Annotated in this window: 92 protein-coding genes, 1 other RNA gene and 1 riboswitch (2 of these 94 cut by a window edge); of the genes, 71 read left to right on the top strand and 22 right to left on the bottom strand. The window is 56.1% G+C overall.

Features of this window, described 5'->3' with window-relative positions; genetic code table 11:
• A protein-coding gene (locus MSNKSG1_RS07010) for a helix-turn-helix transcriptional regulator (RefSeq protein ID WP_008938556.1) crosses the window boundary here: on the top strand, positions 1-234 show its 3' portion. 183 nt of this gene lie to the left of the window's left edge; 234 of the gene's 417 nt are visible here — the last part of the coding sequence; its start codon lies off the left edge, out of view; the stop codon is at positions 232-234.
• A 13-nt stretch (positions 235-247) separates the two neighbouring features.
• Here the strand turns inward: MSNKSG1_RS07010 and galU are convergent, their stop codons facing one another.
• Positions 248-1,084: a UTP--glucose-1-phosphate uridylyltransferase GalU gene (gene galU / locus MSNKSG1_RS07005; RefSeq protein ID WP_008938555.1), complete on the bottom strand. Its 837-nt coding sequence runs from the start codon at positions 1,082-1,084 to the stop codon at positions 248-250.
• Between the two features lie 314 nt (positions 1,085-1,398).
• Between galU and MSNKSG1_RS07000 the strand changes: the two genes are divergently transcribed.
• From MSNKSG1_RS07000 to carB, 13 genes are all read left to right on the top strand, one after another.
• Positions 1,399-2,550, top strand: coding sequence for a ShlB/FhaC/HecB family hemolysin secretion/activation protein (locus tag MSNKSG1_RS07000; protein ID WP_152638741.1), 1,152 nt, complete (start codon positions 1,399-1,401; stop codon positions 2,548-2,550).
• Positions 2,551-2,640: 90 nt separating this feature from the next.
• Positions 2,641-4,188, top strand: a complete 1,548-nt coding sequence (locus MSNKSG1_RS06995; RefSeq protein WP_008938553.1) for a glucan biosynthesis protein G — start codon at positions 2,641-2,643, stop codon at positions 4,186-4,188.
• Positions 4,189-4,213: 25 nt separating this feature from the next.
• The gene (locus MSNKSG1_RS06990) at positions 4,214-4,483 is read left to right on the top strand and encodes a hypothetical protein (RefSeq protein ID WP_008938552.1); all 270 of its coding nucleotides are present in this window, start codon (positions 4,214-4,216) and stop codon (positions 4,481-4,483) included.
• A complete protein-coding gene (gene mdoH / locus MSNKSG1_RS06985) occupies positions 4,476-6,083 on the top strand; it encodes a glucans biosynthesis glucosyltransferase MdoH (RefSeq protein ID WP_227497974.1) in 1,608 nt (535 codons plus the stop codon). Before MSNKSG1_RS06990 ends, mdoH begins: the two co-directional genes overlap by 8 nt.
• Before the next feature lie 27 nt (positions 6,084-6,110).
• Positions 6,111-6,584: a hypothetical protein gene (locus MSNKSG1_RS19415; protein ID WP_227497973.1), complete on the top strand. Its 474-nt coding sequence runs from the start codon at positions 6,111-6,113 to the stop codon at positions 6,582-6,584.
• Positions 6,585-6,623: 39 nt separating this feature from the next.
• Positions 6,624-8,216, top strand: a complete 1,593-nt coding sequence (locus MSNKSG1_RS06980; protein WP_040886709.1) for a glucan biosynthesis protein — start codon at positions 6,624-6,626, stop codon at positions 8,214-8,216.
• Positions 8,217-8,318: 102 nt separating this feature from the next.
• Complete coding sequence (locus MSNKSG1_RS06975) at positions 8,319-8,999, top strand: GntR family transcriptional regulator (RefSeq protein WP_040886708.1); 681 nt, start codon at positions 8,319-8,321, stop codon at positions 8,997-8,999.
• A 17-nt stretch (positions 9,000-9,016) separates the two neighbouring features.
• On the top strand, positions 9,017-9,904 hold the full coding sequence (prpB, locus tag MSNKSG1_RS06970) for a methylisocitrate lyase (RefSeq protein WP_008938549.1): 888 nt from the start codon (positions 9,017-9,019) through the stop codon (positions 9,902-9,904).
• 24 nt (positions 9,905-9,928) lie between these two features.
• Positions 9,929-11,059, top strand: coding sequence for a bifunctional 2-methylcitrate synthase/citrate synthase (gene prpC / locus MSNKSG1_RS06965; RefSeq protein WP_008938548.1), 1,131 nt, complete (start codon positions 9,929-9,931; stop codon positions 11,057-11,059).
• Complete coding sequence (acnD, locus tag MSNKSG1_RS06960) at positions 11,056-13,653, top strand: Fe/S-dependent 2-methylisocitrate dehydratase AcnD (RefSeq protein WP_008938547.1); 2,598 nt, start codon at positions 11,056-11,058, stop codon at positions 13,651-13,653. The genes prpC and acnD overlap by 4 nt, the downstream gene beginning before the upstream one ends.
• Entirely contained in the window at positions 13,650-14,828 is a 1,179-nt protein-coding gene (prpF, locus tag MSNKSG1_RS06955) for a 2-methylaconitate cis-trans isomerase PrpF (RefSeq protein WP_008938546.1), read from the top strand. Before acnD ends, prpF begins: the two co-directional genes overlap by 4 nt.
• A gap of 135 nt (positions 14,829-14,963) precedes the next feature.
• Complete coding sequence (gene prpD / locus MSNKSG1_RS06950; protein WP_008938545.1) at positions 14,964-16,448, top strand: 2-methylcitrate dehydratase; 1,485 nt, start codon at positions 14,964-14,966, stop codon at positions 16,446-16,448.
• 28 nt (positions 16,449-16,476) lie between these two features.
• Positions 16,477-19,731 carry a carbamoyl-phosphate synthase large subunit gene (carB, locus tag MSNKSG1_RS06945; RefSeq protein WP_008938544.1) on the top strand — a complete coding sequence of 1,085 codons (3,255 nt, stop codon included), beginning with the start codon at positions 16,477-16,479 and terminating at the stop codon, positions 19,729-19,731.
• On the opposite strand, the gene MSNKSG1_RS06940 is transcribed toward carB, so the two are convergent.
• Positions 19,703-20,740: an ExeA family protein gene (locus tag MSNKSG1_RS06940; RefSeq protein ID WP_008938543.1), complete on the bottom strand. Its 1,038-nt coding sequence runs from the start codon at positions 20,738-20,740 to the stop codon at positions 19,703-19,705. The two genes, carB and MSNKSG1_RS06940, sit on opposite strands and share 29 nt — an antisense overlap.
• A gap of 20 nt (positions 20,741-20,760) precedes the next feature.
• Entirely contained in the window at positions 20,761-21,708 is a 948-nt protein-coding gene (locus MSNKSG1_RS06935; RefSeq protein WP_008938542.1) for an XrtA system polysaccharide deacetylase, read from the bottom strand.
• Between the two features lie 256 nt (positions 21,709-21,964).
• Between MSNKSG1_RS06935 and MSNKSG1_RS06930 the strand changes: the two genes are divergently transcribed.
• From MSNKSG1_RS06930 to MSNKSG1_RS06825, 22 genes are all read left to right on the top strand, one after another.
• Positions 21,965-23,380 (top strand): TIGR03013 family XrtA/PEP-CTERM system glycosyltransferase, encoded by a 1,416-nt coding sequence (locus MSNKSG1_RS06930; RefSeq protein ID WP_008938541.1) that lies wholly within the window; start codon positions 21,965-21,967, stop codon positions 23,378-23,380.
• 38 nt (positions 23,381-23,418) lie between these two features.
• Positions 23,419-24,057 carry an XrtA/PEP-CTERM system exopolysaccharide export protein gene (locus MSNKSG1_RS06925; RefSeq protein ID WP_051067768.1) on the top strand — a complete coding sequence of 213 codons (639 nt, stop codon included), beginning with the start codon at positions 23,419-23,421 and terminating at the stop codon, positions 24,055-24,057.
• Entirely contained in the window at positions 24,057-25,625 is a 1,569-nt protein-coding gene (locus tag MSNKSG1_RS06920; RefSeq protein WP_008938539.1) for an XrtA system polysaccharide chain length determinant, read from the top strand. Before MSNKSG1_RS06925 ends, MSNKSG1_RS06920 begins: the two co-directional genes overlap by 1 nt.
• Positions 25,622-26,503 (top strand): P-loop NTPase family protein, encoded by an 882-nt coding sequence (locus MSNKSG1_RS06915; protein ID WP_008938538.1) that lies wholly within the window; start codon positions 25,622-25,624, stop codon positions 26,501-26,503. Before MSNKSG1_RS06920 ends, MSNKSG1_RS06915 begins: the two co-directional genes overlap by 4 nt.
• A gap of 3 nt (positions 26,504-26,506) precedes the next feature.
• Positions 26,507-27,865: a hypothetical protein gene (locus MSNKSG1_RS06910; RefSeq protein WP_008938537.1), complete on the top strand. Its 1,359-nt coding sequence runs from the start codon at positions 26,507-26,509 to the stop codon at positions 27,863-27,865.
• A gap of 20 nt (positions 27,866-27,885) precedes the next feature.
• The gene (locus tag MSNKSG1_RS06905) at positions 27,886-28,881 is read left to right on the top strand and encodes a polysaccharide deacetylase family protein (RefSeq protein WP_008938536.1); all 996 of its coding nucleotides are present in this window, start codon (positions 27,886-27,888) and stop codon (positions 28,879-28,881) included.
• Positions 28,878-30,704: a carbamoyltransferase family protein gene (locus MSNKSG1_RS06900; RefSeq protein ID WP_008938535.1), complete on the top strand. Its 1,827-nt coding sequence runs from the start codon at positions 28,878-28,880 to the stop codon at positions 30,702-30,704. The genes MSNKSG1_RS06905 and MSNKSG1_RS06900 overlap by 4 nt, the downstream gene beginning before the upstream one ends.
• 25 nt (positions 30,705-30,729) lie before the next feature.
• Complete coding sequence (locus tag MSNKSG1_RS06895; protein WP_040886706.1) at positions 30,730-31,857, top strand: GNAT family N-acetyltransferase; 1,128 nt, start codon at positions 30,730-30,732, stop codon at positions 31,855-31,857.
• Positions 31,847-32,929, top strand: a complete 1,083-nt coding sequence (locus MSNKSG1_RS06890; protein WP_008938533.1) for a FemAB family XrtA/PEP-CTERM system-associated protein — start codon at positions 31,847-31,849, stop codon at positions 32,927-32,929. The genes MSNKSG1_RS06895 and MSNKSG1_RS06890 overlap by 11 nt, the downstream gene beginning before the upstream one ends.
• A gap of 116 nt (positions 32,930-33,045) precedes the next feature.
• The gene (locus tag MSNKSG1_RS06885) at positions 33,046-34,098 is read left to right on the top strand and encodes a glycosyltransferase family 2 protein (RefSeq protein ID WP_008938532.1); all 1,053 of its coding nucleotides are present in this window, start codon (positions 33,046-33,048) and stop codon (positions 34,096-34,098) included.
• Positions 34,098-35,459, top strand: a complete 1,362-nt coding sequence (locus MSNKSG1_RS06880; RefSeq protein ID WP_008938531.1) for an O-antigen ligase family protein — start codon at positions 34,098-34,100, stop codon at positions 35,457-35,459. Before MSNKSG1_RS06885 ends, MSNKSG1_RS06880 begins: the two co-directional genes overlap by 1 nt.
• The gene (locus MSNKSG1_RS06875; RefSeq protein ID WP_008938530.1) at positions 35,459-36,613 is read left to right on the top strand and encodes a glycosyltransferase family 4 protein; all 1,155 of its coding nucleotides are present in this window, start codon (positions 35,459-35,461) and stop codon (positions 36,611-36,613) included. Before MSNKSG1_RS06880 ends, MSNKSG1_RS06875 begins: the two co-directional genes overlap by 1 nt.
• Positions 36,580-38,505 (top strand): asparagine synthase (glutamine-hydrolyzing), encoded by a 1,926-nt coding sequence (gene asnB, locus MSNKSG1_RS06870; RefSeq protein ID WP_319795853.1) that lies wholly within the window; start codon positions 36,580-36,582, stop codon positions 38,503-38,505. The genes MSNKSG1_RS06875 and asnB overlap by 34 nt, the downstream gene beginning before the upstream one ends.
• 60 nt (positions 38,506-38,565) lie before the next feature.
• Positions 38,566-39,369: a transglutaminase-like domain-containing protein gene (locus MSNKSG1_RS06865; protein ID WP_152638740.1), complete on the top strand. Its 804-nt coding sequence runs from the start codon at positions 38,566-38,568 to the stop codon at positions 39,367-39,369.
• Complete coding sequence (locus MSNKSG1_RS06860) at positions 39,350-40,504, top strand: glycosyltransferase (RefSeq protein ID WP_008938527.1); 1,155 nt, start codon at positions 39,350-39,352, stop codon at positions 40,502-40,504. The genes MSNKSG1_RS06865 and MSNKSG1_RS06860 overlap by 20 nt, the downstream gene beginning before the upstream one ends.
• The gene (locus tag MSNKSG1_RS06855; RefSeq protein ID WP_008938526.1) at positions 40,504-41,976 is read left to right on the top strand and encodes a lipopolysaccharide biosynthesis protein; all 1,473 of its coding nucleotides are present in this window, start codon (positions 40,504-40,506) and stop codon (positions 41,974-41,976) included. Before MSNKSG1_RS06860 ends, MSNKSG1_RS06855 begins: the two co-directional genes overlap by 1 nt.
• Positions 41,977-41,991: 15 nt before the next feature.
• On the top strand, positions 41,992-43,125 hold the full coding sequence (locus MSNKSG1_RS06850; protein WP_008938525.1) for a glycosyltransferase family 4 protein: 1,134 nt from the start codon (positions 41,992-41,994) through the stop codon (positions 43,123-43,125).
• A 21-nt stretch (positions 43,126-43,146) separates the two neighbouring features.
• A complete protein-coding gene (locus MSNKSG1_RS18900) occupies positions 43,147-44,079 on the top strand; it encodes a glycosyltransferase family 2 protein (RefSeq protein WP_008938524.1) in 933 nt (310 codons plus the stop codon).
• A 30-nt stretch (positions 44,080-44,109) separates the two neighbouring features.
• Complete coding sequence (locus tag MSNKSG1_RS06845; RefSeq protein ID WP_008938523.1) at positions 44,110-44,988, top strand: polysaccharide pyruvyl transferase family protein; 879 nt, start codon at positions 44,110-44,112, stop codon at positions 44,986-44,988.
• A gap of 150 nt (positions 44,989-45,138) precedes the next feature.
• Positions 45,139-47,127 (top strand): acyltransferase family protein, encoded by a 1,989-nt coding sequence (locus MSNKSG1_RS18700; RefSeq protein ID WP_008938522.1) that lies wholly within the window; start codon positions 45,139-45,141, stop codon positions 47,125-47,127.
• 109 nt (positions 47,128-47,236) lie between these two features.
• Positions 47,237-48,775, top strand: a complete 1,539-nt coding sequence (locus MSNKSG1_RS18695; RefSeq protein WP_008938521.1) for a golvesin C-terminal-like domain-containing protein — start codon at positions 47,237-47,239, stop codon at positions 48,773-48,775.
• 86 nt (positions 48,776-48,861) lie between these two features.
• Positions 48,862-49,989, top strand: coding sequence for a hypothetical protein (locus MSNKSG1_RS06825; protein ID WP_152638739.1), 1,128 nt, complete (start codon positions 48,862-48,864; stop codon positions 49,987-49,989).
• 62 nt (positions 49,990-50,051) lie between these two features.
• On the opposite strand, the gene MSNKSG1_RS06820 is transcribed toward MSNKSG1_RS06825, so the two are convergent.
• The 13 genes from MSNKSG1_RS06820 to MSNKSG1_RS06760 form a co-directional block, all read right to left on the bottom strand.
• Positions 50,052-50,978 (bottom strand): glycosyltransferase, encoded by a 927-nt coding sequence (locus MSNKSG1_RS06820; RefSeq protein WP_008938518.1) that lies wholly within the window; start codon positions 50,976-50,978, stop codon positions 50,052-50,054.
• Positions 50,979-51,003: 25 nt separating this feature from the next.
• Complete coding sequence (locus MSNKSG1_RS06815) at positions 51,004-51,633, bottom strand: acyltransferase (RefSeq protein ID WP_008938517.1); 630 nt, start codon at positions 51,631-51,633, stop codon at positions 51,004-51,006.
• Positions 51,633-54,239 carry an RIFT barrel domain-containing protein gene (locus tag MSNKSG1_RS06810; RefSeq protein WP_008938516.1) on the bottom strand — a complete coding sequence of 869 codons (2,607 nt, stop codon included), beginning with the start codon at positions 54,237-54,239 and terminating at the stop codon, positions 51,633-51,635. The genes MSNKSG1_RS06815 and MSNKSG1_RS06810 overlap by 1 nt, the downstream gene beginning before the upstream one ends.
• A 128-nt stretch (positions 54,240-54,367) precedes the next feature.
• Positions 54,368-55,825: an oligosaccharide flippase family protein gene (locus MSNKSG1_RS06805; RefSeq protein ID WP_008938515.1), complete on the bottom strand. Its 1,458-nt coding sequence runs from the start codon at positions 55,823-55,825 to the stop codon at positions 54,368-54,370.
• A 76-nt stretch (positions 55,826-55,901) separates the two neighbouring features.
• Positions 55,902-57,263 carry a phenylacetate--CoA ligase family protein gene (locus MSNKSG1_RS06800; RefSeq protein WP_008938514.1) on the bottom strand — a complete coding sequence of 454 codons (1,362 nt, stop codon included), beginning with the start codon at positions 57,261-57,263 and terminating at the stop codon, positions 55,902-55,904.
• A gap of 44 nt (positions 57,264-57,307) precedes the next feature.
• On the bottom strand, positions 57,308-58,774 hold the full coding sequence (locus MSNKSG1_RS06795; protein WP_040886702.1) for an exosortase/archaeosortase family protein: 1,467 nt from the start codon (positions 58,772-58,774) through the stop codon (positions 57,308-57,310).
• A gap of 117 nt (positions 58,775-58,891) precedes the next feature.
• A complete protein-coding gene (locus MSNKSG1_RS06790; protein ID WP_008938512.1) occupies positions 58,892-59,668 on the bottom strand; it encodes a DUF4114 domain-containing protein in 777 nt (258 codons plus the stop codon).
• 42 nt (positions 59,669-59,710) lie between these two features.
• A riboswitch (cyclic di-GMP riboswitch) is annotated at positions 59,711-59,800 on the bottom strand.
• A 191-nt stretch (positions 59,801-59,991) separates the two neighbouring features.
• On the bottom strand, positions 59,992-62,619 hold the full coding sequence (locus tag MSNKSG1_RS06785) for a tetratricopeptide repeat protein (RefSeq protein ID WP_008938511.1): 2,628 nt from the start codon (positions 62,617-62,619) through the stop codon (positions 59,992-59,994).
• 41 nt (positions 62,620-62,660) lie between these two features.
• Positions 62,661-64,034 (bottom strand): PEP-CTERM-box response regulator transcription factor, encoded by a 1,374-nt coding sequence (gene prsR, locus MSNKSG1_RS06780; RefSeq protein WP_040886701.1) that lies wholly within the window; start codon positions 64,032-64,034, stop codon positions 62,661-62,663.
• Between the two features lie 135 nt (positions 64,035-64,169).
• Positions 64,170-66,314, bottom strand: coding sequence for an XrtA/PEP-CTERM system histidine kinase PrsK (gene prsK, locus MSNKSG1_RS06775; protein WP_008938509.1), 2,145 nt, complete (start codon positions 66,312-66,314; stop codon positions 64,170-64,172).
• A gap of 50 nt (positions 66,315-66,364) precedes the next feature.
• Entirely contained in the window at positions 66,365-67,312 is a 948-nt protein-coding gene (locus tag MSNKSG1_RS06770) for an SDR family oxidoreductase (protein WP_008938508.1), read from the bottom strand.
• Positions 67,312-68,127: a lysophospholipid acyltransferase family protein gene (locus tag MSNKSG1_RS06765; RefSeq protein ID WP_008938507.1), complete on the bottom strand. Its 816-nt coding sequence runs from the start codon at positions 68,125-68,127 to the stop codon at positions 67,312-67,314. Before MSNKSG1_RS06765 ends, MSNKSG1_RS06770 begins: the two co-directional genes overlap by 1 nt.
• 13 nt (positions 68,128-68,140) lie before the next feature.
• A complete protein-coding gene (locus tag MSNKSG1_RS06760; RefSeq protein WP_008938506.1) occupies positions 68,141-69,061 on the bottom strand; it encodes a D-hexose-6-phosphate mutarotase in 921 nt (306 codons plus the stop codon).
• Positions 69,062-69,177: 116 nt separating this feature from the next.
• On the opposite strand from MSNKSG1_RS06760, the gene MSNKSG1_RS06755 reads away from it, so the two are divergent.
• The 21 genes from MSNKSG1_RS06755 (at position 69,178) to MSNKSG1_RS06660 (ending at position 88,324) form a co-directional block, all read left to right on the top strand.
• Entirely contained in the window at positions 69,178-69,927 is a 750-nt protein-coding gene (locus MSNKSG1_RS06755; RefSeq protein ID WP_008938505.1) for a 2OG-Fe(II) oxygenase, read from the top strand.
• Positions 69,928-70,028: 101 nt separating this feature from the next.
• Positions 70,029-70,125: signal recognition particle sRNA small type (gene ffs, locus MSNKSG1_RS18895), an RNA gene on the top strand.
• Positions 70,126-70,270: 145 nt separating this feature from the next.
• A complete protein-coding gene (dnaX, locus tag MSNKSG1_RS06750) occupies positions 70,271-72,187 on the top strand; it encodes a DNA polymerase III subunit gamma/tau (RefSeq protein ID WP_008938504.1) in 1,917 nt (638 codons plus the stop codon).
• A gap of 3 nt (positions 72,188-72,190) precedes the next feature.
• On the top strand, positions 72,191-72,514 hold the full coding sequence (locus MSNKSG1_RS06745) for a YbaB/EbfC family nucleoid-associated protein (RefSeq protein ID WP_008938503.1): 324 nt from the start codon (positions 72,191-72,193) through the stop codon (positions 72,512-72,514).
• Between the two features lie 35 nt (positions 72,515-72,549).
• Positions 72,550-73,152 carry a recombination mediator RecR gene (gene recR, locus MSNKSG1_RS06740; RefSeq protein ID WP_008938502.1) on the top strand — a complete coding sequence of 201 codons (603 nt, stop codon included), beginning with the start codon at positions 72,550-72,552 and terminating at the stop codon, positions 73,150-73,152.
• Between the two features lie 17 nt (positions 73,153-73,169).
• Positions 73,170-74,321, top strand: coding sequence for a ribonuclease D (locus tag MSNKSG1_RS06735; RefSeq protein WP_008938501.1), 1,152 nt, complete (start codon positions 73,170-73,172; stop codon positions 74,319-74,321).
• On the top strand, positions 74,318-74,611 hold the full coding sequence (locus MSNKSG1_RS06730) for a YcgL domain-containing protein (RefSeq protein ID WP_008938500.1): 294 nt from the start codon (positions 74,318-74,320) through the stop codon (positions 74,609-74,611). Before MSNKSG1_RS06735 ends, MSNKSG1_RS06730 begins: the two co-directional genes overlap by 4 nt.
• Positions 74,608-75,054 carry a YcgN family cysteine cluster protein gene (locus MSNKSG1_RS06725; RefSeq protein ID WP_008938499.1) on the top strand — a complete coding sequence of 149 codons (447 nt, stop codon included), beginning with the start codon at positions 74,608-74,610 and terminating at the stop codon, positions 75,052-75,054. The genes MSNKSG1_RS06730 and MSNKSG1_RS06725 overlap by 4 nt, the downstream gene beginning before the upstream one ends.
• On the top strand, positions 75,054-75,398 hold the full coding sequence (locus MSNKSG1_RS06720; RefSeq protein ID WP_008938498.1) for a hypothetical protein: 345 nt from the start codon (positions 75,054-75,056) through the stop codon (positions 75,396-75,398). The genes MSNKSG1_RS06725 and MSNKSG1_RS06720 overlap by 1 nt, the downstream gene beginning before the upstream one ends.
• Positions 75,398-77,416 (top strand): VWA domain-containing protein, encoded by a 2,019-nt coding sequence (locus tag MSNKSG1_RS06715; protein WP_008938497.1) that lies wholly within the window; start codon positions 75,398-75,400, stop codon positions 77,414-77,416. The genes MSNKSG1_RS06720 and MSNKSG1_RS06715 overlap by 1 nt, the downstream gene beginning before the upstream one ends.
• 18 nt (positions 77,417-77,434) lie before the next feature.
• Positions 77,435-78,277, top strand: coding sequence for an AAA family ATPase (locus MSNKSG1_RS06710; RefSeq protein ID WP_008938496.1), 843 nt, complete (start codon positions 77,435-77,437; stop codon positions 78,275-78,277).
• A 22-nt stretch (positions 78,278-78,299) separates the two neighbouring features.
• Positions 78,300-79,478 (top strand): vWA domain-containing protein, encoded by a 1,179-nt coding sequence (locus tag MSNKSG1_RS06705; RefSeq protein ID WP_008938495.1) that lies wholly within the window; start codon positions 78,300-78,302, stop codon positions 79,476-79,478.
• A 314-nt stretch (positions 79,479-79,792) separates the two neighbouring features.
• Positions 79,793-80,341 (top strand): hypothetical protein, encoded by a 549-nt coding sequence (locus MSNKSG1_RS06700; RefSeq protein WP_008938494.1) that lies wholly within the window; start codon positions 79,793-79,795, stop codon positions 80,339-80,341.
• Positions 80,342-80,347: 6 nt separating this feature from the next.
• Positions 80,348-81,985, top strand: a complete 1,638-nt coding sequence (locus MSNKSG1_RS06695; RefSeq protein WP_008938493.1) for a tetratricopeptide repeat protein — start codon at positions 80,348-80,350, stop codon at positions 81,983-81,985.
• Positions 81,982-84,783 carry a tetratricopeptide repeat protein gene (locus MSNKSG1_RS06690; protein ID WP_008938492.1) on the top strand — a complete coding sequence of 934 codons (2,802 nt, stop codon included), beginning with the start codon at positions 81,982-81,984 and terminating at the stop codon, positions 84,781-84,783. The genes MSNKSG1_RS06695 and MSNKSG1_RS06690 overlap by 4 nt, the downstream gene beginning before the upstream one ends.
• Positions 84,773-85,258 carry a tetratricopeptide repeat protein gene (locus MSNKSG1_RS06685; protein ID WP_008938491.1) on the top strand — a complete coding sequence of 162 codons (486 nt, stop codon included), beginning with the start codon at positions 84,773-84,775 and terminating at the stop codon, positions 85,256-85,258. The genes MSNKSG1_RS06690 and MSNKSG1_RS06685 overlap by 11 nt, the downstream gene beginning before the upstream one ends.
• Positions 85,255-85,593, top strand: a complete 339-nt coding sequence (locus MSNKSG1_RS06680; protein WP_008938490.1) for a hypothetical protein — start codon at positions 85,255-85,257, stop codon at positions 85,591-85,593. Before MSNKSG1_RS06685 ends, MSNKSG1_RS06680 begins: the two co-directional genes overlap by 4 nt.
• A gap of 27 nt (positions 85,594-85,620) precedes the next feature.
• Complete coding sequence (locus MSNKSG1_RS06675; RefSeq protein WP_008938489.1) at positions 85,621-86,271, top strand: MotA/TolQ/ExbB proton channel family protein; 651 nt, start codon at positions 85,621-85,623, stop codon at positions 86,269-86,271.
• A gap of 43 nt (positions 86,272-86,314) precedes the next feature.
• Complete coding sequence (locus MSNKSG1_RS06670; protein ID WP_008938488.1) at positions 86,315-86,845, top strand: ExbD/TolR family protein; 531 nt, start codon at positions 86,315-86,317, stop codon at positions 86,843-86,845.
• Positions 86,842-87,330 (top strand): ExbD/TolR family protein, encoded by a 489-nt coding sequence (locus MSNKSG1_RS06665; RefSeq protein ID WP_008938487.1) that lies wholly within the window; start codon positions 86,842-86,844, stop codon positions 87,328-87,330. The genes MSNKSG1_RS06670 and MSNKSG1_RS06665 overlap by 4 nt, the downstream gene beginning before the upstream one ends.
• Positions 87,323-88,324 (top strand): AgmX/PglI C-terminal domain-containing protein, encoded by a 1,002-nt coding sequence (locus MSNKSG1_RS06660; protein ID WP_008938486.1) that lies wholly within the window; start codon positions 87,323-87,325, stop codon positions 88,322-88,324. The genes MSNKSG1_RS06665 and MSNKSG1_RS06660 overlap by 8 nt, the downstream gene beginning before the upstream one ends.
• Positions 88,325-88,359: 35 nt before the next feature.
• On the opposite strand, the gene MSNKSG1_RS06655 is transcribed toward MSNKSG1_RS06660, so the two are convergent.
• On the bottom strand, positions 88,360-88,833 hold the full coding sequence (locus MSNKSG1_RS06655; RefSeq protein WP_008938485.1) for a MaoC/PaaZ C-terminal domain-containing protein: 474 nt from the start codon (positions 88,831-88,833) through the stop codon (positions 88,360-88,362).
• Between the two features lie 186 nt (positions 88,834-89,019).
• Here MSNKSG1_RS06655 and MSNKSG1_RS06650 point away from each other — a divergent pair, with 186 nt between their 5' ends.
• The 3 genes from MSNKSG1_RS06650 (at position 89,020) to MSNKSG1_RS06640 (ending at position 95,998) form a co-directional block, all read left to right on the top strand.
• A complete protein-coding gene (locus MSNKSG1_RS06650) occupies positions 89,020-90,693 on the top strand; it encodes a long-chain-fatty-acid--CoA ligase (protein ID WP_008938484.1) in 1,674 nt (557 codons plus the stop codon).
• Between the two features lie 185 nt (positions 90,694-90,878).
• Positions 90,879-94,742, top strand: coding sequence for an ATP-dependent RNA helicase HrpA (gene hrpA / locus MSNKSG1_RS06645; RefSeq protein WP_008938483.1), 3,864 nt, complete (start codon positions 90,879-90,881; stop codon positions 94,740-94,742).
• Positions 94,743-94,876: 134 nt separating this feature from the next.
• On the top strand, positions 94,877-95,998 hold the full coding sequence (locus MSNKSG1_RS06640; protein ID WP_008938482.1) for a beta-ketoacyl-ACP synthase III: 1,122 nt from the start codon (positions 94,877-94,879) through the stop codon (positions 95,996-95,998).
• Positions 95,999-96,007: 9 nt separating this feature from the next.
• Here MSNKSG1_RS06640 and MSNKSG1_RS06635 read toward each other — a convergent pair whose 3' ends face one another.
• Positions 96,008-96,415 carry an acyl-CoA thioesterase gene (locus tag MSNKSG1_RS06635; protein ID WP_008938481.1) on the bottom strand — a complete coding sequence of 136 codons (408 nt, stop codon included), beginning with the start codon at positions 96,413-96,415 and terminating at the stop codon, positions 96,008-96,010.
• Positions 96,416-96,504: 89 nt separating this feature from the next.
• Here MSNKSG1_RS06635 and MSNKSG1_RS06630 point away from each other — a divergent pair, with 89 nt between their 5' ends.
• From MSNKSG1_RS06630 to dinG, 5 genes are read left to right on the top strand one after another with little or no spacing between them, the layout of a single operon-like run.
• A complete protein-coding gene (locus MSNKSG1_RS06630) occupies positions 96,505-97,284 on the top strand; it encodes an MlaA family lipoprotein (RefSeq protein ID WP_008938480.1) in 780 nt (259 codons plus the stop codon).
• A gap of 32 nt (positions 97,285-97,316) precedes the next feature.
• Positions 97,317-98,804, top strand: a complete 1,488-nt coding sequence (locus tag MSNKSG1_RS06625) for a DUF3336 domain-containing protein (RefSeq protein WP_008938479.1) — start codon at positions 97,317-97,319, stop codon at positions 98,802-98,804.
• A gap of 10 nt (positions 98,805-98,814) precedes the next feature.
• On the top strand, positions 98,815-100,467 hold the full coding sequence (locus MSNKSG1_RS06620; RefSeq protein ID WP_008938478.1) for an ExeA family protein: 1,653 nt from the start codon (positions 98,815-98,817) through the stop codon (positions 100,465-100,467).
• A gap of 3 nt (positions 100,468-100,470) precedes the next feature.
• Positions 100,471-101,163, top strand: coding sequence for a general secretion pathway protein GspB (locus tag MSNKSG1_RS06615; protein ID WP_008938477.1), 693 nt, complete (start codon positions 100,471-100,473; stop codon positions 101,161-101,163).
• On the top strand, positions 101,163-103,352 hold the full coding sequence (dinG, locus tag MSNKSG1_RS06610) for an ATP-dependent DNA helicase DinG (protein ID WP_008938476.1): 2,190 nt from the start codon (positions 101,163-101,165) through the stop codon (positions 103,350-103,352). The genes MSNKSG1_RS06615 and dinG overlap by 1 nt, the downstream gene beginning before the upstream one ends.
• Positions 103,353-103,626: 274 nt before the next feature.
• Here the strand turns inward: dinG and MSNKSG1_RS06605 are convergent, their stop codons facing one another.
• Positions 103,627-106,368 carry a LuxR C-terminal-related transcriptional regulator gene (locus MSNKSG1_RS06605; protein WP_008938475.1) on the bottom strand — a complete coding sequence of 914 codons (2,742 nt, stop codon included), beginning with the start codon at positions 106,366-106,368 and terminating at the stop codon, positions 103,627-103,629.
• Positions 106,369-106,559: 191 nt separating this feature from the next.
• Between MSNKSG1_RS06605 and cysB the strand changes: the two genes are divergently transcribed.
• On the top strand, positions 106,560-107,537 hold the full coding sequence (gene cysB, locus MSNKSG1_RS06600) for an HTH-type transcriptional regulator CysB (protein WP_008938474.1): 978 nt from the start codon (positions 106,560-106,562) through the stop codon (positions 107,535-107,537).
• 26 nt (positions 107,538-107,563) lie between these two features.
• Here cysB and MSNKSG1_RS06595 read toward each other — a convergent pair whose 3' ends face one another.
• On the bottom strand, positions 107,564-108,286 hold the full coding sequence (locus tag MSNKSG1_RS06595) for a phosphoadenylyl-sulfate reductase (protein ID WP_008938473.1): 723 nt from the start codon (positions 108,284-108,286) through the stop codon (positions 107,564-107,566).
• Between the two features lie 207 nt (positions 108,287-108,493).
• On the opposite strand from MSNKSG1_RS06595, the gene thrH reads away from it, so the two are divergent.
• Positions 108,494-109,108 (top strand): bifunctional phosphoserine phosphatase/homoserine phosphotransferase ThrH, encoded by a 615-nt coding sequence (gene thrH, locus MSNKSG1_RS06590; protein WP_008938472.1) that lies wholly within the window; start codon positions 108,494-108,496, stop codon positions 109,106-109,108.
• A 50-nt stretch (positions 109,109-109,158) separates the two neighbouring features.
• Here thrH and pabB read toward each other — a convergent pair whose 3' ends face one another.
• Positions 109,159-110,517: an aminodeoxychorismate synthase component I gene (gene pabB, locus MSNKSG1_RS06585; protein ID WP_008938471.1), complete on the bottom strand. Its 1,359-nt coding sequence runs from the start codon at positions 110,515-110,517 to the stop codon at positions 109,159-109,161.
• Between the two features lie 188 nt (positions 110,518-110,705).
• On the opposite strand from pabB, the gene MSNKSG1_RS06580 reads away from it, so the two are divergent.
• Positions 110,706-111,317, top strand: a complete 612-nt coding sequence (locus tag MSNKSG1_RS06580) for a hypothetical protein (protein ID WP_008938470.1) — start codon at positions 110,706-110,708, stop codon at positions 111,315-111,317.
• A gap of 158 nt (positions 111,318-111,475) precedes the next feature.
• Positions 111,476-112,357, top strand: coding sequence for a DUF6160 family protein (locus MSNKSG1_RS06575; RefSeq protein ID WP_008938469.1), 882 nt, complete (start codon positions 111,476-111,478; stop codon positions 112,355-112,357).
• A gap of 126 nt (positions 112,358-112,483) precedes the next feature.
• On the opposite strand, the gene MSNKSG1_RS06570 is transcribed toward MSNKSG1_RS06575, so the two are convergent.
• Positions 112,484-113,101, bottom strand: a complete 618-nt coding sequence (locus MSNKSG1_RS06570; RefSeq protein ID WP_008938468.1) for a hypothetical protein — start codon at positions 113,099-113,101, stop codon at positions 112,484-112,486.
• A 177-nt stretch (positions 113,102-113,278) separates the two neighbouring features.
• On the opposite strand from MSNKSG1_RS06570, the gene MSNKSG1_RS06565 reads away from it, so the two are divergent.
• Both MSNKSG1_RS06565 and MSNKSG1_RS06560 read left to right on the top strand, forming a co-directional pair.
• Positions 113,279-114,322, top strand: a complete 1,044-nt coding sequence (locus MSNKSG1_RS06565; protein WP_008938467.1) for a DUF58 domain-containing protein — start codon at positions 113,279-113,281, stop codon at positions 114,320-114,322.
• Positions 114,319-115,343: the start of a transglutaminase family protein gene (locus MSNKSG1_RS06560; protein ID WP_008938466.1), read on the top strand. Its footprint extends 1,033 nt past the window's final position; 1,025 of the gene's 2,058 nt are visible here — the first part of the coding sequence; it begins with the start codon at positions 114,319-114,321; its stop codon lies off the right edge, out of view. Before MSNKSG1_RS06565 ends, MSNKSG1_RS06560 begins: the two co-directional genes overlap by 4 nt.

The raw sequence follows: 115,343 nt of genomic DNA, 5'->3' as shown, positions 1-115,343 counted from the left end.
ACAGAAACCCCGCTCGAGAATCTGGTGGATCTGGAGTTACCCGATGGCGGTGGCCAGCTGGAATTGCCGGGCCTGGCGTTCAGTCAGGCCGACGACCTGTCCGACGCACTGAAAGAATTGGAGCAGCAACTTGATCGCGTGCAGTTGAGCGATTCAGAGAGGGAACTGCTGCGCCGGTTCAGGAAGACATCCCCTGACAACCGGCGCATGGTTCTGCAGTTACTGGCCGGGTGAGTAACCCGCGGGTTCACCGGCCTTTCTTGTAGATGTTCTCATAGACGTAGTTGGTGGCTTCCACGAACCCGTCGATGCTGCCACAGTCAAACCGACGTCCCTTGAACTGGTAAGCCAGAACGCAGCCGTTCTTTGCCTGTTCCAGAAGCGCGTCGGTGATCTGAACCTCGCCATTCTTGCCCGCCGGGGTGCGCTCCAGGATATCGAAGATGTCGGGCGTCAGGATGTAGCGGCCAATGATCGCCAGGTTGCTGGGCGCATCTTCCGGCGCCGGCTTCTCGACCATGTCGGTGATCCGGAACAAGCCATCCTTCATGGAATCGCCGGCGATCACACCATACTTGTGGGTTTCGTCTTCGGGCACTTCCTCAATGGCAACGATTGAACACCGGAACTGGTTGTACAGCTTGACCATCTGGGCCAGCACGCCGTCACCATCTTCCGGACCGAGGCAGAAGTCGTCGGCAAGCACCACCGCAAAAGGATTGTCGCCCACCAGGTTCCGGCCGGTGAGAATGGCATGGCCCAGCCCCTTCATTTCGTTCTGGCGGGTGAAGGCGAAGGTGTTATTGTTGATCAGGTCACGGATCGAAGTCAGCAGATCTTCTTTTCCGGAGCCAGCAATCTGGTGCTCCAGCTCGTAACTGATGTCAAAGTGGTCCTCGATCGCGCGTTTGCCCCGACCGGTGACAAAACCGAACTCGTGGATGCCAGCAGCGGCGGCTTCCTCCACCCCGTACTGAACAAGCGGCTTGTTAACCACCGGCAGAATTTCTTTCGGCATGGCCTTGGTAGCCGGAAGGAACCGGGTGCCGTAGCCGGCTACGGGAAACAGACATTTCTTGATCATTCCAGTCGTCCTTAAATTTTGGCGCAGGTCTTTGGCTATCCGTTTGCGCGTGTATCTGAACTGGTACAAACACAAAGTGTGCCGAGTTTACCTCAATTGACCTTCAGAAATGCAGGGGCAGGGCTGCTAATTGGAAAATGATTAATGTTTTCGACAGGTTAGTGCATTGATACTTAATGTGTCGCCTCAGAGATCGGGTATAGGGCGCTGAATTCCGGATTAAAATTGTAACCTTTGGCAACCAGCCCTGTACCCATTGGCGGCCTTCTTATATAACAGCTTCGTTATTTTCAATTCGGTGGCGAGGCAGTGGTGTGCACAGGCTCAAGACGTTTGCACTGATTGCGTGCATGATTGCGCCCGGGGAGGCTTTGGCGGGCCTGCCTCATATTGCAGCGGAAAAATGGATTTCCGAAGCATCCAGTGTGCTTGATTCGGTCAATGAGTACCTCTCGCCCCGACTGTCCGTCACCGGTGATTCCCTCCAGAGCAATGATCAGACAGCCGACGACCTGAATGTGGTCGGCAGCGGGATCATTTGGTCACGGCATACCCTGGATCTTCATCTTCGCGATTCTGCCTCCCGCAAAAACGGCTATGGCCAGAAGTCTCTGTCGCTCAATTACGCGATGCCGCTGATCGGCAACCACGTTCAATTGGCTATGGAAGACCGTCAATACCGGGGAGTTCTGCAAGCAACCGACCGTCAGCTTGATACCAGCGGTAATTACAACGGATTCCGTTTTTCTGCGTCCCGTTCTCTTGGCTCGATCGGGGGCATCGAGCTGCGACAGATTATTCGCCATTCCGGCAGCGAGACAAGCGAGTACGAGGATTCAGAGTGGCAAAGCGATACCTCCCGCCAGCAGAGCAGTCTGGGCTTTCAGTGCTCCGGTGAAGGAACGTTGCGGGGTGGGTTCTCGGCGTCTGCCCAGCTGGCCGCGTTGGGGGGACTTGAATACGAACGAGTCGAGAGCAGCGACAGCCAGACCTCCAGCCGGGCCCGGTATCAGAAGGTGGCGTTCTCGGCGTCCGTGCATCGGGAGTGGCAGCGTTGGGAACTCGCGGTTCGTGGGCGCTACCAGGTAGCACCGGACAATCTGCCGGATTCTGAACAGATTCAGGTAGGCGGTCCCGGTCTTGTGTCCGGGTTCAACGGTCAGACCGTCTACGGATCCGAAGGCGGCTGGGTTCGGCTGAATGCGGCGAGCCCGGTCTATGACGTACCGTTCACCGATCGTTTCCGTTCGACCCTCTCCTTGTCCGTCATGCGCGGCTGGTCGCCGGTTGGCGTCCAGCAACAGAGGCGGTTTGCCGGAGTCAGTGCCGGTGAAATTTCCCTGAACCTGCGTTCACGCGGGTTCATCGCTAATGTGACCATGGGGCGTCTGATTGACTCTGACCGACCGGACCTGGTCATACCGGATCATCCTGATGTTTCTGTGTCTCTGAGCCTGGGGATCTGAACACTTTGGCGGCTCTTACCAAGATGTCACTTGTGGCGCTCTGTGACTCTAGTGATAGAGTCAAGGTATGGAGAACAGGGAGTTTTCAGAATGACACTTGGGAATTTCAGGATTTTTTTCTCAACGTTTGCGCTATTGGTACTGTCCGGTCCGGTTAGTGCGTTCGGTTTTGGGGATGTGGTTGATCGGGCTGAAACCCTGGCCAAGTCCGAATATCGTGCGCCCAGGCCCGCGCCGGAGTTTCTCAGAAAACTCAGCTATGACGACTACCAGTCCATTCGCTTTCGCCCGGAGGCCAGCCTGTGGCGCGGGGGAGACACCCGCTTTCATGTGATGATGCTGCCGACCGGCAGCTTCTATCGGTATCCGGTCACGCTTCACCAGGTCGATCGGGAGGGCGTACACGCCCTGAACTTCGACAAATCACTTTTCGATTATCCGAGTCCCGAATTGGCGAAGCGTGTGCCTGCGGATCTGGGTTATGCAGGCTTCAAGCTGACCTATCCGCTGTCGAAATCGAACGTCCGGAACCAGTTTCTGGTGTTTGGAGGGGCCAGCTACTTCCGGGGTGTCGGGACCGGGCAACGCTTTGGTCTGTCGGCGCGGGGCATCGCGGTGGATACGGGTCTTTCATCCGGGGAAGAGTTTCCGATTTTCCGGGAATTCTGGCTGGAGCGCCCGAAGGGCGGCAGTGACGTCATGGTGGTTTACGGGCTTCTGGACGGGCCCAGCCTGACCGGAGCCTACCGATTTGAAGTTCACCCCGGCAAGGCGCTGACCCTTGATGTCCGGGCACGGCTTTTTTTCCGTTCCCGGATTACACAGCTTGGCCTGGCCCCGCTGACCTCCATGTTCTTCTATGGTGAAAATAGCATCCGGCCTCGGGGACAGTGGCGCCCGGAGGTACACGACTCGGATGGCTTGCTCATTCACGACAAGGAAACCGGGGAGTGGCTCTGGCGGCCACTGCTCAATCCTTCCGAACTCCAGATGGGATTTCATCAGGTCAAGGGCCTCGGAGGATTCGGGCTTCTCCAGCGCGATCCGGAGTTTGCCCGTTTCGAGGATACCGAGGCCAGGTACGATCTCCGGCCGAGCGCCTGGGTAAAGCCCGGTGAAGATTGGGGCAGCGGTGAGGTGGTTCTGGTAGAGATTCCGTCCGAGTCCGAGATCAACGACAACATTGTTGCGTTCTGGAAGCCCCGGCAGGAGGTGTCGGCCGGAGAAACCCGGGACCTGAGTTATTCGGTGGCATTTGGAAGGCCGGATGTCCCGGGCAGCCCCCTGGCGCGGGCAGTCAGGACCTTTGTTGGTGACGGGGCGCAGCCCGGCGGTGGCGATGCGGAAGGCGCCTATCGGTTTGTGGTGGATTTTGAGGGCGGCCCCCTGGCACATATGAAGCCCGATGCCGCGGTGGTCAGCGAGGTCACTGCGTCCGGCGATGCGGAGATTCTGGAGCACTTTGCCGAATATGTTGATGCCCGCCATGGCTGGCGACTGTCATTGCTGGCCAAGCCCGCGGAGGGTAAGCCATTGGAGCTCAGGGCCTCGCTGAACCTGGACGGCAAGCCAGTCAGCGAAACCTGGACATACCAACTGGGGCCAAAGAACGATCTACGAAACAGCAGCCGTCAGTGACGCCATCCAGGGAGGATTGGACAGAATGGCCGAGATTGTTTTCCAGGAAGTGTTCAACCGGATCTTCACGTACCTGCGCGAAGCCGGCGTTGAAATGACGGCGAATACCTACCGGAGTCTCCTGCAGTTGATCGACGACGCAGTTGCAGAAACCGGCGAGGAGGGCGATCAGGAGCGTCTGCTATCGATTGCAGTGGACCTGATCCCCCGGTATTTCGATCTGCCTTCGTTCCACCCTCCGGCTCCCTACCCACCGATTTGCCGGGCCAGCATCGGGTATCGTGGAAATGACTGAGTCCGCTCACACGGCCGCCGTTGGCGCGTCACACCGCTGGCGTCACATTGCCGGGATCCGGCGTGCGTTTCTGATCCTGGCACTGGCCGCCCAGACGCTCGCGGCCTGCTACTACCTGCTGGGCGTGCTTCCCTATCATGGCGGAACCTGGCTGGAGCTGGCGATCCTTGGCCTGTTTGCCCTGCTGTATACCTGGATCGCCGTCGGATTCTGGATTGCGGTATTCGGGTTTGTCGTGAGACTGACCGGTGGTGACCGCCATTCATTGATGCGCCGGCACAGCGTCGAATCCATTGCCAATACCAGGCTGGCGCGAACAGCGGTTGTTATGCCCGTTTATCACGAACCGGTTCACTGGACCCTGAGTGGTCTCAAGGCTGTCTATCGTGATCTTGAACGGCGGGGGCAGATCGAGAATTTCGATTTTTTCATCCTGTCAGACAGCCGGAACCCGGACATCTGGCTTGAAGAACAGGCGGCCTGGCAGCGTTTGGCGACCGAATTGGGAGCGGAAGGCCGCTTTTTCTACCGGCGCCGGTCGGTCAATCTTAACTACAAGAGCGGCAATATTGCCGATTTTCTCAGGCGCTGGGGGAAACGCTACGAATACATGGTGGTTCTGGACGCAGATAGCCTGATCAGTGGAAACACCGTGACCAGAATGGTCCAGCTTATGGAGTTGGAACCCCAGGTCGGAATTTTGCAGACCAATCCGAATATCATCAACGGCCAGTCGCTGTTTGCCAGAATTCAGCAGTTTGCCAACCGCTTTTATTCACCGTTGTTTTCAACAGGTCTGGCCGCGGTACAGATGGGGGATGCCGCATTCTGGGGACACAATGCCATCCTCAGGGTCCGGCCCTTCATGCGTTTCTGCGGGCTCAGAAAACTGAGAGGGCCGGGAATCTTCGGTGGGCCCATCATGAGTCACGATTTCGTGGAGGCAGCCTACATGGGGCGGGCCGGATACGAGGTCTGGCTCGAACCGGGGCTGTCAGAGAGCTTCGAGGAGTCGCCTCCCACCCTGACGGACGAACTCATGCGCGACAATCGTTGGGCCAAGGGTAATCTGCAGCATTTCTGGCTGCTGATGACCGCGCCCGGTATCCGGTTCGCTCACCGTCTGGCGTTTCTCAACGGCATCATGGCGTATGTGGCGTCCCCGCTCTGGCTTCTGTTCCTCGCGTGTACCACCGTTGAAGCAGCCCGGATGACGTTATCTCCGATCGACTACTTCCCCGAGGGGCATCAGGGGCTGTTTCCCCTGTGGCCGGAATGGCGTCCCGAGTGGGCCCTGGCGCTGGCACTCAGCACGGCGGCCCTCTTGTTTCTGCCAAAATTTCTGGCCCTGGCGGATGCCCTTGTGCACCGTTTATCGAGAGGATTCGGTGGATTCCTGAGGTTGACGATGAGCGTGCTGCTCGAGATTGCAGTGTCGGTTCTTCTGGCGCCACTGAGAATGCTCGCTCACAGTCGGTTTGTCGTTGCCGCACTCCTGAACGTTTCCCTGAAATGGGCGGGACAGAACCGGACAGAGGAAACAACCTGGTCTGAGGCCATTCGCAGTCAGATGTGGGGGATGCTCATCGGTGCGGGTTAGTCGGCATTCGCCTGGTCTCTGGACCAGTTGTTCTTTTTCTGGTCGTTGCCCGTTGCGATTCCGCTGATACTCGCCGTTCCCACGTCGGTTCTGCTAAGCCGGGTGTCTCTGGGCCAGTGGATGAAGCGCCGGAAGCTGCTGCTGATTCCAGAAGAACGGGCAACCATTGAGGTGCTCCGGGACTCCACGGAGTTCCGGTCTGAGACCAATACCGATACCGCTTTGCGGCCAGTGGAACGAGCCATCCTGAGTCCCGACGCGAATCGGTTGCATGGATATCTGGCACGTGACCATAGAGCAGCCGTTCGGCGAAAAACGCTCGATGCATCGGTGCGCCGGTGCCTGTCAGAAGGCCCGGACGCGCTTTCTTCCCTGGACCTGAGTCAGCTGATGCAGGATCGGAACGCGCTTGCGCAACTCCATTACCGGGCCTGGCGTGCCAGTCCGGACAGTTACTGGGGGCAATGTATCAAGCGCCTCGCGCACGCATCGGACTCGTAACCTCATTCCCGGACAACCGTTACTAATCGGAGGCATTGGATGGACCGAAGAACGCTTTTGAAAATGCTGTTGATCTCACTGGGAAGTTACAGCGTTCCGATTGTCGCGTTCGGCCGCACAGAAAACCCGACGGATACATTGCTCAAGGAAACCGGAGCGTTCAGTTATGCCTGGCTCAAGGGTTTGGCCCGACACAAAGCCGGTATGCCATACCAGGACCATGAGGGCGATATTCCGGACGCGCTGAAAAACCTGAGCTGGGATGATTACCAGGCGATCCGGTTCCGTAAAGAGAAGGCGCTGTGGAGTAACCAGCCTTCTGACTTTCAGATCCAGCTCTTTCACCTTGGGCTGTATTTCCAGGCACCGGTTCAGATTTTTGAAGTAGTAGGCGAGAAGGCGACGGAACTTGCCTATGATCCGGACTATTTCACCTATTCTGGAGATCAGCCGCTGGGCGACCTGCCTGATGACCTCGGGTTTGCCGGCTTCCGGGTGCACTATCACACCAATTTTTCACTCGACCTCGCATCGTTCCTGGGAGCCAGCTATTTCCGCGCCGTAGGTTCCGAGAAGCAATACGGCATGTCAGCGCGAGGATTGGCCATCGACACCGGTACCGGCGCCCCGGAAGAGTTCCCGAGGTTTACCGCCTTTTGGCTGGAACGTCCTGCGGAGGGTCAGACATTTCTGCGCGTATGGGCGTTGCTCGATTCCCCCAGCGTCACTGGCGCCTATGCCTTTGTCATCGATCCGGGACGGAATCTGGTAATGGATGTGGATGTTGCCCTTTATCCCCGGCGGACAATCCAGCGTGTTGGTATTGCGCCGCTGACCAGCATGTACCAGGTGGGTGAGAACAGCCGGCGCATGGATTACGACTGGCGCCCGGAAATCCACGATTCCGATGGTCTGTCTATACACACCGGCGCCGGAGAATGGCTTTGGCGTCCCCTGGTGAACCCGGAGAAACTGCGTTTCAGCAGTTTTCAGGATGTGAGTCCGAAGGGGTTCGGGCTATTACAGAGAGATCGTGATTTTGACCACTACCAGGACGATGGCGTCTTTTACGATCGGAGGCCGAGCGTTTGGGTAGAGCCTTCATCGGGCTGGGGTAAGGGCAGTATCGATCTCGTTGAGATTCCGACGGTCGATGAGACCTTCGACAATATCGTTGCCTTCTGGCATCCGGAGCAACCGCTTGAAGCGAATCAGGAATACCTTTTGACCTATCGACTGCACTGGGGGGCCAATGTTCCGAACGAACCCGGGGAGCTCGCCAGAGTGGACGCGACCCGAACCGGGCTGGGAGGCGTTGTTGGGCAGAAAAGGACGTACTTTTCCTGGCGGTTTGCGGTGGATTTTTCGGGAGGGCCACTCGCACTTCTGGCAAAGGATGCCCGCGTTGTCCCGGTGATTACGGCCAGCCGGGGCAGGGTGGAGATTACCTCCGCCAGGCCGCTGGCGTCGATTCAGGGATACCGGGCAATGTTCGACCTGGTGCCGGATGAGTCGGACGAACCCATCGAACTGCGGTTGTATCTGAGTCTTGATGATGAACCGTTGACCGAAACCTGGCTGTATCAGTATTCCCCTCCGGGAATGGCAGACCGGAAGCTCTACAATTCCTGATTCTTGTGTTGACAATCTTGCGAGGCGAAGTCCGATATTGTTGACAATATAGAGGGCAGGGCGTAAATTTTAGCCATAAAACGCATTTATTGTAGACAAGGTATGGCTGAAGCAACTCTGCAATCCCAAACACGCGCCGACGAAGCGTTTGATTGTTTACAAACGGCTATCGTGACAGGCGAGCTCGGTCCGGGTGAAAAAATCGGCGAGCTGGAGCTCTGTTCGCGTTTTAACCTCACTCGCGGTCCCCTGCGAGAGGCGCTTGGGCGCCTTGAATCCCGTGGGCTTCTCGTCCGTCGTCCCCATGCCGGCGTTAAGGTGGTCTCTGTCAGTGCGTCAGAGTTGCTGGAGTTATATCGTATCCGCGAGGTCATGGAGGGCCTGGCCGCCCGCCAGGCGGCCGAACGGATGACCGACGAGGAAATCTCCGAGCTTCAGGCTACCCTGGACAGCCATGAGGCAATGATCGAAGAAGCTCAGGGCCAGGCGTACTACCAGGCCGAAGGCGACTATGATTTCCATCACCGCATTGCCACTGGCAGCCGTAACGCCAAGCTTGCCCAGATGTTGTTGGGTGACCTCTACTACATGGTGCGGATGTACCGTTACCGGTTAAGCACCTCGGCCGGGCGCCCCCATCTGGCGCTTGGTGAACACCGCCGTATCGTCGAAGCCATCGCCCATCGCGATGGTGAACTCGCCGAATTCCTGATGAAAAGACACATCAATGCTGCACGCCAGAACATCGAGAAAAAGATTGAAGAAGGCGTTCTAACGATCTGATAAGAGAGGATTATCCTATGGCCAACACACTTTCCCCGGGCGCTCGCTTCCGTAAGGCCCTGAAAGAGAACCAGCCGCTACAGATTGTCGGTACGATCAATGCCTATGCGGCAATGATGGCCGAAAAAGTGGGTCACCAGGCCATCTACCTCTCCGGGGGCGGCGTTGCCAATGCTTCCTACGGGCTGCCGGACCTCGGAATGACCACCATGAACGACGTGGTTGAAGACGTGCGCCGGATCACGGCTGCTTCCGGGTTGCCGTTGCTGGTGGATATCGATACCGGATGGGGTGGGGCGTTCAATATCGCCCGGACCATCCGTGAAATGGAACGCGCAGGTGCGGCGGCTGTCCACATTGAAGACCAGGTTGCCCAGAAGCGTTGCGGCCACCGTCCGAACAAGGAAATCGTCTCCAAGGAAGAGATGGTGGATCGGATCAAGGCGGCGGCCGATGCCCGGCAGGACGACGACTTTTTCATCATGGCCCGTACCGACGCTTTCCAGAAAGAGGGACTGGAAGCGGCGATTGATCGCGCCAAAGCCTGCATCGAAGCAGGCGCCGATGGCATCTTCGCCGAAGCAGTGACCGAACTGGAGCACTACAAAGCCTTCTCCGAAGCGCTGGATGTGCCCATTCTGGCCAATATCACCGAGTTCGGTGCCACACCCCTTTACAACCGCAAGGAACTGGCGGAGGCCGGTGCCGATATGGTCCTTTATCCGCTGAGTGCTTTCCGGGCCATGAACAAGGCAGCCGTCACCGTCTATCAGAACATTCTGGAGAAGGGCGACCAGAAAGACGTAGTTGATCTGATGCAGACCCGCATGGAACTGTACGATTTCCTCAACTACCACGAATTCGAACAAAAGCTGGACCAGCTTTTCGCTCAGAACAAAGACTGAACAAGACTGATTGGAGAGAGAAACATGGCTGAAGCAAAGAAACTTGGTGGAGCTGGCCTGCGTGGCCAGGTGGCTGGTGAAACGGCTCTGTGCACCGTTGGAAAAAGCGGTGCGGGCCTGACCTACCGCGGTTACGACATCGCCGATCTCGCGGAAAAGGCCCAGTTTGAGGAGATTGCCTACCTGCTGCTGCGTGGCAAGCTGCCCAACCGCCAGGAGCTGGACGGCTACAAGAAAAAGCTCCAGAGCCTCCGTGGCCTGCCCGCCGCCCTGAAAACGGTGCTTGAGCAGATCCCCAAAGACGCGCACCCGATGGATGTGATGCGCACCGGCTGCTCCATGCTGGGCAACCTGGAGACCGAACAGGACTTCAGCGAGCAGGACGACAAGATCGACCGCATGCTGGCGGTGTTCCCGTCCATCATCACGTATTGGTACCGCTTCGCCCACGACGGCGTTCGCATTGAGACCGACAGCGACGTGGATTCCATCGGTGGCCACTTCCTGGAACTGCTCCACGGCAAGAAGCCCAGCGAATTGCATGAGAAGGTGATGAACGTCTCCCTGATTCTCTATGCGGAGCACGAATTCAACGCCTCCACCTTCACAGCCCGTGTTTGTGCCTCTACGCTCTCGGACATCCACAGCTGTGTCACCGGTGCCATCGGTACATTGCGTGGGCCGCTGCATGGCGGTGCCAACGAAGCAGCCATGGAACTGATCCAGCGGTTCAGCACCCCGGACGAGGCCGAAGAAGGCCTGATGGGCATGCTGGAGCGCAAGGAAAAGATCATGGGCTTCGGCCACGCGATCTACAAAGAGTCCGATCCGCGCAACGCCATCATCAAACAGTGGTCCAAAAAGCTTGCAGATGAAGTCGGAGATACGGTGCTCTATCCGGTATCCGTTCGTTGCGAGGGAGTCATGTGGCGAGAGAAGAAGCTGTTCTGTAATGCCGACTTCTTCCACGCGTCAGCCTATCACTTCATGGGCATCCCGACCGAACTGTTTACCCCGATCTTCGTCATGTCCCGGGTATCCGGCTGGACCGCCCACGTGAAGGAGCAGCGCGCGAACAACCGCATCATCCGCCCCAGTGCCGACTACACCGGCCCGGCGGACGCCAAGTGGGTACCGATTGAGGAGCGTCCATGAACACCGAATACCGTAAACCTCTGCCGGGCACCGACCTGGACTATTTTGATACCCGTCAGGCCGTGGAGGACATCCACGCCGGCGCCTACGACAAACTGCCGTACACCTCCAAAATCCTGGCAGAACAACTGGTTCGCCGTTGTGATCCGGAGATGCTGACGGACTCCCTGAAACAGCTGATCGAGCGTAAGCGCGATCTGGACTTCCCATGGTATCCGGCACGAGTGGTCTGCCATGACATCCTGGGCCAGACCGCGCTGGTCGATCTGGCCGGTCTGCGTGACGCGATCGCCGAGAAGGGCGGGGATCCTGCCAAGGTCAACCCGGTAGTTCCCACCCAGTTGATCGTCGACCACTCCCTGGCCGTTGAGCATGCCGGTTTCGAAAAGGACGCGTTCGCGAAAAACCGTGCCATTGAAGATCGTCGGAACGATGACCGTTTCCACTTCATCAACTGGACCAAGACCGCGTTCAAGAACGTGGATGTGATCCCCCCGGGCAACGGCATCATGCACCAGATCAACCTGGAAAAGATGTCTCCGGTCGTTCAGACCCGAGAGGGCGTTGCCTTCCCGGATACCTGCGTGGGCACCGACAGCCATACGCCGATGGTGGACGCCCTGGGCGTTATCTCCGTCGGTGTCGGCGGTCTCGAAGCCGAGAGCGTGATGCTTGGCCGTGCTTCCATGATGCGTCTGCCGGATATCGTGGGTGTCGAACTCACCGGCAAGCTTCAGCCGGGCATTACCAGTACCGATATGGTGCTGGCCCTGACAGAATTCCTGCGCAAGGAGCGGGTGGTTGGTGCCTACCTGGAATTCTACGGTGAAGGTGCCGACAGCCTCACCGTGGGTGATCGGGCCACTATCTCCAACATGACGCCGGAATACGGCGCCACTGCCGCGATGTTCTACATCGACGGTCAGACCATCGATTACCTGAAGCTGACCGGCCGGGAAGACGACCAGATTGCCCTCGTAGAGAAATACGCAAAGGAAACCGGTCTGTGGGCCGACAGCCTGAAGAATGCCGAGTATGAACGGGTTCTGAAGTTCGATCTGTCCAGGGTCACCCGCACCCTCGCGGGGCCATCCAACCCGCATGCCCATCTTCCTACCTCCGAGCTGGCCAAGCGTGGCATTGCCGGCGACTGGGAGCTGGAAGAGGGTAAAATGCCGGACGGCGCGTGCATCATCGCTGCCATCACCAGCTGCACCAACACCAGTAACCCCCGTAACATGGTGGCGGCCGGCCTGATTGCGCGCAACGCCAACAAACTGGGCCTGACCCGCAAGCCCTGGGTGAAGACCTCCCTGGCACCGGGCTCCAAAACCGTCAAGATGTACCTGGAAGAAGCCAACCTGTTGCCCGAGCTGGAAAACCTCGGTTTCGGCGTGGTGGCGTTTGCCTGTACCACCTGTAACGGCATGAGCGGTGCCCTGGATCCGAAAATCCAGCAGGAAATTATCGATCGGGACCTGTATTCCACCGCGGTGCTCTCCGGTAACCGGAACTTCGACGGCCGGATTCACCCTTACGCCAAGCAGGCATTCCTGGCCTCGCCGCCGTTGGTGGTCGCCTACGCCATTGCCGGGACCATCCGTTTCGATATTGAGAAGGATGCCCTCGGCTATGATCAGGATGGCAACCCCATCACCCTGAAGGACATCTGGCCGAGCGACGAGGAAATCGATGCCATCGTGAAACAGTCGGTGAAGCCGGAGCAGTTCCGTAGCACCTACATTCCGATGTTCGACATCACCAGGGAAGCCCAGGCGCAGAGCGATCCCTTGTACCAATGGCGGCCCCAGAGTACCTACATCCGTCGTCCGCCATACTGGGAAGGTGCACTGGCCGGCGAGAAATCCCTGAAAGGCATGCGGCCGCTGGCGGTCCTGCCGGACAACATCACCACCGACCACCTGTCGCCGTCGAACGCGATCCTGGCCAGCAGTGCGGCCGGTGAGTACCTTGCGAAAATGGGCCTGCCGGAAGAAGACTTCAACTCCTACGCAACCCATCGTGGCGACCACCTGACCGCCCAGCGTGCAACTTTCGCAAACCCGAAACTGTTCAATGAAATGGTGACGGACGAGAGCGGCAACGTGAAGCAGGGCTCCCTGGCCCGGATCGAGCCGGAAGGCAAGGTTACCCGTATGTGGGAAGCCATCGAGACCTATATGGAGCGCAAGCAACCGCTGATCATCGTTGCCGGTGCTGACTATGGTCAGGGTTCTTCCCGTGACTGGGCCGCCAAGGGCGTTGCTCTGGCGGGGGTCGAAGCCATTGTGGCCGAAGGTTTCGAGCGGATTCACCGGACCAACCTGGTCGGCATGGGCGTGATGCCCCTGCAGTTCGAAGAAGGAACTACGCGCAAGACTCTGGCCCTGGACGGCACTGAAACCTACGACGTGGAAGGTACCCCGGCACCACGAGCGGAGCTGACGCTGGTCATCCATCGCAGGAACGGCAGCACCGAGCATGTGCCCGTGATCTGTCGCCTGGATACCGCCGAGGAAGTGTCTATCTATAAGGCTGGTGGAGTGTTGCAGCGCTTTGCCCAGGACTTCCTGGAGGCGGAGGGCACGGCATGACCCACGCACCTCAAATCCGCGTTCCCGCCACCTATATGCGTGGCGGCACCAGCAAGGGTGTGTTCTTCCGGCTGCAGGATCTGCCGGAAGCCGCCCAGGTGCCGGGCCAGGCCCGGGATAACCTGTTGCTGCGCGTGATCGGCAGCCCCGATCCTTACCAGAAGCAGACGGATGGTATGGGCGGGGCGACCTCCAGCACGAGCAAGACCGTAATTCTGGCGGAACCCACCCAACCGGATCATGACGTGGACTACCTGTTCGGGCAGGTGTCCATCGACAAGCCCTTCGTGGACTGGAGCGGTAACTGCGGCAACCTGACGGCGGCCGTTGGTGCCTTTGCCATCAACGGCGGTTTTGTGGCCAGAGACCGGATTCCGGAAAACGGTACCTGCACAGTTCGAATCTGGCAGGCCAATATCCGGAAAACCATCGTGGCCCATGTGCCCATTACCAATGGTGAGGTTCAGGAGACCGGCGATTTCGAACTGGACGGTGTCACCTTCCCGGCGGCGGAAGTCCAGATAGAATTCATGGATCCGGCGGACGGTGACGGCGCCATGTTCCCCACCGGCAATGTCGTGGATGACCTGGAAGTGCCCGGAGTGGGCACCCTGAAGGCCACCATGATCAACGCCGGCATCCCGACCATCTTCATCAATGCCGAAGATATCGGATACAAGGGCACGGAGCTACAGGACGACATCAACAGCGATCCGAAAGCGCTGGAAATGTTCGAAACCATCCGGGCCCACGGTGCGGTAAAGATGGGGCTGATCAACGACATCGCCGAAGCTGCCAATCGACAGCACACACCGAAGGTCGCCTTCGTAGCCAAGCCCGTGGATTATGTGGCCTCCAGCGGCAAGCAGATCACGGCTTCGGACATCGACGTTCTGGTTCGGGCGCTGTCCATGGGCAAGTTGCACCACGCCATGATGGGAACGGCGGCGGTGGCCATTGCCACGGCTTCTGCCGTGCCGGGATCGCTGGTCAACCTGGCCGCCGGTGGCGGTGACCGGACTCACGTAACCTTTGGTCATCCCTCGGGAACCTTGAGAGTCGGTGCCGAGGCCAAAGAGGTGAATGGCCAGTGGACCGCCACGAAAGCGATCATGAGCCGCAGTGCGCGCATCCTGATGGAAGGATGGGTGAGGGTGCCTGGCGACTGCTTCTGAGTTGCCGAGTGCTGAGTCAAAAAGCCGGAGATTTCTCCGGCTTTTTGCGTTATGGAAACACCTGGCGCGGCTTCGCGCTGCCGACAATTGAGCTAGGCTTTAGAGAAACGACCGGCTTCAAGAAGGAGTGTCCGCATGTCGAAAACTTTCGATACGAACGAGCGCCCCGATTACGATTCAGTGCTACAGACCATTGCCGACTATGTTCTGTCATACGATGGGATCAGCGACGAAGCCTGGGATACGGCCCGTAACTGCCTGATGGATACCCTGGGTTGCGGGTTGCTCGCGCTGCGGTTTCCGGAGTGCACCAAACATCTGGGACCCATGGTGGAGGGGACGGTGGTTCCGCACGGTGCCCGTGTTCCGGGAACTGCGTTCCGTCTCGATCCGGTCAAGGCGGCCTGGGATATTGGCTGTATCGTCCGGTGGCTGGACTACAACGACACCTGGCTCGCGGCGGAGTGGGGCCATCCCTCGGACAATCTCGGGGCGATTCTCGCGGTGGCGGATTATCTGTCGCAGAAACGCGTTGCGCAGGGCAAGGCACCTCTCGTTGTGAGAGACGTTCTGGAATCGATGATCATGGCCCACGAAATCCAGGGTGTGCTGGCGCTGGAGAATTCCTTCAACCGGGTTGGCCTGGATCACGTGGTTCTGGTGAAAGTGGCCTCGACGGCGGTCGCTGCCAGGCTGATGGGCGCGAACCGTGAGCAGCTCCTGTCGGCGCTCTCCCATGCCTGGGTGGATGGTCAGGCACTGAGAACCTACCGCCACGCACCCAACGCCGGCTCCCGGAAATCCTGGGCGGCAGGGGATGCCAGTTCCCGGGGTGTGCGTCTGGCGGATATTGCGATGCGCGGCGAAATGGGTGTTCCCGGCGTACTCAGTGCACCCCAGTGGGGGTTCTACGACGTGCTGTTCAGCAAGACCAACAAGGACCAGAAGCTCAAGCCCGAAGACCAGCGGCAGTTCTCATTGCCGCAGCCATTTGGCTGCTACGTGATGGAGAACATCCTGTTCAAGATCTCCTTCCCGGCAGAGTTTCATGCCCAAACGGCCGCGGAAGCCGCCGTCCGGCTGCATCCCGAGGTCCGGGACCGGCTGGATGAGATCGACCGGATCGTGATCACTACCCATGAGTCCGCTATCCGCATTATTTCGAAAGTAGGCAAACTGGCCAACCCCGCAGACCGGGATCACTGCCTGCAGTACATGACCGCGGTGCCATTGATATTTGGCAGTCTGACCGCGGAGCACTACGAAGACGGCTTCCACGAGGCACATCCGGTCATCGATAAGCTGCGCGAGAAGATGGAAATCGTCGAAGACGAGCGCTACACCCGGGAATACCTGGAAGCGGACAAACGCTCCATCGCCAACGCGGTGCAAGTGTTTTTCTCGGATGGCACCCAGACAGACAAAGTGGCAGTGGAATATCCCATCGGCCACCGCCGGCGCCGCAAGGAGGGAATTCCCCTGCTGGAAGACAAGTTCCGGAATAACCTGTCTACGCGGTTCCCGGCGCAACAATGCGAACGTATTTTTGAGCTATGCAAGGATCAGCAAACGCTGGAGAATACCCCGGTCCACGACTTCGTGGCGCTGTTCATGATCTGACCGCCGCTTTGCGCTAGGGAAGGGAAGTGTGCCAAAACGTACCGACATCAAGAGCATCCTGATCCTGGGCGCGGGCCCGATCGTGATCGGGCAGGCGTGCGAGTTTGATTACTCCGGGGCCCAGGCCTGCAAGGCGCTGAGGGAAGAGGGCTACCGGGTGATCCTGGTGAACTCCAACCCGGCGACCATCATGACCGACCCGGTGATGGCGGATGCCACCTACATCGAGCCGATCACCTGGAAGACGGTGGAGAAGATCATCGAGAAGGAGCAGCCGGACGCGCTGCTGCCCACCATGGGCGGCCAGACCGCGCTGAACTGCGCGCTGGACCTGGAGCGCCACGGCATCCTCGAGAAACACGGCGTGGAAATGATCGGCGCCAACGCCGACACCATCGACAAGGCCGAAGACCGGGACCGCTTCGACAAGGCCATGAAGAAGATCGGCCTGGAATGCCCCCGGGCCACCATCGCCCACTCCATGGACGAAGCCTGGAAAGTGGCCGATGACATCGGCTTCCCGTGCATCATCCGCCCGTCCTTCACCATGGGCGGCTCCGGCGGCGGTATTGCCTACAACCGGGACGAGTTCGAGGAAATCTGCACCCGCGGCCTGGACCTCTCGCCCACCAACGAACTGCTGATCGACGAGTCCCTGATCGGCTGGAAAGAGTACGAGATGGAAGTTGTCCGCGACCGGAACGACAACTGCATCATCGTCTGCGCCATCGAGAACTTCGACGCCATGGGCGTGCACACCGGTGACTCCATCACCGTGGCCCCGGCCCAGACCCTCACCGACAAGGAATACCAGATCATGCGTAACGCCTCGCTGGCGGTGCTGCGTGAGATCGGTGTGGAAACCGGCGGCTCCAACGTCCAGTTCGGCATCAACCCGGACACCGGACGCATGGTCGTCATCGAAATGAACCCGCGGGTGTCCCGCTCCTCGGCCCTGGCCTCCAAGGCCACCGGCTTCCCGATCGCCAAGGTGGCGGCCAAACTCGCCATTGGCTACACCCTGGACGAACTGCAGAACGAAATCACCGGCGGCGTCACCCCGGCCTCGTTCGAACCGTCCATCGACTACGTGGTCACCAAGATCCCCCGGTTCACCTTCGAGAAATTCCCCCAGGCCGACGCCCGCCTGACCACCCAGATGAAATCCGTGGGTGAGGTCATGGCCATCGGCCGCACCTTCCAGGAATCCCTGCAGAAAGCCCTGCGCGGCCTGGAAGTGGGCTCCGAAGGCTTCGACGAGAAACTCGAAGAGCTGGATTCCGAAAACGCCCGGGAAACCCTGACCCAGGAACTGAACGTCCCCGGCGCCGACCGCATCTGGTACATCGGCGACGCCTTCCGTGCCGGCCTGAGCGTGGAAGACGTGTTCGCCCACACCAGGGTGGACCCCTGGTACCTGGTGCAGATCGAGGACCTGATCAAAGAGGAAGAGGCCCTCAAGAGCGCCGGCAAGGCCGACATCGACCAGGCCACCCTGTTCCGCCTCAAGCGCAAGGGCTTCTCCGATGCACGACTGGCCAAGCTGCTGGGCATCTCCGAAGTGAGCCTGCGCAAGCTGCGCCACGACCTGGACATCCGTCCGGTGTACAAGCGGGTGGACACCTGCGCGGCGGAATTCGCCTCCGACACCGCGTACATGTACTCCACCTATGAGGAAGAGTGCGAGGCCGACGCCTCCGACCGGGACAAGATCGTGGTCATCGGCGGCGGCCCCAACCGGATCGGTCAGGGTATCGAGTTCGACTACTGCTGTGTGCACGCGGCCCTGGCCATGCGCGAAGACGGCTACGAAACCATCATGATCAACTGCAACCCGGAGACCGTGTCCACCGACTACGACACCTCCGACCGGTTGTACTTCGAGCCGATCACCCTGGAAGACGTGCTGGAAATCATCCACGTCGAGAAGCCCAAGGGCGTGATCGTCCAGTACGGCGGCCAGACCCCGCTGAAACTGGCCCGGGGCCTGGAAGCGGCCGGCGTGCCCATCATCGGCACCAGCCCGGACGCCATCGATCGGGCCGAGGACCGGGAACGGTTCCAGCAGATGATCACCCGCCTGGGCCTGAAGCAGCCGGAAAACGCCACCGTGCGCAGCCACGAGGAAGGCATCCTGGCGGCCCGGGAAATCGGCTACCCGCTGGTGGTGCGTCCGTCCTACGTGCTGGGCGGCCGGGCCATGGAAATCGTCTACGACGAGACCGAACTGGTGCGCTACATGCGCAACGCCGTGCTGGTGTCCAACGACAGCCCGGTGCTGCTGGACCACTTCCTGAACGCCGCCATCGAGGTGGACATCGACGCCATCTCCGACGGCACCGACGTGGTCATTGGCGGCATCATGCAGCACATTGAGCAGGCTGGCGTACACTCCGGTGACTCCGCCTGTTCACTGCCCCCGTACACGCTGTCCCAGCAGGTGCAGGACGAGATGCGCGATGCGGTCAAGAAGATGGCCATCGAGCTGGACGTGGTGGGCCTGATGAACGTCCAGCTGGCCTGGCAGGACGGTGAGATCTACGTGATCGAGGTGAACCCGCGGGCCTCGCGGACCGTGCCGTTCGTGTCCAAGGCCATTGGTGTCTCCCTGGCGGCGGTTGCGGCCCGGGTGATGTCGGGCAAGACGCTGAAGGAACTGAACTTCACCCAGGAGATCGTACCGACCTACTACGCGGTGAAGGAATCAGTGTTCCCGTTCAACAAGTTCCCGGCGGTGGATCCGATCCTCGGGCCGGAGATGAAGTCCACCGGCGAGGTTATGGGTCTTGGCGACAGCTTTGATGAGGCCTTTGCCAAGGCGGAATTGGGGGCGGGGGAATCGCTACCGTGTACAGGGCGGGTATTCCTGTCGGTCCGTGATGAGGACAAGCCGGGCGCGGTGGCCGTGGCGCGTCGTTTTCTGGACGTGGGTTTTCAGCTTACTGCGACGGCAGGAACCGCCGAATTCCTGGTGGCACAGGGCATAGCCTGCGATTGCCTCAACAAGATCGAAGAAGGACGCCCCCATGTTCTGGATGCGATTCGCAACCGGGAGGTGGATCTTGTCCTGAACACCAGCGATGGCCGGGCGACCATCGCCGCCTCTGCCGAACTCAGGCGGATGGCGGTGCGCATGAAAATCCCCATGGCGACCACACTGGCGGGTGGAGAGGCATACGCACGGGCCATCGCCTTCGGCTCGATCGACCAGGTCCGTAGCCTGCAACAGATTGCGCGGGCGCCTTCGTTGCAGACTACTTCCGGTTTGGCGACAGAGGCTTGACGTTACCCATGGGCGTTACGTTGTCCTGTTGGGCGTCGTTTTCTTCCGGAAACACTTTTGCCATACGGGCATCCAGGCGTTCCAGCGCGTCCGCAATGCGATTCAGGGCACTGGTTGCGCCGGCGAAATCCGATGCCGGTGAAGAGGGACGGTTTGAGGTGCGTTCGGCTGCCTTCCTGGGGGCCGGTCGGCGCGGTTCGCTGGCCACGTCTTCTCCCAGCAGGTCCTTGCGGATGCTCTTGAGGTCGTGGGGATCGATAAAGGGGCGATCCTCGGCGTAAGCGCACATCATCATGCCGTCACACAGTTTATTGATCAGGCGCGGGATGCCTTTGCTGAGCTTGTGGATTTCCCGAACGGTGTCGTCGTCGAAGAGTTTATTGCCCCCATGTCCGGATACAAGGAGGCGATAATCGATGTATTCGGCGGTTTCGGACAGAGTCAGACCTTCCAGGTGGAAAAACAGCTTTACCCGCTGGCTGAGTTGGGGAATGGCTGTTACCGCGCCTTTCAACTCCGGCTGTCCCAGGAGAATAACCCGCATCGAGGGCCCGCCCATGCTCTCCATGCCGGTGAGCATGCGGATATCTTCCAGGTTTTCCCGGGTGAGGTTCTGCGCCTCGTCGATGGTCAGCACCACCGGTGTCCCCGCAGCGGCCATGCGCTCCAGATATTCAGTAATCTGGAACAGCATCGCCACCTTGCTGTCATCTTCGACTTTCAATCCGGCCTTTCGAAGGATCAGGCCAAACAGATCCCGGGATTCCAGGTTGGTGTATGAGATGTTCAGGAGCTTCAGGTCGCCTTCCAGGCTCCGGATGGTTTTCTTGAGCAGTGTCGTTTTGCCGGAGCCTATTTCGCCACTGATAACCACGAAGCCTTCCGAACTCCAGATGGCAGACGACATGTAGACATAGGCCCTGGAGTGCTGCTGACTCATGTAAATGAAATCGTCTTCCGGGGTAATCCGGAAGGGGTGTCTGTGCAGTCCAAAAAAGTCCAGGTACATGCTCACTTCCTGTCGGCCGTTCAGGCCAGTTTGGCCAGATCGGTGTTGATTCTCAGGGTATCCGGCCGGTAGGCATCGTAACTTTCGCTTACCGTGCCGAAACGGAAATCGTCAAGCAGTCGTGCCAGGCGGTCTTCGCACTTGTCCAGGTTGGTGTAGTGGCGGAACCGCGAGAACCAGCTTGCGTTATTGAACCGTGGTTGGTCCGGGTCCACTTCCCATGGGTGCAGGTAGAACATCTGGGGACGTTCGCCAAAGCCGGAGGCATTGCTGAACAGGTATCGGAACAGGGGATACGGAAATTGCCGGAAGTAACCGCCACCGGCGGCCGGAATGCTCAGGCCCATAACGCGTGCGGTGGTCAGCGGGAATTCCCGGAGTTCCTGGCCGGTTCCGGTACGAATGGTATAGGGCTCCCGGGGTGAGTCCGGAATACCGTAATTGTCATGATGAATCGGGAAAATACTCGAGTCCCAGGTGAACCCGCTCTCCGCGAGAATATCGAGTGCCCAGAGCGACTCTTTGGTGATGGAGTAGCTCGCGGCCCGATAGCCGGTGACGGGCTGCCCGATAATGTCTTCCAGAAGCTTTTTGGAACGAACCGTCTCGGACCGGAAGACATCCGGGGACTGACGATAAATCAGTTGATGGCTGTAGCCGTGGGAGGCGATCTCGTGGCCGGCGTCCGCGATCTCCCGTATGAGGGACGGAAACCGCTCAGCGACCCAACCAAGCACGAAGAACGTCGATTTCACATTACGGGATTCAAACAGGGCAAGTAGCCGACGGGTATTCTGCTCGACCCGGGAGGGCAGGGTATCCCATTGATCAGGTCGGATTACCCGGGACAACGCTGCAACGTGGAAGTAATCTTCCACATCAATACTCATGGCATGCAGCGGTCTGGAATCTGCGGTGCCATGGTTTGTGTTGGTTGCCGGTTCCTGCGGCCGGGTAAGATCTGGCATGGGTACTCCTTCCCATTTCAAGCCTTAGGCAGATTCTCGCCCACGACAGCTCTAAATACAATTACCTGATTCATATATAATGTTTCTGAAACCTAAAACAATGTAAAAGACAGTTACAAAACGATACAAATCGGTTGAGTTTGCGGAATCGCAGGCGCAGAATGGTTTCCGTAGTAAAAGAGAATCGGCGCAAAGGGTTGAATGGCCGGTTTAATTGGAAGTTGTTCTGTCGCTGATTGTCAAACAGACGACAAGGATGTTCAGCGTGTCGTACATACGTTTTAGAAAACATTACCTTCATATCCCGTATCTGGTGCTTGCTGGTCTGGAATTCGGGGTACTGTTCGGCATCTTCTCACTGCTGACCGTTTTTCTGGCGATGGTCGGCATTGATCACGCGCCCATGCACACCGACATGGTCGCGGCCTTTCTGTTTGCGATAACCCTCAGTTGCGGCACCCTTGCGATGGGCGGTTACCTGGCCATGGCCAAGGAGACACTCTCGCTTCTGCTGTTCCGGACCCTGATCGCCTACTGCTTTGTGGGTGGTATTGGCCTGACCCTGGTCTATGGTGTATTGCCCCAGGCCGATCCGGGCAGCGCAAATCTGTTCTGGGCGGTACTGCTTGCATCCATGGTGATCATACTGATGCGCCTGATTTTCCTGCGAGTGGTTGATTCCGAGCAGTTAGTGCGGCGGGTTGTGGTTTTTGGTGCCGGTGATTTCGCCGCGTCACTTCTGGACGAGTATCAGCGCAATATGCGCAAGCTTGGCATCCGGATTATTGGCTGCATACCGGAGAATGCGCACAGTTCCGTCTCCGGAGATCTGTTGCTTCCTGCCCCTTACGATTTCTACCAGTTCTGCAAGGAGAACAAGGTCTCGGAGATCGTGGTTGCGCAACAGGAACGCCGTCGTACCGAGGGCGGTTGGCTCCCGGTTCCGGACCTCATGGAGTGCAAGCTGCGAGGCATCGCTGTTACCAATGGTGTCGATTTCTACGAGCGGGAGCTGAAAAAGGCGAAGCTCGACATGGTGCACCCTTCCTGGATCGTTTTCTCCGAGGGATTCAAGGCGTCAAAGAGCCGGAATTTTGCCAAGCGATTTGTCGACCTGGCACTGAGTCTGGCACTGCTGGTGGTCATGTTCCCCTTTATTATTCTCACCGCCCTTGCCGTTTTCCTTGAGACGGGGCGCCCCATCCTCTACAGCCAGAAGCGGGTTGGCATGCTTGGCAAGGAGTTCCGGATCTACAAATTCCGGAGTATGCGCCAGGATGCCGAGAAGGACGGAAAAGCGCGCTGGGCTTCGGCAAACGACAACCGGGTTACCCGTGTTGGCGCATTCATCCGCAATACCCGCCTGGATGAGCTACCCCAGATCTACAACGTGATCAAAGGGGAGATGAGCATTGTCGGCCCGCGTCCGGAACGGCCGGAGTTTGTCTCGGAACTCAAGGAAAAAATACCGTTTTATGACACCCGTCATTATGTAAAGCCTGGCCTGATGGGCTGGGCTCAGCTTAAATACCCTTATGGTGCCTCTGTCGAAGATGCCAAGGGAAAACTGGAATACGACCTGTATTACTCCAAGAACCACAGCCTCCTTATGGATTTTCTGATTATGATCCAGACAGTTGAGGTGGTGCTTCTCGGGAAGGGCGTTAGATAACAAACAACACAAGAACAGCAGGGATTCGGAGGGCGTACATGGGAATGGTCACTTTCTTGCGAACGTTGATATTGGTTTTTCTGGCCGGATTGCTCGGGGCCTGTTCCGGGATGCCGTCGTCGGCGGACATGCCGAAAGTCTCGGAAATCCAGCCGGAGCCCTACCTGATCGGCATCGGTGACACGATATCGATCCACGTCTGGCGCAATCCGGAACTGAGCCAGTCCATCGTCGTCCGGCCGGACGGATACATTTCCATGCCCCTGATGGGCGATGTCAAAGCCGATGGCAAAGAACCGGAAGCACTGGCATCGGAAATCAGTGTGGCGCTTGGAGAGTACATCCGCACGCCGGAAGTCACCGTGATGGTCACCAATCCAAGCAGCAAAGAGTTCCGCAACCGGGTGAGAATCACCGGCCAGGTAGCGACCCCCCAGTCGGTGTCGTTCCAGCCCGGCATGACGGTGCTGGACCTGGTGCTGATGGCCGGTGGTGTTACGGACTTCGCCGCCGATGACCGTGCGGTCATGCATCGCAAGGTGGACGGCGAATACAAGAGTTACCGGCTGGACCTGGAAGCCATGATTACCGACGGTGACATGAGCACCAATTATGCCCTGCAGCCCGGTGACGTCATCAGCGTTCCGCGAAAACAGCTCTTCCGGGGTGAGCTCTGATGGACATCCAGTTCATCCTGGACACGCTCAGGGCGGTGAAGCTGGAACTGTATCGTCGCCGGGTGGCCGCGACGGTGTTGTTCATGGTGGTTACCGCCGGTGTGTTGGCCCTTGGATACGTCACGCCCAAGAGCTATACCTCCCAGGCGGTGCTGTATGCGGACCAGTCCAACATTCTTCAGCCATTGCTTCGGGGCCAGGCGGAAGTTACTCAGATCGACCGAATCAATGAAGCGCGGGAAATGATCCAGAGCCGCTCTTTCCTTGAGCAGGTGGCAATGGACACCGGGCTGATCTCCAGCGCAGATTCTGATCAGAACCGGACCCTGGCTGTGGGAAACCTCCGAAAGCAGGTGGATCTACGCGTTTCCAACCGGAATTTTCTGGAGCTTAGTTATACCAGTGGTGACCCGAATCAGTCCTTTCAGGTTATGAGTGCGGTGCTCAACCGGTTCGTGGAGCGCACGGTGCGTAAAAAGCGCTCCGAAAGCCAGGGCGCTTTCGAGTTCATTGACTCCCAGGTCAAGTCTTATCAGCGTCAACTTGAAGATGCCGAGCAGAAGCTCAAGGAATTCAAGTCCAACAACCAGGACGGCACCGAAAGCAACGTTCGCCAACGCATCGAAAACCTTCGGGCTGAAATCGAGAACCTGAAGCTCGAGATTCAGCAGACTGAATCGGAAGTCGCGCTCACCAAAAAGCAACTCGCCCAGGAAGAGCCGGTCCGCAAAATCACAACGGATCCCGGAAAATCCTCTGCAGAACGCCGCCTGGCGAGTTTGCGTCAGGAACTGGACTCTCTGCTCCTGAAGTATCAGGACAAGCATCCGGATGTGGTCAGCGTAAAAGACCAGATTGCGGATCTGGAGAAGCAGGTCTCTAAACAGGGTGACCATGAACGGGAGGGCGCCGTCACCCAGGTGATGGAGAATCCGGTTTATGAAAACCTGAAAATGCAGTTGTCCGATGCCACCACCAGCCTGGCGGTGAAAAAGAACCGACTGAAGTCTCTGCAGAAACTGTTGGACGAAGCCTTCCAGCGGGCCGAGAGAGTCGCGGCCAACCAGGCGGAACTGGCTGAGCTGACCCGCGATTACGACGTGACCAAGGGTGTCTACGAGGACATGCTCCAGCGCCGCGAGAAAGCGCGCCTGTCCATGACACTCGATGTTCAGGGAGAAGGGGTCAGTTACAAGATACAGGAACCGGCATCCTTCCCGACCCACTGGGACGGACTCCAGCTGTATCAGGTTGGCCTGGCCGGTCCCTTCCTCGGAAGTGCGATGGTTCTGGGGCTGCTGACTGCTCTGGTTATGTTTGACCAACGGATCCGTTCGCCGAGAGCGTTACACCTGGCTCTGCCAGAGACCATCCCGGTGCTGACCAGCATTCCGCACTACCGCAGCACCTGGAAGGATCGCCTGTTGCGGAAGGATACGATTCTGATTCTGGCGATTCTGGCGATTTTCATGATCGGTTACCTGTCGGTGCTCCTGTTCAGCGTCATGGGCGTAACGCCGGAACAGCTCATCAACAAGATCGGGACGATCCTCGGCGGTGGTGAATGACAATGGATGACAACAAGCTCTACAACGCGCTGCTGAAGAGTCAGGAAGAGCAGCGCCAACTGGCGCTGAAGCGTGGGGAAGCGAAGCCCGAGGAGAATTTCAGAAAGGAGCGTCCCTACGCCGGTTCCGATAGCCACAAACCGAACTGGGTGCGGATTGACACACAGCCGGAAGAGCATCCGCCGACCGTCTATGACGCTTCGGTCTCACTAGGGTTGATCGCCAACCCCAGGCCCTGGACCCGGGAGCAGCTTCGGGAACGCAAGATTATCTATCCGGGCATGGCGGACAAGGAAGTCATGGACGCGTATCGCGAGCTCCGTATCCAGCTACGGAACCGGGCCGGTGAAGAAGGCTTCGCGTTGCTCTTCAGCAGTCTCGGGAATCAGGGCGGATCGCTCCTGACGGCGTTTAATCTTGCCGCAGCCTTTGCCATGGATTCCCATACCGCGGCACTTCTGGTGGATTGCGATCCGTATCATCAGGAACTTCAACCGCTGGTTTCCACTACCCTGAAAGCCGGTGTTACCGACTATGTTTCCGATTCCGCCTGCGACGTGAAAGACATTCTCTATCCAAGCGGTGTCGAACGTCTCAGCGTGATTCCTGCAGGTACCCAGGCCTCCTCGGCAGTAGAGCTCTTTTCCTCAGTCCGCATGCGTGAGCTGATGAAGGAACTGAAGGGCCGTTACCCGGATCGCTGCATCATAGTAAATGCACCGCCATTCCGAACCAATACGGAAGCCCGGATTCTGGAGCGCTTCTGCGATCAGGTGGTGTTTTCCATACCGTTCGGCGAAGTGAGCGGCGAAGAGATCAACGAGTCTGTCGACGCGCTGGATTCGGGTAAATTCTCCGGGCTGGTTTTTCAGGAGTGACCGATGGCAGGTAGATACGGAAGCGCGAGCTATCTCGGATTGGCCTCCGGCTGTGTATTGTTGATGGCGACGATGACCACCAGGGCCCAGACGCTTGAGGAAAGCATTACCTCGCTGACGGCCACCGGCTCCGCCTTTACCGCCATCACACACACCCGCGTCGACGCCGGTGACGGATGGGATTCCACGACAGAACCGAGTCTGGGTGTGTCCGGCAACGTCGGGGGCACCCTGCAGAGTGGCGCCAGCCATCTGGCGCTGCGCTACGGGGGCAGCCTGGAAACCTCGCGGGATCTTCCTACCGGCGACCAGACTGACAACAGTTCGATTAATGGGCTGGCACGATACAATTATTTCGATCCGGCGAATCCGGTTGATTTCAACCTTGGCCATACCATTCAGTCTGTTCGGAATAACACCGGATTTGTCGTCAATCCCTCAAGTTATGACACTCGCCAGACGCTCACGGCTGGTGCGGGCCTGCGCCTGTACCCGGGTGAGCTGACGTCCGTTCGGATGTCCGTTCAGGCGGGCCAGAGCTTCGGTAGTGGGGCACTGAGCAGCGATGAGTCTGTGACAGCGTCGGCTGAGCTGGCGAGGCGTCTGAGTGAACGCTCCACGGGTTCGCTGGTTGCAAGCCGTTCCTGGTCCAATGAGGACGCCCTCGACATCACCATTGATTCCGCGCAGCTGATTTATGACCGTGCCCTCGAAACCGGCCAGTTCCGCGTTGGTGCCGGAGCAAGTCAGGCGAATACGGATTACCCGGACGGTTCCAGTTCCACCAGCGATGCGGTCACAGGCTTTCTGGAACGATCCTGGATCGGAGACGGGTTCCGCACAGCCGTCAGCTACAATCGCCGTCTTTCCGACAGCGTCACGGACATCTCACTGAATCTGCCTCCTGTTTTTGACTTCCTGCCAGATTCAGTGCGGGTGAGGGACCTGGTGGTCAGCGACTCGGTGGCTCTTAGCCATAGCAACAATAATCTGTGCGATATCTGCAACGCAGGCTTCGGGCTGGAAGCGGCCGTTCTCAGATCACAAATAACCGACGTCAAAACCCACGAATACAGCGCCAACCTCAACGTGGGGTTTCAACTGACTAATCTGCAGCGCCTCGAATTTGCATACATCTGGCAGGCGGATGCCGGTGAAAACGCCGGAACCTTCGACCAGCAGATCCACCGTTTCAATACCCGCTGGAGCCGACAGTTGGCGGAATTGACCACATTCGGGGTGGAATTCAACCAGTCCTATCTGGATAGCCGCCTGGCAACCCCAAATGAGCAGCAGTTCGTTCTGAAGCTGGTCCTGACCCATGGCTTCTCGATGATGGGGGCTGGCCCTGAGGCGAAATGAAGCAAGGAACGAAAGGAATCATGTTCGATCAACGGAAAGATATTCGCCTCCCGCCGGATATGCCGCCACAGCTGATCGTGGTCATTGATACCGAGGAGGAGTTTGACTGGAACGCCGAGCCGGACGCTGACGCCAATCAGGTGACGGCAATGGCGCACATCGACCGGGTCCAGGGCATCTTCAATGAATACGGAATCCGCCCGTGCTACGTCATTGATTATCCCGTCGCCAGCCAGCCCATGGGCTATGGCCTGCTGAAGCAGTATGTCGAGCGGGATCAATGCGAGATCGGCGCCCACCTCCATCCCTGGGTGAACCCGCCTCAGGAGGAGGCGTTGAGCCGGTCGAACATGTATCCGGGTAACCTCCCGGAAGCACTTGAGCGGGAAAAACTCCGGGTCCTGCGGGACACGATTACGGAAAACTTCGGTGCGCCACCGGTGGGTTACAAAGCGGGGCGATACGGATTCGGGCCGAACACCACGGGCATTCTCCAGGAGCTGGAGTTCGATGTGGATCTCTCGGTTTGCCCGCCGCTGGATGCACGCTCGGATGGAGGGCCGGATTATCGTCGGTACACCTCCGATCCCTTCTGGTTTGGTGGTGAATCGCAGCCCATCCTGGAACTTCCCTGCACCGGCGCCTTTGTTGGCTGGGCTGGCCGGGCGGCGCTGCCGCTGTATGAACTTGCCCAGACATTCCGCCGTTTTCGGGTGCCAGGCATTCTGTCCCGATTGGGAGCGGTGGATCGCCTGATGCTGTCACCGGAAGGTTTTACGCCGGACGAACACATCAAACTGACCCGCGCCCTGTTTCGGCAGGGGCTTCGCACGTTCACCTGGAGCTTCCACAGCCCTTCGGTGGTGCCTGGCAATACCACCTACGTCAACAATGAGCAGGAGCTGACCCGATTCCTGGACAGCTTCCGCACCTTCTTCGATTTCTTTTTCAACGAGCTTGGTGGGCAGGCATCAACGCCCACACGGATTCGACAGGTAATGGAGAACATGGCATGAAAGTGCTCGGGATTTCCCCGCTGGACAAGGATTCAACCGTCGCCATCGTGGAAGATGGCAACATACTGTTTGCAGCAGGGGAGGAACGCTTTTCCCGGACCAAACAGCAGTCAGGGTTTCCCCGGCTGGCGCTGGAAGCAGCACTGGCCGATACCGGGCTGAGCATGGATGACATCGATCAGGTCTGCTATCCGTTCCTGACCTGGCAAAACGAACAGAAGCTCTTTTCGAAGAATCTGGAGGATGAGAAAGCCTTTATCAAAGCCTTCCAGCCGGCGGATCTTGGCCCCCAGATCAAGGAAGCGCTCACCCGTGTTCCGGATCGGAATCAGCCCATCCATGGTCTGGAGCACCCGAATGCCATCATGGAGAAGGGTTTCCTCCATAGCTCCTATTACAGCATGGCGGGGGCTCAGAAACTGGCCTCGAACAACGCGGCGCTCAAGGCTTCCCGCCAGTGGGGCGAAGCGGCAACGGAGTCGTTCCAGCATTGGGAGAAAGATCTGACGGCCGGACTGGCGGAAGCTGGTTGGACCGGTCCGGTAAAGCGAATGGACCATCACCTCTCGCACGCCGCTAACAGCTTCCTTTGCAGCGGGTTTGAGCGGGCACTGTGCGTCACCCTGGACGGATATGGTTCGGGGCTGGCCGGATCGGTCAGTGAAGCACGGGATGGCAAGATTCACCGGCTTCATGGATTGTCGTTCCCAAACTCGCTCGGCACACTCTACGAACATGTAACCTCCAGCCTCGGCTTCAAGCCCAGTCGTCATGAGGGCAAAATCGTAGGCCTGGCTTCTTACGGAGACCCTTCGATCCTGGGCGACATCCTGTTGTCCCGGATCGAGCAGACGCCCGGGGACTTCAGGATCTACGAAGCCAACAACGTGTATTTCTCCCGGTATCTGGCCTCGAAATTCCCCAAGATCGACGTCGCCGCCGCCTACCAGTACGTACTCGAGAAAGTAGCCACCAATTACATCCGTTATTGGGTGGAAAAGACCGGCATCGATACCATCGTTCTGTCCGGGGGCGTTACTGCCAACGTGAAGCTCAACCAGCGTATTTTCGAGATCGAAGGCGTCAACCATATCTTTGTCTACCCGAACATGGGGGACGGAGGCTGTGGTACGGGTGCCGCGCTCTACCACAGCTGGCCGGGCGGTGTGAAACCGTCCATTTCCAGTGCTTACATGGGGCCCGAATACTCCGAGGCCCAAATCCGAAAGGCGCTGGACGCCGAAGGCCTGACATACGAGCGGCCGGAGCACCTCGCGGCCGAGGTGGCAAAACTGATTCACGGCGGCGAAGTGGTTGCCCGGTTTGACGGGCGCATGGAATATGGCCCACGCGCTCTGGGCAACCGTTCCATCATGTACCACGCCCGGGAGCCCGAGGTGAACCAATGGCTGAACAAACGCCTTGGCCGCACCGAATTCATGCCCTTTGCGCCGGTGACCCTCTACGAAGCGAGGGAAAAGTGCTATCACAACATCCGTGGGGCGGAACACGCGGCGGAGTTCATGACTATCACTTTCGACTGCACCGATTTCATGCGCGAGAGCTGTCCGGCTGCGGTGCACGTGGATGGGACTGCCAGGCCCCAGCTGATTCGCCGTGAGGTCAATCCCGGGTACTACGACATTCTGACGGAATACGAAAAGCTCAGCGGCATTCCCAGCCTGATCAACACCAGCTTCAACATGCATGAAGAGCCGATTGTGAACAGCCCTGAAGATGCGGTCCGGGCTTTCCTGCAGGGGGCGCTGGACTATCTGGCGATCGGGCCGTTCCTGGTCAGGCATCCTCACCCGGCACACTGAGACGGACCTGGATAGGGACGACACCATGACAGCAGGACCGCTGACAGTCACAAGTAGCCCCGCCGGGGACACGCCTGCGTTAAGGGACGAATGGCTGGAACTTGAGAGCCGATCAACGCCACCGGTGTTCCTCTCTTGGCAGTGGCTTGGACACTGGCTGAGCGTTTACCAACCCCGCGCGTTGGCGTTAAGGGTATGGGAGGCGGATCGCCTGGTTGGTCTTGGTCTGGTGGTCGAGACGGACGAGCGCCGGCACGGAGTCCTCAAGTCCCGGTGCCTGAGACTGCATCAGACCGGGCACAGGCTGCTCGATCAGATCTGGATCGAATACAACGGATTCCTTGCGGAGAATGGCAAAGAAAACGAGGTGGCAAGGGCCTGTCTGAACTACCTCACCAACGAGATGCCGGAGTGGGACGAGTTCATTATCGGGGCGGTTGATGCCGAAGAGGCGGATAAATACGCCTCGATCACCGGCCTTCACAAGCACGTCCGCTGGGAAGCACCTTGTTATGGTGTGGACCTCGATGCCCTCCGCCATTCCGGGGAGCATTACCTTGATCGTCTGTCCCGCAATACCCGATACCAGATCAATCGTTCCCACCGGCTATACGAGCAACGCGGTGAAGTTCGGCTCGTGCGGCCGGATACGGTCGAAGAGGCCATTGCCGTATTTGATCGCATCGGGCCACGACATTTGCAGCGCTGGGGCAATGGCCCGGACCAGAGTGGCTTTGCCAATCCGGATTTTGTGCGCTTTCATCGGGAGATGATCCGGGCCCAGTGGCCGGATGGCGGCGTCGACCTGGTGTCCGTTATGGTGGGCGATGAAGAGATCGCATCGTTTTACAATCTCCTCTACAAACAGGTTGTCTACTTTTACCTTGGCGGGATGGCGGTCGATTCTGACAATCGTTTCAAGCCCGGCTTGCTGGGCCACAGCCTGTGCATAGAGGATTACCGGCACCACGGTTTCCACTACTACGATTTCATGGGTGGAGACGAACGTTACAAGGCCAACCTGGGCACCCTTCACCGAAACCTGGTACAGATTGCGCTCCAGCGGGACCGGTTCAAGCTGAAGCTGGAAGATGTGGCGCGACGGGCCCGGAATCGCTGGCTAGGGGAGGCGAGTACCGGTTATGAACGCTGATCTCGCTGTCCGGGCTTCGCGGTTCGCCGTGTTTCCCGTGGAGGATTACCAGGGTTATGTTGATCGACACCCTGATGCAACGCCCTATCACAGGAGTGGCTGGCTGAGGGCAGCAGAAGCCGGATACGGACACACCGCCTGGGTCGTCAGCGCCCACCGTGGTGACCAACTGTGCGGGGTCCTGCCACTGGTGGAGGTGAAACCTCCGCTGGGAGCCTCCAGCCTGGTTTCACTCCCATTCTGTGACCTCGGTGGGCCGCTGGCCGATAACGAGGATATCCGCTACTCGCTCATTGAAGCGGCCAGGAAACTGGCTTCGACCAATCGCAGTAACGGTGTTGAGATCCGGGTGTCCGGAGAACCGGTCGACATGTCGAAGGCGGCGGAGCCCCTGCCGGCCAAAGTGCGAATGTTGCTGGACCTGCCGGAATCGTCGGAAGCGCTGTTCAAACAATTCAAGCCCAAGTTGCGCAGCCAGATCCGGAAAGCGGAGAAGAACGGACTGACAGCCGAGATCCGCCAGGATCCGGCCGCTATCGAAGCGTTTTACGAGGTGTTCGCCGACAACATGCACCGCCTGGGCTCACCGGTCCACAGCCTGGCCTGGTTCAGTACACTGGCGCAGGCGTATGGAGATAACCTGTTGATCAGCCTGGTTCACGAAGGAACAACCGTTGTGGGCGCGGGCATTGTTCTGACCACTGGAACCCGGGCCTGCATACCCTGGGCATCGACCCGCGCGGAGTTCAACCATCTGGCTCCGAACATGCTGTTGTACTGGACCTTCCTGAGCCATCTGGCGGATACCGGCTATCGACAGTTCGATTTCGGGCGCTCAACACCGGAAGAAGGCACCTTCCGGTTCAAGAAACAGTGGGGGGCATTACCCACCGAGCTGACCTGGCAGCGATTGGAGCCCGCTGGACGTCCGGCGACGGAGTCGCGGAATTCGTCCGGGACCGTCAGTGCCACCAGCCGCATCCGTCGGATTGTGGAAACACTCTGGCAGCGAATGCCACTGGGCGTTGCCAACTGGCTCGGGCCCAAGCTCAGAAAATACATAACATTATGATCAGTCTATTAATTGCATTAACGCTTTTGTGCCTGTTGGTGCCTGTTTATGTCTACTTCGGTTATCCGGCACTCCTGTGGGGCCTTACACGAGGCAAACCTGCCAGGACGCATCGGATGGACGATATCCAGCCGGGCGTTACTCTGATTATTTCCTGCTACAACGAGGCGGGTGTCATACGGGCCAAGCTGGATAACGCGCTTGCCATGGATTACCCCGCCGACCGTTTGACTATCCTGGTGGTCTCCGACGGTTCAGACGACGGCACCGATGACATCGTCCAGGGCTATCAGAACAAACGAATCACGCTGATCCGTCAGGAAGGCCGACTCGGCAAAACCATGGGGCTGAATCTGGCGATGGAGCAGGTCAAAAGCGACATTGTCGTATTCAGCGACGCCAATGCCATGTACGCCCCCGATGCAATCCGGAAACTGGTCCGTCATTTTGCCGATGAGAGTGTGGGTTACGTGGTGGGCGCTGCGCTCTACACGGATGGGAGCGAAGGGGCCAGTGCCCGGAACGAAAACCTGTATTGGCGCTATGAGCTGGCGATCAAATCCATGGAATCCCGACTGCATTCGGTGGTTGGTGGTGATGGTGCCATTTACGCGATCCGGTCGGGTCTCTGGGAGCCGCTTCAGCAAAGGGACATCAACGATTTCGTCAACCCGCTCCAGATCATCGCCAGGGGATACCGGGGTGTTTTTGATAGCGAAGCACGATGTTTCGAGGAGACCGCAGGAGATTTCGACCGGGAGCTTGCGCGCAAGGAACGCATCGTCAATCGAAGCATCCGGGGCCTGATGCGGGTAAAGGAGGTATTGCTACCCTGGCGGACTGGCGTATTTTCGTTCGAAGTGCTCTCCCACAAATTGCTTCGCTGGCTCATTCCCCTGTTCCTGCTCATCGGATACGGGTGCAGCGTGCTGCTGGCGATGGCAGGACGACCCTTGTTTGTGCTCATTGCCCTGGGTGGTGGCCTGCTACTGCTGCTAGCGCTGGTCGGGAGCTTCTCGTCGCGAAAAAATGAACTGCCCGCGTGGCTGGCCCTGCCGTACTACTTCGTTGCGGTTAACTGGTATGCCGTTCGGGGCATTGTGAAAGCATTGCAGGGGCAAACCCAGGTGACCTGGTCGAGTGCCCGACCGGGCGAGGGGCAGCGGTAATGTCTAAGATTGCGCTGTTATTTTTATTGGTATTTGCGGGTGGGATTATTGCGGCACTTTTCTATAGCGGCTCAGCGGCATTTGTCCTATACCAGCTGGTTTACTTTTTGAATCCTGATGATCGGTGGTGGTCCGCTCAAATCCCTGGCTTATCTTATTCGTTTATTGCATCTGTTCTGATGCTGGTAGTTCTGGGTGTTAACTATAAGGACCTAAGTACCAAGAGTTCCTGGAGTTCGCAGGCATTCTTTAAATATCTTGCTTTGTTGGTGCTTTTTTTCTATGTCGCAAAACTGTGGGCCATTGCACCAGCACTGCATGACAAATTTTCATTCATCTATCTAAAGCTCGCTATCATTATTTTTGTGGCATACAAACTGATCGACAGCGAAGCTGCGCTAAAGGCGTCTTCCTGGGCATATTTAATTGGGTGCACCTATGTGGGCTACTTGGCTACATCGATTGGTCGAAACTCCGGTGATCGGCTGGACGGGCTGGCGCTGCCGGATGGTTCCGATGTGAATGGGGTAGCGGCAGCCTTGGTCCCCGCCGGTGTTTTATTGCTCTACTATGCTTGGATGGGTAACAAAAAGACGCGACTCATCTGCTTTTTATTTGGTGCTTTCGTCGCTAACGGGCTGGTGCTTTTTAACAGCCGTGGTGCATTTCTGGGAGTTGTAGCCAGTTGTGGTCTGTTTCTCTTTTACATGATGTTCTCTAAGTATCGTCAGAAAGGCCAAAGAGGCTTAGCCATCTTCATAATTTTTGTAGGAATAAGTGGCGCTGTATATGTGACAGATGATCTTTTCTGGCAGCGGATGTCTACCTTGGAAAATCCGTCCGAGCCCGGAAGTGGTTCACACCGAGTTTTATTTTGGGTGACCACCTTTGACATGCTTGAAGACCATCCCTTGGGAATGGGGGTTTATGGGTACAATATGCTTTCACCTCTTTATTTGACGCGGGAAGAGCGTGAAGGAGTAGAGTATAAAACAGTGCACTCAATCTGGTTTCAGGCGTTGTCCGAAGTGGGGTGGCATGGCCTGATCGTATTTCTGCTCATGTTGCTTAGTCTGTACCGAGGTTCGAAAAAGGCCAAAAAGTTTGTCTTGGCTGAGCGCCAATATCAAAGATATTTTCATCTCCTTGCCCTTGAATGTGCTCTTATCGGCTACTTGGTAACAAGCACCTTTATAAACCAGTTTAGGGCGGAGGTTCTCTATTGGATGCTTCTTTTTTTGGCCATTGGAGTCAAGGTCTATTATCTCAGCCCAAGTTCGGTATCGGACAGGTCGACTACGGGAGGTGTTTGTGGGCCGCCAAAGGTAAGCGTTGGATCACGAGGACAAGGATCAAAGTAATGTCACGAATACGGATTTTGCAATTCATCACTCCGGCCGGTTTTTATGGGGCCGAGAGATGGGTTCTGGCACTCGCGAACAATGTTGATCCTGAAAGGATGCTTTGTGACCTGGCGGTTACTGAAGAAGGAGCAGAACAAGATCTTTCTGTCGCAGATCAATATCCTGCGCGCGCAGGCCGCGTTCACCGGCTGAAGATGCAAGGACGATTCGATTGGAACGTGATCCGGAAACTGGAAGAGGTGATTCGTCACAGACGGATTGAAGTTATACATACCCATGGCTACAAGTCAGATATTCTTGGGCTTATTGCAGCTCGCCGGACGGGAATTAAGTGCGTCAGCACCCCTCATGGATTTTCCGGAAAAGTGGGGTGGAAACTCGGAACTTTCATTCGCCTCGGAATCTTTGCCCTCAGGTTTTTTGACGGTGTCGCACCTCTTTCCTCAGAACTCATGAATGATATGCAGCGCTTCAAGGTACCGTCGGACCGTTTAAGAATGATTCGAAACGGAGTAGATCTCCTGGAGATCCAACCGCATATGCTCAGTCAAAATGAGGTCGGGGATCGACGCCAGAACAAGAGGATTGGGTATATCGGTCAGATGATACCTCGTAAAGGATTGCCGGATCTGCTCGATGCATTCGATAAGATTTATAATACAGACTCCACTCTCAGACTGATCCTCGTTGGTGATGGTCCTCAGCGTGCTGAGCTTGAAGGTCTTGCTCGGACTCTACGCGGGGGCGAAGCGATCGAGTTCCTTGGTTACCGTGCCGACCGCCTGGCGCTTTTATCCAGTTTTGATTTGTTCGTAATGACTTCCTCTTTGGAAGGTATACCTCGTTGTCTTATGGAAGCCATGGCAGTCGGTGTTCCCTGTGTCGCATACAACATTCCAGGTGTCGATAAATTGATTGAAGACCAGGTGACTGGCCGTTTGGTCGATTGGGGAGACACGGTGTCGCTGGCTTCAGCCTGTATGGAGATTCTTGAAAATCCAGCTATTGGGGAAGTGTTGGCTCAAAACGCACGCAGGCAAGTTGAATCGCTGTACTCTGCCAGAAGGATGGCTGAAGAATATGACACCTTTTTCCGTGAGCTTCTGGGCGGTAAGCGGTGGCAATCGAGCAAAAGCCGGAGGGTAGGATAGCCGTGTGTGGTTTAGCGGGTTTTTTTCGGCTTGAAACAACACCAAATCGGGACTCACATGCATCATGGCTTGTGAATATGGGAGATGCCATCCGGCATCGGGGGCCTGACGCTGGGGGAACCTATATGGATAACTCGATCGGGTTAGTCCATCGAAGGTTAAGTATCCTGGATTTGAGTGATGCTGGAAATCAACCGATGATGTCGGCCTCTGGCAGGTTTATCATCGCGTTTAATGGTGAAATATATAATTATCGCGAACTCAGGGAAAACCTTCGTGAAAACGGGGTGATATTCCATACCGAAACAGATACAGAAGTGCTTTTAGAGCTTTATGAACGTAAACGCGAGCGTTGCCTGGATGACCTGAATGGCATGTTTGCATTCGCTATTTGGGACTTAGAGAGTCGAGAGTTATTCCTGGCTCGGGATCGCTTGGGTAAAAAGCCGCTCTATTACCACCACACCTCCAAAACCTTTGCGTTTGCATCTGAAATCAAAGCATTGCTTCAGCTCCCTTTTATCAAAACTGAGGTTAGTCCAGAGGCGGTTAAGGACTTTTTCTTTTATCAATACATTCCTGATCCCAAAACAATCTATAAAAATATACATAAACTTTTTCCCGGCCACTGGCTGAGAACTGACGGATGCAAAACAGAACTGGGCCAATATTGGGATGTCCATTTTGATGAAAAAAGCCATGCTAGTCTTGAGGTTATAGAAGAAGGTTTGTACGAGCTGATTGATGACGCGGTAAAACTGCGGATGATCAGTGATGTTCCTCTTGGAGCGTTTCTGAGTGGTGGCGTGGATTCGAGTGCCATCGTGGGTTTGATGGCTGGTCATGCATCGCATCCAGTTACAACGTGTTCAATCGGATTCGACTCGAAAAGATTTGATGAGGTTTGCTACGCAAAACAGGTAGCTCAAATTTTTGCAACGGATCACCACGAATTCACCGTAAAAGATAACGTCGCCGGGAATCTGGAATCGATCACTCGGTTTTTTGATGAGCCATTTGCTGACCCTTCCTTCGTTCCAACATTCTTTGTTTCTCAACTGGCTCGTCAACAGGTCACGGTTGCATTGGCGGGTGATGGAGGTGATGAGAATTTTGCCGGATACAGTAAGTACCGCACTGATGACCTCGAAAACCGGATTCGCGGGCTGTTCCCCGGGGCCCTGAGGAGGACTGTATTTCCCTCTCTGGCAAGCCTCGCGAGCCTCATTCCTTACCAGCCAGCGCGAAGAGCTCGGACGTTACTCAATACGTTGGCGGTTAGCCCAGAACAAGGCTTCTATTTAACGAACAGCTTCTTCAGGCCGGAGATCTGGGACCGCATAGTCGGGGCAGAGCTGAATCTGCATATTCGTGAATACGATCCCGGGGAGGTGACTCGGCAATACTACAGAAATGCCCCGGCGGAGGATCACCTTTCGCGCATCCTCTACACAGACCTAAAGACGTATCTGGCAGGAGACATTCTGGTAAAGGTGGATCGAATGAGCATGGCAAACTCATTGGAAACCAGGGCACCACTGCTTGATTATCGGGTAGTCGAATATGCGGCAAGCATTCCCTCACAGCTAAAACTCAAAGGAAGCGAAAAAAAATTCGTGTTGAAGGACACATTCCGTCGCCTGCTGCCCGATGACATTCTGTATCGTAAGAAAATGGGCTTTTCGGTTCCCCTCGCTAACTGGTTGGGCGGTGAATTGAGGCCGCTTGCGAAGACATTCTTTGAAAACGGCAGCAGCGAATTATCTCAGTTTTTTGATATGGCCGCTGTTTCCCAGCTTTGGCAAATGCATCTTCGGGGTGATTGGCGTTTCACTCAGGAGCTATGGAGTCTTCTTGTGTTTGGCTTATGGTGCCGACAATGGCAAACCTAGAGAATCAATAACATGGTCGTTTCCTCAAGGATGTGGAGTACTGCCGCCCGGCTACTATTCTTGATCGGCTTCGCGTTGATGGCCTTGAATATTTATGGCCTCACTCAGTCACTTCGAATGCCGGAGCTAGGCGTAAAGGAGCTCGAAAAGCTCCGGTTTGTCCCGAATGAAGTCTGGGATTCCAAGACTAGTCTGAAGGCTATTTCGAACCTGAAAAGCGTTACCAAACCGACCAAGTTAGCAAATAGAGCAACGCTGTTAGTCAACAAAAGTCTTGTTCATGTGGACTGGCCTGAGGTCGATCCAGTCGCATATCGGCAACTCGTGCCACCATGGGAAAACATTTTTCTTTGGGGTGTCGGGGAATTTTCCGGCTTACCCCAATTTGAACGCTATCACTATACGGACTACAGACGAACCATAGAGCGGGGTATTGGTATCTGTGGTGATGCCGCTACAGTGCTATCAAGCGTACTCGGTCGGTTTGGCATACCGAATAATATTATTTCCTTCGACGGCCATGTGATTGTGGAATATCAGGCACGGAATAACGAATGGTTGCTGTTGGATCCGGATTTCGGCGTGGTGCTTGGGCATTCCTTGGCTGTCGTTAGAGAGAAACCGGAAGTTGTCAGGCAAGCGTATTTGTCAGCCGGTTATTCCGCTGGGGAGGTCGAGGATCTTATAAAAATCTATTCCGGCCGCTACAAAAAGTTTGACGATACTTATGGGTTTATGGCGAAGAGGTATATCTTCGAGCGCCTGACTTATGTATTGAAATGGATTCTCCCGATACTTTTGATGTTTCCGATTCTAGTCCTCTGGTTTTATAGGAAAAAAGTGAATGGATTCTTTGGACAATAAGAAAAAGAGTATTCGTGTACTCCACGTGACGTTCAATATGGGATTCGGAGGCACGGAAGCTGTCATAAGGGCGTTGACGACCTCTGATGAGACCGTTGATGTACAGCACTTGGTTGCGTGTATAGATGGAGAAGTCGGAACCATCGGGCGCCAGATCGCAAAGCAAGGGATTCCGATAAAAGTACTAAAAAGATCGCCAGGCTTTGATTGGAGCCTACTGAATTCCCTCCGGAAATTGATAATTTCGGAGCGAATTGACGTGGTACACTGCCATCAATACTCCCCATGGGTTTATGGGACTCTTGCCACGGTCTTAACGAAAGCTAAGCCGATTTTTACCGAGCATGGGCGTTTCCACCCTGATCGATATAGATATAAGGCCATTCTGGCCAATCGAGTACTCGCCTACCTTACAAAGTCAATTATCGCTATCTCCGCCGCAACACGAAGCGCTCTCGCCCGGTACGAGTTTCTGTCCGAGAAACGTATCCAAATCATTTACAACGGTATCCAACCTCTACAGATTGATGCTGAAAACGTCGCCATTAAGAGGAAGGAGTTAGGATTCCCCTCAAATAGCATGATACTCGGCACCGTTGCTCGGTTGGACCCAGTCAAGAATCAAAAGATGATGCTTGAAGCATTCGCCCGAGTACTAGAGTCATATCCACTTGCTCGGCTGGTAATCGTTGGCGACGGGCCGGAACTGAGTAGTCTTAAGGACGCCGTTAACCGCCTAGGTATCGATCGAGAGACCGTCTTCACGGGTTTTTCCGAAACCCCTGCCGAGTACTTGGGATTTATGGACGTATTCTTACTTAGTTCCGATACAGAGGGGACCTCGATGACTCTTCTGGAGGCAATGAGCTTGGGGCTACCGGTGGTAGCGACCGCCGCCGGAGGAACGCCCGAAATTGTCACTGACGGTGTAACCGGATTTGTAACACCAACAGGAGACGCCACTTCATTTGCCATCGCTATAGAGAACATTCTATCGGACCGCGAATGCGCCTCAGAGCTTGGTCGGCAAGGCTATCAGAGGTTTCTGGAACGCTTCTCTGCATCCGCGATGACCACTAAGTACTTGGAGGTGTATCGGAGTGTAATGTCGACCATCTCTGATCGGGGACTTTGATGTCTAGCGTAAGAAAGGCACTGTTGCATTCTTCCATTTCGCAGTATGGCGCAAGACTCATCAGCCTTGCGACGACAATGGTCGTTGCAAGGTTACTGACTCCCGACGAGATCGGCATCTTCGCTATTGCCAGTGCGATAGTTATGATTCTGAACGAATTCAAGCTGTTGGGTGCGGCTGATTATTTGATCCGTGAAAGAGAGCTTACTGAAAAAAAAATTAGGCAGGCCCTTGGACTGACTATCTTAATCTCGTGGGGACTTGGTTGCGCGATAGCTATATCTGCGAAAGCCGTAGCTCTATTTTATGGAATTCAGAAAGTTGAGACCTTGTTTTATATTCTTTCCATAAATTTCTTCCTAAGCCCCTTCATCAGCATTCCAATTGCATTAGTAAATCGACGATTCGATTTCAAACTCGTTTTATTTGTCAATTTTGTCGGTGCTCTTACATCTCTTGCTGCGACAGTTATTCTAATACGCCTGGACTATGGTTCGTATGCTTTGGCTTGGGCTGTGGTATTGAAAACGGTAGCCGAATTTATGGTCGTTTGCTTAGCGGCTGGTAGTGAGCGGTACTGGAGACCCACTCTATCGGGAATCAAACAGATAGCGATATTTGGGGCATACAATTCAGCGTCCAATTTACTCAAACGGGGTGTCAAAATCCTACCTGACCTAATAATCGGAAAGATGGGTACTGCCGCACAGGTTGGTCTTTTTTCAAGAGGATTGGGTTTCGTTGATTTTCTTGCAGTAACGTTATTTATGGGCGTATCGCCGGTGGTGTTGCCATATTTGTCTGAGGTGAGACGAGACCAAGGGGATATTCTTGCTGCCTACACTCGGGCAGTGAGTATGCTGACTGGTATGGTCTGGCCGGTTATGATGGTGGCTTCCATAGCCAGTTTACCGACTATTCGAATCTTTTTTGGCCCCCAATGGGATGCTGCCGCGCCTGTGGCGTCATTTATGGGGATTTGGCTTATTCTCCGTACTACTCACAACCTCTCCAATAATCTGTTGGTCGCTATAGATCGGGAGCGTCTTATGATGATTAAGGAGGGTATATTGCTTCTGGTCGCTTTTATTTTGATTTTTCAAAGCTTTCCATATGGACTAAACGCCGTCGCATTTTCTTTTATAATTTTGGGTTTAATTGAAATCGTGTTGACAAGTTGTCTGCTAAAACGCGCTGTAGGTTTGAGATTCGGCCGTTTTTTTATCGAGCTTATACCGAGCATGATTATTTCAGTGTGTTGCGGTGTTACGACTTGGGTAATTTCTTTGATTGTACCGTTCTCAACCGTAGAAGTGTGGAAGCCAGTTGGAACCATAGCGTTGGTTATGCCTTTAATTTGGATATTTTCGGTTTTTATTTCAAAGCATCCCCTAAGGACTGAGTTGAGATCAATTTTATGGCGGTGTATTCCTCACAAATCTAAGACGGAAAATGGCGGAAAGAAAACTTAAGGAGGGTAGGGAGCAATGAGAAAGGTTTTGTTGATCTCGGAGGTGTTCCCCCCAGTGCATGGAGGGAGTGGTAGGTGGTTCTGGGAAATCTATAGGCGGTTTCCTCCTGGAAGTGTCGAGGTTTGCACTGACCGGCATCCGGAAGCAAGCGAATCTGATGACAAATTTCCCCATAATATTAATCGCACCCAACTAAGCTCGAAAGAGTGGGGAATAACGTCACTTGAAGGTCTCACATTCTATTTGAGAATTTTTAGATATTTGGACAAGTTGTGCCAAAGCCAGTTGATCGAACAGGTTCATTGCGGACGAATCATACCCGAGGGCCTACCCGCTCTGCTTAATAAATTTAGACGAGGAATTCCTTACACTTGTTACGTCCACGGAGAAGACGTTGAGGTCGCACGGACAAGTCGTGAAATTACATTCCTCACGAAGCTTGTTATGCGCCATGCTGAGAAGTTGATCGCGAATAGTGAGAATACTGCAGAAATATTACGTGCCCGATGGGGTATAGATGACCAGCTTTTGGTGATGACACCTGGTGTCGATATTAATGGCTTTTTTCCGATGGGCTCCACGCCCCGAACCCGTTGGAGGAATAAAAGAGTGGTGTTGACAGTGGGAAGGCTACAAAAGCGAAAAGGTCAGGATATGATGATCAGAGCTTTACCCGCTATTAGGGAGAAGATACCTGAAATCTATTACTGTGTTGTTGGGGGCGGCGAAGAAGAAAAGTTTTTACGGGCCTTGGCGGAATCTCTGGATGTTGAGGATATCGTAGAGTTTTCTGGTGAACTAAATGACACTGAAATGCTTGAGTGTTATCAGCAGTGTGATCTTTTTGCGCTGCCTAATCGCCGGATTAACAATGATGATGAAGGTTTCGGAATGGTTCTTTTGGAGGCAGAAAGTTGTGGTTGTCCTGTCCTTGCAGGTGATTCCGGAGGGACGAGGGAAACGATGATTCCAGGTGAAACAGGAGTCATCGTTGATTGTACGGCGCCGGAACCTTTGGCACGAACAATTATTCAACTGTTTAGCGATATTCCTGCTCTCAAAAAAATGGGAGTGGCTGGAAGATCATTAGTAGAGCGTCGATTCAGCTGGGATAGTCTTGCCTCAAAAGCAATAGATAAGCTGGCTTAACTGGACAGAGGTGCGCAAATTTTGAAGGATTCAATTTCTGTTGCGATCCCCTTATTCAACAGGGCCGAATGGATTTCAAAAACGCTGGATCACATTCTTGCTCAAACTGTTTCAGTGGACGAAATTGTCATTTGTGATGATGGTTCTACTGATAGTTTAGACGAATCCTTGAGGCCTTATGGAGATAAAGTCAAGGTGGTTCGTATTCCTAACAGTGGTCCCGCTGCAGCAAGGAAAGTTGCTATTGAGGAATCAGTAGGTAGCTGGATTGCATTGTGTGACAGCGACGATTACTGGGCTCCAGATCATATAGAAAATTTCGCTAAAGCTTTGCAAAAATATCCTTCTACAAACCTTTTTTTTTCCAACTTTGTAACCTCCGAAAGGCCAGAAAGCACGAAATTTGGAATGGCACCAAGTGGATGGATGGAGGAAGTATCTGAGCAGTATATAGACTCAACGGAAACAATAGTTAAGTGTGCGGATAATATTTTAAAAGCATTTCTAAAATATCAAGCTTGCTTTCCGTCATGTATAGTTTTTGACCGCGATCTTTACAGGTCTGTGGGCGGTATCCATAGCAAGGTATCACGTTGGGCGTCGGAAGATTTTCATTTAACGGCTCGGCTTTTTGCGGTCGCTAATTCAGTCATGTCAACTGAAGCTACTGTAACCATCAACAAACATGACAATAATTTTTCACGTGAATATATTAAAAACATCGAGGGTGAAATTCTTGTTTTTTCAGATATATTACATTACGATCTTGTTCCCCTTCGTTTTAGAGGCCCTATAAAGGACAAAGTATCAGACCTAGAGTTGCAGCTATTTCGAAATTATTATTGGAGTGGACAATACGAAAAGGCGAGGGACGTTGGGCTTCGAATAAAAAAAGATAATTTTTGTAGTCGTGATTGGTTACGTTTTGTTTTTTCTTGTTTTAGATTACTATAATTGAATTTAAAGATTGAGGTCGTGACTGATATGGCAATTTTCTACTATCGAGATTTTCGTACCGATTTCGCCTCTTCTAATTTTGGCGATGACATAAACCCTTTTTTGATGGGTAATTTGTTCTCAAGAAAACTTATCGATAGTGAAAAGGTATGCATTGTTGGTGTTGGAACCTTAATTAACGATAAAAATATTAATAAGATTCAGAACTTTTCTAAGAAAATCATTTTTTCCTCCGGAGTGGGATACGGTGAAGTAAAAAATAGACTAGATGCTTCCTGGGATCTGGTTTGTGTTAGGGGGCCTAAGTCAGCTTTCCAGCTTGGGGTTGATCCTAAATACGGGATCGCTGACGGTGCTATCCTTTTATCTGATTATTTTCCTGTAATTGATTCTTCTCAAAGAACCAGTGGAAATATTTTTATTCCACATATTCGAACACATTGGGCCGCTGGTTTACCTTTGAAAGATGCCGTTGAAAGTATTGGGTTTCGGTATGTGACTCCAGATCTTCCCCCAGAAAAATTTATAGAAATAGTTTCAAGTTCCAGACTGGTCGTCACCGAAGCCATGCATGGTGCGATATTAGCAGATACAATGAGGACTCCATGGATTCCGATAAATATTTTTGAGCATTTAGCGTTTAAGTGGGAAGATTGGTATGAGTCCATGGGTATTGAGTATGCTATTCATAACCTTAATCCGAAGATATGGAACCCCCCGAAAAACCTAATATATAGATATTTAAAGATGCCATACCAAGATTTTAAGAAACGTTCAATCGCCCGTTTCTTAGAGAAACTGATTGATACGGCCACCCCCTGTCTTAGTGAAAATGATGTTCTGGTTGAAAGAAAAGCCCAATTATACGAAAAGATTGACTATATAAATATGAAGTATGGTTTATGATTTTTTTCATACAATTTGCGTTTGTTAGTCTTTAAGGATTTTTTGCTGTTTAGTACTTCGGCCAGTTTCTCGATAAAAGATCGGCGATCATTTTAAAGAATAGTGTCGGTATTAAGTATTACTTATAATATTTAAGTCGGGTGAATATAAATGGCTCATCGATTGAATTATATACCCCAGTTGGATGGCTTAAGGGCAATATCGGTATTATTGGTTATTCTATTTCACTCAGAAAGGGATTGGTTGCCAGGTGGCTTCGTTGGTGTTGATGTCTTTTTTTTACTTTCTGGTTTTTTAATTACTCAGATTATATTTAAAAGCTTGAAGGATGGAAGCTACTCTTATCTGTCTTTTATCGGTGGCAGAATTCGTCGCCTTTTTCCTGCTTATTTGTTCATGGTTGCAGGCTGTTTGGTGATAGCACCATTTATCCTCTTGCCCAAAGAGTTTGAGGGACTTGCCGCGTCTGCGCTGTCCTCTTTGACATTTTTATCTAATATTTTTTTCTACAATAACCTGGGTTATTTCGATACCAGTGCAGAACAACAACTTCTTTTGCATACTTGGTCGCTTGCCGTGGAGTGGCAGTTTTATTTTTTATTCCCGGTGTTTCTCTGGGCTTCCTTTAAGCTAACAGGAAGAATAATTCCGTTACTTATCTTACTGTTTGTGCTCAGCCTCGTCTTTTGTGTTGTATTCACTCCTCAGAACCCACAATTTACCTTTTTCATGTTTCCCTCCAGAGCTTGGGAATTAGTTTTGGGCGGGATTTTAGGTATGGTCTACGCCCGTCACCAACTTCGCTTCAGGATGGGTGTGCTCTTTAGCCTGATTGGCTTTCTTCTATTGGGATATTCAGTAGTCTTCTTCAATGAAAATACTGTATTTCCGGGGAGTGCGGCGATTATACCGATCGCCGGGGCTGCGTTGATCGTCGGAAACTCAGTATTCGAACCCCAGGGTTTGGTCGCTAGACTGCTCGGAAATCGATTTCTTGTCCTAATAGGTCGGATGTCGTACTCATTGTATTTGTGGCACTGGCCAATTCTTGTTTACGCCCGATTTTATCTAGGTGACGAGCTTTCGCTTGCACAGTTAGGGTTCTGTTGGTTTCTGACCTTTAGTCTATCTTACCTGTCGTGGCGGTTTGTTGAGTCGGGATTAAAAGGTCACCCGATTCTGACCGGAGAATTTAAACCGTACGTTTTCGCCGTGCTGGCTACCTTTCCCCTTGCGGCGTGCGCAGGACTGGTGATGGTTAACGATGGTTTCGGCCAAAGGGTGCCAGGAAAAGCAATGCAGTTCGTCGAGTTCAACAAATGGCCGGATTTCGGAGACTGTCAAACCGATTATCGGAAAGATCAGTATTACAGTTGTCGCTTGGGAAGTGGAAAGCAGCCGGAAGAGTGGTTGGTCTGGGGGGATTCTCACGCTCAGACGTTGATTTGGGGAATCGGGGCGCTCGCTAATGAGAGATCCCTAGCTGTTCATCAGATTACAAAAGGGGGATGTCCTCCTATTTTTTTTGGGGTTCCCATTAAATCAAATATTGATAAAGAAGCCTGCGTCCAGTCACAACACGCAGTGTGGGATTACATAAATTCACATCCATCGATCCATACTGTTTTCATGTCGGCAAGGTGGCATTTTTACCGCCATTCGGTCCTTGCCAATGCAGACGCTAACGCTGATGGGGAGGACGGGTTCGATCGTGCTTTACGGGAAACGGTCCGGCTGCTTATTGAGAAGGGATTACGGGTGGTTGTTGTCGATAGTCTGCCTGAGCCTGGATTTGACGTCGCGAAGGTTCTCGCTAGGGATGAGATGTTGAGCAAGACTTCTGAGGTCGCTTTTGATGATGCGCTCCCTCCAATGCAAAGTTTACCCTCGATTTCAGACCTTGTTGGGAAAGGGCTGGCTGTCATCAGTTTCAATGAGATCCTTTGCCCGGATGGTATTTGTTCTGTACGTCAGGACGATAGGATGTTGTATTTTGATGAGGACCACTTGGCAAAAAGTGGTGTGGAAAAAATCAGGTCTTGCCTGGAAAGCGTGTTTGTTTCGTCAAAGGAAAGCTGGAGTAGATTAGAGAGCACCGAAAGCCGAAGCTGTCAGGTTCAAACATCACAAACTCAATGAGTACTCTTAAGAACAAATCCTTCTATGGCCTCGCTGGCTATGTGGTGAATCTATGCCAAGATTTAAAGAGTAACGCTTACTCGGCATCACCAGCAAAAGGGAGTCCGCCATGCGAAAGAGTTTATTGGTGTTGTCAGTTACGGGTTTTGCTACGTTTGTCACAGGATGCGCGACCCAGAATATAGGTGAGGGATTGGAAAAATTGCCCCCGACCTCCGCGGGCCAAGTTGAGCCAGAAATCATTGTGGACAATGAAGATCCTTCCTTTTTTTCCAAAGGTCCGTGGGTTGACTCTACCGCCACGCCTGGATTTTACGGCAAGAACTACAGAGTAATAGCGGCCGGTGCCGGTGATAGTTCGGCTGTATGGAATCTCGAAACAATCAAGCCATATGACGTTTTTGTTCGTTGGAGCGCGTATACAAACCGCGCGAGCAATGCCAAATATTCAGTTTACTACATTGATGATTCCGGAAAATCTGCGGTTGATGTCGTTACTGTGGACCAGAGATTAAATGGGGGAGATTGGGTTAAACTTGGAACTTACCTAATGTCTTCGTTGCAGGGTCGTGTAGAACTTTCAGACGCAGCGAATGGGTATGTGGTGGCTGATGCAGTGAGGTTTGTCCCAGTTGATACAAGAAGTCTATCCGCAGATTCTGATCAGGATGGTATGACTGATGCGTTTGAAACCAAATACGGTTTGAACGTAAACGATCCGTCCGATGCATTGGGTGACCTTGACGGTGATGGTATTACAAACCTTGAAGAGCAAGACCTGCAAACCGATCCGACGTCCAGGGATACCGATGGTGACGGAATGGACGACGGATACGAAGTTACATACGGCCTGAACCCGAATGTTGATGATGCCTCATTGGATTTAGATGGGGACGGCTATACAAACATCGATGAATATTACGCTGCGTCGGATCCTAATGACGTAAACAGTCTGCCGGGGGCTGGGCCGTTGATTAGTTGGAGTGCGCCAACGCGTCGTGCGGATGGTAGTGTGCTTGATCCCTCAGAAATAGACCATTACGAGATTCGGTATTTTCCAGCGTACTCGTCCGAGGCTTTAACGATTGACGATAGTTCCGGATACTTTGAGATGGTTGGTGCGAATGTGGGCGTTTCGTCCCATACGCCAGGATATTTGGGAGATGGGTACCATCCAATTCCTCCAGGTGATGGAACTGTCTTCGCGCGTTGGAGCTTTTTTGAACTTACTCCCAGTACTCCTTACGGGGTTGAGGTAAGGTGGACTTCAGATTTCAATCGATCAAAAAGGGTAACTTACCGAGTTCAGTTTACGGGAAATGCGGGGGATACTTCGGTTGCGAGCTCTCCCATTGATCAGACGATCTCCGGTGGGCAGTGGGTCGAAGTTGCTCAGTTTACCCCCACGGATCCATCTGCTCAGGTGGAACTTCCCAGTCAGCCAGACGGATATGTCATCGCGGATGCGGTGAGGTTGATCCCAAACTCCGAACCTATAATCAATACCGTGACTGTTCCGGGGTCGAAGCAAACGGTTAGGCTTGAAGAGGATTTGTCTGGCGGTCAGTGGACTTTCCAGGTCAGGGCGGTTGATCAGAATGGCGCGGCAAGCGCATTCAGTGAACCTTTGACAGTGAATTTTCCATGATTCGTGCCAAAGAAATTTGTATTGGCGTCAAAGATCTTAGATGTAGCGGTTTTTGACGTAGATTTTTTATTACTTGAGGGCTAATTATGGGCCGTTTTCGTTTTTCACTAATGATGAGCGTCGTCGTTTTGAGTCTTGGGGTGGCCTCGCGAGCGTCTGCAGGTGTAATCTTTGAAGAAACCTTCGATGCTCAACCAGATTTTACTAGTACGATGCACACGACTGATAAATCTCAGAAAGCCAGAGAAGGATATATACTTCCGAAAGACTGGGACTCTCTTTATCAAGGGACTGAATGGTCACCAGAAACAGGGTTCCCAGATAATCACGCCTCGCTTGAAATTCTCGACAAAAATTCAGACAAAGCTTATGGCGGCAAAGGGAAATCCGCTGTGATGTGGAGGGAGTCATATTCGCTAAGTTGGAAAAACTGGGCGTCCGATAGTCAGTTAATAAAGTTTCTAGGGCAGCAATATAAGCAAATTTATGTAGAATTCTATATCCGGTTTTCTCCAAATTTTTATGGCAGAGATCATGCTACAAATTTCACATCTAAGTTTTTTCGAATTGGATCGTGGGATGGCCAAGGGGATGAGTTCAGCGGATTTCAAGGTTCTCTGGGGCCTTTATATTTGTGGGATTACAAGCGGGATGAATACGGCGTAAGAAGTGTTCACTCTTTCAGGGGCGGGCCGTGGGGTGAAAACTATACTTTCAACGGCGCCTACCCTCAGGACAAGTCCCTTAATTATGGAAGCCATACCAAGGGGCAAGCAGTGGGCGGTGGAGATCCCAAGCTGGTTGACCAGGTTAACGGAGGGTTTCTTGCTGATGTTAAATCTGTGATTGGTCATAATCAGGTTTTTGGTGAAGGTGCTCACTGGACGAAAGTAGCATTTTTTGTGCAGATGAACTCTGCGCCGGGAGTTGCTGATGGAGTGCTTCGTCAATGGGTTAATGATCAGCGGATTCTGAATCTTGAAAATATTCCATGGGTTCAGGAAAGCACCACTAATCAAATGGTGGGCTGGAACTTCATTGCAATAGGCGGTAATGACTATTTTCAGCCTTATCCAAACGAAGATCGTTTTGAGGACTGGTATGCAATTGATAACCTAGTGGTACGGGACACTATTCCTGAAATGAGTAGTAGCGCTGTACCCTCATCCAATGCGCCAAATCCACCCTCGGATATTTCAATATCGGTGGAGTGACAAAGACTTAATCGTCAGTTTGGTTTTCGTTGTATGGCGCTGAACTAGCGGTCTAATGTTTTTCATTTCTTGAAATATATTAGGCCTACTACTCGCCCTATTACATATAATAAATCCAAAAAATATGAAATAGCGACTTCAGATGGTGTTTTGGGAGATCGATTCGCTCTAATGTATCTTTTTATTGTCAGTATAGTTGGCAGAAGGAAGGCTAAAAAAACAATTAGAGTTCCACAAATGGCGTTTAAAAGAGTAAATATAAGTATTCCGGAAATTGCTAAGGTTACAAATGTAATTATCAATAAAAAGATTGGATCCTTGATATTGCTTTTAAAGGATTTGTGATAACTCTTCGCGTGCCATGCCTGTCTTTTGATAAAAGACTTTATGTTTTTTGCATTTCCAAGATGTTTTACGTTTAGGTCGCGAGTGATCATTACACTATATTTTAACTTCTTCGCTCGTTTTGAAAAGTCAGTGTCCTCACCAGAGGAAAATTTTTCATCAAAACCAGTTATTTCTGAGAAAATTGCGGAGGGCACTACGATAGAACAACCAATAAGCTCTTTAGGTAGCTGATTTCCCTTGGGGCCTTCAAGTAACCAAAAACGCTCAATCCAGGCTGCGTCCTCCGGTAAGGCTGCACCTCCTCCGAGAACCGAATCAGGGTTTTCCAAAAGTAGTTTTTCAGCCCGCGTTAACCAATCATAATCCAGGGTGCAATCTGCATCTATAAACACCAGTACTTCGCCTCTAGCGTGGTATGCACCAACATTTCTGACTGCACCGACGAAAACCCCAGGTGCGAGTATGATTTTATCAGCTAATTTTTGGGCTTTCTCGACAGATTGGTCAGTAGAGCCATTATCAACAACTATTATTTCAAAACGACATCTTTGAAGATTCTGAGAATTAATCGATTCGAGGCAATCCTCTATAAATGCTTCTTCGTTAAGGCACGGAATTATAATCGAAAACGTAGGATTCATATGGAATGATCTGAGTAGGTAGGTTTCAAAGCTGCGATTTTTCTCTGCTGAGGTTTGATTTATTTGGGCTTAGTCTGTTTCGCAATACTCTCGCTGGATTGCCAACTAGAATATCTCCCGCAGAGAATTGACGCGTAACTACGGTTCCGGCGGCTACCAGAGATTTTTCCGGCAAATTAGCCATTAAAATAGAATTGTTACCCAGCCAGCAGTCAGGACCGATGGATATTTTTTCAAAATGACCCCCTTGTTCCTGTATAGGTCTTTCTGGATCGTCAAAATTGTGCTGCTGGTTTCCGCTCAAAATGTGAACGCCGCTTCCGATCAGAGACTTGGCTCCAACGAAGCATTTACCAATGTTGCATTGTGGTCCAATGTAAACGCCCGATTCGATGGTAGTGTCACGGTGAGAGAGAACAGTGAGGAATCCAATGGAAATATTGTCCGAAGTGGCCGGGCAGGCGAGACGGTAGAAGGCGGCACGCATATAGACGCCCAATTTCCCCGGAATGAGGCTTAGGGCCTGGGAAAAGGATTGGAAGGTCGAGTCCGGATCCCCTGCCAAGGAGACGCCTCGGTATAGGATGAAGATTGGCAACATGAGAAGAAGGAATACTGTTTTGATTCCCTTCTTGAGTCGTTGTCGGATCGCCATTAGCGTTCTAGCCTCGTATTCAACCAGGCTCGCTCTCGACTGGGGCGAAAAGCCAGTATGCCTTTGATCAGGCGGGAGGCAATTCTAATCGCCAGTGCGGGGAAGGAAAGCTCTGGTGTTCGGTTCATCCGGGATTCTAGGCCTCCGGTTTCCAAAGCTTGTGCGGTCAGTTGGATATTATGGACTTGGTGCGGTCCGTAATTTTGAAGCAGGATGATCAGAATACGGCTGAAATGCTTTTCGCGACCGTTCGAAAGGGTGCCGACCACATAATGGAACCACTCATGGGCCCTCAAGCGATAGTCTCTTTCGTAAGCTGGGTCGAGCACACAAGCTTGATACATTAACATCGCTTTGCGAATGTCCTGGGCGACCCAGGTATGGTTCGCGAACTCCAGCTGTTCAGGGTTGGTCAAAAAGGGCTGCTCATTATCGAGCATCCAACGGGTATAGTGTCTGAAGGATGCAAGGGCGTATTTATAGGTCTCATCGTAGGCTCCTGATTCGCCCTTGATAAGGATATACCGTCCGAGGCTGGTCAGCAGAATCAGGTAGTGCCAACCGGTCTCTACGTCCAGTAGGTTGCGTTGGCCGATGCAATCGGCTGGGTGGAAAGTCGCTGCAAGGACTTTCTCTGCCTGCAACAGCCAGTCCTTCGAAGGTTCGAGAATGTGTGCATCTAACAAAGCATTGAGGTAGTTCCCGGTGCCCCGCGTGAAAGGATAACGATGCGGACTCGGGCGTTGATGTCTGAGCAACGATGTCAGTTTTGGCAGTTCCTGTTTTTTGATCGCGAGAACTTGTTCGAGTAATCCGCCGGTCCCTTCATGCATGTTGACCATCCATTGTGCGAGCTCCAGTACTGCTGTCCCTGAGTCGCGGTTTCCTGTCATCAGGAAGTGGTACAACAGACCCGTCGTGTAACAATGCTCGGCAGCAGGCCCGCCGCCGGTTTGGCCGGGAGTTGAGCTGGTATCGTTATGCTTTGAGAAGGTTCGATGAGTTGCGCTGTGAGTCGGTAAGTAGTGATCGGTGTGCCAGAAAAGACCCTGATTGTATTCAGCGCGATCGTCATTTGTGTGATAGATATCGATATCTGTCACATGCAGGGCAAGGTCGTCCATAAGTTCGAACCAACGAGGATCTCCACTTTTTGCGTACTGCCTCGCGAAACCATAGATCGGGTCGTATTGATTGTTGTAATGAGATATGAGCGGAGGCTCAGACTCCGGCTGATAAAGGGTCTCGTGATCCGCAAAAATATCCCCGAAGTTGCGCCAACCGTATTCATCGATGATTTCTCGTTTTGCGAAAAAATTGCTGTTCCCGTCGAGCCCTTCCTTAATCAGGTCGTCCAGTCCATCCCGGGGTGAGCGGGCTTTAAACCAATGAAACGCAGATGATTGCTCGTAATGTGCTGCCGATAAAACGGGACGAATGGGTGAGAATGTCCCGGTGAATGTTTCGACGTCGTCGTCATAACGAAGCTTCAATGTCTGCGTTTTACGCTCGCCACCCTGGAGTTCGTGCCGATGAAAACCTTCTTCAGGGAATAGGCTCAGCTTAATTCGTGTGTTCTGAACAGCTAAGGCGCTAGGGAAGTTCTGCCAGAAGTCTGGCATCGCAGCTTGGACGCTGCGATTTTCGCTGTTTAGCATCGCAAGGGGGCAGGCTCGCTTGCCGTGGGCTTCGGTGCGATCGTTGAGGGTGACCCGATAGCCGCAAAACTGAGTGGAGACTGCTCCGGATGCGTCAACGTGGTTAAGGCTGTCCCAGTTTTTGCCACCGCTGGAATCCTGATAGAGCAAGGCGCACTCCTCAGACCCTGGCTTTATTGGCTCGCGGCCCGGCTCCACTATTAGCTGACTTTTTTCGGCTTCCGTGTCCAGGATTTCCAGCCAGAGAGAGCCGAACGTTATAGATCCTTCATCGCCGAGGTCCCAAAGGCCACCTGGGTGGCGTGCCCGCCTCGGATTATGAATGCCGACCTTTAAGTCGGCCAAAGGACTGTCATGATAAAAAGTCAGATCACAGTAAAATCTGGCGAGCTTTAAGCCCTGGCACATCCAGAACCCCTCTGTCGACAGAGTTGCTTTGAGGGGGCCCTGTTCGGTAATCCTCCAGCCTGTTTCAGTCTCTGGCGTACATTCGAGAGACTGACTGTTTGTCAGGCGAATGAGATGTTGTATTGGAGAACCATCGTTGCTCTCGCAGGATGGACTATAGTGCCAGGCCAACTCCTTTTTTGAAATTTGAAAGCAGCCTGTTGCCGTCTCAATGAGCCAACCATCACCAGAATCTTCTAACTTAAGCCCTTTAGCTTTCTGAATAGTTCCGCTTTCCTGCTGACGTAGACGCAGTTTCAGAGATTCATTCGCGGCAATATCGGTAATGAACGTCAGTTTCAGCCAGCGGATGCTGCCATCGGGCCAATAGGCGATTGGGGCGTGTTGAAAAGGAATTTCCCTGCAATGTGATGCGAGAGAGAGATTGTCTAAAGTTGAGTCTGTTAGCACGCCTTTGCCAAGAGGGACGCCCAATTCGAAAGGCTCTTGGCGACGACTGATACCCTTAGGCTCAACGATTGATAGTTCGATAGGATCCATGTAGGTCTCTACTGCACGACAGTCCGTTATCGTAAGCTTAGAACGACTCTTTTTTAACATAAAGTAACGGCGTTCCAATTTAAAGCAATTTTACGATTGCGCCTAAGGAGGGACCTCCAGATTCTGGGTTATCTCAGGCGTTTTGAGAGTATGTTGCGAACCAGGCCTTCAATCTGAGTCCACTCTTCAGTATTCCGCAGTAAAATGAGTCCCAGGCCAACGGAAGTTGCTATGGCAAACAACACAAAAAGGGACCCTGACAAAAGAAATCGGGCCACGGCTGGCAGGTCATCAATAGGAACGGCCTGAATCAGATACAGGGAAACAGCGGTTCCAAGCAACGATGGTATGCATAGGTAAAAAAGCCGTGGGAGGTTTAAAGGGCTCCAATAGTTGATTAGCAGCAGGAGAGCCGCAGTTGTACCCACGGCTAACCAACCTCTGGTCCATGCCATTGAGCCCAGCCCGGTGGTGCCAAAATGGTAGAGTAAAGCCGCAATGATAATCGTCGAGACGACATCAAACACGAAAAGCGCTTTGACCCGACCAAGCGCGATGACGGTATCACTGAGTAGCGCAAAAAGCGTGAACGTGAAGAAAAACAGCCCGAACGGTTGGAGAAGGTCAGCGTAGTCACGCCATTGCGGTCCCAGTAGTACCTCGACGATCAGATTCGGGTAGGACATGATATACACTGTAAAAGGAATCAGTAGAGAGATCAGAAGTGCCGATGCGAGCCTTACCCTATAAGCCAATACTTCTCGGCTTGATCGGACCTGCGATACTGCGGCTAAAAGTGGCTCACACATTGGTATAAAAGCCGATAGCGCCGGTAGTAGGCTGACTTCTCTAACGAGGTTGTATCCGCCAAGTTGTGCCGTTCCGAACACTTTCGAAACCATGAGCGTGTCAACCTGCGAGCGTGTAAAACCAACAATGCCCCGTAAAAGAAGCCATTGGCTGAATTGCCACTGGGTACGCAAATGTCTTAGCGACCAATTGGGGCGGAAGGAATGAATGCGATAGGAGCCCACCGCAAACACAATCGCTCCAGCTAGATTTCCAATTACGATTGCCCAGTAGTCCCCTCGTATAAAAGCAAACGAAATCACGACAATAAAGGACACGCATTTCTGAACAATGGACAGGCGAAATACAGAACGATAATTGATGTCACGGGCCAACATCATGATGCCGGGCGTTTTTAGAGCTCGGATGGGTAATGCAAGCGCTGCCACCGGTAGCGCGAGCAACAGCTCGGGGGTTTCAAAGAAGCCCGAAAGGGCGGGGGCGGAAACGATGATCATCACTGCGATGAACCCTTTACTTAGAATATCCAGGGTCCAGGCTGTATTCAGGTCTTCGGGGCCAACGGCTTCTTTCTGAATAATATATTGCTGATTGCCTGTCTCAACGAGCAGTTCGGAGAACTGAAGCCCAATAGTGATCAGCGCGATCACCCCAAAATCCGCAGGTGCCAAAAGACGAGCGAGAATCAGTGTGCTGATTAAACCAAGGCCTCGTTGGATGACCTGGATGCCTAGCAGTAACGATGCGCTTTTTACAACATTTAAGCTCGTTGACATGCAGTTTCCACAATTGGCCTTGAAATCAGGCTATCCATATTTTTATTTCTAATTCGAAATATACAGAAATTGAATGTTATTTATAGTAATTTTGAATCACCATCTGATACTTCCCGTTAGGAAGAGGTGGAATGTCATCTTTATAGAAAAATACAATATCAATGGAGTCGCCAAGCATTTTTCTGAGCTCCCAAAGAACAAATTCTTCGTTTTCTTTGTTGAATTTGGAGTTGACTGATAAATATACTTCTATCTTGTTTGGTTGGTTCTGTACAATCTGGGACTTTTTAATATTTTCTACATACTCAAATGCTATGGCTAACGCTGCAGTTGGAACTTTTTTCTCGCCTGAGACTACAACAGCACCCGATTTCCCAAAAAGTTTTTCAATAACATAAGATTCTTTTCCACACTTGCAAGTTTTCTTCTGTATCTTTCCGATATCGCCTATTCGATATCGTATTAGTGGCATAGCATCATTAATTAAAGTTGTGGCAAGGAACTCGCCTTCACCTTCTCTAGTTATCGAGCCATCACTTCCAAGAATCTCTATTAGTCCATATTCTGGCGCAATATGCTTTTCTCCATATTTACAATCGCTTGCAAAAACCACGGATTCCGCCGAACCGTATTGGTCAAAAACCCTTGTTTTAAATGCCTCCTCTAGCAGTTGCCTTTGAGCATTTGTAAAATTTTCAGAGCTAGTACTTAAACCATTCGGAGTAAATGAAAGTTCAATATTTTTACTTTTTATGTATTCTGCAATTCTGATAATTGAGTTTGGGTAACCTTCAATAATCGTAGGCTTGAATGAATTGAGCTTTTTGACGTAATAATCTATGTTTTTGGGTGTTAGGTGATAGGAGGAAAATATGAGCTGCTTATCTAAAAGATTATATCGCCAGAAAGGAGGTGTGTCATCTTGAGGATCTTGAACTAAACGACCAACGAATGAGGCTTTTTTATCACCAATTTTGAAGTTCATTTCATCATAAAAATTCGCCCAGAAGGCATATGTGCGCTGCCTAATGCATCTCGAAATATAAACTTTCAGCGGTGATCCGGTGCTGCCGCCGGTAAATAATGTAAGCAATTCTTTTTTATTGTATTTTTCTGACAAAAATAAATTGGTTTGATCGGCAACAGTCGATCGATCCAATATAGGAAATTCGTTGATGCTCTTCTCATTGATGCCTAATGACCTATAGTAAGGTACGTAGAGAAGGGCTTCGTTTATTATCCGTTGTAAAGCTGCTTCTGTATGGCTTTCTTGTTCTTTGAAGCAATTTTTTTTGTTTGCTCTTAGTTGTTCCAGTTGTTTTCCAAAGCAACCATGATATCGTCGTGAATGTTCTAAAAAACCCATCATGGTTACTAGTATGTTTTGTGCCCACTTAGGGCTTTGCTTATACAAAGTTTCCGGCAAATGGGATTTCATGTTCCGTTCCTTATATTCTATATAGGGATTTACCTAGTTTTCCCTCAAGACCGGTTTTTCCGATCAGCCATTTCCACACTTTTTAGGGATTTATCTCTCTTGAGTGCTGGCTTGATCGAACTCATGCCTTTCAATTCCTTTGCGCAGTTTAATTGTTTACATGGCCGTTGAACGGTGATGACGGCAAAACGACGATAGCCTTTGAGCATGGCGGGGATCTGTAGCAGTTTGGCTTTTCGATAGGAGTCTGTCTCGTAGCGGCCCAGCTGAAACCATTGCCAGACAACCACCTGTTTTCTGGAATACAGGTTTCGATAGATGCGGATCCCATTACCCAGGGACTTTTCCATCTGCCAGTTGCCGCTCTGGATGGGAGGATGGAAATAGGGCACCAGCTTTTCGTCGTCATGCTGTTTGATCGACTGCGCCACCGAAATCCACGTTCCGGAACCTTGCCAGACGTCGTGGCGGAACCGGTCTGGGTATTCCATATTGATGGGCAGGCTCTCTGACGGTGCTACGGTGAATCCGGGGTCCTTCAGCGTCCATTCCGGAAGGGGGTGGCTGATGGAGTTAGCCATTGCAACTGCCACGGGCCCGATCAGAATCGCAATGAGGGCAAAGCCGATACCCCGGCGCTGGATGCTGATCGTTGCGTTGCCCCCGGCCGAGTGCGAACGACGGCGGACCGGCGAGAAGTAGAGCGCGGGAAGGACAAATCCTGCGAAAACGAGCCAGCCCATGGTCTCATGGTCTGTCAGAAGGTCGTTCTGCATTCGGGATTCATAGGCTACGATCACCAGGATGATAATTCGAACCCAATTTGCCAGCAGCCCCAGAAGGGCCGCTGTGGCCAGGGTCAGGGTCCAGTCTTTGAGCTTTGCATCGTTCAGAATGGAAACCATCGTGCCCAGAAGAATGGCAATCGCAAAGTACCGGATGCCGGAACATCCGTCGGCAATGACAAGGCGGCCATAGGGGAGGCTGATGCTGTTGCCCTCCACCAGTACCGTCATGCCGAACAGATGTACGGTTTGATTGACGACCAGGCTGGCGAGTTTGACCAGATAGGGCACGAAATCCGCCCAGACGGGTAGCGAGAGGGACAGTAGAAAGAGGTAGGGAACAAAACGCCATGCAGGTCGGGTCCCGAGTAAAATCCAGGCGAGAGAACCCAGCCCGACCGGTAGCATCAGGAACGCCAGCGTATCAATACGGACCAGTTCAAGGACTCCCCAGGCCAGGACGACGAGGATAAAAACCGCACCGCCGAGCCAGTTTGTTTGTCCGGACGTGGAAGGGGGGTGGTCAACCGGATTCCGTGGCGGATGGATGAGCAACAGGCCAATAAAAATCAGTGCGGTAAATAGCCCATGCGCCAGTACCTGATCGAAGGCGAGCCAGCGTTCAATAAGCCGAAGCCAGGTGGGATAAAACAATAGTAACCCGATCCCGGTGACCATGAGGTAAGGCCGGGAGAAGGGCAAATGATCGAGAGTCTTCCTTAACATCGTCAGCACGCCTGATAGAACATCCTTTGCTCAGGATACTGTTTATTATTATGACATTACATAGCGCATCTAGACATAAAAAAAGCCAGCCGAAGCTGGCTTTTTCAATCGCCTGAATCAGGCTTTCTGACGACGGCGTGCTGCACCGAGGCCGGCAAGGCCGAGGCCCAGCAGGGCCAGAGTGCCCGGCTCGGGGACTGGTACTACTGACTCAACCATTACCACGAGGTCATTGAAGTCCTTGTCGGAATTGGCATAAAGAATGTCCTCAAACGCCAAAACAAACTCATTAGGAGTCCACAAGCCCTCAGCAAACCCAGCGATTTGGATGGTGTCAGTATTTGTGCCTTGATAGGCTACCATCTGATCGCTTCCGCCGTTCAGGTTGCTATCGGAGTAGAACAATGGACTGTTTCCGGGATTATTTTCAGACCCCAGATAGTAGCCGAAGTCTCGGCTGCTAAAATCGACGCCTGAATCAACACCGTTTACCCGAATTGAGCCATCCAGCAACATTGATAACGTGACCTGGCTGCTGATTGTATTGCTATCGCTTCCGGAGAAAAGCTGAACATAGTTGTTCGGGTTATGCCGATCGTAAACACCGAATGTGTTGGATCCGGCATTGCCGGCAATTTCCATAACAAATGTGCTAACGCTTCCGCCTGTAGCGGTGATGTTCCAGTAACTGTCTGTTCCGTCAGCCAGTTGATCTGCATTCACGTCCACTGAAGACGCGCCTGGGGTTGGGCTTGGAGCAACAGTGACGGTGTCCAGTACGTTTTGAAGGCCTGTGCCGATGCCGTCATCGCCATCATTGCTGACGACCACAGCTTGTGCAGATACCGTCCATGCGGACAGAGCAACTGCAGCAGTAAGAAGTTTGAGTTTCATGGGTTTATCTCCGGTTGTTTAGCTCTAATTCCCTGTAGTTCGCTTTGCAACCAGGCTGTCTCTTGTTCTTTTGGAGTCCAGAGATCCTTGGCTTTCCGTCCCACCCTCGCGAGTGGTTTGGCATCCGACCGGGAATCGCCCCGATCCTCACCTAAAACAATGCGAGTTCTGTGCCAAGTTATAAGATGTTGAATAAAAAGCGTTTTTAGTGGACGCTTAACGATGAGTGTAAAAAACATCGACAGGCTCAACGAAAACGGCCGATGAATCGGGATTCATCGGCCGTTTAACTATCGTGAATGTAGGCGGGTTGTCAGCTTGCTTTACATGGCCTGTTTGACCGTATTCAGGTGCGCCTCGATCTCTGCGTTGCCGGGCGCCAGTGCCAGGGCCTGCTCGATGTATTTCCGGGCGTTTTCGTGATCACCCTGCAAATGCAGTATCCAGCCATAGGTGTCCAGAATGGCTGGATTCCTGGGCTCCAGCTGGCTGGCACGGCTTGCGTATTCCCTGGCCTTGTCCAGATCGTCTTCCCGAAGCATCCAGGCAAGGTTATTCAGTGCCTTGGCATTGTTCGGTTGGCGCTTGAGAACCTCTTCATACTGGGCTTTGGCGGCCACGTTCTGTTGCTGGTTCATGAGCCACTCGGCCCGGGCCATATGGGCGGCAGGGCTTTCGGGCGTCGCACTGAGCCATTCGTCCGTCAACGTATCCAGCGAGGATGGTGATGTCGCCCGTGCAAGGCCCAGTAAGGAGGGCATTAGCCGGGTGTTTTTCGTGGTCTTCCATTGGTCAAGCAGGTATTTGTAGGCTTCATCCTTGCCGTCTCTTGCCTGAAGCAGGGTAGCCCTGGAAAGAGCTACAGCGGGTTGGTTTCCGAAGGTGGTTTCCACGCCATCCAGAGCCTTGAGTGCGTCGTCGTATTTTTCCTGCATCTGAAGAAGCCCGACGGGGAGCAGTGCATAACCAAGGTTCTCCGGCTCGAGGGCAATGGCCTCCGCGGCTTTACCACGTGCCTCTTCCCAGTTTTTGGCGTTGGCGGCAGCGCGGGCTTCGGCCAGCAGCAGTCGTCCGGTCGCGCGTTTGAGTGGCGCGCTGTCCGGATCCGAATGCTGGTCGAGCAGCTTGCGGGCGTCGGTGAGATTGCCCTGCCTGATATTGATCAACGCCTGCAGGATATCGGCATTGGTCTTCAGCGGGGGATGGGTCTCGGCGACGCTTCCAAGCCAGGTTTTCACCTGGTTCATGTCATGGTCCCGCGCATACAGTTGGCCGGCCTGTTGCAACGGCTGGATGGCATTGGGGGTAATCAGGGCCGCTTTTATCAAAAGGTCAACAGCCTGCGATGTCTTGTCAGTCTGGGCATAGAGTGTGGCCAGCGCGATCGTGGGTGCCTGCAGATCGGGCTTCTGATCCACCAGTTTTTCCAGCCGTGAGACGGCGTTGTCCACATTGCCCAGCCGAGCATCCGCCATGCTGGCCAGCAGGATTGCCTGGGGTTCGTCGGCATACCCATTGAGCAGTGAGTCCCGGATCTCCGCGGCTTCTTTTTTCTCTCCCTGCTGAATCAGAAGGTTCAGGTAGGTGCCGGTGGTTGCCCAGTCTGCCGGGTTCGAGGTGAAGGCCATCCGCAGTTGCGCGAGTGCCAGTTCCGGCTGATCAGCACCGATGTAGTGGCGGGCAAGGGCAAGACGCAGCCGGACCCGGTCGGGCTCGTTGGCCAGAACCTTACTCAAACTGGTGATGCCTTCTTTGGCGTGTTCGGGGAGGCTGAGTGCGAGAATGCCGTGCATGGCCAGCAGCTCGTTATCATCCGGACGGGCTTCGATGGCGCGGCTCAGGGTTTTGAGCGCTTCTTCCCGCTGGCCTTTGTCGATCTGGGCCATGGTGGCTGCGCGAATAAATTGCGTCGGCGTGGTCTCCGGATCCAGATTTTCCGTCAGAAGCTGGGCCCCTTCATCCAGTTCGCCAGAGCCGGCTTCCAGAGTGCCGAGAATCAGGGCGGCAGATTGATTGTCGGGGTTCAGCTTGAGCATGTCCCGGAGAATCCCTTTGGCTTCGTCGATCTTGCCATCCTTGATGGCGGCGATTGCGGCTTCCGCCTGGGCACGGGCTTCGGTGTTCATGTTCTCTGCAAGAATCTTGTTATACACCTGGGCCTCGGTAATACGCCCCTGTTCAGTAAGCACTCGCGAGAGCGCAGAAAGAACATTGCGGCGTACCGGCAGGAAGACGTCGGAGCTCGGAACCTCGCCGACGGCATTGGTCAGGGTGTCAGCAGCCGCATCCAGGTTGTTCTGCCGGTACTGGGCTATGCCTTTCCAGTAAAGAACCTCGACATTGGGGCCCTGTTTGTTCAGCCAGTCGTCCGCAGTCTGGACGGCAGTGGTGTTCTGGTTCAGGTTGATCTGGGTGTTTAGCAGGCCGCTGATGGCAGCGACGTTACTCGGGTGGGAGGTGGCGAGGTTCTGGTAAAGTGCCTGCGCCTCGGCGAGTTGTCCTGACCGACGGAGGGCTTCAGCCCGGATCAGGTCGGCTTCCAGTTGCTCTTCCGGGGATGCCGGTTTGTGGAGGGCCAGGGTTTCGGTTGCAGAGAGGTGTTTACCCTGATTCACGTAAGCCCGGGCCAGGGGCAGGGCAACGGTATCGGGATAATCCTTAAGCCAGGGTTCCAGCAGTTCCGAGGCCTGCTTGTTGGCACCGATGTCCAGGTAAAGCCGAGCAAGATGGACAATGTAGTCGACGTTGTCCGGTTGCATCTGAATGGCGTTTTTGACCTCAAGCAGCGCGGAGCGGTACTGGCCCTGTTCGGCGTAGGTGTCGGCCCGATTGATGTGCGACATCGCTTCGGAGTCGTCCGGCTGATTGTTACAGCCGGCCAGAAGCGGAAGCGTCAGTGTCAGAGCGAGTAGGATTCTGGAGACTGCTGCGCTGGTGTTCCCTGTTCTCATAGATTTACTCCCCGAGCTTCCCGTCCGTGGCAGGGCGGTACTCATACTTCTGATGGTTCAGCTGTGGTGCTGATCTTGTATTTGTCAGTGAGGTTATACAGTGTGGGGCGGGTGACCCCGAGCAGGCGGGCGGCCTGGGCCATGTTGAATCCGGAACTCTGTAACGCCTGAAGAATTGCCTGGCGTTCGGCCTGTTCCCGCACCTGACGGAGATTGATGTGTCCGCCGTTAAGGGCTTCTCCGGAGCTCAGCTCAAGATCCTCGGCCGTCACACGCTTTCCGTCTGCCATGATAGTGGCCCGTTTGACCTTGTTGATCATTTCACGGACATTGCCCGGCCAGCTGTAACTGTTGATGGCGTTGATCGCCTCCTCGGTAAACGCGAGGTTGGTGCGGTCCATCTGCTTGCCGAGTGTCTTCAGGAGGTGTTGGGCGATCAAGAGGGCGTCGCCGTCCCGTTCGCGCAACGAAGGCACGTCGAGGGTGATTTCACTGATCCGGTAGTAAAGATCTTCCCGGAAATCCCCGCTGTCGATCAGCTGACGGACATCCCGGTGAGTCGCACAAACCACTCGCACATCGACCGGGATGGGCTTGACTGAACCCACGCGATCGACCATCCGCTCCTGGAGAAAACGCAACAGTTTTGCCTGCAACGCCATCGGCATATCACCAATCTCGTCCAGGAACAGGGTGCCGCCATTGGCGCTCTCGATTTTACCCTTCTTGCTCTGGGTTGCCCCGGTGAATGAGCCTTTCTCGAAGCCAAACAGCTCACTTTCAAGCAGGTTCTCGGGAATGGCGGCACAGTTGATGGCGGCAAAGGGTTTGTCCGCACGGGGGCTGAGATCGTGCAGCGCCCGAGCCAGCAATTCCTTGCCGGTGCCTGTTTCCCCGGTGATCAGGGTGGTGACGTCGGTGGGGGCCACTTTTTCGAGCGTGCGACAGATGCCGAGCATCTGGGGGCTGGCAGCCACAATGCCTTTTATAGTGGTGCCATTCCGTTGGCCGGCGAGGTCCCGGTTTTCCCGTTCGAGTTCGGCCAGGCGAAATGCCCGATTCACAACGAAGGTGAGGATGTCCGCATCGAGGGGTTTCTGATAGAAATCGGAGGCGCCCATGCCGATGGCGCGGACAGCGTTTTCCTTGTCCTCACGGCCGGTAACAACAATGACCTTGGTCATCGGCGCGAGTTTGAGAATGTCCTCAAGCAAGGCAAACCCTTCCGTGGCGCCGCCGGGATCCGGTGGCAGGCCGAGATCAAGGGTGACAACCTCCGGCTCGGTGCGCCTGAGTGCTGCCAGGGCGGATTCTCGATCGGAGGCGACGGTCACCTCCAGTTCCTCACTGAAGCACCAGCGCATCTGACTCTGGAGGCCCGGGTCATCTTCTACTATCAGGAGTCGTCTGGTCACAACTGCAACAAATCCCTTGTTATGTACTTTGTTATCGCATCGAAACAGCCTGTTTCAATGATTCCTTACACTTGATTCTTAACTGAACATTGGCAGTTTGCAATGACCAGTTGGATTAATCGTGAAAACCGCCAACTAATTGACGTCTTTGGCCGGGCTTTCCGTACCGGTCATTGACCATTCCGCAGAGTCCGTCGGCGCAAAAGTGCTTTCGATATCGGTGGCTTCAAGGGGAATGCGCACGGTGAAGCACGAGCCCACTCCAGGTTCGCTGGTCACGTCGATATTCCCGCCCAGTTGTTGCACGTATTCCCGGGCCTGGTAGGCACCGATGCCCATGCCGGTCAGTCCTTTGGTGCTCTCAAACGGTTTGAACAGCGAAGTGTTGATAAAGTCTTCGCTCATCCCGCTGCCGGTGTCCTGAATAAAAAGGACCACGCTGCCACGGGCGCGTTTGACGTTCAGAGTGATCTCGCCCGTTGGCGGTGTCGCATCCTGGGCATTCTGGATCAGATGGCCGAGCACGCTGCGTAATTCCTCGTAATCAGCCCGTATCATGGCGGGGGGTGGGTCTCCCACCAGCGACGGGGCCGGCGACTGGTGGCTGTATTGGGTGACAAGGCTGCGGGCAAGATCGCTCAGATTGATGCTCCGATAGCTGGATTCGCCACGGTCCGTGGGTTTCCGAATATGGTCGACCAGATTGGACATCTTGCGAACCGCATGTTCCGTGGTGTTGATCATATCGTCGATGAAAGCGGGATTGTTCCGGTGCTTTGGCGCATTCTTGACCAGCAAGGACAGCTGGGCGATCAGGGTTTTCAGGTCGTGCACCATGAACGCGGATGCTTTGCTGACGGCCTCGAATTGCATCGCACGGGATAGCCGGTGCTGCGCATCGGCCTGGGCGAGTAGGTTGCACGACTGGCGGGCGACGACTTTGATCAGGTCAAAGTTTTCCCAGTTCAGCTCCACTTTGGCGTAGGGGTTGCCGATCATTGCGATGCCGTAGAGATCATTGCCGAGGTAAAGAGGGATGACCAGCCAGGCCTCGGGGATCATTGCGATCGAATCCGGGATTTCCAGCAGGTTGTAGCTCAACGGGTCGGCCCGGTATTCGTGCAGGTCCACAATCCACTCCCGCTCCTCGAACAGGCGGACCAGCTCGCAATCGCCATCGATGCTGGTGAACTTGGGCATGGACAGGTTTACGGAGGACTTCAGCGAGTAAGCGCCCTGTTCGTCCTTGATCCAGATGGCCCCGGCGTTGCTCTCCACAAGCCCTGACAGGATCCGGATGACCCGTACCGGAAGGGGCGGGTCGTCGCTGACGTTGGCCAGTTCCCGGGTCATCTTCAACCATTCTTCCCGATAGTCGTATTTGTAGTCGAAGAAGTTCTGGCTGATCAGAACCATGAGTTTGGCGCGCAACCGCCGCGAAAGGACCAGTGTGGCCAGGAAGGCCAGGGCGATGGTCAGGAACAGCACCTGAAGGGCATCGCCCCAGTCACCGCCGAGTATGCGCACGTAGTAGCCACCGATGGCCAGGAACAGGAGATACCCGCCGGCAAACACCAGAGTGCCCGCGTGGAATACCGCAGACCGGGAGAGCTGAAAATCCACGGGCTGTTTGCGGGTGTTGACCACGTTGACCGCAAACAAAGGCACAAGAAGCGCGTTGACGAGGCCTCGGGCGTTCCAGAAAGCGGCGTCAACCTGCCCGAAGAGCAGGGCATCGGCGTACATGAAAAAGTCAAAGGCAAAGATCGTGGCAATGCCGATGCACAGGTATTTGATGCTGGAGCGACCGATACTCGGCGAGTTTCGCCAGATCTGCTCAACCAGGGAGAGTCCAAGCAGGGTAAGTGCAATCTGCCCGAGGATCTTGGTTTTGCCGGTGAGGATTTGCCAACCAAGGACGAACTCGAGAATTGCAAAGCCCACCAGCAACACAACGAGTGAAAACGTCGAGATTCCGAGAAGTTTGCGCAGTTGGGTGTGGGTACTGCCTTGCCGGGAGGCGTCCCGCAGCAGTGCAAACAGCAGCGTGATCCAGGTCCCGTCCCGGAGCAGCTCCAGCAGGTACCGGATAGTGAAGCCCGGTGTGCCCCAGAGGCTCTGGGTCACCAGTGCGCCGGCCCACAGGGTGGACACGAGCCCGGCAAGGAACAGTGCCTGGTCGACGTCTCGCCTCAGATAACGAACGGCAACCAGCAGGGCAAGCAGGCCGAAGGCCAGCGTTGCCGCACCGTAGCTGATCAGGCTGAAATCACTGAGCATGTTCGCTTCCTGCGCCTTGCCCGGCTGTTTCCTGACCTCGTGTCAGGCGGTTACACCGGGCTCTTGTTGTTCCGGTAGAAACGGAAGATTTCCTGCAGCGGTCGCCTGGGCTTGAAGTCGAACTCCCGGGCGAAGGCTCTGCCGTCGATCACTACAGGATACTTGAAAAACGCCATCAGATACGATGGGAAGCGCCGCATATTGAGCGTCCGGAGAATCAGGCTGGGTACAACCGGAGGTATCGACGGTATCGGAATGCGTTTGCATCCGCACAGGCGAAGTGCGTGCTGGTACGCCACCCAGTCCTGGGGTGCAACGTTAAAGACGCCCCGGACAGGTTTCTTGTAGGCGAGCACGATGGCATCGGCCATGTCGTCGATGTGGATGAACTGCATCATTGGCGAAAAGCCCGCCAGTACCGGAGCCCGCTCGCTCGCCAATAGCGTACTCATGGTGTTCCGGACGCCCGGTCCGACGATATTGCAGGGGCGAAGAATGGTGATGTTGAGATCCGGATAGCGCCAGAGGTAGATATTGGCGAGATTTTCCAGTTCCACCGAATCCACCAGATCCGCGCTGAGCCCGGCTGCCTTGAGCGGAGCGGATTCATCAATCAGGGCGGGATTGTAGGCCACGGCTCCGTAGACGTGGTAAGTGGAAAGCACCACCACCCGTTTGATGCCGTACTTGTGGCTGAGGTCGAGCAATTTCTGGGTGCCCAGTACGTTGGCGTTATAGCGGCGCATCCGGGTGAGCTGGCTCGACTGGATCCGGCCCAGGTGGATCACACCATCGAACTGGTAACGCCTGAACAGGTCCTCGAACACGCGCTTGTTGAAGTCGATGCAGTAGCTCGGGATGTCATCGCCGAGGTAGACCTGTTCGCGGAAATCGACGGCGACGAGATCGCAGGTATCCCGGAGCTGATCAATGACCTGTTGGGCAAGCGCCCCGGCAGCACCGGTAACCAGAATATGTGGGCGTTTTGGAGTTGTCATCAGAACAGCTTTTTCCTCTCGCTCAGTCCTTTGTCGATCAGGCGGCTGATTTCGGCTTTCACCGTCTCGACCCGTTCGGTCACCAGTTCTTCGGGAATCTCCGTGTTGTCAAAATACATGGGGGCTCCGAAGTTCAGGTGCACCTTGGCGGGCAACACCGCGGGCAGGGCAACCGGGGCATAGGGTATGCCCAGCGCTTTGGCCAGGGGCTTGATGTTGGCGATGGCCGGGATGGTTTCTTCGCATCCCACCACGCCGACCGGCACGATCGGGGCGTTGTATTTCATCGCGAGGTGCATGAAACCGTTGCCGAAGCGTTTCAGTTGATAGCGGTCTTTGTAAAGCTTGCCGGAACCCCGGATCCCCTCAGGAAACACGATGACCGCTTCGTTGTTGGCGAGCATCTTTGCGCAGTTGACCGGATCCCCGAGTACCGCGCCCATTTCATTGAGCAGGTTGCCGAGCCAGGGAACCGTCGGAAAGAAGCGCTCGATCATGGCCCTCGGAATGCGTGGCTGTTCGGGCCGGGAGGCAAGGGCGTAGCCAATCAGGAGACCGTCGATCGGGAGCTGTCCGCTGTGGTTGGCAATGATCAGGACCGGCCCCTCGGCGGGCACCTGTTCGACGCCGTGGGCTTCCACCCGGAAGTACTTTTCATAGATTTGCCGGGTGAGGGCGAAGCCGTATTTGATGGCCTCGTTGTTGTAGCCCCAGGGATCGTAGCCCAGCGAGCCGATCGGTTTGCGGATGCGGTTGATATGTTTGTCGATGTCCGCAGGGATCAGTTTCGACTTAACGTAGGTGGCCAGGCTCATTCCTTCTCCACGATTATTTGCGTCCGATGAGTACACCCAGGGTGTGGCTTTGTCCGTTATTCAGCACCCGGTAGTCGCCCGCTGCATTGGCGGTTTCGACACAGAGCATGGTCTTCCAGGCCGAATCGGGGAAATCCGAGAGAGCCCGGGCCTTTTCGGGGCCGGGGTTCCAGACCACCGTTGAGTCGCTGCCAACGGGCGTCAGTCGGCGGCTGCCGCCGGGGGTGACGATCTTCAGCGGTTCGCCACTCTCATAGATCCGGTCGGTTTCTCCATCGAAGTACACCGGCCCCTCCTGGGGTTTGTACTCCCAGTTGTCCAGCGTATCGATGTACTGGCTGTACCCAAGCCCCAGAACCCGGGTACGGGTAATGTCCGGGGTGGGCAGGTAGGTATGTAGGGCCTGGCTGAATGCCAGCGGCTCCTCTGACAGGTTGGTGGTGGTGAGCGCCAGTTGGCAGCCGCGAACCGAGAAGTGAAACGTCAGCAGCGCCAGTGCTCTGCCGCGCCATTCTTCGGCAAAGTCTTCATTGGCGTCCAGGGAAAGGCTGATCTCGATCTCGTGGGCATTTTCGCGCACGTCCTCAAGTTTCCACAGGGCCGTTCTTGCGAACCCGTGGGCTTTGTCCGAGTGAATGCGCTTGCGCACTTCCGGGGGATTTCTCTGGGGATCGCCAAACCAGGGCCAGCACACAGGTATGCCACCACGGATGGCCCTGCCCGGTTCAAAGCGGGCTGTGTCGCTGAGCCAGAGCCATTCCGATTCGCCACTGGGGGCAAAATGCGTCAGGTGTGCGCCCTGCAGGAACAGGGTCGCCCGAAACAGGGGGTGTTGAATAACCAGTGCTTCAAGATGGCCGATGGTGGCCCAGCGGGTGAACGACCATTGTCCCGGTGACAGAGCCCGGGAAGGACGATGACTGCTCTCTGACATGGAAGATCGGCTTACGGCTCGGTTAAGTGTATCTGCTTATGACCAGAGTAAATTAAAACTGACCGTCCGGCGAGAATTGTGCCTAAAATAGCGCCGATTTTTCGAGGAGACGCGCCATGGACCAGCCCAAAGTTACGCCGATACAGCCCCCCGTTCTGAACGCGACCGGGCAGTTTATGGATGCGGTTGCCGGCAGTGACGTCGAACCTTCCGATTACGGCAATGCCGTGCCTGCTCCGGTTTCAGAGGGCTGGCTTGATCAGCTGGCGTCCGGTCTGAGCGAATCCGGCTGGATGTCGCTCGATGTCCGGGAGCGTCTTGGCGATCCCCTGATTACGGCTTTAAGGGAGGAGGTCGCCATCCTCGATCGGACCGATGCAATGAAGCGTGCCGGTATTGGCCGTGGTACCGATCTGGTCCGGGATCGCTCGGTACGTCGTGACCGGATTGCCTGGCTTCAGGGCATTACCCCGCCCCAGGCACAGCTGTTCGACTTTCTGAAGGCCATCCAGCAAGGGCTGAACCAGCGTTTGTTTCTGGGGCTGAAGCGGTTTGAGGCGCACTACGCCACGTACCACCCCGGTGATTTCTACAAGCGACACCTGGACAGTTTCCAGGGGCGCGCGTCCCGGGTGGTCAGCCTGGTGCTCTACCTGAATGAGGACTGGTCTCCGGACGATGGCGGTGCGTTGCAGGTGTTCAACCGGGACAGCGACAGCGAAGTGTGCGGTCTGGTCCTGCCCGAAGCGGGGCGGATGGCGCTGTTCATGAGCGAAGAGATTCCCCATGAGGTCTTGCCTGCCAATCGAACGCGCTACAGCCTGGCTTGCTGGTTCCGGCAGGATGAAGTGCCGCTGCCGCTGTAGATTTCCGGGCCGGGCTCGATTTTCCGTTGTAGTCCCGGAACCCTTTTGCTAATATGCGCGCCGCTTTCGAGGGAAACCCCGAAACGCCGTTATGGTGGCCCCATTGGTGCCTCCGCAACATGAAACCGTGAACCCGGTCAGGCCCGGAAGGGAGCAGCCGCAGCGGTGGATATGTGTGCCGGAGATTTGCTGATGGGGTCACCCCCAGTTTTCCCCGCTGTTCCCAGTCCCTGAGATACTCTCCGTTTCGAGCGCGATGTCCGGCGTTCGGCATTCATCTTTGCTTCTTATCAAAGCGGGTCCATGCTAAGGTTAAGCCCATTTTTACAGCAGTTGATGGAACATGAGCTACCAGGTACTTGCCCGTAAATGGCGTCCCCGCACGTTCGAAGACATGGTGGGTCAGGAACACGTGCTTCAGGCACTGATCCACGCCCTCGAAAACCAGCGATTGCACCACGCCTATCTGTTCACCGGTACCCGTGGGGTTGGTAAAACCACCATCGGCCGGCTGCTTGCCCGTTGCCTCAACTGTGAAACCGGCATCACCCCGCATCCCTGTGGCGAGTGTTCCAGCTGTCAGGAAATCCAGGAAGGTCGTTTCGTTGACCTGATCGAGATCGATGCGGCGTCCCGCACGGGCGTCGATGATATGCGGGAGCTGACTGACAACGTTCAGTACGCGCCCACCCGTGGTCGTTACAAGGTGTACCTCATTGACGAGGTGCACATGCTCACCAATCAATCGTTCAATGCTTTCCTCAAAACCCTTGAGGAGCCGCCCGATCACGTCAAATTCCTGCTGGCGACGACCGATCCCCAGAAACTGCCGGTGACGGTTCTGTCCCGGTGTCTGCAGTTCAATCTCAAGCGCATGACGCCGGAACACATTGCCGGCCATCTTTCTCATGTGCTTGGAGCCGAGGAGATTCCGTTTGAGGAGCCGGCACTGTGGCTTCTGGCCCGGGCGGCGGATGGCAGTATGCGGGATGCCCTCAGTCTGACCGACCAGGCCATCGCATTCGGTAACCAGAAGCTGGCGGCGGCGGATGTCAGCAACATGCTCGGCACCATCGACCAGCGGGACATCGAAAAAATTGTGAATGCCCTGGTCGAACGGGATGGCCCCGGCCTGCTGTCGGAAATTGCCCGCATCTCGGATTATGCGCCGGACTACAGTGTGATTCTGGCGGATCTGCTGTCGCTCTTTCATCGGGTCACCATGGAGCAGGTGGTCCCGGGCAGTGCCGATAATGCCCTGGGCGACGCCGCACAGGTTCAGGCCCTGGCCCGCCGGCTGAGTGCCGAAGACGCCCAGCTTTTCTACCAGGCGGCCCTGATTGGCCGGAAGGATCTGGATATCACGCCCGACGCCCGGATGGGCTTCGAAATGACGCTGCTGAGGATGCTCGCGTTCCGGCCCGGCTCCGATCGGCGCGCCCCGCCGGCGGTGAGTTCGGGCAGCGAAGGTTCCCGCGGCGACTCCCGGGATGAGCCTGAGCCTGCGCCGGCACCGCAGACTGAATCTGAGGCCCAGGCCGTACCCGAGGCTCGGGTTGCTCCCGAACCAGAGCCCACGCCGGACGCTCCCGAACCGGTTGCGGCATCGGAGGCAATCCCGGAACCGCCACCTGCAATGACCGCGGAAAGTGCGCCGGTCGATGAGGGTGCAAACAACGACGAGTGGCTTGCGAGCCTGGACGCCGGCGCAGACGCTGGATACCCAGAGCCAGAGCCAGAGCCAGAGCCAGAGCCAGAGCCAGAGCCAGAGCCGCCACAACTCGGTGAAACGCCGGATGCAGCGGTGCCGGAACCTGAACCGGAAGTCGCGCTCCGGCAGGACGAAACCGTGGCCGATAATCGGGCCGACGGTGAGTTCGTCTGGGAACGGGATTTCCGGGATCTCGGCATCGTGGGTATGCCTGGCAACCTGGCCAGTCACGGCGCCATGGCCCGCCACGACGACACCATCGTATTGACGATTGACGAGGGGCACGCTCGCCTGCTGAACCCGAGGCATGAGGAAAAAATCCTCGCTGCCTTGAGAAAGCGCTTTGGCGACGCCATTCAACTGGATATAAGGCCCGGTGATCCTGGTCCTCATACGCCAGCGGCCTACGAAGAGCGGCAGAGACAGGCCCGGCAACAGGCGGCGGAAGAGGCCATTCGCCAGGATCCGGTGGTGAAATCCATCGTAGAACGTTTTGAGGCACGGGTGGTCGAAGACAGTATCCGGCCCATAGAGCTGAGCAGGAGATAAGACATGTTCAATAACATGGGCGACATGATGAAAAAAGCCCAAAAGATGCAGGAAGAAATGCAGAAGGCCCAGGAAGAGATCGCCAAGGCGGAAGTCACGGGTGAATCCGGCGCGGGCCTGGTGAAGGTAACCATGAATGGCCGGCACGATGTCCGCAAGGTGGACATTGATGACTCCCTGATGTCCGAGGAAAAGGAAATCCTGGAAGACCTCCTGGCCGCGGCGGTAAACGATGCGGTTCGTCGTGTGGAGGCCAATCAGAAAGAGAAGATGTCCGGCATGATGTCCGGCCTGGGCGTACCGTCCGATTTCAAGATGCCATTTTGATGGCTGATTTGACGCTGTAATCCCGAGGTTAGTGGATGGCTTTCAGTCCCCTGGTAGACGAACTGGTTGAATCGTTGAGATGCCTGCCCGGCGTTGGGCAGAAAACGGCACAGCGAATGGCGTTTCATTTGCTGGAACGCGGTCGCTCGGGCGGTTCCCGGCTATCCGATGCCCTGCGAAATGCCATGGACGGGGTAAGGCGCTGTGAGTCGTGCCAGAATTTCTCGGACACGGAGCTCTGTGGCATCTGTGAGAACCCGGAGCGCACCAACGGCACACTGTGCGTGGTCGAAAGCCCGTCGGATCTCCTTGCCATCGAACAGGCCGGCGATTACCGGGGCAGCTACTTCGTGCTGATGGGGCACCTTTCGCCGATTGATGGCGTCGGGCCGGAAGAGATCGGCATCGAACGGCTGCTCAGACGGGTTCGCGAAGAAGGCGTTACTGAACTCATCCTGGCCACCAATCCGACGGTGGAAGGCGAGGCGACCGCGCATTATATCTCCGATCGCCTCGACGGCACCGACATCCTGATTACCCGGCTGGCCCATGGCATTCCCGTCGGCGGGGAACTGGGCTATGTCGACGGCTTTACTCTGACCCACGCATTTCGCGGTCGCAAACCCCTTTCCGAATAGGCAATCCGGACGTTCTTATGGCAGTTGATTCCCCGGCCGTTGCGGCGCCTCCGGCCCCGGCAGTTATTTCATGGATTGAGTCCCCGGAAGCGCTGGACCGCTGGCTTGGGTCAGTCTCGACCGGACAGCCTCTGGCCCTGGATACCGAATTCGAACGGGTGAGCACCTTCTACCCCATTCCCGGTCTGGTCCAGCTCGGTATCGGAGAGGAGTTCCGGCTGGTGGAGCCGGCAGTGGCCGAGGTTTCCGCGGAGTTCCGCCGTGTTCTGGCAAGCCCGGATCTGCCCAAGCTCCTGTATGCAATGAGCGAAGACCTGGAGCTGTTCCGGCACTGGCTCGGTGTGGATCCCCGGGGTGTGGTGGATTTGCAGATAGGCGCGGCGATGGCGGGTGCCGGCTTCTCCCTCGGTTACGCACGCCTGGTGGAAACCCTGTTTGGCGAGACCCTCGACAAGTCCGCGACCCGTTCCGACTGGCTGGCTCGTCCACTCTCAGAGGTCCAGCAGCGTTACGCGCTTGACGACATCCGGTTTCTGGAGCCCATGAACCGCTGGGTGCTGTCGAACCTGGAACCCCGGGGGCTGGTAGAGGCATTCCATGAGGAATCCGCCCGCTATGCCTCGGAACTGTCACAACAGGAAGACCCGGAACGCCATTATCTCAAGCTCAGGGGCGGCTGGACCTTGTCGCCGGGTCAGCAGAATGTTTTGCGCTCTCTGGTCCGCTGGCGGGAGCTCGAATGCCAGCGTCGCGACATGCCCCGCAACCGGGTTCTGGCCGATGCCCTTCTGATCCTGATTGCCGAGCGACTGCCGTCAAGCCTTCGGGAACTGGATAATATCCAGGGAATTCCCGGTGGTGCGGTCCGCCGTTACGGTGAGACATTACTGAATCTTGTCCGGGACGCCAGGGCCGCCGATAATCCGGATCTGGATCTGATTGCACCGCCACTGAGCCGGGATGATCAGGGCAGATTCAAAAAGCTCAAACGGGTGATCAGGAACGTCTCGGAGCAGACTGATATTCCGATGGAACTGCTCGCTCCCAGAAAGCGCCTTGAAAAACTCATGCAGGGCGGTGACCTGGCACGGGACGAGTTCTTCCGTGGCTGGAGATCGGACGTGCTGGCGCCGATTCAGACCGAAATCGAGGACATACTCAAGCAATGAAACAACGGGAATTCGTGTCGGTTTTCAGGAGCAGCCGGAAGGCTGACACCTACATCTTCGTTCGCAGGGGCCAGAAGTGGGACGACCTGCCTGAGGGGCTGAGAGGCATCTTCGGACAACCGGTCCATGCCATGGACCTGTTGCTGATACCGGAGAAGAAACTGGCCCGGACCACCGGAAAACAGGTGCTCGAAGCCATTGAGGAGAAGGATTTCTTCCTGCAATTGTCGGATGAGCAGGATGACTATATGGAGGAGCTGAAACAGCGCCTGGAGTCGTCCCGGAAATGATTGCCCAGATCCCGTTCTGGCAGCGCAAACGGCTTGACCAGATGACGCCTGGGGAGTGGGAGTCGCTTTGCGATGGCTGTGGCAAGTGTTGCCTGAACAAGCTCGAGGATGAGGACACCGGGGAGGTTTACCACACCGACCTGGCCTGTCAGTACCTCGATACCGAACGTTGCCAGTGCACAGTTTATTCCGACCGGTTGAAGCGGGTGCCGGGATGCACAGTGCTGACACCGGATACGGTGAACGACTACCATTGGCTGCCGCACACCTGTGCGTACAGGACCCTGGCGGAAGGGCGGCCGCTTCCGGAGTGGCATCCGCTGGTCAGTGGTGATCCGGACTCCGTGCATCAGGCAGGTGTTTCCGTCAGGCACAAGGTCGTCTCTGAAAATCAGGTCCCCGAGGAAGACTGGGAAGAACACATCATTCACTGGGTTTTGTAATGATCGACGCAGATACGCAACTGGCTTACGGTATTTTCTGGGCGGCCTACGCCATCGCCTTTGTCGTGTTTTTCTACATGATGAAACAACTTTTCCGGCTCGTTCCCCTGTATGGGCTCAGAACACTGCTGCTGGCGGCGCTGGTGGTGCTGTTTCTGACTCCCGTACAGTCACCGGACCTGGCGGACTGGTGGATTCCGGCGTGGATCTTCGGCGGCTACGAGGCCATCCTCGGTAACATGGAATCCGCCGGACGGGCCGTGTTCAACTTCGGGATTGCCGGACTGGTGATGCTGCTGGTGTGGATTCTGGATCTGGTCCGTTACCGGTTGGTGACACGCTGATGAGACAGACGGTTCTTTTGCTGCTTTTGGCCCTGGTTGCCCTGCCATCTTTCGCTGCGGCAAAGGGCGGTACCCTGACCCTGCCTGATCAGTCCGACGTGCGGATGATCGTCGACATTTCGGGTTCAATGAAGGATACCGATCCCGACAACCTCCGGCAGCCTGCGGTCCGGCTTCTTGCCGGAATGCTGCCTGGTAATTCAATGGCCGGTCTGTGGACCTTCGGCCAGTATGTAAACATGCTGGTTCCGTTTGACGATGTGACAGACAAGTGGCGGCAACTGGCGATCGACCGGTCCAAACAGATTAATTCCGTGGCCCTGCGAACCAACCTGGGCAAAGCCATCGAAGTGGCCAGCGATGACTATTATTCCGGCGGAACCCTCAAGAACACCCATTTCATCCTGCTCACCGATGGCAAGGTGGATATTTCCGACGATCCCGAGGTGAATTCCGCGGAAGAAAAGCGGATTCTTCAAACCCTGTTGCCCAGGCTGGTTGCCGAGGGCGCGACGTTCCATCCGGTGGCACTGTCGTCCCAGGCGGATGCAGCATTCCTGAAAAAGCTGGCGGACGAGTCTGGTGGCAGCTTCCATGTCGCCGATAATGCCGAAGCGCTGAACCTGGCCTTCCTCGATGCCCTCAATTCTGCGGTTCCCCAGGAACAGATTCCCATTGAAGGTAATGGTTTCACCGTCGATCAGGGCGTCAAGGAATTCACAGCGTTGATTTTCCGCGGGCAGGGCGCCACTGGGGCCACCAGTGAGCTCACACTGGTCCGCCCGGATGGTCAGTCCGTAAGTGTCGGGACGCACGGAGACAACGTCCGTTGGGCCAATGAAAAGGCCTACGACCTGATCACCATCGACAAACCGCTCCCCGGAGACTGGAAAATCCAGGGAGAGCTGGGTGAGGGCAGTCGGGTGACGGTGGTCAGTGACCTGAAAATGGTGGTCAGTGATATCCCATCGACCTTCAGCGCGGACGAGCCGATCAATCTGTCTGTGGCATTTTTCGAGAAATCGGAAAAAATCGTCAATCCGGATTTCCTGGGTGTGGTGAAGGTCAGCCTTTCGATCACCTCGGAAGACGGCCGAAGTGGCGAAAAAATTCTCTCCGGAGAGACGCCTCCGGAAGATGGCGTATATGGCGATACCATTGCTCAGTTGCCAGCGTCGGGTACCTATCGCATTGAGGTGGTTGCCGATGGCAAAACCTTTAGTCGCAAGGTAACCGCGGACACGACGTTCGTGGCCCCGGAGCCACCTCCGGTCGCTGAACCTGCAGAGCCAGCTCCGGCACCCGAGCAAAGTCCGGCCGCAGAAGAGCCGGTGGCTCCTGCAATCGCCAGTCCCATCGATACCAGCGCCGTCGAGCAGGCCGAACCGGAGTCCGCGCCGGAGCCAGCTAACGCGACTGAAGAACCGCAAGCGGAGCCGGTAACTCCGGTTCCGGACACCCAAGAGGAGGCACCGGAGCCGGATCAGGCGCAGGACCAGCAGCCTGAAGAGAGCGACAACAAATGGCTGATCTGGGGCAGTGCAGGCGGCGGTGGAATGCTGATCCTGGGCCTGCTGGCCTGGTGGGCCATCCGCAGAAAGAAAAACCAGGAGCAGACGATGGCGTCGGCGGCGTCCGAACGCGAAACCCTTGAGGATCTGGACGAGTCAGAGCCGGAAGAAGAGGTGATACCGGAACTGGAGCCCGAGGTCGACGCCGAGCCTGAACCGGAGGAGACCATTCCGGAAATCACGGACGAGGCTACTGACGCCAGCGATGAGGAAGAGATTCCCGTGGCAGAGACTGTCGTGGAGCCTGAGGCGAAACCGGAACCGGAACCGGAACCGGCGGAGGCGTCGGCTGACGATGCCCAGGACGATGATGAAGAGTTCGGCCTTGAGGATTTCGATCTGTCGGAATTTGACGATCTGCCGGACTATGAAGAGGATGAGTCCGGGCTGCCGAGCGACAAAAATGACAAGGGATCCCCTGCGGATCAGGATCCGAAGAAACAGTAACCAACAGGAAATCGAAGCATGAAGTTCACCGGTACTGAAAAATACGTAGCCACTGACGACCTTCAAATGGCGGTCAACGCCGCGATTTCGCTCCAGCGTCCTCTGCTTATCAAGGGTGAACCTGGCACCGGTAAAACGCTGCTGGCGGAGGAAATGGCGGCTGCACTCGGCATGAGGCTGATCCCCTGGCACATCAAATCCACGACCAAGGCTCAGCAAGGCCTCTACGACTATGATGCCGTCTCACGTCTCCGGGATTCCCAGTTGGGTGACGAGAAGGTCAAGGACATCCGGAACTACATCGTCAAGGGGAAACTCTGGGAAGCTTTCGAAGCCGATGAACAGGTGGTCCTGCTCATTGACGAGATCGACAAGGCTGACATCGAATTCCCGAACGACCTCCTGCTGGAACTGGATCGCATGGAATTCTTTGTCTACGAGACCCAGCAGTTCGTGAAGGCCAAGCATCGGCCGATCGTGGTGATCACCAGTAACAACGAAAAGGAGCTGCCCGACGCGTTCCTGCGCCGGTGTTTCTTCCATTACATCAGCTTCCCGGATCACGAAACGATGCAGGACATCGTGGATGTGCATTTCCCTGGCATTCAGCAGGCCATCGTCCGGGACGCTCTGGAGGTGTTCTTCGACGTGCGCAAGGTGCCCGGCCTGAAGAAGAAACCGTCCACGTCTGAACTGATTGACTGGCTGAAGCTCTTGATGGCGGATGAGCTGACCGCGAAGGCGCTGCAGGAGAAGGATACGGGTACCGCGTTGCCACCGCTGTATGGAGCGCTGGTCAAGAACGAGCAGGACGTCCACCTGTTGCAGAAGCTGGCGTTCATGGCACGGCGTCGCAACTGATTTCCGGCAAGAGTTCCGCGTTATGTTGATTGATTTTTTTCTCGAAGTGCGGCGGGCCAGGGTGCCTGCCAGCCTCCGCGAATTTCTCGACCTGCTAGAGGCACTCGAGAAACGCCTGGCGTTTGCCGATATGGAAGAGTTCTATTACCTGGCGAGGCTGTGCCTGGTAAAAGACGAGCGGCACTTCGACAAGTTTGATCGCGCGTTCCAGGCCTATTTCGAGGGCATCCAGAACCTGGATGACCTGCTGGAATCCCTGATTCCGGATGACTGGTTGCGGGCGGAATTCGAGAAGCACCTGACCGAGGAAGAGAAAGCCAAGATCGATTCCCTGGGTGGCCTTGAAGAGCTGATCGAAACCTTCAAGAAGCGCATGGAAGAACAGCAGGAGCGACACGCCGGTGGCAACAAGTGGATCGGTACCGGCGGCACGTCTCCGTTCGGCGCCAACGGCTACAACCCGGAAGGGTTTCGCATCGGGCAGAAGAATGGGCGCCAGGGGCGTGCGGTCAAGGTCTGGGAAAAACGTGAGTTCAAGGATCTGGACGACAGCATCACGCTGGGTATTCGCAACATCAAGGTGGCTCTGAGGCGGTTGCGCAAGTTTGCCCGCCAGGGCGCTGCGGACCAGCTGGACATGGATGACACCATCCGCTCCACGGCCCGGAATGCCGGCTACCTGGATCTGAAGATGGTTCCGGAACGCCATAATGCGGTGAAGGTGCTTATTTTCTTTGATGTGGGTGGATCCATGGATCCGCATGTCCGGGTGTGTGAAGAACTCTTTTCCGCGGCACGGCTCGAGTTCAAGCACATGGAATATTTCTATTTCCACAATTTCGTCTATGAGAGCGTGTGGACCAATAACATTCGCCGGATGAATGAAACCACGAGCACCTGGGACATCCTCCACAAGTACACGCCGGACTACAAAGTGATCTTTGTCGGAGATGCCACCATGGCACCCTATGAGATTTCACATCCGGGTGGTTCGATCGAACACTGGAATGAAGAAGCCGGTGCGACCTGGTTCCAGAGGATTTCGGATCATTTCCGGAAAGTGGTCTGGCTGAATCCACTGCCCGAAAGCTATTGGGGAACCGGTGGATCACTGGGGATGACTCGCCAGTTGGTGGGTGATCACATGTACCCGCTGACGATTGATGGCCTCGAATCGGCCATGCGGCACCTGAGCAAATAAAAAAGCCGATGCGACGTGTCGCATCGGCAAAGCTCGGCATATTTTGGCGGGCGGACCGGTTTGCCCTCCCGCCGATCCATGCAGAGCAAAATCAGGGCCATGCGATAAAAGAATATATAAAACAATAACCTGTTAATGTTTTGAGTATTCCTGCCATCCCTTTCCCGATCCTCGCTCCGAGGCACTGTCAAATAAACCGACACTTTCTGTTTCCCATTTGGTGACCTGTATACCGTTCTTCGCGGTTACCAAGTGTTACGCTTTTCGCACGTTTGTTACGGAAGTTTTCCAGTCTTGGAGAGGGCAGGAAGCGTATGCACGGCTCGCAACCATTGAAAGGATGCCTGAAATCACCGAAGTTGCTGGCATCGGCGTTGGTCATTCTATTGTCCTGGGTGTGTATCCCGGGTGCTGGCGCCGCAACGCTGGATGACCGGATTGATCAGCTGGCAGCCGAGGTCAACGACCACTCGGCGAAGGTTGAAGGGTTGCAGGAGTCCTTGCTCTATCCGGTGAATACCCGACTGACAGTTTTCCTGACACTTGAAACCCGGAAAGCGCTGGATCTGGATTCGGTCGAGTTGTTTGTGAACGATCGTCCGGTGGCCTCACATCTCTACACGCCGCGCGAGCGCTCGGCCCTTGAGGCCGGTGGCGTCCAGCAACTCTATATCGGGAATATCGAAAGCGGCGCCCATAGTATCCGGGCCGTGATTACCGCCCGTTCTGCCGACAAGGATTTTGTCCGGCGCGAGGCGTCCCACCCCTTCACAAAAAGGCCTGGTGCCCTCGGTGTCGAACTCAAGCTCGGCGCTCGCGCACCGGATTTCGAGCCTTACGTCTCCTTTACTGAATGGAAGTGATGCCGGATGTTTGTGGGACGTTCATTGCGGATCTCTCTGACGGCTTTCCTGGCTGCCTCCGGCTGCATGGCAGGTCCGGTGCTGGCCGGGACTATTGCCGTTCCTGAGGATCTCCGGCCGGGCGTTGTCCGTTATGCGCTTGCCACTGGCGATGCTCCTGACGCGGTCCGGACGATCGGAGCGATGAAAGGTAAAGACGCGCCTTTACTTCGGGCCCGGGTCTGGCTGGACAGTGGTCATCGGCACCAGGGCCTGGAAGAGCTGCGCCGGATTGCAGAGACGGATACCTATCGGGGAAAAGCCTCGATGCTCCTTGGTCGGGCAGCCCTGGAACAAGCCGATTCGCAGGAAGCCGCACGGTGGTTCGGCCTCGCTGCGCGCTACGGGTTCGGTGAGGATAAGCAGGAAGCGCTGTATCACCTTGCCGATTTTCAGAGACAGGCTGGCGCCCCTGAGAGGGCGGGCAAGATCCTTTCAGGAATGGACGCCGGCTACTGGGCGGCGGTCGGTTACGGAAATCTCGCCAGTGATTATGCCAGGCAGGACACCAATCCGGCTCGGGCATTGGTCGCTTTGAGGGTGGCGCTCGCCATGACCGAAGCGGATCAGGAATCCGATCGACAGGAAGATCTCCGGAACCGGCTTCTGGCAAGGGCGGGCTACCTGGCCTATCAGAACGGCGAGTATGACAAGGCCATTGGATTCCTGGAAAAGGTGGCGCTGGACAGTCCGGTAACGCCGCTGGCGTTGTATTTCCACGGGCTGGCATTGGCTGAACGGGGCAATCACCGCGCCGCCATGCAAAGCTGGCACCGGGCAAAAAAATTTCCCCTGGCCTATCCCGGCGTGGCGGATGCCTGGATTGGAATGGGGCGGGGCTATGACCTCGCGGGTTATCTCGGACAGGCTGGCGAGGCCTACCTCGCAGCGAATGCCGCGTATGAAAGTGAGCGCGTAACCCTGCGAAAACTCAAGCAGCAAATCAGGGAAAAGGGTGCCTACGGTGCGTTGGTCAAGGGCGCTCAGACATCCGATCTGGAGTGGTTTCTGGCGGACAGCCGGACCATGCAGCAGCCCCGACAGGCTTACCTCATGGACTTTCTGGACACTCCGTCAGCACAGATAGCCGTAGCCCGGGTGGCAAGACTTGAACGGCTGGATGACCGGCTGTCGCAGGAGCAGAGCAATCTGGAGGTGTTGCTTTCCGAGCTTGATCACAGGGCGACCGGTGGTTCGGTAGACGAGGGTACGCTCCGGGAACTGCGCACGGAGGGCAACGCACTCGAAGACCAGGTGGAAAAACTGCTTGAAAAAGCCACCGGACCAGCACAACAGCGCCGTTTGGCGAAAATGGAACGGATCCTCGGCGATGCGAACACCGCCCTGGCTGCAGTTTCGGATGTCGGATCCGGGGATATGGGGGTCGGTGACCGGCTCAAAACCCTGCTTTCCGAGATTGCCGGTTACCGAAAAAGAGCGTCGGCTCTGCGGGCTACCGCCGAAAATCGACTGAATGAGCTGGCGCTGGCTTACGTGGACGATCAGGACCAGAGAATGGTCTATGCCTATGACAAGACCGAACAGCAGATCGCGCACCTGTATGAGTATCTGGCACTTGAGAACCTTCAGGAGACGTCACAATGAGGGTTCTTGCGGGGCTTTGCGCGGTCAGCCTGCTGTTACCGGGCAGTCTGTTGGCCCAGGAGTCGTTCAAGGTCGAGCTGGATCGGGACGGTAAGACCATTGCCGACATGCGTCCCGTGTTCCTCAAGTTTGAGAGTCGCCCCTTGCCGGCAATTTCGCCCGCGGAAGTGGGCCGGCGTTACCAGCGGCTTTTCGAAACCTCCGATGAGCCGGAAGTGCGGGTGGACGCGCTGAACCGCCTGTCCAATATCCGAATTCGTTCTGGAGAAGACGTAGGCTACAGCGCTGACCAGGAACCGGAGATCTACCGGGAAGCGATCGCAAGCTATGAATCGATTCTGGATCGGGGTTCCTTTTCCGGGCGGCTCGACGAGTTGCTCTACCAGATGGCCAAGGCCCATGCCCTGACCGGGCACACCGATGAATCGACAAAACGTCTCCGACAGCTGGTCGGCCTTTATCCGGATTCACCACTGGTACCGGAATCCCGATTCCGGATCGCCGAAGCGGAGTTCTCCGCCGGCAAGTACGCCCGGGCCGAAACCAGCTATGAAACGTTGATCAAGGGCGAGGGTGGTGAGGCGCTCAAGAGCAAGGCCCGATACATGTTGGGCTGGAGTCAGTTCAAACAGGGCGCCGGGGCCTGGGATCGGGCCGCTGCCACCTTCCTGGAAGTCCTCGACGGGTTCCTGCCCACCGAAGCGAGCCTTGGGTCGGTAGCGCAGTCCTCCGTGGACACCATCGACGATACCCTTCGAATCCTTGCCGTGATGGCGTCAAGGAAGCAGGGCGTGGCAAGCCTGGAAGGGTGGTTGGGCAACGGTGCGCCTCGTCCCTGGGTGCCCCTCGTCTATGATCGGTTGGCCGATCTCTACGCCGTGACCGGTGAGCCCTCGGCGAGTGTCCGGGTAAACCGGCGTTTTGTACAACGTTATCCGGACCATCGGGACAGCCCGGATTTTCTGAACCAGGTCGTTCAGGTCTGGCAGCAGGCGGGCAGGCCCGACGCCGCGCGTGATGCGAAAGCGGATTACGTGGCGGCCTATCTTCCGGACGGCGCCTACACGGAGCTTGATGGGGACCAGGAACTGCTCTGGCAGCAATACGCCCGCACGCTCGCCGACTTTCATTACCACTCCGCCTCGGAACGGCTGACGGCCAAAGGGGAAGCTGCGTCGGGGTTTGCAAGGGCGGCGGACTACTATGAGTCACTGGCACGAAGGCAATCCGATGCCGGGCCGATCTGGCGCCTTGCAGGGGACGCGCGATTGCAGGCTGGTGAAGATGAGGCGGCAATCAACAGCTTCCAGACGGCAGCTTATCAATCGCCCGGTTACCCGAAAGCGGCCGACTCCGCCTGGGCTGCTATCACGCTGTATCGGAAGCGGGTGCCTTCCGATAACAGTGCGCCATCTCCGGCGGAGCCGCTGAGCGAACTTTCGGCAGAGGTTGACCGTTTCGCGAGCACGTTCCCGTCCGATAGCCGAACGGCGGCTGCGCAGGCGGATCTCGCTACGCGCTGGTATGCCAATGGCGATTATGACCGCTCCGTCGACTACGCCCACGCCGTCACTACGCGGCCCGACGCCGACCTGAAAGCGCGTTATTCCGCCTGGCTGGTCACGGCGAAGGTGCGCCAGGCACGTCAGCAATACGCCGAGGCTGAGAGAGCGTGGCGTCAGACGCTGGGTCTGATCGACGAAGGCAATGTGCCCGGAACGACCGCAAACGACCGTAAGGCCGTCGTGGGGCAACTGGCAGGGGCCATATACCAGCAGGGCCAGGCAGCGGCTTCCGCTGGCGAGGTCTCTCTGGCGGTTGCCCATTTCCAGCGTATTGAAACCCTTGCGCCCGGTTCCGAAATGGCCATCCGGGGTCGGTTCGATGCAGCCAACACTCTCCTGAAAGCCTCGGAATGGCAGACCGCTATCAATGAGCTTCGGCGTTTCCGACGGGATTATCCGGACCACGATCTGACGTCGGGGATCGGTGAAAAGCTGGTGTATGCCTACACCGAGTCGGATCAGCCCGTTCGTGCAGCGGAAGAACTGCTCGCCATGGCGGAAACCCGGGAGAATCCCTGGCGCTTGAGGCTTCGGGCGGCGGACCTGTTTCATGACGCCGGCGACGTCAAACAGCGTAACGCCCTTTATGTTCGATACCTGGACACCCGACCCACGGCAAAAGACGCGGATAGTCACATCCGGCTCCAGACCATGCGGCAACGTCTGGCGGAATCCGCAAGCCATCCGGAACAGTGGCAAAAGGCCATGGTTAAGGCGGAGCTGTCCAGCGACTGGCATTCCGAGGAGACATTGCGGCTGAGTGCCCACAGCGCAATGGCGCTGGGCATTCGGGAGGCCGACACCTTCGGCAGCATTGCGTTGACTCAGCCACTCGCCGAGGCCCTGGACCGGAAACAGGAAGCTCTTGAAGCGGCCCGGAAATATTTCGTCCAGGCCCAGCAGTTCGGCGGCGAAGCGGTCGAATCGGAAGTCCTTTATCGGCGAGCTGAACTCTACCGTCAGCTCGCTGCCGATCTGATGGCGTCGTCTGTGCCGCCGGATCTCAATGAAATGGAGGCCATGCAGTACCAGATGCTGCTTGAGGAACAGGCCTATCCGTTTGAGGAAAAAGCGATCGCGCTGCATGCCAGAAATCATGGGCGGATTGTGGAGCATGGGTTCGATCCATGGATTGGACGGAGCCTGGAGGTCCTGGGCCAGATGAATCCCGGCCGGTATGACCGGGCCGTTCGCTGGATGAGTTGGAACAGTGAGGCAAACGATGGTGCATAGGTTCAGGCCCTCATGGCTCTCCGGATTACTGGTTCTGCTATGGCTCACCGGGTGCGCCGGGCCTTCTGTTACGCCGGAGGCCCACCCAAAGCCGGAGCCCGACCCGGTCAAGGCTGCGGAACTTGCCGAGCAGGGAAAGGCGGCATGGGATAGCGGCGAGGCTGATCAGGCTATCGAAGACTGGACGCAGGCCGTGCGGCTGAACCCGGCAGACGCTACAACGATCAACAACCTGGCGCTTGCACTTGCGGATCGCCACGACTACGAGGCTGCCGCTGACTTCCTGAAACAGGGTATTGCCGAGTCTCCCGGGGTGCCGGAGCTGCACTACAACCTGGCGGTTATTTCTGAGCTATATCTGCTCGACCTGAAAACCGCTCTGTCGCAGTACCGGGCTTATGAGGCTCTGAGTACGGAGGAAGATGCCGATGTGGCTGGCTGGATCGCCGACTTGAAACGGAGGTTGGAGGAATGATGGGACGGTTGTTACGGATCCTCCCGCTACTGGTCGCCGCGATCTTCACCGTGCCGCATGCCCAGGCGGATGACCTGCAGAACAATAAGGCGCATGAGGCCGGTATGCGGCTCGGGATACAGGGGATTTCCGCGACCCTCGGCGAAGACGATCCCCGGATCCTGTTTATCCTGCCGTGGCAGCCACCGAGCCTGCCACGCCGGCCCCGGGCCGAGCTGGACGATCACGCACCCACCCTGGAACAGCCGGTGGACCCACTGGCGCTGGGCAATCACAGGCGCTTCCGGGAAACCCTGGACCCGATGACACTCAATCCGCAAGGCATTCAGCCTTAACTGTGCAGTAGAAGACGGAGACAAGACATGCTGGACACAATCGTTCGTTTTTTTCAGGAAGGTGGCCCCTTCATGTACCCCATTGCGGTGGTCCTTGCGATCGGCCTTGCCATCACGCTGGAACGGTTTATTTACCTGGGGGCGGTGAGACGAAAGAATCGCATTGCTTTCGAGAAGAGGATCCTGCCCCTGTTGCAGAAGCGGGAGTATCGGCAGGCAATGAAGGCAGCGAGCCAGTCGAACAGTGCCATCGCCGGCATTATGGGCGCCGGACTCGGTCGTTTGCTGAATAACAGTCGGCGGGAAGACATCGAGTATGCCATGGAAGAAGGGTTGATGGAGGTATTGCCCCGATTGGAGAAGCGCACCCAATACCTGGCGACGCTGGCGAACATTGCCACCCTCCTGGGGCTGTTGGGCACGATCATTGGTTTGATCTCCGCGTTTACGGCCGTCGCTGCCGCCGATCCGTCCCAGAAGGCCAGCCTGTTGTCCGGCAGTATTTCGGTGGCGATGAACACCACGGCCTTCGGGCTGATGTCGGCGATTCCGTTGCTGATGTTCCATGCGCTGTTGCAGACCCGCACCAATGAAATCGTGGACAGCTTTGAAATGGCCGGTGTGAAACTCCTGAACCTGGTGTCCGAGCCGGTGGCCACTACCCGGGCTGCAGCGTGAAGAACAGGGTTCCGCGCGCAACAGACCGGAACAGGAGGTAGCCATGAGACGTCGACATCGCCGAATGACCGGCTCACCGGAGCTCGACATCACCGCGTTCATGAATCTGATGATCGTACTGGTCCCGGTATTGCTACTGGGCATGGTGTTTACGCAGGTCCGGACCATTGATCTGAACTTCCCGGGTATGGCCAGTGGCGAGACCCCGGATGCGGAAAGCCTGAATCTGGTGGTGACGCTGATCCCGTCCGGGATTGAGGTTGCCGACTCCGAGCGGGGATTGATACGCGCCTTGCCGCTGAAGGAAGGAGAGCAGGACTTTGCGAGCCTTCGAACCCTGCTCCGCGACATCAAGGCCCGGATTCCCGAAAAGACCGATGTGATCCTGGAGGTTGGGCCGGACATCGATTACCAGACGCTGGTTACGACGATGGATACCGTTCGGTCCTATCCGGCGGTTGTGGCGGCGAACGTGGTGCAGGGCGAGCTGTTTCCGGACATTTCCCTGATGGACGCGCCGGAGAGCCGCAAGCTGGCACCGGTTGATGCCGCAACGGATGGGGAGGGCGCATGAAGAGTTCTCACCGTTCCCGGCGCCTGAAGCGTCACTACAGCCGGATGCACAAAACCGGTGGTCTGAACCTGGTATCACTGATGGATATTTTTACCATCCTCGTGTTTTTTCTGATGGTGAACTCGTCCGATGTCAAAGTCCTGCAGAACACGACCGATGTTCCACTTCCGGTTTCCACTGCGGAGCAACAGGCGGTGGAAAATCTCACCGTTCAGGTGAGCGGCCAGTCGATCCTGGTGCAGGGAAGGGAAGTGGCGCGTCTCGACAGCATCGGTGCTGACGACACGACCATCGCCGGGTTGTCCGAGGAGTTGTCATGGCGCCGGGCCCGTCTCGAATCCGTTCCGGACCAGGGGTTGCCGGTGACGATCATGGCCGGTCGGGATACTGACTACCGGCTGCTGCGCAAGATCATGCAGACCTGCGTCAACGAACGTTTCCGGCAGGTGCGGCTGGCGGTAGAGCCGGAGGTGCGTCGTGGGTGAGGCTGTGTCGATGCCCTGGGCGCCGGTCTCGGAACTGCCCTGGTCAAAGGAGCGGGGTGAGCGCACCCGGTTTCTGATCATCCTGTCGCTGGTAGCGCTCCTGTTTGTGCCGCCGGCGTTGTTGATTCCGCTGATTGATTTGCCGGAGCCCGACCGGAACGAGGTGGAGAAGGTCCCGCCCGCTCTGGCGCATCTGCTGGAACAGCCCAAGCCGGAACCGAAGGCGAAGCCGAAGCCGGTTGAGCCGGAACCGGTCGTCGAGCCACCGGAGCCCGAGCCAGAACCTGAGCCGGCCCCGAAAGCGGAAACCCCAAAGCCCGAGCCCGCCAAGGCGCCGCCACCGAAACCGGAGGTACCGGCTGAGCGTGCTCCGGCGCCGCCCGAGCAGACCGTGCAACAGGCCCGGGAAACGGCTTCCCGTTCCGGCTTGCTGGCGATGAAAGACCGATTGGCAGCGCTCCGCGAGCCGGAAGCCGAGCCGGCGCCCGTGCTCAGGGCCAACGCCGGCAAAACGACACCGGCCGAGACCTCCGATAAACCGGCAGTCTCCAGGGTCCTTGCCGGCAGCGAGGGCGTGGAGAAAACCGAGGCACCAACCACGGAGGTTGCGGTCGCAGGCCACGAGGTGAAAGCAGTTCAAGCGAAGCCAGAACCGGTTCATAAGACCGTGGCAAGGGTCGAGCCCAAGGCCGACAAGGGGCCGGGCCAACGGGCCATGAGCAATATCAGGAAGGTCTTCGACAGCCAGAAAACCGCGCTTTACTCGCTGTACCGGCGGGAGCTCCGTCAGGATCCGACATTGCAGGGTAAGGTACTGCTGGAACTGGTCATCCAGCCCGATGGCAGCGTGTCGTCCTGCGAAGTTGTCAGCTCCGAGCTGGATAATCCCACCCTGGAAAACCGGATCGCACTGCGGGTCCGCATGTTCAATTTCGGAGCAGACGACGTTGAGCCGAGAACCGTCCGGTTCCCGGTGGATTTTCTGCCGGGATGAGAGGAGGGCCTTTCCGGCCCCGCTCTCAGGCTGGGTCAGTCCTCAATCGTGATGGTGGGGAGATCGGGTTTGGTGAGGGACACCTTGTCTTTCGGAGCGATCACTTTCGCCTCGCCCGATACCACCTGCTGACCTTTCTGGTTGCGTACATCGCACTCGATCGTTACCCGGTTCTTCGGTTCTTTTTTCAGGACCTTGAGGTTCACCGTGATGGTGTCGTCCAATTTGACCGGGCGTTTGAAGGCAAGGCTCTGTTCAAGATAGATGGTTCCCGGCCCTGGCATGACCGTCGCAAGGGCGGCGGAGACCAGCGATCCACTCCACATGCCGTGGGCAATACGTTCCTTGAACATGGAATTCTCTGCGAACTCCTGGTCCAGGTGCACCGGGTTCACGTCGCCTGAAACGGCGGCAAAAAGAATCAGATCGTTCTCGGTCAGGGTCCGTGTGAAAGTGGCCGTGTCACCCTCGTTTAACTCATCGTAGGTCACGTTTTCCATATCGTTCATGATGTGCTCCGCACGCTGTTGGCCGGAAAGGCATTGTTCAGTGTCTGCGCTGAAACCTACCTCAACGTTAACAAAACTGCTATTCTCTCCCAGTTTTTTCGGGCTGCTACTTTTGTCGAGTTGATTTTTTGACCAAAAAGACATGGGTAGACCATTACAATCAGAAGCGCCAAACAGGAGATGGTGATGGATTTTGAGCAGTTCTATCAGGACAAGTATCCCGCCGGTGTTCCGCGGGAGATAGACCTGGATAAATACAAGAGCATGGTGGACGTGTTCGAGCAGGCTGTGAAGAAATACGCAGACCGGCCAGCGTTCTCTGCTGTTGGCGCAACGCTCACCTACCGGGATCTTGATACCCAGACCCGGAATTTCGCCTCCTGGCTTCAGAATAAAACCGACCTCAAACCCGGTGACCGTATTGCGGTCCAGATGCCAAACCTGCCCCAGTATCCGGTGGTTGTGTTCGGCGCGATGCGGGCCGGGCTGATTGTGGTGAACACCAACCCGCTGTATACCGAGCGGGAAATGGAACATCAATTCAACGATTCCGGTGCCAAGGCCCTGGTTGTGTTGGCCAACATGGCGGGAACCGCCGAGAAGGTCATTCCGCAGACGGGCATCGAGCACGTCATCGTCACCGAGATCGCCGACATGAATTCGCCCATCAAGCGGACTCTCATGAATGCGGTGGTCAAGCACGTCAAGAAGATGGTGCCGCCGTTCAACATTCCCGGCGCCCACAAGCTTCCGGCGGTACTCAGTGCCGGTGCGCGCGAAAAGTTCTCGCCGGTCGAATGCAAGACGGATGACATTGCCGTGCTTCAGTACACCGGTGGGACAACCGGTGTTGCGAAGGGGGCCATGCTGACCCACGGTAACCTGGTGGCAAACCTGCTCCAGGTCCGGCCGATGATGGAAGACACCGTGCAGGAAGGCAAAGAGGTGGTTATCGCCCCACTGCCGCTGTACCACATCTATTCGTTCACGCTGAACTGCGGGATCATGCTGGAGGCCGGTGCGCACAACATCCTCATCCCGAACCCGCGGGACATTCCGGCCTTCGTGAAAGAACTGAAGAACCACAAGTTTACCGCCTTCCTGGGCCTGAATACCCTCTTCGTGGCGCTGTGTAACAACGAGGAATTCCAGGGACTCGACTTCAGTGCGCTGAAGCTGACGTCTTCCGGTGGTATGGCGTTGACCAGCGATACCGCGAAGATGTGGGAGCGGGTAACCGGGTGTGCGATCTCGGAAGGCTACGGTATGACTGAAACCTCTCCGGTGGTCACCTTCAATCCCCACAGCGCGATCCAGCTCGGTACGATTGGCCTGCCGATTCCGTCTACGGTGGTAAAAACCATCGACGAGGAAGGCAATGAAACGCCACTGGGCGAGCCGGGCGAACTCTGTGTCAAAGGCCCTCAGGTGATGCGCGGCTACTGGCAGCGTCCGGAAGATACCCGCAAGTCCTTTACCGATGATGGGTTCCTCAAGACCGGGGACATCGCCCTGATCCAGGAGGATGGCTACATCCGGATCGTTGATCGCAAGAAGGACATGATCATCGTTTCCGGCTTCAATGTGTTCCCGAACGAAGTGGAAGACGTGGTGAGCAGCCATCCGAAGGTGGTTGAGTGTGCGGCCGTAGGTGTGCCGGATGCCAAGAGTGGGGAAGCGGTGAAGGTATTCCTGGTGCCCACGGCAGATGGCGTCACCGAAACCGAGCTGAAGGAATTCTGTCGCGAGCGCCTGACGGCGTACAAGGTGCCCCGCCTCTTCGAATTCCGGGATGAGTTGCCCAAGACCAACGTGGGCAAGATTCTCCGCCGCCAACTGCGCGACGAAGCCGCGAAGTAACGCATTGAAAGCCCCGCTCCTGCGGGGTTTTTCATTTTAAGCCCGAAAGTTTCCCGCTAGACTGTGCTGCTCGAATTGATCATGCCCCGAACTGAGAGCGGTTTTTCAGTCCAATGACAAGATCCACATCGGATAGTCCGACACCTTCCTCCCCGAATCCGAACGCCCAGGGCGCGGTCAAGGCCATGATGGAGCAGCTGGATGCCTGCAATCAGCAGGAGGCCGCTCGCATCGTCCGTGCCGTGTCCCGCACCAAGGGCCGGCCCGGCCAGAAAGATCTGGAAAAAATGGCGAACTGGCTGGAGCAGGGGCTCGACAAGGTTCAGCGTCGCCAGGCCCTGCATAAGCCGGCCAGTTTCCCTGAGGGCCTGCCGGTCTCCGAGCGGGTCGATGACATTCGGGCGGCGATCGAACAGCATCAGGTGGTGATCATTGCCGGCGAGACAGGGTCCGGAAAGACGACGCAGATTCCCAAGATCTGTATGAACAGTGGCCGTGGTATCCGGGGGCTGATTGGCCACACCCAGCCTCGCCGAATTGCGGCGCGCAGCGTCGCTGCAAGGATTGCCGAGGAAATCGGTGAACAGACCGGCGAGCAGATCGGTTACCAGATCCGGTTTACCGACAAGACGTCCGAGCGGTCCCGGGTCAAGGTGATGACCGACGGGATCCTGTTGGCCGAGGTTCAGCACGATCGGTTTCTCGATCGCTACGACACACTGATCATCGACGAAGCCCACGAGCGAAGCCTGAACATTGATTTTCTGCTTGGCTATCTGAAACAGCTCTTACCCAAGCGTCCTGATCTGAAAGTGATCATCACGTCTGCAACCATTGAGGTTGAGCGCTTCAGCGAGTTCTTTGGTGGGGCGCCGGTGATTGAGGTAAGCGGGCGCACGTATCCGGTCGACGTCCGGTATCGGCCCCTGACGGGCGATGAGGATGATCGGGACCAGGGTTGGACGGACGGCGTGGTCAGTGGTCTGGCGGAGATTGAGGATCACGAGAGGCAGGAAAAGCAGCCTCCCGGGGATGTGCTGGTTTTCCTGCCCGGTGAGCGGGAAATTCGGAATCTCAGCAAGGTGCTCCGGCATGTGGATCTCAAACACACCGAAGTGTTGCCGCTGTATTCGCGCTTGAGCAATAAGGAGCAGAACCGTGTTTTCCAGTCGCACCGAGGGCGGCGCATTGTGCTCTCCACCAACGTGGCGGAAACCTCGCTCACGGTGCCCGGTATTCGATATGTGATCGATACCGGTGTTGCCAGGATCAGCCGCTACAGCGTCCGGTCGAAAATCCAGCGGTTGCCCATCGAACCGATCTCCCAGGCCAGCGCCAATCAGCGTGCCGGGCGTTGTGGCCGGGTGGCTCCGGGTATCTGCTTCCGGCTGTATGATGAGACGGACTTCCTGAACCGACCGGAATTCACGGATCCGGAAATCCTGCGTACCAACCTGGCGTCGGTCATTCTCCAGATGGCCACCCTCGGTCTCGGTGAAATCCGTCACTTCCCGTTTCTGGAGGCTCCCGATCGCCGCCAGGTCAACGACGGGTACAAATTGCTGGAGGAACTCAGCGCGGTTGACGACCGGCGTCGCCTGACCCGGCTTGGTCGGACCATGTCGCGATTGCCGCTGGACCCGCGGCTTGCCCGCATGCTGGTGACCTCCGGCGAGCTCGGGAGTCTGTCCGAGACCCTGATCGTGATTGCGGGGCTCAGTATCCAGGATCCCCGGGAGCGTCCCCAGGACAAACAGCAGGCGGCAGACCAGGCTCATGCCGCGTTCAATGACAAGGAATCAGACTTCGCGACTCTGCTGAACATCTGGAACTGGTACGAGGAACAGCGTCAGGACCTCTCTCAGAACCAGCTCAAGAAGCTCTGCCAGAAGAACTTCCTGAGCTATATGCGCATGCGGGAATGGCGGGACATCCATCGCCAACTGACCCTGATCTGCCGGGAGCAGAAGCTGGCGTTCAACCGTGAGCCCGCGAGTTACGATCCGATTCACAAGGCGATCCTGGCCGGACTCCTGGGCCAGGTAGCGGTAAAGGTCGAGAAAAAAGAATATCTGGCAACCCGCAACCGCAAGGTGCTGGTCTTCCCCGGCTCAAAGGTGGCCAAGACTGCGCCCAAGTGGATTGTGGCTGCGGAGATTGTCGAGACCAGCCGGGTCTTTGCACGAATGGTGGCGGCGATACAGCCCGAGTGGATCGAACCCCTGGCGGGCCATGTGGTCAAGCATCACTACTTCGAGCCCCACTGGGAGCAGAAGCGGGCCCAGGTCATGGGCTACGAGAAGGTTACGCTCTATGGCCTGGATGTCGTTCCCAAACGCCGCGTTGCCTATACGAAGGTGGATCCGGCCGAATGTCGGAATCTGTTTATCCGGCGGGCTCTGGTCGAAGGTGATTTCCGGTCGAAGGCTCCGTTCATTGCACGCAACCGGGCCATGCTCGACACCGTCGAAAACCTTGAGAAGAAAACCCGGCGCCGGGATTTGCTGGTCGACGACGAGGTGCTGTTCGCGTTCTATGACGAACGATTGCCTGAAGACATCGTAAGCGGTCGTCATTTCGAAAGCTGGTGGAAGGGGCTGTCCGCGGATGAGCTCAGAAATCTCGAGCTGACCGAGTCCGATGTCCTGCAACGGCCGATCGACGAACAGGCGGATGCCCTTTATCCGGACTACCTGGAGTGGGACGGGGTGAAATATCCCCTGAGTTACGAATTTGAGCCCACCAGTGAGCGTGATGGGGTCACGATGCAGGTGCCGATCATGGCGCTCAAGCAGATTCCATCCCGCCGGCTGGAGTGGCTGGTGCCGGGCCTGCTGCGCGAGAAGTGTATTGCGCTGGTGAAGGGGCTTCCCAAGGCCCTGCGTCGCAACTTTGTGCCGGTTCCGGACTTTGTCGATGCGGCGCTGGCGAACATGCAGCCCTCGAATGAACCTCTGACCCAGCAGCTCGGTAACGAGCTGAGACGGATGACCGGCGTGCAGATCGATCCGGCAGCCTGGTCGGAGGCGGAACTTCCCCGGCATCTGCGCATGAATCTTCGGGTTATGGGGAATAAGGGAAAGGTGTTGGCGGAAAGCCGCGAGACCGATGTTCTTCAGGACCAGCTCGAAGGAAAGGCCGAGGAAGCACTGGCATCGGTGGACTCCGAGGCCCGTTCAGGCCAGGCGGCGGAAAGCTACGAGGACTGGACGTTCGGGGACCTCCCGAGGCAGGTTCAGACCGAGAAGGGTGGAATGCAGGTAACCGTCTGGCCTGCGATTGAGGATATGGGCGGGCGTGTTCGCCTGATCCGTTGTCTCGACGCGCTGACGGCCGAGGAAACGACGCGCCGCGGCATCGCACGGCTGATTATCAATCGCTTTGGCAGCACACTCAGTGACCTGGAACGAAAACTGCCGAAATTCAAGCAGTCCGCGTTGATGTTTGCGCCGGTGGGGCAGGCCAGAGTGTTGCTGGACGATCTGGTGCTGGCGGCGGTGATCCGGCATTTTCTGGCGGGCGAGCTTCCCCGGACACGCGCGGCGTTCGACCAGGTGTATGAGGCCCATCGTGGGGATTTTATCCCGGCTCTGGAAGCGGCGGACGAACAGCTGTACCAGGCAATGTGCGGTTACCAGAAGGTGGCGAAGCAGCTGAAAGGAAAGATCAACCTGGCGCTGGCCAACAGCATGGCGGACCTGAAATTCCAGCTGGCGAACCTGGTGTATCCCGGCTTTCTTGTATCCACGCCGGAGTCTTGGTTGGAGAGGTTTGGCGTTTATTTCGAAGCCTGTCTGGTCCGGCTCGAGAAAATGTCCCGTGAAATGGGGCGGGAACGGGAATTCCTGCACACCATCGAGCCGCTTTGGGCCCGCTATGCGGCAAAACGCGATGAACAGCAACGCCAGGGCGTGCGCGACCCTGAGCTGATCCTGTACCGCTGGATGCTTGAGGAGTTTCGGGTGTCGTTCTTTGCCCAACAGTTGGGCACGGCGATGACCGTTTCGGTCAAGCGTCTGGATCGACAGTGGGAAAAGACGCGGGTTTGATGGCTGCTGGAAGGGTGCCCCCTTGTTGTGCAGCGGTAACAAAGGTGAACGGGAAAATGCCACGGACTGTGTTAGTATTTCGAGCATCGGGACGTTTTGTCATCAAGTTTTCACAATCATGACGTGGGGTTAGCGTGATTAAAGCCGTCATTAGCGGGACCGGTCTCTACACACCGCCTGCAACCATCGATAATGACGAACTGGTCGAGGCTTTTAACCAGTTTGTGGATCTCTACAACGCCGAGCATGCCGACTCTATTGAGCAAGGCGAGGTGACGGCACTTCAGCATTCGTCGTCCGCATTCATTGAAAAGGCCTCGGGAATCAAACGGCGCCATGTCATCGATAAAGAGGGCATCCTTGATCCGCGGCGAATGACACCGTACATCCCTGAACGGAGCAACGACGAACGTTCCGTCCAGTGCGACATGGCCGTGAGTGCCAGCGAAGAGGCACTCTCCCGGGCCGGTAAAACCGCAGCTGACGTGGATGCGGTGATCGTTGCCTGCTCCAACATGCAGCGGGCCTATCCTGCCATGGCCATCGAGGTTCAGCAGGCGTTGGGAATCGAAGGTTTTGCCTATGACATGAACGTGGCGTGCAGTTCCGCGACCTTCGGCTTGCAGGCGGCCGTCAATTCGGTTGAAAACGGGGCCGCACGCTCGGTTCTGGTGGTCAGTCCGGAAATCTGTTCCGGGCACCTGAACTTCCGCGACCGGGACAGCCATTTCATCTTCGGGGATGCGTGCACGGCGATTCTGGTGGAACGTGAGGCGGACACCAGGGCCGGGCAGGGCTTCGAAATTCTCGGCACCAGCCTGAAAACCAAGTTTTCGAACAACATCCGTAACAACTTCGGATTCCTGAACCGTGCGGATGAATCCGGTATCGGCAAGCCGGACAAGCTGTTTGTCCAGGAAGGCCGGAAGGTGTTCAAGGAAGTGTCCCCGATGGTGGCCCAGACCATCCAGAATCATCTTGGATCACTGGGGCTGACGCCGGGTGACCTGCGCCGGATGTGGTTGCACCAGGCCAACCTGAACATGAATCAGCTGATTGCCAGGAAGGTACTCGGTCGTGATCCTGGCCTGGACGAAGCGCCCGTGATCCTGGACGAATATGCGAACACCAGTTCGGCGGGCTCGATCATCGCGTTTCATAAACACAACGATGATCTGGAAACCGGCGACCTGGGCGTGATCTGCTCGTTTGGTGCCGGTTATTCCATCGGCAGCGTTGTGGTTCGCCGCCGGTAATCAGGCCTTTCAGCGTGCTGCCAGGGCTTTCAGTGTCTCTGGCAGTGCGGTGGAGGTGCGGGCTTCCCTGTCAAACCACACGATCTTTGCGTATCCTTCTCCATAGACCTCGCCCGACTCGGCGTCGGTCACCAGATGGTAGGTATCAAGACTGGTATTGCCGGCTCTGTCGGCGTACGTCTGGACGATAACCGAAGCCGGGTGCGTCAGCTCCTTCAGAAAGGTCGCGCTGGTCTTTATAATAACGGGACCAGTGGGTTCTTCGGGACCACCGACGTTCAGGGACGCAAGCCAGTTAATGCGAGCCTCCTCGAAGAATCGGAAATAGACTGTATTGTTGGCATGACCGTATGCATCCATATCGCCCCATCGAAGTGGCATGGTTATGGTGCTGACCAGATTACCCGGTACTGACATCGGACTCTCCTCCGGAAAAATAATTAAAAAAGCCAAAGCGCCGGTATTTTCGACGAACTGAAACCTGATTCACAACTCAAGAGTGCATGATGAAACAATTTTTTCCCCGGCGCTTACTCTGGCTACTGTTGGTTGTCGTGGCCGTCGTGCCTACCAGCCAGGCATACGCCCAGGCCATGCAGGAGCCGGCACCGAGTGGTTCCACGCCAGTGGCCCCGGACGATCCCTACGAATCCTGGAACCGTAAGGTATTCAGTTTCAACAGGTTTGTGGATCGCTGGGCGCTCAAACCTGTTGCCCAGTTCTATCGGGATGTCACTCCGACCGTGGTTGACCAGGGCGTGACCAACTTCTTCAACAACCTCCAGGAAGTGCGCAATTTCATCAACAGCTTGCTCCAGTTGAAGGGGGAATCGGCGGTGGTGGCCGCGGGGCGGTTCACCTACAACACGGTGTTTGGGCTGGGCGGAATTTTTGACGTTGCGACCGCGTTTGACCTTCCGGAGCAACCGGAAGATTTCGGCCAGACGCTTGGCTACTGGGGGGCTGGTTCTGGCCCCTATCTGATGTTGCCGCTCCTTGGCCCGTCCACGCCTCGTCACTTTACCGGACTGGCCAGTGACGCCTTTGTGTTCCCGTCTGCCTGGGATGCCATCGAAAGTCCTGAAACCTACTACGCCCGGGGGCTCCAGATCGTGGACAAGCGGGCCGACCTGATTCCGGCCGAAGCGTTCATGTCCGGTGACGACTACATCTTCGTGCGTAACGCCTTCCTGCAGCGTCGGCAATACCTGATCAATGATGGTAAGGTTGTCGAAGACCCCTTCGCCAGTGGTAACAGCGAAGATCTCATGCTTGAGGATTTCTGACTGGCAGGCGAACGCTGAACAGGGAGGCCGCGGTGATCAAGGATCCTGGAATTGCCAAGTACCGTCGTATGCTGGCGGAGGCGCCCAATTACGAAGTCTGGAAGGCGGCCGCGCTGGAACTCGATTACCGTGAGGGCAATGTCGAGTGGAAAGAGGGGTTTGCATCGGACCTCTACCACTACGAACTTGTTTACGACCGGCTCAGCAACCTCAAGCAGTACCGGCAGCAGAATGATTTCGAACGCCTCAAGCGGGCGCTCCGGGAAGGGCTGCACCACGACCTTGGCAACATGGGCAATCCGGCGCTCTATACCCGCTCCCGGGTTGGCACCAAGCACCTGATCGAAGAGTACATCACTCAGGTCTGTGAGGCCCTCGATTTTCTGTGTGATCATCCGGTGCCCGGATTCCCGGTGGCCGATAAACTGCAGTTCTTCCGGGATACGCTGACCAGTTACGGTCGGCCGACACTGTTGCTCAGCGGGGGCGCCACGCTGGGAATGTTCCATTTCGGGGTGATCAAGGCGCTCTGGGAAAAGGGCCTGCTACCACAGGTTATCGCAGGTTCCAGTATCGGCGCGATCATCGCTGCGATCCTGGGTGTGCACACCGATGCCGAGATCCCAGAGATGCTGGTTCCGGAAAATCACGACCTCAAGGCCTGGAAATGGCGCGGTTTGCTCAGCGCTATGCGGGGCGATGGGCTGATGGACCAGGCGCAGCTCCGGAAATGCCTGAGGGCCAACATTGGTGAATACACCTTCGAGGAGGCCTATCAGCGTACCGGTCGGTCCATCAATATCTCGGTGTCTCCGGTCCAGGCCCACCAGAAGGCACGGCTCCTGTGCGGCTATACCTCGCCGTACCTGCTGGTCTGGAGTGCTGCCCTGGCCAGCGCGGCGGTGCCGGGCATCTTCCCGCCGGTAACGCTGATGAAAAAAGACATCCATGGAAATGCATTGCCTTACATGCCCAGACTGAAGTTTGTGGATGGTTCGGTGGTGAGTGACCTGCCTATTGAACGCCTGATGCACCTGTACGATGTGAATTTCACGATCGCCAGTCAGACCAATCCCCATGTGGTGCCATTTCTGGGCCACCGTGGCCGGGATGAGAAATTGTCGCTGGCCCGACTGCCCATGCATCTGTTGAAATCGGAAATTCAATTCCACGGCCAGGGGCTGTTTGATTACCTGCGAAAGCGGGTGCGTCCGGAACTTCTCCGTCAGGTATCCGGTCAGCTGTACACGATTATGGCGCAGCGGTATTCGGGGGATGTGACCATCGCTCCGACCTATTCGGTCCGGGACTATCGCCGTATGCTGGCCAACCCGGAACCGGCGTATGTCCGTGAGATGATTCTCGCCGGCGAACGTGCGACCTGGCCAAAGATTTCCATGATTCGCTCCCACGCCAGGATTTCCAAAACGCTGGAACGTTGTGTTCGCCGCCTGAAGCAGCAGAACCGGCGTACCGCCGAACTCAGACTTGTAGGTAATCCGGAGTCCGGAGCATCGTGAGAGAAGGTTGATGTATTACGATTTTTTCGGTTTCCGGGAACCCCCGTTCTCAATCGCACCAGACCCTCGATATCTTTATCTGAGCGACCGTCACAAGGAAGCGCTCGCTCATCTCATGTATGGAGTCAAGGGCCAGGGCGGTGGCGGCTTTATCGTGATCACCGGAGAGGTGGGCACGGGCAAGACCACGGTCAGCCGTTGTTTTATCGAGAATGCGCCGGACAACGTGGATATCGCACTGATCCTGAATCCCCGTTTGTCAGTGCGGGAACTGCTTTCGGCGATCTGCGATGAGCTGGAGATTTCCCACGATCCCGGTGCAAGCATCAAGCAGTTGGTGGATCTGATCAACCAGGACCTCCTGACAGCCCACGCTGCTGGCCGACACAAGGTTCTGATGATCGACGAAGCCCAGAACCTGTCCGCCGAGGTTCTCGAGCAGTTGCGGTTGCTGACCAACCTTGAGACCGCCGAGAAAAAGCTCCTGCAGATTGTTTTGCTGGGCCAGCCGGAACTGCAACAGGTCCTCGCTCTGCCGGAGCTGAGGCAACTGAATCAGCGGGTAACGGCCCGGTATCATCTCGATGCGATCGGCAAGGAGGAGCTGCCGGCTTACCTGCGCTATCGTCTCGGTGTTGCCGGTCTTCGGGGCGATATTTTTACGCCCGGGGCGATCGGACGTTTGTACAGGGACAGTCATGGCATTCCCCGGTTGATCAACCTCATCAGTGATCGGGCCCTGCTCGGCGCCTATGCCGAAGGCGAACACGAAATCCGAAAGGCCCATATCCGCCAGGCGGCGCGGGAAGTGAAGGGTGGTATTGGCTCCGCTGGGCAACCGACATCCTCCGTGCCCATGTCGCGTTATCTGTTGCTTGCGGCGTCGATTCTGGTGGCGGTCGTTGGCACTGCCTGGTTGGTATACAACCCGCCGGAAGTACCCGGCATGGTCCAAGACAGGGCCGAGGAGCCTTCCGAGGTGGCCGGTACCGTTAATCGTGAGCCCGACCCGGTGGCGCCTTCACCTGCAACCTTTGATATGTCTAGCCAGAGCCTGACATCTGAGGCCGCGTTTGCCGCCCTGCTGAATGTCTGGGGTCGGGAATATGCCCCGACGGATGAAACCAAGGGGTGTGATTTTGCCCGGGAGGTCGGCCTGGCGTGCCTGGACCGTCAGGGAACCCGACGCAGCCTTGAATTTCTCGATCGTCCGGCCATCCTCTCGTTGAGAGGGGACGGGGGCCAGAGTGGCTATGTGGTTATCAGTGGCCTTGAGGGCAACCAGGCCCGGTTGACATGGCCGGGAGGGCGTATGGAAGAGGTGTCCTTTTCCAGTCTGGAACCCTACTGGTTCGGGAATTACCAGGTGCTGTGGCGTCTGCCCGATTACATGACGGACGATGGCTTTTATGGGACGGGCGCTGGTGAGGAACTTTGGATTGGTGCCCGGATGATGGAGCTCGCCGACCGGTTCGCCGGGTCGGACCAGGAGAGCGCACGCATCAAGCGGTTGGCCCCGGAAGAGCAGGTGCGCTGGTACCAGGGGGTCAAAGGGCTCGCCGTAGACGGAATCGCCGGAGGAATGACGGTGATTCAGATGAACAATGACCTGAATGCCTCGGTGCCCAGATTGATGGCCCGGAAATCCGGGGCCAGGGGGTAACGCATGTCCTACATTCTCGATGCACTGCGGAAATCCGAGACCGAACGTCGACAGGGCAAAGTGCCGGATCTGGGGCATCAGGTTCAGCTGATTCATCGGTCCGGACGAAAGAAGGGCATTGCTGCCGGGGTCTGGATTGCCCTGGCCCTTCTGGTGAATGCAGGCGTTCTGGCGGTGGTTTTCTGGCCTCGGGAGGTATCAACGCCCGCGGATGCGCAGCCGCCGCAGGCGTCCGTTACCCATTCGGCGCCGCGGGAAAGTGTCGACGCTCCCTCACCGAGTGCTGCTGTGGTAGAGGAAAAGGTCGATCCGCCGGCTCCGGTGACGGCCGAGCCCGTTGAATCCGAGCCAACGACCGTGACAGAAGCTGAAAAACCCACGATCATCGTGCCATCGGTCAGCCGTGAAAAGACCCAGGAGGCCTTGTCAGAGAGCCCGAATTCCGACAGGGTACCCCACCTTATCGAACTCCCCCTTTCGTTTCAGAAGAGTGTTCCCGATTTGACGTTTAACAGCCACATTTATGCATCTGACCCCCAGGCTCGTCGAGTGATGATCAATGGGCAGTACCTCAAACCCGGCGACAGCTTCGACGGAATCACGGTGGATCGGATTACCGAGGACGGCGTGGTGCTGCGCAAACAGGGGCAGCCGTTCCGGGTCGGCGTCCTGCGAGATTGGGTGAGCCCCCGCTGATGGCGCTCACAGACCCAATCAAGCAGGAAATCCAGCAAGGCTATCGGGACGTTCTCGCCGGCAAGGGCATCAAGGCCCGCTACGGTCAGCGGCTGATGATCGCGGAAATTGCGCGGTACATGGGCGAGATCACGGACAACGACGGTCAGAGGACGTCACCGCCGGCAACCTGTGTTGTGGAAGCGGGGACCGGTACCGGTAAAACGCTGGCGTACCTGATTGCCGCGATTCCGGTGGCGCAAGCGTTGGGGAAAACGCTGGTGATCTCCACCGCGACCGTTGCCCTTCAGGATCAGATTGTTCTCAAGGACCTGCCGGATCTGAAAAAACACAGCAACCTGGATTTTTCCTGGACGCTGGCAAAGGGGCGAGGGCGCTATCTCTGCATGTCCCGTCTGGAGGCCCGGCTGCACGACGAAGGTAACGGTGACAGTGATACCATGCCATTGTTCCTGCTCGATAATGCCGATGGTGACGAGCCTGGCTCCCGGACATTTTTCGAGAACATGCTGGCCAGTTATGGCTCCCGCGAATGGGACGGCGACCGGGATCATTGGCCGGAACAGATTCCCGACGAGGTATGGCGCCAGGTCACCACCGATCACCGTCAGTGTACCAATCGCCATTGCAGCTATTTCGACAGCTGCGCTTTTTTCGATGCCCGTAAGGACCTGGACGATGCGGACGTGGTTGTGGCCAACCACGATCTCGTTCTGGCGGATCTGGCACTGGGGGGCGGTGCTATCCTGCCTGAGCCAGAAAACGCACTGTTCATTTTCGACGAAGCCCATCACCTGCCGGACAAGGCACTGAACCATTTTGCAGCGTCGGTACCGCTGAACTCGACCCGGCAATGGCTGAAACAGCTTTCCCAGGCACTGGTGAAGATGCAGCCGTTCCTGAGCCCGGGCACCCAGGCGACCAAGACCCTCGACAAGATCAGTACGGCGGCACGAGATGTGGACCAGGCGCTGGCCCGGGTCTACGAGCACGCGGAACAGAATACCGGCTGGGAGTTCAATGAAGAGCGCAGGACCGCCCAGTGGCGCTATCCCGAGGGCGAACTCCCCGAACAGCTTGCCGAATTGGCGGCAGAGGCCCGGGTGGCAACCGCGGGCCTGGTCCGGCAGCTTGGTTCGTTGGCAGACGAACTCCAGGGCGCCTTTGATGAGCGCAAGGAGCATGAGGTTGACCGGGATACGGCGGAAGCCTGGTATCCCGTAATCGGTGGCTTCCACGGCCGCTCTGAGGAGCAGCTGAGGCTCTGGGCCGCCTGGTGCGATCAGGTTGGTAACAGGCCATCGGACAAGCCGGAAAGCGAGGCTGAGGAGAGTGCCGTTGCCAATCCGAAAAGTCCGCCCCCCGCACGGTGGTCGGTCCGGCAGCGTTGGGATCATGCCGAGGACATTACGCTCTACAGTTCGCCGGTGCTCGCCGACAATCTGCTTTACGCGCGCCTTTGGTCACGGGCCTACGGAGCCGTACTGACCAGCGCCACGCTGACCGCGCTCGGTCGGTTTGACCGGCTCAAATCGCGGGCCGGTCTGCCGGAGGCCAGTCGGTTCCTCGTGGTTCCAAGCTCCTTCCGATATGGGGAAATGGCAACGGTTGAAGTGCCCGCCATCCCGGTTCTGCCGACCGATGATGGCTTCGGTGACGCCCTGGTCCGGAAGCTGCCGGAACTCTGGGCGGGGGAGAAAGCGACACTGGTGTTGTTCACCTCCCGTCGTCAGATGCAGCAGGTACGAGACGCACTGGCACCGGACTATCCGGACCTCATTCTCACGCAGGACGATATGGCCAAGGGCGAAGTCCTAAAGCAGCACTGTAGCCGGGTCGACGAGGGGCGCCCCAGCGTCCTGTTCGGAGTCGCAAGCTTCGCCGAGGGGATCGATCTGCCCGGAAAATACCTGCATCACGTGGTGATCACCCGGTTGCCATTCTCCGTGCCGGACGATCCGATCGAGGCCAGCCTGGCCGAATGGGTGACCCAGCGCGGTGGCAATCCGTTCATGGAGATCACCGTGCCGGACGCGTCCATCAAGCTGGTTCAGGCGGTCGGTCGGTTGCTGCGTACGGAGCAGGACACCGGGCGGGTGACCATTCTTGATCGCCGCATCGTGGCACGGCGTTACGGCCAGTTGCTGCTTGATGCCCTTCCGCCGTTTCGCCGCATCATCGAACGATAATCCGGTTGGAACGCCTTTATCCGACCATAAAAAAAGAGCCAACCGTTGGTTGGCTCTTATCAAAGGGGTCCAAATCGAACCCGGGCGTCGAAACAACGCGGAACAAGAGAATCTGAAGGCCTGAAGTTTCAGAATCCGGGGTGAGGGATTCCCTCACCGTTGGGAGAATAATAGGGGAGTAGAGGGCGTAGATGGATCGTCCAAAGGGCGTAGTGGGGCTTAAAACTTCCTGCAAAATGTGACGCCCATCACAAAAAAGGCTTCTGCGATCCTTTCAGTTATTGAGCAGGCCCAGCTCTCGGGCCCGTGCCAGAGCCTCTGTCCGACGCCCGACCGCCAGCTTCCCGTAGAGATTGCGGATATGCGCCTTTACCGTTGCCGGTGCCACTTCCATCTTGCGAGCGATGTCCTTGTTGGCAAAGCCCTCGTTGATCAGCGCAAGTACTTCCAGTTCCCTTTGGCTAAGGGGCTCCTGAAGGCTGCAGACCGGCGTTGTGGGCGCCTCCTGCACGGGGCTGGAGCTGTCTGGTTGCTCCAGCGGCTGCTTGTCGGTGGCCGTAGCTTCCTGCTCCCGGAGCATGTGAAGCACGGTCCGGTTCCAGCTGCCCGGCGTCCGTAACATGGGCAGGTCCATCAGCCTTTCTCGAAGCAGCGGGCTTTCTTCAGCGAACAGTCGGATCAGTCCGGCCTCCGAGGCCTTCTCCACCGCCAGTTCGAGAAGGGTGCGTGAGTCATTCCGGCGATCCATCAGCTCCAGGGATTCTGCCGAGATGAGCAGCACCTCCACCAGATGAAGATGATGTGCGTCCCGCTCGACGTTGTTACGCAACGGCATCAGGCATTCCAGTGCCTGCCTGGGGTGGCCCTGGGCATTCAGGACCCGGGCTTTACCGATGTAGTACTGCTCTTTATGGAGCGGGTTGGTGATGGCCTCTACCTGAATGTTTTCCAGGCTGGCCGCCGCGCGATCGATGGCTCCGGATGCAAGGAAGCACCGTGCCAGGAGGGCAGCACTGACCGGCGGCTCGAACAGGATGTGGTCCCGGCGCTGCCGTCCGGTGTGGTGGGCATCTTCCAGGGCTTCGATGGCCTCCTCGAAGCGTCCCTCGCTAAACGCCAGATGACCCCGGACGTGCTGGATAATGACATGCTGTCCTGGTTCGGTGCCCTGATTCACATGCTCCAGGAGTGGTGCAAGGTGGCTGTGAGCCATCGCGGTCTCATTGCGTTCCCGGTAGATTTCCGTGAGGGCGCTGTTCTGCCAGCAGGAAATGAGCCGGGGCTGGGTGGGGTCCGCGTAATGCTGGTCCACCCAGTTGCGAACCTCGGTGCACGTCCTCAACGCGGTATCGATGTCACCCCGGTTGTACTGGATCCAGGCGAGCAGGCCGCCACTGGACAGCACGGTGCTGGGTTTGCGCTCGACCTGCCCGTAGTGAACGGCCGAACGGAGCGCTTCGGCGGCCTCCGGCAGCTCACCCCGGCCGTAATAATCCAGACCGAGCCCGTAATAGGTCACGGATTTGAGCGGGATCCGGGTGTGGTCGATGTCTTCCAGCACCTTCCGCGTCAGGTCACTGGCGCTCTTGTCATCGCTGCGGGTCCGGGCCAGATAGGAGCGGATCAGGGAGATCTCGCTGTTCAGCCCCAGGGCACCCTCGGCATCGGGATGGGAGTCTGCCACGCGGCGGTCCAGCAGATCTTCCAGCGAGGTCAACAGTGGCTCAAGGCTGTCGACCCGATTGGCAAAAAACAGCCCCCAGATCCGAAGCATCTGCAGCTGCGGGCTGTCGTCGACGAGATGGGCGGGCAACGCCTCCAGCCATTCCAGGACCGGAAGGTGAAAGCCGCCGTGAATCAGGTTGTTGCCATGCTCCGCGAGCACCCTTGCGAGCCAGGGCCAGTCGCCGTGACGGACGATCTGGGCGATGGCTTCCTGGACATGGCCGTGGGTCAGAAGCCATTCCATGGTTTGTCGCCAAAGCCGTTCCGCACGTTCCGGATCGTTCAACTGCATGCGCTGCACCAGTGCATCCCGGAACAGATCGTGGTAGCGAAACCATTCATTCCGCGCATCCAGCGGGATCAGGAACAGGTTCTGCCGAAGCAACTCCTCCAGCATGTCCTGACTGTCTTCCCGATCACGGATACTGTCGCAAAGGGATGCGCTGAGGCGCGGGCAGCAGGCGGTGTCCAGGAGGAAGCTGGCCAGACTTTCCGGTTGCTGATCCAGTACCTCGGCCAGCACATAATCGCTGATCTGGCGTTCGTTGATATCGAGCTTACCGATGGTGCGCGGCACGGCGCTGCGACCGGTGGCCTGGCCGCTGGACAGGGCAGACAGTTGCATGGCCGCCACCCAGCCCTCGGTTTTTCGGCAGATGGTCCTGGCGTGTTCCTCGCTGATGTCGAGACCCATGGTGTTTCGGAAGAACTGCAGGCATTCGTCATCGGAAAAGGCCAGCAAGCCTGGATGAATGTCTTCGACCCATCGACGTACCCGCCAGCGCGACAGCGGTAAGGGCGGTTCTGAGCGGGAAGCAATGACCAGCATCTTTCCGGGCGGCAGATAGTCCACAAACCAGCCCAGCAGGCGGTGAATGGCCGGATCCTGGATAAAGTGGTAATCGTCGAGCACGAGGGTCCACTCTCCCTCATCGCGGGAGAGTTCGTTGATAACCGCCGTGATCAGGGCTGTAAGATCTTCGCCGCCCTGTTGCGACAGGATCCGGTGGCATTCTGACATGCCGGGCAGCCCGGCATATTCCAGGGCACCGACCACGTATTGCCAGAATCGCCTGGGTTCATCGTCGTGCTCGTCCAGCGACAGCCAGGCGGTAGGCGCTCCGGTACTGGCGCACCACTGACTGACAAGTGTGGTCTTGCCGAAGCCGGCCGGCGCAATCACCAGGTTCAGGCGTTTCGGCCCGTCCCGGTCAAGCCTGTCCCGCAGTCGATCGCGAGTGACTGCCCGGGGATCGGAGGTGGGCCTGAGAAACTTCGTGGTCAGCAGCATTGGATCTCTGAATGCCGGGAAATGTCGGTTACCGGATTGTCGGCTTTGCAGCGGACAAGTCAAGCGCTTCAGTGACGTAGGTTATTGTCGGAGGATGCGAAAATGCAATTTTGGTCTAAACTTTTGGAAAGGTATTGTATATAGTGAAAAAGAATGAAAAATAAAGTTTTTATGCGGGAGTATTGCCCTCAATGAAACTACAACAGTTGCGCTATATCTGGGAAGTTGCCCACCACGATCTCAACGTGTCCGCAACCGCCCAAAGCCTTTTTACGTCCCAGCCGGGTATCTCCAAGCAGATCCGGCTCCTGGAGGACGAACTCGGCCTGGAGGTGTTCGCCCGCAGCGGCAAGCATCTTACCCGTATCACACCTGGAGGCGAAATCATCATTCGTGAGGCGGGTGAGATACTGCGCAGGGTGGAGGGCATCAAGAAGATTGCCCAGGAGTTCAGCAACCAGCGCAAGGGCGACCTGAGTATCGCAACTACCCATACCCAGGCCCGCTATGCACTGCCGCCCATCATTCGTGGCTTCATCGAGGAATACCCCGACGTGTCGCTGCATATGCATCAGGGCACGCCGATGCAGATTTCCGAGATGGCGGCCAATGGTGCGGTGGACTTCGCCATTGCAACCGAGGCCATGGAGCTGTTCAACGACCTGATCATGATGCCGTGCTACCGCTGGAACCGCAGTGTGATCGTGCCTAAGGATCACCCGCTGGCGAAACTCGATGAGCTGACGCTGCCCGAGCTCGCAGAATTCCCGTTGGTTACCTATGTGTTCGGCTTCACCGGGCGATCAAAACTCGACGAGGCGTTCCGCAGTCAGGGGCTCACGCCGAAAGTGGTGTTCACAGCCGCCGACGCGGACGTCATCAAGACCTATGTGCGGTTGGGCCTGGGCGTGGGAATCATTGCCAGTATGGCGTTCGATCCGAAAACCGATACCGATCTGGTGGCTCTCGATGCCCGCAAACTGTTCCGTCCCAGCGTAACCCGGATTGGTTTCCGCAAAGGCACCTTCCTCCGCGGCTACATGTATGACTTCATGCAGAGGTTTGCACCCCATCTCACCAAGGAGAAGGTGGATGCGGCAGTTGCCCATCAGGGGAGTCGGACGGAAATCGAGGAGCTGTTCAAGGATGTGGAACTGCCCACCTACTGAAGCGGGTGGGCGAGGGTCCGGGGCGCTCAGCCCCGGGCGATCAGGTTTCCCGCATGCAGGCCACATTCCTTATGAGTGGCCTCTTCCCACCACCAGCGGCCTTCCCGCTCGTGCTGTCCCGGGAGAACCGGGCGAGTGCAGGGCTGGCAGCCAATACTGACGTAACCCTGTTCGTGCAGCTTGTTGTAGGGGGCCTCGGACATCCGGATGTAATCCCAGACTTCTTTTGATGTCCAGTTCGCCAGCGGATTGAACTTGATCAGGGTCTTGCCGTCACCGGAAAACGTGGTGTCTTCCTGAACCACCGGCACATCGTTCCGGGTACCGGGGCTCTGGTCCTTCCGCTGGCCGGTGATCCACGCATCCACGGTTGCCAGCTTCTTCTTCAACGGGTTGACCTTCCGGATGCCGCAACATTCGGAGTGACCGTCCTTGTAGAAGCTGAACAGACCCTTGGAGCTCACGAGCGACTGCACTTCCTGGGCATCGGGGAACAGGATCTCGATGTCGATACCGTAATGATCCCGGACCCTGTCGACGAACTCATAGGTTTCCGGATGGAGTCGTCCGGTATCCAGGGTAAACACCTTGAGGTTATCGGTCAGTTTGTGCGCCATTTCGATCAGAACGACGTCTTCGGCGCCGCTGAACGAGATCACGATATTATCGTGGTGTTGCAGGGCGGCTTTCAGGATCGCCCGCGGACTGGCACCCTCAAGTTCCTGGCGTAGCGTCTCGATGTCGTTCATGCAGTACCCGTGCTGTTAAACAATGTAGGAGGCAGGCTAACATTAAATCCCTCATAGCCTGAAGTAATGACAATCTATATGTTTATGCCTCTAGCGCGGGGTGTGTTGCGATAATCACGATGCATTCGGCCCCGGATTTCCTTATCATACGCGCTGACTAACGCCGAGCGCAGCTCGCCAACCGACCGATGTCATCAGGAGACGATTGTGGAACTGGCATGTCTTGACCTTGAGGGAGTACTGATTCCGGAAATCTGGATCGCATTCGCGGAAAAAACCGGAATTGAGGAACTCAAGGCCACTACCCGTGATATCCCCGATTACGACGTATTGATGAAGCAGCGTCTGCGCCTCTTGGACGAACACGGGTACGGACTTCCCCAGATCCAGGAAGTCATTGGTGAGCTGGACCCGCTGCCGGGCGCAAGGGAGTTCCTGGATTGGCTGCGTGAGCGGTTCCAGGTGGTCATCCTGTCGGATACCTTCTACGAGTTCGCGATGCCGCTCATGAAAAAACTGGGCTATCCGACGCTCCTGTGCCACAAGCTGGAAGTGGCCGAGAATGGCCAGATCACCAATTACCTGCTGCGTCAGCGCGATCCCAAGCGCCAGTCGGTGAGGGCGTTCCAGCTGCTGAACTATCGGGTCATCGCAACCGGCGATTCCTACAACGACACCACCATGCTGGGGCAGGCGGAACGTGGCATTCTGTTCCATGCCCCTCAGAACGTCATTGAAGAATTTCCGCAGTTCCCGTCAGTGCAGACGTTTGAAGAACTCCGTCAGGAATTCCTGAAGGCCAGTGCCGTCCACGAAAGCTGATCGGTTCGGGGCCGGATAAACGCTTTGATCCGGCCCCTTTCCCGGTCTCGCTAGCCGATTTCCAGCTTTTCCAGAAACCGCATCAACGGCCCGACCTTTGCCAGGGTTTCCTGGAACTCCGCCTCCGGGTCCGAATCCGCCACAATTCCGCCACCGCCCCAGCACCGGATAGTCCCCGCTGTTTCATCGCAAAGCAGGGTCCGGATGGCGATACTGCTGTCCAGGCGGCCATCCAGCCCGTAGTAAAACACCGAGCCGCAGTACGGGCCGCGCCAGTGAGGCTCCAGTTCCCGGATAATCTCCATGGCCCGGACCTTCGGGGCGCCTGTGATCGACCCTCCGGGAAAGGCGTCGAATAACGCCTTCAGGGGGGAGACGCCGTCCGCCAGCTCTGCCTGGATATGACTGACCAGGTGATGGACGTTCCGGTAGGACTCCAGCGCGAACAACTCGTCCACCCGGACCGATCCGGTGCGGGCGTTGAGGCCGAGGTCGTTCCGCAACAGATCCACGATCATCAGGTTCTCCGCCCGGTCTTTCTCGGAGGCCTGGAGTTCCCGTGCCAGAGCGGCGTCGGTCTCGGGAGTATCGCCCCTGGGACGGGTACCTTTAATGGGACTGGTTTTAACGATGTTCCGGTCGATTTCGAGGAAACGCTCCGGCGAGAGAGACACGACAGAGAAATTGCCCGCGCGAATGAAGGCGCTGTAGGGCGTCGGGTTGGCTTGGGAAAGTGCCTGAAAGGCGGCCCAGGGGTCGCCCGAATAGGTTCCGGTGAACTCCTGGGACAGGTTGGCCTGATAGCAGTCGCCCGCTTCAATATAGTCCTTCACCAGACTGACGCCTTTTCGAAAGTCATCCGGGATTTGCCTGGCCTGAAAGGGCGCGGTCATTCGCCATGCCGGTGTGGCTGATTCGCCAGGTTTGTCGAGGACGCACCGTAACTGATCGAGGGTTTTGTCAGGGCAATCCTCGTGTGACCAGAGAAAGTACTCGCCCGTTTGCCGGTTATGACTGGCCGTCCAGAGGTAGAGGCCGACGGAGACGAGAGGGACCGGTGACGCGGGGCAGAGGGCGGACAGTCTCGCTTCCCGAAGATATCCGAATTCGTAGCTGATGTAGCCGATCCAGCCACCGGTCAGGTAGCCAGGCGGTTTCGTGGTATTGACCGCAAAGTTCTCTCGCTGGCTTTCCATTTGCTCCGTCAGAGCCTTTACGGAGTCACTTTTTACGGTTTGATTGCCAAGGGTTTGGCGAGCAATTGCCTGGCAACTGAAACCGCTCAGCCACCCCCGATCAGCGCCTTCGCCTGAGCTTCCGATGTAAACGAAATCCGGTTCCCGGGATGCCCAGGTGAGCAGGGTATCGAATTCCGCTTTGGTCAGATGACGCAGAACAACTGGGCGCAAGGAACCTCCGACTATTTTGGAAGAATGATAAATGGAACACAAAACTGGCGTTGTCTGACGGATTGGCAGGTTGGTCTAATGAAAAGCCGGCCGGCGAGAGACCTCGTTGGCCCTTCCGCTCGGCCATATTCTACCTCAGTCGTTTATCGTCGCGTGTATTTTGACTGGAAAGAACAGGAACAATAACTATGCAAAAAGCTCATCGATCCCTTATTTCCGCGCTCGGTCTTTCGTTGTTGCTCACTACCGGGCATGTATTTGCGCAGGATTCATCCAAAGAGGCAGACGGAGCTCCGAAGGTTACTGAGCAGCAGGTGAAAAAGGAGCTTTCCAAATGGGCCCTTCTTGGCCGAAAGCAGATTGTTTACCTCACGGAGCAAGCTACGGCTCAGTATGAAAAAAACCTACTTGACTCCAAGCCGAATATGCCTGGCGCATGGATGTTGATGAAGGATGGTAAAACGGTAAAACATATCTCCATCGATGATCAGGCAGGCGATGCCCCAGCTCAGGTACGGATTCTGATGTACCGTGCTGCTTTGAAATCCATAGCCCGCCGTAACGAAATTACTGCGGCGGTAATTTTGTACACAGGTAAAGTCAGCGAGGATTCAGATGAGCAGGCACTGGTCATTGAACATGAGCATCGTTTGGGTATTTCCGGGAATAAAGTGATTCCTTACGAAGTAAAAAACGGAAAAGTGCTTTATGGAGAGGCGGTTACCTCGGAGAAGCCTTTCCAGATTTTTTACGACAGCAAGTCGGACGCCGCCGCCCAACGAGCAAAAAATGCGAAGTAGTCGCGATTTGTTTCAGGTTGTTAACGCTGGGTAAAGAAGTGTGAAGGTAGTCACGGACTAGGACTGTAAAACAATCTTAAATGGAATCGTGGAGTCGCGAACTCCACACCCAAATTAAAACTCAGATAACAAGAAAATGAGTTTATAAGGAGATAATAATGAAAGGCCTGAAAAAGATTGCTCTTGCTACTGCGGTAGCTGCTGCACCCTTCGCTGCTCACGCCGAGCTGAAGGCAATGAACGACACCGCGATGGGCGACATCACCGGTCAGGCCGGTGTGACCATCGAACTGGAAACCAAAGTCAGCATCGGTCAGTTCAAGTACACTGACGAAGGCTCCTTCGCAGTAAACGACATCGTCCTTGGCGGTGCCGGCGTAACTGCTGGTGGTGCGGCTGCTGGCTACAACGATCTGTTGGACCAGCTGGTAATCGACATCGACGTTCAGGATGATGGCGACGCCAACATCCACGTGGGCACCCTCGACGGTAACCCGATCGACTGGGGTATGACCGTTGGGTCCATGGAACTGCTGGCCGGTTCCACTGGCACTGACAGCACCACTCTGATCTCCAACATGAGTGGCTTCGGTAACCTGGCAGCCCTGAACTTCCACGTTGATACTGCTACTGATCATCTGAACATTGTTGCAGCGTTCGATGTTCAGGACATGAGCTTCGATGTGGACTTCCTGGGTGTTGGCATCCGTAACATGAAAATCACGGGCGCCGGAGCCAACTACGACTACAACGGTGATGGTGTTGTAGATCTGGCTGATACCGACCTTGACGGAAGCGGCACTGCCGGTGATACAGCGGCTGAGCAGATCCAGATGGGCTTCGCAAACGTCGACCTCGACGTATACAAGGGTAACGGCCTGGGCGCATCCACTGCGACCGACGTACTCCGTGTAGACGTCAACAATGTGGTTATGGATATGTCCATCGGTGGCATCGAGATCGGTGGTACTTCCATCGGTTCCGTGGCCATGGACAACCTGGCCATCACCAACACCAAGCTGGCTGTTTACGGTCACTAATCTGACTGTATAACCAGCACTGGTGAAACGCCCCGCTCTGCGGGGCGTTTTTTTGTGTGTGAGATAATCCGGACACTAAAAAAGGGAGCCATTGGCTCCCTTTTCCTCGTTATAAAACGCCGATTTCTACTGATCCGGTACCGCAATTGAAAGATCAAAACCACCACCCGGGCGAGGGGTGAGGCTGATCGGCCCTTCGTTGATCGCCTGGGGAATCCGGATCTGGTCGATACCCGGCGGATTGCCAATCGAGAAATTCACGTTCTGCCCGTCAAAGCCAATGCCCAGCTGATCGTTGAGGAAGGTCTGGGTGAAGGGCTCCTCGGGAATCTGCGCCTGTTGGCCAAAGATCAGTGGTGGAATGTTCGGCGTGAAATCCGCCGGCGGCTGGGCCTGCGCGATTTCTCCGGTTGGCAGGAGGAGGGCCCGTCGCAGGAATTCTTCCTGGGCATTGTCCAGCGCATCGGTTTTGCCTTCTTCCATATAGCGCTGGAGCGCTTCCCGATAGGCTTCCTCTTCGGCCTCTGTCACCACGGGTTCGCCCGGCGAGATAGTCAGTGAGCGGATGATCTTCTTCCTGTCCGCTTCGCTTTTCTGCTTTTTCCGGGGCACCACGATAACCGCAGAGTCTTTCACGTAGGTGTCGACCATCTCGTCCGATGTCATTGTCTCAACGCCCGCCTGGGCCGTGAGGCTGGCGGACAGACCGGCGATGGCGACGGCCAGGGCGGTTTTGCCTTTCATAGCAGGGCCTCGTTATGGGTTCCATCGGTCAGTATTTGGTGTCCGGGGATGTTTTTCAACCAGATCCGGTCGGGATTGTGATCAATCTCTTTCAATTTCCGGTATGTTTGTAGAAAGCAGCAGGCGCCTTGTTATAGTCGGCGCCAGAAGTTGCTGTGGCAGGTCAGGACGCAAAACATGATCAAAACATTTCGGCATCGGTGGCGAGCCTGGGTGAACCGCCGACTGCCGCGATCCGACAGTCGTTTGTTCACTCAGAAAACGATCTTCATTCTTCCCACCGGCGCGGGCGTGGTCTTCGGTATCCTGCTGTTGATCATGCTGGTGACGGGCATCAATTATCAGAACAGCCTGATTTACCTGATGACGTTCCTGCTGGGGGCGGTTTTTGTTGGCGCCATGCACCAAACCCACAACAACCTGTCGGGATTGAAACTGACCCTTCTTCGTACGGGGGAGGATTTTGCCGGTCAGTCAGTGCCGCTTCATTTCCGAGCAACGGCCAGCAAGCGTGGAGCGGTAGCGATCCGCTTGTCGTGCGATGGCGAAATGCTGCCCCCGATGCATGTGCTGCCGGATCAGTCCGTGGATGTGGCGCTCTTCGTGCCATCGACTTCACGCGGGTACCTGAGGCCGGAACGCGTCCGTATCGAAACCCGCTTTCCCTTCGGCCTGCTCAAGGCCTGGTCCTGGCTTCGTCCGGCGACCGCCGCGATTGTCTTTCCGGCGCCCCTCAAGGCGCCCGAAGCCCAGCTCCTGATGGGAGAGGGCGATGATGAGAACGCGGCACAGTCTGCTCCGGGGCAGGACCATGCCGACCTGCGCCCCTGGCGTGAGGGGGATCTCAGCCAGAGAGTGTTATGGAAACGTTTTGCCCGCAGTGGGCAGATGGTGGTGGCGGACTGGCAGGGCGACCAGGGTCAGCCGCACTGGCTGGATTTCAATCATTATCCCGGCGTTGATACCGAGCTGCGGCTCAGTTACCTGGCTTCGCTGGTTCAGGACCGCTCAAAACAGCAGGCGCCGTTTGGTCTCAGACTCCCGGGTCAGGTCATAGAGCCGGACACCGGAGCCGCGCACACCCAACGTTGTCTCCGGGCACTGGCTGTATGGGGGCAGAATCCGCCCAGGGATGCCATTCTCTGGCCGCACGGTACCCGTGACCGGGAATCGTCAGATACGCAAACAGCCCCTGGCGTTCAGACGGGGGGTGCCGCATGAGCCGCAGTGGATTGGCGGCAGATAAGATCCGGGGGGATGTGCCGACCGGCGCGTTACTATGGTTGATTGCCGGATTCGCCGTTCTTCTGCTGCCGCAGTGGGACCGGTTGCCGCTGTGGCTTATCAGCGCCTGTGGAATATTGGCCGCATGGCGGTGGTTCGCCCAGACCGGTCGGGTCCGCCTCCCCGGACGATGGACCCGGACGCTCACAATGCTTCTGCTGATCGGGGTCTACATTGCCACGGTCAAGGCCCGTTTTACCGTCGACACGGCGGCGTCCTTCTTTGTCCTTGCCGTTGCGCTCAAATGGTTGGAAACCCGGGCTCCGAGGGACTTTTACGTACTGTTTTTCATCCTTGCCTACCTCGCGGCCGTCAACTTCCTTTTCCGACAGGAAATACTCTGGGCTATCACCAACATTGCCGGGGTGGCGCTGTTGCTCATCGGGCTTCAGTCGCTGAATGCACCGGACCTTCCCGGGGGCTTTCCCTCGGGGTGGCGACGGTTGGGCGGGCTGCTTCTGAAAACCCTGCCGGTTGTGGTGTTGTTGTTCATTTTCTTTCCCCGCATGTCACCCTTGTGGAGTGTACCGCTGGTTTCCGGAGAAGCCCGTACCGGTATTACCGACACCATGAAGCCGGGGGATATTTCCGGATTGGCGCAGAGCAGCGAACGCGCTTTCCGGGTAACGTTCGGAGGACCGATTCTCCCATATCCCGACCGCTACTGGCGAGGGCTTGTACTTGATCGACTGGACGGGGAGACCTGGCGACAGAGTCGGGAGGAACCCTTCCAGGCTCCGGGGCGAGTGGCGGTTGACGGTGGCGTGGGGCCTCTGGCGGCAAACGAGTACGATGTCCTCATGGAGCCGACGGACCAGCGATGGGCGTTTGCATTGAAGGACTCATCACCGGCCTCTGATAACGTGTACGAGGAAGAGGAGGATCTGTTCCGGTTCCGCAGGCCCGCGGACAGTCCGGTCCGGTATCGCCTCAGTCTCTCGGAACGTCGAACGGGAAG

This window comes from Marinobacter santoriniensis NKSG1, assembly GCF_000347775.1.
GTDB classification, from domain to species: Bacteria; Pseudomonadota; Gammaproteobacteria; order Pseudomonadales; family Oleiphilaceae; genus Marinobacter; species Marinobacter santoriniensis.
Note: the sequence above shows the minus strand (reverse complement) of the source record. Positions and strands in the feature narration are given on the sequence as shown.

Excerpts from the sequence above, each read along its gene's own strand:
- MSNKSG1_RS06565 (WP_008938467.1), top strand. The coding sequence starts at position 113,279 with ATGATCAAAACATTTCGGCATCGGTGGCGAGCCTGGGTGAACCGCCGA.
- MSNKSG1_RS06705 (WP_008938495.1), top strand. The coding sequence starts at position 78,300 with ATGTTGATTGATTTTTTTCTCGAAGTGCGGCGGGCCAGGGTGCCTGCC.
- prsK (WP_008938509.1), bottom strand. The coding sequence starts at position 66,314 with ATGCTCAGTGATTTCAGCCTGATCAGCTACGGTGCGGCAACGCTGGCC.
- MSNKSG1_RS06855 (WP_008938526.1), top strand. The coding sequence starts at position 40,504 with ATGTCTAGCGTAAGAAAGGCACTGTTGCATTCTTCCATTTCGCAGTAT.
- MSNKSG1_RS06995 (WP_008938553.1), top strand. The coding sequence starts at position 2,641 with ATGACACTTGGGAATTTCAGGATTTTTTTCTCAACGTTTGCGCTATTG.
- MSNKSG1_RS06800 (WP_008938514.1), bottom strand. The coding sequence starts at position 57,263 with ATGAAATCCCATTTGCCGGAAACTTTGTATAAGCAAAGCCCTAAGTGG.
- MSNKSG1_RS06860 (WP_008938527.1), top strand. The coding sequence starts at position 39,350 with ATGGATTCTTTGGACAATAAGAAAAAGAGTATTCGTGTACTCCACGTG.
- MSNKSG1_RS06595 (WP_008938473.1), bottom strand. The coding sequence starts at position 108,286 with ATGAACGACATCGAGACGCTACGCCAGGAACTTGAGGGTGCCAGTCCG.
- MSNKSG1_RS06875 (WP_008938530.1), top strand. The coding sequence starts at position 35,459 with ATGTCACGAATACGGATTTTGCAATTCATCACTCCGGCCGGTTTTTAT.
- MSNKSG1_RS06895 (WP_040886706.1), top strand. The coding sequence starts at position 30,730 with ATGACAGCAGGACCGCTGACAGTCACAAGTAGCCCCGCCGGGGACACG.
- MSNKSG1_RS06935 (WP_008938542.1), bottom strand. The coding sequence starts at position 21,708 with ATGCCAGATCTTACCCGGCCGCAGGAACCGGCAACCAACACAAACCAT.
- MSNKSG1_RS06675 (WP_008938489.1), top strand. The coding sequence starts at position 85,621 with ATGCTGGACACAATCGTTCGTTTTTTTCAGGAAGGTGGCCCCTTCATG.
- MSNKSG1_RS06975 (WP_040886708.1), top strand. The coding sequence starts at position 8,319 with ATGGCTGAAGCAACTCTGCAATCCCAAACACGCGCCGACGAAGCGTTT.
- prpB (WP_008938549.1), top strand. The coding sequence starts at position 9,017 with ATGGCCAACACACTTTCCCCGGGCGCTCGCTTCCGTAAGGCCCTGAAA.
- MSNKSG1_RS06745 (WP_008938503.1), top strand. The coding sequence starts at position 72,191 with ATGTTCAATAACATGGGCGACATGATGAAAAAAGCCCAAAAGATGCAG.
- MSNKSG1_RS06690 (WP_008938492.1), top strand. The coding sequence starts at position 81,982 with ATGAGGGTTCTTGCGGGGCTTTGCGCGGTCAGCCTGCTGTTACCGGGC.
- MSNKSG1_RS06580 (WP_008938470.1), top strand. The coding sequence starts at position 110,706 with ATGCAAAAAGCTCATCGATCCCTTATTTCCGCGCTCGGTCTTTCGTTG.
- MSNKSG1_RS06790 (WP_008938512.1), bottom strand. The coding sequence starts at position 59,668 with ATGAAACTCAAACTTCTTACTGCTGCAGTTGCTCTGTCCGCATGGACG.
- MSNKSG1_RS06820 (WP_008938518.1), bottom strand. The coding sequence starts at position 50,978 with ATGAATCCTACGTTTTCGATTATAATTCCGTGCCTTAACGAAGAAGCA.
- MSNKSG1_RS06890 (WP_008938533.1), top strand. The coding sequence starts at position 31,847 with ATGAACGCTGATCTCGCTGTCCGGGCTTCGCGGTTCGCCGTGTTTCCC.
- acnD (WP_008938547.1), top strand. The coding sequence starts at position 11,056 with ATGAACACCGAATACCGTAAACCTCTGCCGGGCACCGACCTGGACTAT.
- MSNKSG1_RS06845 (WP_008938523.1), top strand. The coding sequence starts at position 44,110 with ATGGCAATTTTCTACTATCGAGATTTTCGTACCGATTTCGCCTCTTCT.
- MSNKSG1_RS06815 (WP_008938517.1), bottom strand. The coding sequence starts at position 51,633 with ATGGCGATCCGACAACGACTCAAGAAGGGAATCAAAACAGTATTCCTT.
- MSNKSG1_RS06710 (WP_008938496.1), top strand. The coding sequence starts at position 77,435 with ATGAAGTTCACCGGTACTGAAAAATACGTAGCCACTGACGACCTTCAA.
- MSNKSG1_RS06570 (WP_008938468.1), bottom strand. The coding sequence starts at position 113,101 with ATGAAAGGCAAAACCGCCCTGGCCGTCGCCATCGCCGGTCTGTCCGCC.
- MSNKSG1_RS06880 (WP_008938531.1), top strand. The coding sequence starts at position 34,098 with ATGTCTAAGATTGCGCTGTTATTTTTATTGGTATTTGCGGGTGGGATT.
- MSNKSG1_RS06850 (WP_008938525.1), top strand. The coding sequence starts at position 41,992 with ATGAGAAAGGTTTTGTTGATCTCGGAGGTGTTCCCCCCAGTGCATGGA.
- MSNKSG1_RS06920 (WP_008938539.1), top strand. The coding sequence starts at position 24,057 with ATGGACATCCAGTTCATCCTGGACACGCTCAGGGCGGTGAAGCTGGAA.
- MSNKSG1_RS06655 (WP_008938485.1), bottom strand. The coding sequence starts at position 88,833 with ATGAACGATATGGAAAACGTGACCTACGATGAGTTAAACGAGGGTGAC.
- MSNKSG1_RS06990 (WP_008938552.1), top strand. The coding sequence starts at position 4,214 with ATGGCCGAGATTGTTTTCCAGGAAGTGTTCAACCGGATCTTCACGTAC.
- MSNKSG1_RS06650 (WP_008938484.1), top strand. The coding sequence starts at position 89,020 with ATGGATTTTGAGCAGTTCTATCAGGACAAGTATCCCGCCGGTGTTCCG.
- MSNKSG1_RS06795 (WP_040886702.1), bottom strand. The coding sequence starts at position 58,774 with ATGTTAAGGAAGACTCTCGATCATTTGCCCTTCTCCCGGCCTTACCTC.
- MSNKSG1_RS06720 (WP_008938498.1), top strand. The coding sequence starts at position 75,054 with ATGATCGACGCAGATACGCAACTGGCTTACGGTATTTTCTGGGCGGCC.
- MSNKSG1_RS06905 (WP_008938536.1), top strand. The coding sequence starts at position 27,886 with ATGTTCGATCAACGGAAAGATATTCGCCTCCCGCCGGATATGCCGCCA.
- dinG (WP_008938476.1), top strand. The coding sequence starts at position 101,163 with ATGGCGCTCACAGACCCAATCAAGCAGGAAATCCAGCAAGGCTATCGG.
- MSNKSG1_RS06940 (WP_008938543.1), bottom strand. The coding sequence starts at position 20,740 with ATGTACCTGGACTTTTTTGGACTGCACAGACACCCCTTCCGGATTACC.
- MSNKSG1_RS06615 (WP_008938477.1), top strand. The coding sequence starts at position 100,471 with ATGTCCTACATTCTCGATGCACTGCGGAAATCCGAGACCGAACGTCGA.
- galU (WP_008938555.1), bottom strand. The coding sequence starts at position 1,084 with ATGATCAAGAAATGTCTGTTTCCCGTAGCCGGCTACGGCACCCGGTTC.
- MSNKSG1_RS06715 (WP_008938497.1), top strand. The coding sequence starts at position 75,398 with ATGAGACAGACGGTTCTTTTGCTGCTTTTGGCCCTGGTTGCCCTGCCA.
- prpC (WP_008938548.1), top strand. The coding sequence starts at position 9,929 with ATGGCTGAAGCAAAGAAACTTGGTGGAGCTGGCCTGCGTGGCCAGGTG.
- MSNKSG1_RS06575 (WP_008938469.1), top strand. The coding sequence starts at position 111,476 with ATGAAAGGCCTGAAAAAGATTGCTCTTGCTACTGCGGTAGCTGCTGCA.
- MSNKSG1_RS06620 (WP_008938478.1), top strand. The coding sequence starts at position 98,815 with ATGTATTACGATTTTTTCGGTTTCCGGGAACCCCCGTTCTCAATCGCA.
- prpD (WP_008938545.1), top strand. The coding sequence starts at position 14,964 with ATGTCGAAAACTTTCGATACGAACGAGCGCCCCGATTACGATTCAGTG.
- MSNKSG1_RS06630 (WP_008938480.1), top strand. The coding sequence starts at position 96,505 with ATGAAACAATTTTTTCCCCGGCGCTTACTCTGGCTACTGTTGGTTGTC.
- MSNKSG1_RS06805 (WP_008938515.1), bottom strand. The coding sequence starts at position 55,825 with ATGTCAACGAGCTTAAATGTTGTAAAAAGCGCATCGTTACTGCTAGGC.
- MSNKSG1_RS06680 (WP_008938490.1), top strand. The coding sequence starts at position 85,255 with ATGATGGGACGGTTGTTACGGATCCTCCCGCTACTGGTCGCCGCGATC.
- cysB (WP_008938474.1), top strand. The coding sequence starts at position 106,560 with ATGAAACTACAACAGTTGCGCTATATCTGGGAAGTTGCCCACCACGAT.
- MSNKSG1_RS06765 (WP_008938507.1), bottom strand. The coding sequence starts at position 68,127 with ATGAGCCTGGCCACCTACGTTAAGTCGAAACTGATCCCTGCGGACATC.
- MSNKSG1_RS06915 (WP_008938538.1), top strand. The coding sequence starts at position 25,622 with ATGACAATGGATGACAACAAGCTCTACAACGCGCTGCTGAAGAGTCAG.
- MSNKSG1_RS06810 (WP_008938516.1), bottom strand. The coding sequence starts at position 54,239 with ATGGATCCTATCGAACTATCAATCGTTGAGCCTAAGGGTATCAGTCGT.
- MSNKSG1_RS06785 (WP_008938511.1), bottom strand. The coding sequence starts at position 62,619 with ATGAGAACAGGGAACACCAGCGCAGCAGTCTCCAGAATCCTACTCGCT.
- prpF (WP_008938546.1), top strand. The coding sequence starts at position 13,650 with ATGACCCACGCACCTCAAATCCGCGTTCCCGCCACCTATATGCGTGGC.
- MSNKSG1_RS06925 (WP_051067768.1), top strand. The coding sequence starts at position 23,419 with ATGGGAATGGTCACTTTCTTGCGAACGTTGATATTGGTTTTTCTGGCC.
- hrpA (WP_008938483.1), top strand. The coding sequence starts at position 90,879 with ATGATGGAGCAGCTGGATGCCTGCAATCAGCAGGAGGCCGCTCGCATC.
- MSNKSG1_RS06900 (WP_008938535.1), top strand. The coding sequence starts at position 28,878 with ATGAAAGTGCTCGGGATTTCCCCGCTGGACAAGGATTCAACCGTCGCC.
- MSNKSG1_RS06760 (WP_008938506.1), bottom strand. The coding sequence starts at position 69,061 with ATGTCAGAGAGCAGTCATCGTCCTTCCCGGGCTCTGTCACCGGGACAA.
- MSNKSG1_RS06825 (WP_152638739.1), top strand. The coding sequence starts at position 48,862 with ATGGGCCGTTTTCGTTTTTCACTAATGATGAGCGTCGTCGTTTTGAGT.
- MSNKSG1_RS06685 (WP_008938491.1), top strand. The coding sequence starts at position 84,773 with ATGGTGCATAGGTTCAGGCCCTCATGGCTCTCCGGATTACTGGTTCTG.
- MSNKSG1_RS06930 (WP_008938541.1), top strand. The coding sequence starts at position 21,965 with ATGTTCAGCGTGTCGTACATACGTTTTAGAAAACATTACCTTCATATC.
- recR (WP_008938502.1), top strand. The coding sequence starts at position 72,550 with ATGGCTTTCAGTCCCCTGGTAGACGAACTGGTTGAATCGTTGAGATGC.
- MSNKSG1_RS06605 (WP_008938475.1), bottom strand. The coding sequence starts at position 106,368 with ATGCTGCTGACCACGAAGTTTCTCAGGCCCACCTCCGATCCCCGGGCA.
- MSNKSG1_RS06885 (WP_008938532.1), top strand. The coding sequence starts at position 33,046 with ATGGACGATATCCAGCCGGGCGTTACTCTGATTATTTCCTGCTACAAC.
- MSNKSG1_RS06665 (WP_008938487.1), top strand. The coding sequence starts at position 86,842 with ATGAAGAGTTCTCACCGTTCCCGGCGCCTGAAGCGTCACTACAGCCGG.
- MSNKSG1_RS06700 (WP_008938494.1), top strand. The coding sequence starts at position 79,793 with ATGCACGGCTCGCAACCATTGAAAGGATGCCTGAAATCACCGAAGTTG.
- dnaX (WP_008938504.1), top strand. The coding sequence starts at position 70,271 with ATGAGCTACCAGGTACTTGCCCGTAAATGGCGTCCCCGCACGTTCGAA.
- MSNKSG1_RS06725 (WP_008938499.1), top strand. The coding sequence starts at position 74,608 with ATGATTGCCCAGATCCCGTTCTGGCAGCGCAAACGGCTTGACCAGATG.
- MSNKSG1_RS06635 (WP_008938481.1), bottom strand. The coding sequence starts at position 96,415 with ATGTCAGTACCGGGTAATCTGGTCAGCACCATAACCATGCCACTTCGA.
- MSNKSG1_RS06735 (WP_008938501.1), top strand. The coding sequence starts at position 73,170 with ATGGCAGTTGATTCCCCGGCCGTTGCGGCGCCTCCGGCCCCGGCAGTT.
- mdoH (WP_227497974.1), top strand. The coding sequence starts at position 4,476 with ATGACTGAGTCCGCTCACACGGCCGCCGTTGGCGCGTCACACCGCTGG.
- MSNKSG1_RS06770 (WP_008938508.1), bottom strand. The coding sequence starts at position 67,312 with ATGACAACTCCAAAACGCCCACATATTCTGGTTACCGGTGCTGCCGGG.
- MSNKSG1_RS06670 (WP_008938488.1), top strand. The coding sequence starts at position 86,315 with ATGAGACGTCGACATCGCCGAATGACCGGCTCACCGGAGCTCGACATC.
- MSNKSG1_RS06980 (WP_040886709.1), top strand. The coding sequence starts at position 6,624 with ATGGACCGAAGAACGCTTTTGAAAATGCTGTTGATCTCACTGGGAAGT.
- MSNKSG1_RS18700 (WP_008938522.1), top strand. The coding sequence starts at position 45,139 with ATGGCTCATCGATTGAATTATATACCCCAGTTGGATGGCTTAAGGGCA.
- MSNKSG1_RS06910 (WP_008938537.1), top strand. The coding sequence starts at position 26,507 with ATGGCAGGTAGATACGGAAGCGCGAGCTATCTCGGATTGGCCTCCGGC.
- MSNKSG1_RS18695 (WP_008938521.1), top strand. The coding sequence starts at position 47,237 with ATGCGAAAGAGTTTATTGGTGTTGTCAGTTACGGGTTTTGCTACGTTT.
- MSNKSG1_RS06730 (WP_008938500.1), top strand. The coding sequence starts at position 74,318 with ATGAAACAACGGGAATTCGTGTCGGTTTTCAGGAGCAGCCGGAAGGCT.
- MSNKSG1_RS06755 (WP_008938505.1), top strand. The coding sequence starts at position 69,178 with ATGGACCAGCCCAAAGTTACGCCGATACAGCCCCCCGTTCTGAACGCG.
- MSNKSG1_RS06695 (WP_008938493.1), top strand. The coding sequence starts at position 80,348 with ATGTTTGTGGGACGTTCATTGCGGATCTCTCTGACGGCTTTCCTGGCT.